We start from the raw sequence: 115,343 nt of genomic DNA, 5'->3' as shown, positions 1-115,343 counted from the left end.
CACTACGCTCAAGCAGGAATTTTAGTCTTAGCTCCAGTAAAGATTAAAAGAGGTGCCACAATTGGACTGAAAGCATCAATCATGGGTGATGTGATCGTAGGAGAGAAAGTTACTGTTAAACCTCACAGCATCCTTCTTCCTAAGACAAGATTAAATAAAGGTGATCCTCAATAATTAGTTATTTGGCCTAGTGAAACAAAACTGGGCCAAATATATATTTCTTGTTTCAAAAGCCGCTTCACAAATTTTCAAATAATAAGTCCACATTCTAATGAATCGCTCATCAAATCCTAACTTAGTAACTTCTTCCAAGTTTACGTGAAAGTTATTGTACCATCTTCTAAGTGTCTCGGCGTAAGAAAGACCAAACTCTTCAAATTCAACAAGTTCAAGACCAAATTTTGAGGCGCAGCTGACTAATCGTTCAACTGAAGGAAGATGGCCCCCAGGAAAAATATACTTTTCAATCCAATCGGAAGATTTCTTATAATTTTCATAACGAGAACTTGGCATTAGAATAGCCTGCATAGCAAAACGCCCATTTTTCTCTAGAGAGTTTGCAACTTCCGAAAAATATGTTTCCAAATATTTTTCACCAACGGCTTCAATCATCTCAATACTTACAATTTTATTAAATAAACCTTTAGGCTCTCGATAATCTTTAAAGTTTACTTTTACATTCTCAATATTTTCTCTCTCTATAAGCTCCTGAACAAAACTATATTGATTTTTTGATATCGTATAAGTCTCTACGTGAGCTCCGTAGTTTTGTGATAGGAACCTAGACATTCCACCCCAGCCTGATCCAATTTCGAGAACTTTCTCCCCTTCTTCAACTTTTAACATTGAAGCGATATTGAGGTACTTAAGCATTTGTGCTTCTTCAAGAGTACTACTCTTATCCTTAAAGAGAGCACTTGAATAAGTCATCGTCTTATCAAGCATTAACTGATAAAACTGATTTGATAAATCATAGTGATAGCTAATATTTTTTTTGCTATTCTCAATCGAATTATGATTAAAAGCATGTTCAATTTTATTAATAAAACCTAAGACATTCAATCCAACAACTCGCCCAGCTTCTTTTGCAGCAGAACTATCGCCGAGATAACTTTGATTTTCAATTAAAAGGGTCAGAAATTTCTCAAGTGCAGGCGTTTCCCACTCCCCTTCCATATAAGATTCTCCTAATCCCACTTCTCCAGAAAGAACTAGTCTTCTAAAAAATTTAGGGGAACTTACATTGACAACAATCGGAGTGCCGGATGTTCCAAATTCATAAGTATGACCACCATAATTAATTATTAATCTTCCCTTCTTAATATTTGAAAGTGTGGAGATTATTAGCTTCTTATAAAGTCTGTCCAAAAATCTCTCATTTGCTTTAATTACTTGTTCCATAAATAGAATCCTAGTTGTTTTTCTCTATCATCCTGCTTTTTATAGTATTTGATTTTTTTCAAAAATAATTTTAATGCCTGAAGATGGATCGCGAACGAAACTTTAAAACTATAAGGAAAGAGACTTATAATCCTTGCCCCAAGAGGTGAAAAATTCCAATCCGCATAAACCTCTTCTCCATTTTTTTGACTAATTATTCGGATACTTCCATTTTCTCCCTCTGGATACGTTGCCTCAATTGAGATTTCTGTATCCATTGGTAAGAATGGTGAGATATAAAAATTCTTGGTAAATTTAATTTCAAATTTATTAGCGACTTCATCAATAACAAGAGGTTTAAACTCTCCAAATGTATTCCAAATCTCAACGATCAATTTCCTCTTTCTTTCTTTTGTTTCAATAAAATAGAAACTAACTGGATTAAAGATATAGTTTAGAAATCTTCCTCCACATAAGAATTTATAATCTACAATCTCAGCCCCAACAAAAGTTTCGAGTCTTTCTTTTAAAGTTGAATTAAGATTACCGATTTGGAAATAATCTCTTTCCTTGATTGAGAATAACCCAAATCTGTTCAGTGAAAGCCACCAAGGTTTCATATTTTTCTTATCTGAGGGAGTGATAAGAAAACTGAGAAAAGTGTATCTAAACTTATTCTCTCCATTGCCTCGCCTTACATGCGTAGTTCTAGAATAGAGTGGGGCTACTTGCATAGTTCTCCTTCCTTATTCAAAATCTTTTCACACATTTTTAGTGCTGACCAAATTCCATCTTCATGGAACCCGTATCTGAAATATGCTCCACAGTAAAAGCGACCAATACCCTGTCTATTTAAATCATGTAATCTCTCTTGATTATTTATGGCCTCAAAGTTGAAAGATGGATGTTCATAATGGATTTCCTTGATAACTTTTTCCGGGTTAACTAGGTCTTTTCCATTTAATGTTACAAAATACTTCGTTTCAGTTTGTAAGGGCTGTAACTCATTCATGTAATAAGTAGTAACCGCTTTCTGTTCTTTCTCACCTGTTAAATAATAATTCCATGCAGACCAGTTTCTCTTATTCTTCGGCATTAATGCTTCATCAGTATGAAGCTGGGCAAAGTTATATTCATACTTGAATTTACTTAACAGTTCGTTTTCTAAAAATGATGGTTCTTCTAAAATTTCTAAGGCCTGATTTGAGTGACAAGCAAATACAACCTCATCAAATTCATATGAGCTATTTTCTGTTCTAATAATATGTTTTGAGCTCTCAAGCTTACACCCAATAACCTTTTCATTTATTTTTATCCTATCTTTAAAAGAGGATATTAGCTTATCTCTATATTGTTTTGCCCCACCCAATACTGTTTTCCATTGAAAGTGAGAATTCAAACCTAACAGACCGTGATTTTTAAAAAATCGTACCAGTGTTTTAATAGGAAAGTGCAACATCTCGTTCGGTGAAGTTGACCAGATTGCACTCGCGCAAGGAACGAGGTACTTCTCCCTCATCATTTCGCCATAATTATTGAGATCAAGATACTGGCCAATTGTCATGGAATCAAAAATAGGACTTTGCAAAACTTCCAGACATGTTTCATTGAAGCGATTTATTTCAAACAACATTCGCCAAAATTTGTAATCAAAAATATTTTTTCTCTGTCCAAAAAGACCGTTTAAACCACTCCCACAATATTCAAGACCTGAGGCGGAGTCATGAACAGCAAAAGACATATTAGTATCCACGTGTTCGACATTAAGCTCAGAGAAAAGCTTCACTAGGTTTGGATAGGTATGATAATTAAAAACAATGAAACCTGTATCAATAGGAATATTTCCAACATCGACAGTATTAGTATGGCCACCGACGTAATTATTTTGCTCAAAAATTGTGATGTCATAGTGGTCTTTAAGAATGTAAGCACTGGACATACCAGAAATACCAGTACCAATAATTGCTAGTTTTTTCATAAACAAATTATGACAAAACTTAGGCAAAAATACGCTAGACAGAAACTAGACAAGAAAAAAGAAGAACACTCAACTATATGAAATTACGTTTAGTCCTTACTCTCAGTTGTAAGTCTCCCATGTATAAGGAACAATCCTGCGAATAATACATAGATCCCCAACACATTGAACGAGAGATAATCTCCAATGTGGCTAAACTTAGATCCAACCAGAAATTTTGAACTAATGACATTAAACAAGAAGTACAGACCTATTAGAATTTTATAAGCAAATCTCTTAAAAAGTTTTTCCTTATAAATATAATAAAAAAGTGTAACGACAGCCGGAAGAATGAAAACATGGGCATGTCTCCAGCCAACAGGATTTACTAGAGGATAAAAAAGTAAACAGTATGATAGCTCTATCAGAGAACTCTCTTTGGAAGATAACTTTTTTAGTATCATCAAAAGGAATGGAACGACACCAACAAGAAGGAGAACTGCAAGTATTAGATGCCTTTCCGTCTCTCCTGTTAAGATATTTAAATATTCTGTCGTACGAGCAATTAATGAAGTCGCAGATTGAAGAATTCGATCTGTACTATAAAAAGAATGACTCTGCCCCATTAGTGACGAATAATTCTTAAGTAATTCTTTATATCCTGAAAAGCCATATGTAAGCAATGGGATGAGTTGAAGAGCAACGAAACTTCCTACAATTGCGAAGAATTTTTTAAACTCTCCTTTAAGTAAATAGTAGAAGGAAATAAAAATTGGAATAATCTTAAAAGTTCCACCTATTGCAAAAAGCATGGCACCTTTAAAAATCTTATTTTTTCTCAGTAAAACGAAACCGTACACAAGCAAAAAAAGCATAATGCTATTAACTTGAAGGTTTGCATAATCATAGAAATGGAATCTTAAAACGAGAAAGAAAGGAATGATTGTATATTTCTTTTCGATAGGCTCATCACCAAAAAGAAGATCAAGAATTAATTTGTATGTAGCAGCCATCGCAACAAAAGCAAGTACATAGAAAATAACTTTCGCGACACCAAGGGGAAATATAGCTAGCGGCTGAAAGAAGAATGCTACGACAGGAGGGTACTTATAAGGCCAAGTATCAGTCATAAAATACAAATTTTCAGCATGAAAATATCTTCCACCAGCAATATGATAACAAGGAAAGTCCACTCTCTTTTTATGAACCCTAATAAAGTAAATTAATGGTATTAGAAACAACCAAAATCTTCCTAAACCTGAATTTATATAGTCAGTTAATTTCGATAAAGATTGTTTCATTAATTTATTCCTATGCGTGATTGAAGAGCTTTAAGATAAATACAATTACCACCCCTGTAACTGAGACATATAACCAAACAGGAAATGTCCATTTTGCCCAACGTTTATGGGTTACAAAATTCATTGTAATTGCATTAAATATTGTCATTAGGGCCATTGGCACGAGTGCGACAGATAAAAGAATATGTGAGACAAGAATAAAAAAGTATATCGGTCTTATTAGTCCATCTGCTATAAACTTCGTATCCCCATGAAAGTGATGATACAAAAGATAGCTCACGAGAAACAATGTTGAACTCACAGTCGCAAGTGACATAAAACGAATATGATATTTTACGTTACCATTTTTAATTGCAACAAATCCAAACACGAGAAAGATGGCCGCGAGAGAATTTAGAGATGCATTTACATAAGGCAGATTGGCAACCCAATCATAGACAGTTGTAGCTTCTGGTTTTATGTAAATATACCAAACAAGAAATACAACAATAGCAAAACTTAAAGCGTAAATAATAGTATTAATATAATTCTTATTATTCTTCTTCATTAACAACCACAACGGCTTCGTTTAAATGCCTATTCTTAATAATCGTTCTATAAAGAATGTAGAATGGAATATAAATTAGAGCAATAAACCCGCATAGGATCCAAACTAACATTGAATCTTTTGGATTACTCATAGAGCCAGCACATCCAGGACAAGCTTGTGTAATATTTGCAAAAACAACTAGTAATATAAAGAATAAGTTTTTCATACGCTTTCTTACCTTAAAAAATAGTAAAAAAAAAGCTCCCGAAGGAGCCTATTTTTAGATCAAATAAATCACTGTAAAAACGATAATCCATACAAGGTCAACAAAGTGCCAGAAAAGACCAACGATCTCTAGCATTCCATAATCACCTTTATCAAATCTTCCCTGAAGAGCTAAAACGTACATCCAGATTAGATAGATAACACCAGTTAAAACGTGTAGACCATGAAAACCGGTAATTGCAAAGAATGTAGATGAAAATAAGTTATTTCCATGCTCATAAGTACTAAATGTCATTCCCATTTCATGCATTAAATGAGTGTACTCATATGCTTGAATTCCAAGAAAGATAGCTCCACCAACAATAGTAGCAAGTAACCAGTTTCTGATCCCCTTCTTATCTCTTTGCTTACAAGCATCAATACAAAGAACCATTGATACTGAAGAACAAATAAGGATGAATGTCATAATCCCTGAAAGGAAAACACCACCAAGAGCTTGCTCTGGAACTGGCCAAGGCTTTGTAGCTCTAAGAACTGCATAAGCTATAAGTAATCCCGAGAAAGACATAGCATCTGTCCCAAGGAACAGCCACATACCAATTTTACTTGGGCTAGCTGTTCCAAATTGTGGATCATTTGGATATTTTATTGGACCGTCGTGTACCAATTCTTTATGAGCCATTTCCATACTCCTTACTTTTTATTCGCATTTTTATCATCTGGTGAGTAGAAATCATGTCCCTCTTCCAGAAGTAGTTTTGTTAAAGCTTTAATCTGTCTCTTCGCGTCTCCACCTAAGATATCTGGATCAGCCGCTTCTCCATCAATCCAGAAAGATGGCATTGTAGTTCCAGGTAAAATTTTATCTGGCCCAGCTAACCACTCTTCAATCCAAGAAGCACGTAATCTTCTCTTCGCGTATTTTAGGTTTGGTGCTACTGGCTCATCTTTTGTGTACTCAGCAGAGTGACAAGAAACACAGTCTAATTGCTTAAATAGTTTCTTCGCTCCCTCTTTCTCACCTGGTTCCCAAGTAACTTGAGTGTGCATTTCTTCGAAAGTTCCTTGTCCAGCCTTGGCCTGGAAAAGAGCTACTAACTTATTTCTTTCTTCATTTGTCATTTCAAATGAAGGCATTCTGATCTTTAACCACGGTCTGATCTTGTACACATTTCCTAAGAAATAGTGGAACCAGTCAGATTGAACACGATGTCCTTGATTAACAAGTCTTGGAGGTCCTTCATTGATATCATCTTCGTAGATCTTTAAGATATCTCCGTGCATTCCATCAATTTGGTGACAACCAATACAGTTAAACTTAATTGCAACTTTCATCCCTTCTTTAACAATTTCCTCATTTGCATTAAGTCTCTTAACACCTGTTAAAGGTACTTTCTCTGAAACTTGACCAATAAGGGCTACGGTAATTTTATGAGCTTCCTCTTCCGTCATATTAAAGTTAGGCATTCTTGTAATATCTGCAAATGGTTTATCAACACCTCTATCCCATCTTCTTGGGTTTAGTAAGTGAGCTTTAATCCATCCATCTCTCGTGTGCGGAACATCGTACTCATGACCAAAACCAAATTGAGTTAATGGTTTAGATCCAATTTTTGTTAGCTCCGGACCGATTGGTGCTCTTCCTTCAAATCCTTTAAGATCGTGACAAGAGTAACAACCATACTTACCAACAGATCTCTTACCAAGCTCCATTGTTCTTTCATGATCCGTCATACTTGCAAGCTTCTTCTTTGCTACTTCAACTGTATCAAATGCAGAGAAGTACGTTACAAGAATTTCATCTCTTGCTGTCTTATCCATTGGTTCAAATTTTAGCTTATCAAAACTTTCATTTCTCTGCGATAGTAAGTAAGCAGCAACATCATTTACTTCTTTATCAGTTAGCCTGAAAGAAGGCATGATTGTGTTTTCTTGGTAGTGAGATGGTTTCTTTAACCAAGACACTAACCAGTCAGCGCTCTTTATCTTAGATGCTAAACCTGAAAGATATGGACCTTTGTGAGCGTCAATCTTCTTAGACTCAAGAGCAAATTCCTGAGCTCCGTGACAAGATAAACATCCTACTTCACCAATGATCTTTTTACCGTTAGCTTTATTTCCGCCAGTATATCTCATGAACGGCTTATAGCTTTCAGACTGAGCAAAGATAAAGTCAGTCATCGCATTTACTTCTGCGATATTTTTCTTAATAAACTCTGGGCTAGAGTTGTTATCCTGCATAAAGAAACGTGGCATTTTTGCATGCTTATTAAATGCTTTTGGATCCCATACCCATGACTTAAAGAATTCTTTATCTACTTTAGAAGCGATCTTCTCTAAACTTGGTCCTGGTTTTCTTTTGTGTTCCCAACCTTCAATTTTGTGACATCCATAACAACCAAACTTCTCGATTTCTTTACGACCTTCGTTAAGTACAGTTGCACCTGGAATATACTGAACATCTTGGTGACATTTAACACAACCTGCTTCAACTGACCCTTTTGAGTACTGAACAATTGGAACTTTGTGCGGTTCATGCCAGTGATATTTCTTAACCCATTCAGCTTCTTGTTCTTTGTTAGCTGGAATGTGAGCTGCTGAGTTAAAATCTGTAACTCTGTGACCTTCACCACCGTGACAAGTTGTACAACCAAATTGCTTCATTGGGTGAGTACCGTTAGCTCCAACCATAAGGTCTAAATTCGGGTGTGTTTTGTGTGGGTTTGGTTGATCCTCATACCCTTCTTTGTCGATAAAAGTGTGACATGTAATACAACGATCAACTTTTGGAACGTGTTGAAAGTAACGATCATCCGTAATATTTTCAAGAACGATTTGCTTAATCTTAATTGTTGGATCTAAGAAATCTACGAAAGGCGCGTTTCTGACAGCAAAAAGTGGTGTAATATTCTTCGTCTCTAATGACTTATTTAGAAGATCTCTCTTCATTGTAATTGAAGAAATTTCTTTTTTCACTTCAACTACTTCACTTTCGATTTCAGCAATTTTCTTATTCGTCTTTTTCTCATTATTTTGCAGTTCTTTCATTCTCTCTTTAGATTCTGCAAAAAGCTGCTTATTCTTTCTTAGTTTTGCAAATAATACATCTGCATTTGGCTTATGATGAGCATGAGCATTTTCCCAAGAAAAAGTTAACGCAGCAACGTCTGAGTTCAAACGTCCATTAACAATAGTTTCTTCTTTGATATCTCTCTTTAGAAGTTTTAGTTCTTCTTGAAGAGCTACTATATCAGAATTTCTTGCTGCAACTTTAGCTTCAGCTTCAGTCAATTGAGTTTCAAGAAGAGCGAGCTTTTCTTTACTAATCACTTTTTCTTCAGCAGCAATCTTTTCAGCAATTTTTTGCTTCTCGATTTTCATCGCTTCAACTTGGATTGCCTTCCAAGGTCTAATATAGTCATCAAGGAAAACCCACACAACTGCCATTAAAAATGCCAGTGAGAAGAAGGCAAATACCTTGTGAAGTTTTTTCATGTCATAGGCCATACCAGGCTCATGTTTTTTCGACATTGCTAATCCCTTTTTATACTCTTACAGGTTAAGTTCCCACTCTGGAAGAGCGACAATATATTTCAAACTAAATAGCCATCTTAATACCATTTTGATCGGTAGTGATGTCATCATAAGCACTAGAAAGATAAAGATATAATATCTAATCGCACCAGTATTTTCGATGATCTTTTTCCCCCATTTTGTTGCAGCAATTACAACTGGAAGAACACCGATATAAACAAGTGATAAAATGATTCCAAGAATTTCTCTAACCACTAAGTTTGATGGCATTGGCATATTAAGCCACTTAATCCAAAGAAACTCAGACAGGTTGACGTTGTATTCAGAAACAACTTTGTGGAAGTCCCAATATTCAAACGGTCCATAGAATGTCCAGTTTGGCCCTCTCAAGAATGTTCCAACAATAATTAAGTAAACCCATAATACTAACCAACCATAAAGGAAGAATGTTACGGCCATCGGTCTTTCAGCAAATGTATAGTAACCATTTCCTTTTGGGTTTGTGTCAATGTATGGAATTGCAATCATTCCCACAACGATAATCCCAGGAAGAACAACCCCCGCCATCCAAGGGTCAAAGTATACAAGCATTTCTTGTAGACCAAGGAAGTACCATGGAGCTTTCGCCGGGTTCGGTGCCCAAGTTGGGTTTGCTGGTTCCTCTAATGGAGCCTTAAAGATAATTGCCCATACAACTAAGAAAATTGTTGTACCAACGATTACCATAAGTTCAGTATAAACAAGGTTTGGCCAAGTCCATACTTTCTCTCTATTTTCAGGAGTCGCCTCTATTGGCATATCACCACGTTCAATTCTCTCGTCATTCAAGGCACATCTATAAAGAGTGTACCAAGTAAGCCAAGCAATCAGGATGATAATAATGTTAATAGGAATATTATCTGGCCATAAAATAATAGCTCTAAAGTTACTGTCTAAACAAAACCAAAACACAACTGGTATACTTGCAACCAGAGAAGCTATAGCAAATTTCTTTGTCCCAATGATTCTGTAATATTTAATCATTAGGAAGAACAGAATCGACGCAATCGGAAACGATCTAATTGGGTCGGCCATATAGTTAATAAGTTCTTTCATCCCTCTATCCTTCTAAAACCAAATTGGTTATTTCAAAATCCTTTTCAAACCTACAGTGGAGCTGAGATACCACCATCTTTTCTAACTCTCCAAAAGTGTACAGCAATCAGAACACCTACAACTAGTGGAATGAATACACAGTGAAGAATATAGAAACGTAGAAGAGCTGGCTCACCAACAAAACGCCCAGCTAATAACTGGAAACGTACGTCGTTTTTATCAGAAACCATTACGAAATCACCAATCTGAGCTAATGCAGCCCCTGGACCACCGTGACCTAAAAATGGTGTTGCTTTCGCCATGTTAGAACCTACGGCAATCGCCCAAATCGCAAGCTGATCCCACGGAAGTAGGTAACCTGTAAATGATAGAAGAAGAGTTAGTACTAAAAGAATAACACCAACACCCCAGTTAAACTCTCTTGGTGGTTTATAAGAACCTGTCATGAATACACGGAACATGTGCAACCAAACAGTAATAACCATCGCGTGAGCTCCCCATCTATGAATCTCTCTCATGATCCCTAAAGGCACGTGCTCTTTTAGTGCAATAATATCGTTGTAAGCATACTCAGCTGTTGGTCTGTAATAGAACATTAACAGAAGACCTGTAACAGTAAGTGCTAAGAAGATAAAAAATGTTAATCCACCCATACACCAAGTGTATCCTAACTGCACACCTGACTTCTTAAGCTTAATTGGGTGAAGGTGCAAGAACACGTTACCTGCAACTACTGCAGCTCTATTTCTTGCATTGGTCGGAGGACCATGTCTGAAAATAGATTTCCAGACCTGTGTTTCTCTAATGTAGTCAGCTACACCTTTTTTAGCCATTTCAACAACCTCTATTTTTTAATTAAACTGATAAGTAAGAATCTGGACTATCCCATTGACCTTTTTCATAACGATAAACTTTTGTCTTATCGACTTTAATTTTACCTTCTGGGTTCAATGAAATTTTATATCTCTCAAGTGGTCTTGGAGCTGGCCCTTCGAAGTTAACACCATTCATGTAATAACCTGAACCGTGACATGGACACTTGAATTTTAATTCTGCTGGTAGCCAGTTCGGAACACAACCAAGGTGTGTACAGATGTTTGATAGAGCAACTAGTTTTCCTTCTTGCTTTACCATCCATACACCGTAACCATTCTTCCATCTTTCATCTACACCGTTTTCGTAATCACTTGGAAAACCTGCGATAAAGTCCATCTCTGGTTCAAAGTTAACGTTTGGATAAGTAAAACGAAAAGCTAAACTTAATAAACCTGCACAAGCAGATGTAAAAGCAACCCAACCAACAGTAATAAAACTAAAGAACTCTCTTCTGTTAAGTTGCAGTTTCGAATCTTCTGACATTTTTTAACCTCTAGTAGCTTAAAAACAATTAGAAAACTTTGATTTCAAAATCAATGCTTCAAAATATTTCTATTATAAATTATTACAATCCCTAAAATTATGAGTGGATACTATCACTTTTTCAACAGTTTTAAAACTTCCTTTCCACGTCCAATTACTTTTACATCCTTGTCACTCTGCACAAGTTTCTCTATTGACGCAGCAAGCGCACTCCAAGGAGCCCTCTGGATCGCCTCGAAGACGTTAAACTTCAATCCGCGGATCTGATCAACAGTCATTTTCCCATCTAAAGAAGTTTCATTTAAAGAAAGAATTTCCTCAATAATTGGTAAACATTTTTCATTTTTATATGCAATTAATGCTGTTGCTGCGGTGTATCTTACCCCCGCGCCTAAATCAGTATTAAGTAAATTCTCTATTTTTTTTTCTATTCCACTTACCTGATGAGTACTTAAAGCAAAGATCGCTGTTTGAACCATTCCGTGGTCTTCAGAGTCTAAAAATTCAATTACTGGCTTCCAGTCGAACACTAATCCTTTTGGAGCATTCGCAAGAGCAACTACTGTATGAAATCTCACATCATGATCAACATCTTTTAGACCTTTTTGAAAAATTCTCAACGCTCCATCATCGTTCAAAGCGCCTGCAGCAACAACGATGAAGTTTCTTGTGCGAGGATCAATTGATGATGAGTAAATCTCATCCATGCTCTGTACTAGCCATGGAATATCTTCGGCAGGAATTTTTTTAGCTGAAATAAGTTTTGAGAGTTCGAGAGCCGCAACCCACTTGTTACCGAATGTTTTCGACTTCATTTCTGTAACAAGGTCTTTATATGAGTGTTCACTTGAAATCATTTTTGTTACACCAAAAACAATTAAAGCACCAACAAGTACAATTGCTATCGGAACGACAAGGGACCCAACAAAAGGATTCTCAAGTAATTTTTTATCAATTTTTGATTGAGTATTTTTTGAATCATTCATAAGCAATCGTTGCCTTTTTGTATTAATTTATTCTAGTATGAGCCAACATTTAGCAAATCCGCAAAAATCTGACAATTGATTTAAGTCAAAACCAAAGAGTTTTTTATGGCATACTTACTACGATCTTTAATTCTTATTATGCTTCTTAGCGTTACTTTAACAGTTCTTGTAGCATTAAGATTTATTGACTTCCCACTAAGTCATATTCAATTAGCTATTCCAACTTTCATCTACACTATTTTTGCACAAGCTTTTGTCATGTTCTACTTTATAGGTGTTTCAAGATTAGTAAATAACATCCACCTGATTGTTAGCACTGAAACAAATCTTAACGAGCTTTTCGATAATCCACCTGCTGATCTTACTCCTTATAAAGAAAAAGTTAAAAGGTTTGTTCACGAAGCAGATCTTGCCAAAAGGCAAACAATTCCATGGACGATCTTAATGCTTATCCTAGGAATGATTGCGTTCCTTCTTGGTGGCGCACACGATACAAACATGGTTGAGAAAACAACGCACTCAGGTGTCGTCTATGGTTTTGCAGCTGCACTACTTATCGGATTCGTGCGACAGTGGTGGTACCTTGGTAAAGCCCATATTCTACTTAGAAAAGTTAAAGGGCTTTTTGAAATTCCAGACGGCCAAATGTAATTAAATACTTTTCACCCAAATAAAAACTTTGTTTTTTCCTGGTGGGTTTCTACGAGTCCTTGTACGTGACTCATAAATGATCGCCGTATCAACTTCACCAACTTGCGCCATAAATTCTTTTAAGTAAGTTCTTGGCACATAAAGATTATAATAATATCCACCCGGAACAGAGAGTCCAGGGGCAACGTTATCAACTTGTGAAACATCGTATCTTTTAAGTAAGTCTTTTAAGACTGTATTGGCTCTTTCAGTATCACTTGATCTCATCATGACTCTATAAACTTTCGTGTTACCATAGCGGGAGTCACGATAACCAGAAGTTCTCTCCTCTTCGTATAAGGATTGTTCTGTATCGGCTACATCAAAATCTTTTGGTAATGATTCAAGTGAAGTTAAAACAACATCGGTTTCTACACCTACACGCTCTTGATCTTCTAAAGCCTCACCGAGTAAGCTTTCCGAGTCATCAACATTTTCAATGTCTCCAACATCAAGCTCAAAGTTAGCAAGCTCATTAGCTCCAAGCTGATCTTCTGTAAACTTTAGACCTTTATCTTCCCAACGAAACTGTGGCTCATAGATACTAATTTTATCAGATAGATATTTTTCGTAGTTTCTATTGGCGAACTCAACTAACCACACAAGGAATATTGTCACTCCAACAATAGCAAGAACGTTAGAGAAAGTTTGTAAGTAACTTCTAATTTGCTCAGATGTATTAACCTGAGATAAGTTTAGAGACTTAACTCCAAAATCTTTTTCCATCTTCTTTAAAAAGATTGCCCAGTCTTCATATAGAGTTACCTCCATTGAAGTCATAACTTCTTCATCGTGGCTTCCAGAAAAATTTAATTCTTCACCAATCTCTTTAACGATTCGTTCGATATTTATATCAATATTCTTTGAAACTTTATTTGTAACTAGAAATACTTCATTTAAATATTCATCATGATGCGGAAAAACTTCTGCTAAAAAGTTTCTTAAAATTCTGGCGATCACTTGGAATGGAATATCTAGTTCTTCAGAAAGAAGAGAAAGACTGATTCTTTTTTCAATAAAAACGTAACAAATAAATTTATCTCTTAGCCATGTAAACCATGAACTAATTGGACCAACCTTTGAACGTTCAATGGCATAAGTAAATCTCTTCGACATCTCAGTTAGAGATGAACTATCTTTGAAGAAGATACTCCAAAATTTTTCAAAATCTGAAGAGTATTTCCCCTGCCACGTGACACTTTTAATATCTAGACACAACCACTGTCTAAAATATAAGAAATCCCTTTCTGTAAAAGTAATTTTATCACTCATTAATTATTTAACTCTTTTAAGTAAAAGGGCGATCCCTTGTCCACCACCGATACAAGCTGATGCAATCCCCATATCCTTATTATAATGATTTAATTGTCTAGCAAGAGTCACGGCAATTCTTGTCCCTGAAGCAGCAAGTGGGTGGCCAAGAGCAACTGCCCCACCCCAAACATTCAGTTTTTCCTCAGGAAGCTCCATATCTTTCATACAAGATAAAGTTTGAGCAGAGAAGGCTTCATTAATTTCAACTAAATCGATCTCAGCAAATGAAAGGTTATTTCTTTTTAAAATATTTTTGATTGCTGGAGATGGACCAATACCCATAATTGTTGGATCAACTCCAACAACTTCTCCATCAAGAATTTCAGCAAGTGGTGTTAACTTATTTGCATTAACAAATTCTTCACTCGCGACAAAACAAACTGCTGCACCGTCAACAATTCCTGACGCAGATCCAGGAGTTACAAGTCCATCCTTTTTAAACGAAGGTCTAAGCCCTTGCATTCCTTCAACAGTAGCATCATCTCTTAAATGCTCATCCTTTGAACAAACACCTTTTCGAAGTGGGATCTCACAGATCTCACCTTGGAGTAATCCATCAGCATATGCCTTTTGTGCTTTTTTATGTGAATTAACAGAATAAACATCACTTTCATCACGTGTAACAGAAAACTTTTCTCCAAGATTTTCAGCGGTGATTCCCATTGGTGTTCCTGCATACTGGTCAGTTAAAGCATCAAGTAACATATCAACATTTTTTAAAGATCCATACTTTGTTCCAAATCTCGCACCATAAGTAAGGTGTGGAACCATAGACATATTTTCTGTACCACCAGCAAGGACAAGATTGGCCTCACCAAGTTTTATTAATCTTGTTGCATCTAAAATTGCTTGAATTCCTGACCCGCAAAGTCTGTTAATAACGATACCAGGGACTTCTTGAGGACAACCCACTTTTAGGGCTAAATGTCGCCCGCCATAAAGGGCATCTGTTGATGATGGAACAACATTTCCAAGGATTACCTGATCAATTTGATCTGGTTTTATTCCTGTTTCTTTAATCATGGCTTTAGTAGCATAAACTGCTAGATCTACAGGGGTAATATCTTGTAAAGAGCCTCCAAATTTTCCAAATGGTGTTCTTTTCCCAGACACTAAAAATACGCGTGAGCCTTTGTTTAAGGACATATTTTCCTCCCCTTGAGTGATGCAGTAGTTAATCGCTACAATATATTATGACGTAACTAAGAGCACGTCAAAGACTAGAGGGCAATATGTCAGAAATCACCCAACTAAAAGCTCAGAGGTATATGGAAGCCGAAAATAAAAGGCACTTCCTTGACCTTCAGAAAATGAAGGCTGAGCATCGTCGTGAGTTTGAACTTGCCCAAAAAGAACACAATGCTCAAATGGAACGATTGACTAAAGACTTCGAAATTGAAGTTAGTTCAACAAAAAATGAGACCGATCAAAAGCTAACTGAAGTTCGTAGAAAAAGTACAGAACTTTTAAAAGAAGAGAAGTCGCGTCTTTCAAGTGTTATTGATACTCTTAAATCAACTCACGAAGATCAAGTTAATGAGCTAAAGAAAGCTCAAGATAGCGAGATAAGTAATATTGTTTCTTCACACAAGCGTACTCTTGAGAGCGCACGTGAAAAATATATGAAAGAAAAAATGAAATGGGACGTATAGTCTCAAAGGACCTAAGCAATGGAAGCGAATAGCCAGAACGGAATTTTTATCAATGGAAAAGCACAAATCATCGAAATGTTAAAATTCATGAATGCAGATGAGCGCTCTACTCTGTTAAAAAATATTCAGCTTAGAAATCCTTCTCTTGCAAAAGAACTTTATGCTGAAAGTATTACCTTTGATACAGTATATGCTCTTGACGATGTTGATCTAACTCAACTAATTCAATTCGTAAAAGCACCAATTTTTGGAGTTGCCCTTAAGAGTGCTCCAAAAGAATTTCAAAAAACATTTTTAAGTCTTGCACCTAGAGCTTACGCTGAAGAAGCTTACTCTTATCTAATGAAAGAACTTGGTGCAACAGAGACAAGAGATGTTGATCGCGCAAAGAAAAGAGTAAGTGATACGATTGCAGCTTTAAACAATCGCGGTAGAATCACCCTTTAATTAAAACTCGCACTTAAAATTTAAATTTCTATCATCAATAGCGGGACAGTTTTTGATTCTTTGATTAAAAGCTTCCCTTCTTTCTTCGGTATCTAGAATTCTTTCGAAAAGTGTTAACTGAAGCAGTAGAGCATCTTCACTAACTTGCCCTAGGCATTTGATATGATACTTATAATCGCAAGCTGCCGGATCAACCGATGCTAGTTTCATCATTGCAAGCTCGAGTCTCTGATTGCCGCGAAAGTCTGTTTGAATCCATGATTCAATATCGTCCCTGACTCCATTATCATTACTATCAACACCACCATGCCATGTACTTTTGTTTTTGAAACAAGAAGCAAGAGACAGCATGAAAAACAAAACGATAAAAAGATACTTCATTACTATTCCTTTAATAACATTCTAAATTTTGCTTCCGTTTCATTGTCAAACGGCTCTGATGTTTCGTCATTTATCTTATGTTCGGTGACAAGTTCTAAGCTGTGCTCTAGCCTAGTCACAATTGTTTTCAACAGTTTTCTAATCCACTCAGGACAAGTTTCTATCACACTAGAAATATCACCAATAGGAAGTGGTATTACAATTAATTCAGATTCTGCGAAAACAGACTCTTTATATTCTTTTCCCCAAATTGAATCAACGGCTCCGACAAAATCTCCAGTAGTAAAACTTCCAACCTTAATTAGACGGCCATCACTTTCTTTTGTCCCAACAGCACGTCCAGACTTAAAAAGAAAGATACAATTGGCTGGAGAATTTTCTTTAAAGAGGACAGTCCCACTTTCGACACGTGTTTCTTTATATAAGGTATATTCCATCAATTCCTCCACTAAGTAATGTTCCGTAACGTAATCCAAAAGTTGAAAACATAATTTTAGGGCAATTTACTTTTTTCAAAAGCTCAGCACAACAAATTCCACCACCCCTGATAGTAGTGGCCCTTTTTCCTAAAAAACTATATTTTTCAAAATCTTCACTAGTTGAATCAACAAGCTTTTCACTTACAAAGCTTTGAAAATTTTGAACATTTACACTTAAATTGTTAATTAAATCCGCATCATACTCATTAGCATTTTCTATCATAAGAGCTAGAGAGGTTAATGTTCCTGCTACTCCAAGAATTGGTGTATTCATATAGTTTTTCAAATCAAATTTTGCATAAATCTTATCGAGCTCAGAATGAAAAAGCCCATTCTCCAACCAGTCAGTAGTTCGAACCGAACCGATTGGAAGAGAAATTGTTTCTAAAATTTTAAAAGGATTTGTTTGAATTTTAATAAATTCAGAAGAAGCCCCGCCAACATCAAGAATAACAACTTCTTGTCCTAGAGATTTCGCCATGGCACAGATTCCATAGGCAGTATAGTAAGCCTCACCTTCTCCAGTAATTGTTTGGATTCTAATTCTTAAACCATCTCTTATTCTTTTAAAAAACTCTTGCGCATTCTTTGCAACACGAGATGCTTCAGTTGCCGTCACTATTATATCTTCTGGATTGATATTAAAACTTTCTGCAATATCACAATAGACGCTTAGTGCATCATAAGTAGCTTCCATTGAACTTTCTTCAAAACATCCCGTCTTATCAAGATTTTTCCCAAGTCCAGTAATCCTAGACTCTTCTGCAAGGATCTTCTTTTCGCTAACATCCATAATAAGAAGTAATGTACTATTTGAACCAATATCAATAGATGCTTTGTAATTACTCACCCTGAACAATCCTTCTCACATTTTCTGGGTCAAAGTCAGTAATTACTCCATTTTCACAGAAAATTCCTGTGATGTGCTTTGAAGAAGTCACATCAAAACTAGGGTTTAACGCCCTTGCCCCTATTGGTGCAATAGCCTGTCCTGAAATATGAGTAATTTCTTTTTCATCTCTTAATTCAATTGGGATTTGATCTCCATGAGCAATTTGTAAATCAAAAGAACTAGTTGGGGCTACTATAAAAAATGGAACACCATACTCTTTTGCTACAATTGCAAGTGTTGAAGTCCCAATCTTGTTTGCTGTATCACCATTTCTAGCGATACGATCAGCCCCAGCAAAAATAGCATCAATCTTTCTCGTCTTTAAAAGATAAGAAAAGGCACCTTCAACGATGATTTCAAAAGGAATCTCTTCCGTCATCATTTCGTATGCCGTCAAACGTGATCCTTGCAAATAAGGTCTCGTCTCAGTTGCATAAGCTTTTGCTAAGCGGTTTTTAGAGTTTGCATTCGAAATAACACCAAGAGCTGTTCCCATTGGCCCACATGCAAGATATCCCGTATTACAGATAGTCAGAAATGTATAATTTTCACTGTGATAATTCTTATCCATGAATTCTAATGCCAGATCAGCCATTTTCTGATTATCTCTACCAAGCTTAGCCATTTGCTCATTTGCAAAGTCGATAATCTTCTCTTTTAGTCCCTCTGGTCCATTTGTCCTGAAGATTCCTAAACAACGATCTAATTCATAAACAAGATTAATCGCAGTTGGCCTTGCTTCTTTTAAGTAAGCAATATCTTCTTCAAAATTTCCATTATTAATACAACTTAAAACAGCACCCCAGATTCCAGTGAATCCAATAAGAGGAGCACCTCTAACAACCATATCTCTAATCGCATCATAACATTCTTTAACAGTCGTAACATTCACGACAACTTGCTGATGTGGTAATAATCTTTGATCGAGTAACTCTAAACTTCTACCATTCCATATAAGTGGTGCTTTTTTTTCATACTTCATTATTTAAACAATCCTTTCAATAGTTTTTTTGGATCTTGTCCCTTAAGTAATTTTTTTAGTTGCTGTGTTCCCTGTTCTTTAATAGCAGATTTTCCAACAGACTTGAGCGTCTTTGTATAATCTGGACTTAAGGCGTAACCTGTCCCACTTAAAGTCATTGGAAATGTGTCCGTTCCTATTGCAGACTTCATTTGTTTTGCAAGTTTGGCATCTGTAACTTTTAGTTTCACATCAAGCGAGCTTTTCTTATTACCAGTGAGATAAATATTACCACTCGACTGAAAATTGATCTTATGACCTTTATCGATAAATTCAGAGCTTGTAACTTGGTGGCGTGAATTATCAAATGTTCCTTTAAAAGATAACGTTGAAAACTCTCCATTAACCTTCAAACTGTCAGCATCTATTTTGTCTTTAAGTGGCCCAAGTTTTTCAATAAAACCATCTACATACTGACCAATATTAATTTTCTCAAGCTTCCCCTGGTTCAATTTCACTGCGACATTTGCAAAATACTTTTCACCAATAGCATGTCCTTTTATTTCACCACTAACTTCCCCAGAGAGCGTGTCTAAAATCCCTTTTGGAATCATACCCACCAATGAGTGAAGATTAAGTCTATTAAGCTTAAGATCAAAACTGTTTTTTAAATCTTTTCCACTGATTGTAACATTTGCTCCGAGATCAATTTGCCCTTCATCAAGTCTCAAGTTTGATGATGAGATGTTGATTCCTTTCTGAGCACCTACAACATCTATTACTCCAGTGAGTTTTGCTGTGCCTATCAAGATATTACTGAACTGTGTTTTAACCTTTACTGGAACAGGAAGAAGTACGATCTTTTGTGGCCCCGCCTTATTTTTTTCTGCCACTTCTGCTTTAGTCCCATTCTTTTTATGTACATTCGTATCTTCACTCGCATTTGCCATAAAAGAGGTTGGGTCGATTTTCATATCCCTTGCAACAATATTTATATCAATCGGCGCAAGCTTTGCAAAACTCTCTGACTTCCAGTTTGTGCTCAACGAAGTCATCGCACTAACTTTTCCAGAGAATACATCGACATCAACATTTGCTCTAAGTCCACTTTTCTTAAGTGTTCCTGAAACACTAACATCTGCAACAATATTATCCTTCTTAACTTTAATTGTTTTAATTGTGTTAAAGTCAATATTTGGAATTAGATTCTCGCCAAGCTCGACTTCACCTTTCATTTCAAACTGCTCTCCACCATTTAAAAGTAGTGGTAATTTATCAGCAGCAATAACGAGATCAAGAATATCTCTAATCACAAGATTGAGTTCTAAATCTTTAACTCTTGAAGCTCCTTTATTACTTTCAAACTTCCCTTTTAGAATCTGCTTCTCTTCTAGAGAAGTAACAAAATCTACGAGAATAGATTTATCTTTTTTAAGGTGCATTGATGAATTCAACGAAATTTTTTTAATAGGTCTAAGTACTAATGAATTCTCGATATTTGATAAAATCACCTGGGATTTAACTTCCAACTCTTTGTTTTTAATATAGTTAAAAAGATGAGACTCACCTATAATTAAGAGATCAAGCTTTGTATGGTTTGGAGTACCTTTTAAAAGATCAAGTGCTGATTTTAATTCAAAAGCTGTCGTTGACTTTACTCCAACATCTTTTAGTAAAAGCTTCTCAACGTTTATTTGTCCAGAAGATTTGTCAGCAAGCTTATAATCAAGCTCTAAGTTTTGAACCTTAATATTCAATTCAGATGCAGCAATAAAACCAGGAATTACAAGTTCAGAACTCTCTTCTTCTACTGATCCGTTATCATCTTTCTTAGTATTTTCTACTTTCTTAGTTGTTACCTTAGCATTTTTTGCTGTCATGGCATAAACCCAGTTCGAAGTTTTATCAAATTCGATGTAGTTTACCTTTGGACTATTTGCGACAAGTTCGATCTTCCCTCCCCCGAATAGGATTGCCCAAAATGGAATTTCAAGGCGAAGGTTATCAAGCTGTAAAAGAGGAAAGGCACGTGGCTTTTTCAAAGTAATATCAACACCGTGAATATTGAGAACCGATGTTAATCCTAATGAGAAGTCTACGGAGCTAGTCTTAACGATAGAGTTTGGAAAAGCGCTCTCAAGTTGACCAACCATAATATGCTTAAGCTCTTCTGGTTTGAGTTTTTTTGAAGCATAGAAAATTGCACCAGATAAAATTATTGTAAATGATATGAATGCGATAAATATTATCTTTAGCGGTGATTTAGTTTTCACACGGACTCCTAAATATTAGACCAATATGGTCCCTCATTATAAGTGTAATTATTGTATATTATTATTGAATTGTGAATTTTTTACCAGAGGGCATCCAGTAACCAGTACCCTCTAGAGAATAGTTAATGGAGCGAATTTAGCCATAAATTTCTTCTTTGCTCCATCTTTAAACTGGATCGTTACTCGTTCATCACCTTTAGGTCCCTCACAATCTAAAATCTTTCCTTCACCATAAAGTCCATGCACAATTCGAAGTCCCTTCTGGTACTTAGATTCAGACTTCTTAGGAGAGCTTTCCACACGATAAACCGGTTCTTCATATACTGGATCAGAGTAATCATCCCAATCTTTACTGTCACTATCGTAATTTGATGATCGATCTTGATATCCACCGCCGATCTTTTTCCAACGATAGTATTTATTTGGAATCTCTGAGATAAAACGACTTGGTCCATTAAATTTTAACTGACCAAATAACATTCTTCCTTGAGCGAAAGTGATATATAGCATTTTCATGGCCCTTGTCATTGCCACGTAGAATAACCTTCTTTCTTCTTCGATTGCATCTTCACCATCTTCGAGACTTCGATAGCTTGGGAAAACATTTTCTTCTGTTCCTGTTACAAAAACGTAGAAGAACTCAAGCCCCTTAGCCCCGTGAATAGTCATTAAAGAAACCTCTCCAGAGTCTTCTTCCCCCTCACTCTTCTCACTTGTATCAAGTGTGATCGTCTCCATAAACTCAAGTAGGCCTGCCTTTGGATTTGCTTCTTCAAATTGAGCAATAGCATTACCTAATTCCTCAAGGTTTTCAATCCTTGCCATCGATTCATAATCTTTACTGGCACGAAGCATTTCATAATAACCAGACTCATGGAGTAGTTTTTCATAAACATCAGAAGGGCTATCTCCTCTACTAATGGCAAGTTTAGAGTCATTAATAAATTGAACAAAGTGTGAAAGCGACGACTTCACCCTCGATGTTAATCTGATGTGTTTATATTCTTCAGGGTTATCCACAATATTCTGAAGTACTTCCCACATAGTAGCTTCAGTTTTAACTGCTTCATCTTCAATCTTTCGAAGTGAAGTGGCTCCTATACCACGCGCAGGAACATTGATAATTCGACTAATGGCCAGTGAATCCTTGTCGTTAACAACAATTCTGACGTAAGCTAAAAGGTCTTTGATTTCTTTTCTCTCATAGAACTTTATCCCACCAACAACGCGGTAAGGAATATTTGATTTTCTAAGTGCATCTTCAATCAAACGAGACTGAGAATTTGTACGATAGAAAACTGCCATCTCGTCGTAAGGATGTTTCTCTTTAGAGAGTTCTCTAATTTGAGTAGCAACAAATTCTGCTTCTTCTTTATCAGAGTGGCACTCAACGATTTCAATAGACTCACCCTCTGGATTATCAGTCCACATATCCTTACCCTTTCTTTGGGTATTTCGTGCAATAACTGCCCCTGCGGCTTCGATGATATTTTTTGATGAACGGTAATTTTGCTCTAACTTTAAAATTTTTGCGTCTTGATATACTTCTTCAAAATCCAAGATATTTCTAATATCTGCCCCTCGCCAAGAGTAGATCGACTGATCCTCATCTCCAACCACACAGATATTTCTTTTCTTATCAGCTAACTTAGTTACTAAATCAAACTGTGCACGGTTCGTATCCTGATACTCGTCCACTAAGAGATAGTGAAAACGCTCTTGGTAGCGAGTTAATACATCCGGAAATTTTTCAAATAACTGAATTACTGCAGTTATTAAACCACCGAAGTCGAGTGCGTTTGCTTTATGTAATTCACGCTCATAATCAAGGTACATATCAAAAAAGATATCACTCTTATCAACAGTATAATCTTTGTCTTCAATTTTTCTGTCTGGATAATGACCATGATTTTTTAGATCTTCAATGAAGTAAAGAACTTCAAAAGGAGAAACGTCTTTTTGTGAAATTCCTCGACGCGAAAGAATTGTTTTAACAACTGCTTTAGATTCAGAGCCATCATAAATTGTAAAACTTTTACTAAGACCTAAGTACTGAGCTTCAGTCCTCAGAACCTTCGCGCAAAATGCGTGAAATGTTGTAATTTGAAGAGCACCAACATCACAACTAACTTCTCTTCCAATACGATCGCGCATTTCTTTTGCGGCCTTATTAGAGAAAGTAAGTGCAAGAAGCTGAAATGGACTTATATTCTTTTCTTCAAGAAGATATGAAATTCTTGAAACAAGGGTACGAGTCTTGCCAGAGCCAGCTCCAGCAAGAATCATCATTGGTCCGTTAATATTTTGGACAGCTTCTCTTTGTTGTATATTTAAGTGATTCAAATTCATTCTTTATTCTACAGTAACCGATTTTGCTAAGTTTCTTGGCTTATCAATATCTGTACCTAAATTCTTAGCGATATAGTAAGCAAGTAGTTGGTTTACAACGTTAATGTATAGAGGACTTAATTCCTCAAGACCATCAAAGTTTAAAGGAATAAAGTGATCAGATAGTTCTTCTAATTCTTTATTTCCCTTCGGACCAATTGAAACGATAACACCTTTTCTTGCCTTGATCTCTTGAATATTTGAAACCGTTTTTTCAAATAATTCTGGACCAACAAGAGCAACGTTTACTTTTTCTTCGTCAATAAGAGCGATTGGACCGTGTTTTAACTCTCCAGCCGCATAACCTTCAGCGTGAACGTAAGCAATCTCTTTCAGCTTTAGAGCACCTTCAAGAGCGATTGGATAATAAACACCTCTACCAGTGTAGAAGAATCCTTTGTATTTATAAATATCACTAGCAACTTGTTTTATCACTTCTGCATTATCAAGTAGCTCATCAATACGAGTGGCAAGAAGAGTATACTTTGCAGAAAGTTCGTTTCTAAACTTATCATCAACACCACCATTTGCAATAACAGCTGATAGTGTACGTCCAGTTAAAACTTGCTGTGTAAATGCTTTTGTTGAAGCTACACCAATTTCTGTACCAGCACGAATCAGTAAGTTTACATCACAGTCACGGTAAAGAGTTGAGCCCTCAACGTTTACGATTGAAAGTGTTTTAAGCTTATTTTCTTTGCATAAACCTTGAGCAGCTAACGTGTCTGCAGTTTCACCTGATTGTGAAATGAAAACAGCGAGTTCATCTTCGTTAAGAAGTGGATCTCTGTATCTAAATTCACTTGCCAATTCTGGATGACAAGGGATTCTATTAATTTTTTCAAAGAAGTCACGTATAACAAGACCTGCGTAGTAAGCTGTTCCACAAGCAGTTATGTGAAATGATTTTCTCGGAAGCTTTGTCGCGGCCTCAAGACTTTCTTTTCCTTCTCCTTGAAAATAAAATTGCGTAAGAGATCTAATTAGTTCAGGTTGCTCATAGATTTCTTTCAGCATGAAATGCTCAAAATCACCTTTAGAAGCAGGATCGTGATCCATTGATTGCGTCTTTGATAAATATCTTTTCGACTTTTCCCCATTAAGTTCATAGAAGTTTAATAAGTTTTGGTTACCAACACTTAAGTGGCAAAGAACTTCATCTTCAGGAAAGTATAGCTTATTAGCAATACCTGCAAGCGCATATGGATCTGATGAAACTAGTACTTCTGAGTTTACTTCATGCATTCCACATACAAGTGGTGCACCTTTTTTGATTGCAAAAATTTCTGCTGTATCTTTAAAAAGAACTACGAATGCTGAGAATCCTTTAATTTTTGAAAATGATGCGATAACAGCATCTTTGTGAGAAAGACCTTTATTGGTATTATACATTAAAAGACCAAGGAATGACTCTGAATCAGTTTCAGACTTCATTTCAATTCCGTGGCCTAATAAATACTCTTTAATCTCACTAGCATTTTCAATGATACCGTTGTGAACAAGAGCGATTCCCATCTCTTCATTCACATGCGGGTGAGCATTTGTATCAGTTACACCACCATGAGTCGCCCAACGAGTATGACCGATGCATGATCTTGCGTGAATCTCTTTATCTTCAAGCTCATCGATGAGGTTTTGGATTTTTCCACTTTTCTTATAAATTTTTAGTTCGTTATTTGATGAAATAAATGAAACACCTGCCGAGTCATAACCACGATATTCAAGTCTTTTTAGACCTTCAAGTACGACGTCAACTGAGTTTTGAGGACCAAGGTGGCCTACGATTCCGCACATAATCTTTCCCTTAAAAAATTAATAATTTAATCAGGGAAAGATAGCATTTAGAGGACGATTTTGCCAAGAAAAGCTAGTCTAGCTCTTCTTTTTGATGAATTTGCGGGCCATTCCTTCCTTAGTTTCTTGACGCCCTCTAGCAATTGCAAATGATCCATCGACCATCGACTTGTTAATTGTCGACCCTGACGCCACGTAGCATTCTTTACCAATCTCAATTGGAGCAATCATCTGTGTATCCGAACCAATGAATGATCCGTCTCCAATTATCGTCTTATGCTTATTTGCACCATCATAATTACAAGTAATAAAGCCACAGCCAAGATTTACCTGGTCTCCAATTTCAGCGTCTCCAACATAACTTAAGTGAGAAATTGAAGTATTCTTACCGATGATCGATTTTTTAATCTCAACAAAGTTCCCAAGTTTTGAACCTTCCCCAATATCACTTCCAGGGCGAAGGTGTGCCATTGGGCCAACCTTTGCTTTTTTTCGAACTATTGAATCTGTAATATAAGTATTGGCCTTAATGTGAGCCCCATCTTCGATGACAGCATTTTCTAAAAAACAACCTGGCTCAATAGTTACACCAGATCCAATTACACAGTTCTCATCAATTGTAACATTTGGATGAATTACGCTATTTCGTCCAATATTTTTTGAATAAATATATGTATGGGATGGATCTAGAACACGAACCCCTACTTCAGTTAGTAAGTAGCGTGTACTCTCAATAATTAAACCTCTTTCCGCTTCAGATAATTGTAATAAATCATTAACGCCGAGAAACTTTCTTTTATCGTCAAAAAGTACTGGTACAACATTTGCTTCACGTTTAAAAGTATCTGTTAAATAGAACTCACCAGCTTTATTATCACTTGAAAGTCCGTATACGTGCTCTTTTAAGTAAGCTGTCTTGAAAATATAAACGCCAGAATTTACTTCGTTAATTTTTAAGTCGTCAGGGTTTCCATCTTTTTGTTCTACGATCTCAAAACCTTTGTTGTATCTTTTAATTCTTCCATAACCAAAAGGATTTTCTGTTTTAAAGGTTGCACAAACCCCATCATATCCCTTTTGAATTTCAACTAGAAGTTTTTCAAAAATATCTTTTGTTAAAAGTGGAGTGTCTGCACAAGTAACTAACGTATACTCGTATGAGTCTGCATCTTCTGAACCTTCAAAGTACGTTCTCACAGCGTGTCCTGTACCCAACTGTTCTTTTTGCTCGATAAAATTGAAACTCATTTTTGATGAAAAATTATTCTTTATATGCTCTTCAACTAACTCGTTTTGATGACCAACAATGAAGTTAAAATCGCCAAGATTTTGAAGAGAATCAATTACATAATCGATCAGAGTACGTTTGTGCAGGGGCGCTAGAGGTTTAGGAAAATCCATTTTTAATCTTGTTCCCTTACCCGCGGCAAGAACTACCAGCGACATTTTTCCAGACATATTTACTCCACTTTTATTTGTTAAAATATTTCCACATTCATTAAAACATGATGAATACTGCAATTACAGCATTTTAACTAAATTCGACCAAAGAATTCAATTAATTTAAGCACATAAAAAGCGAATTTTATTCAAAATATCTTTAAAGTGTTTGAAATATAACCCGATGTTATACCTGTAAGTTGCGTTTATTCGCGCACGCCAGTGGAGGAAATAATTATGGTGACAAACTACGAGGGTGATAACATCGAATTTAAGGACGAACTACCACTTCTTCCTATTAGAGATCTTGTCATTTACCCGTTCATGATTCTGCCGCTATTTGTTGGGAGAGAGGCTTCAATAAAAGCAGTTGATCATGCAATCAACCATACTGACAGATTAATCTTATTATCAAGCCAAAAGGATATTGTTGCAGAACATCCAGAACCAAGCGAGATTTTCGAACTAGGTACTGTTGCAATGATTATGAGAATGAGAAAACTTCCAGATGGAAGAATTAAAATTCTTGTACAAGGTTTATCAAAAGCTCGCATTATGGATTATTCACAGCAAGATCCATACTTCATTACTAAAATTGCAAAAGTTGAAGATATGGATGTTGAGCAAGAGAATGTTGCGACTAATGCACTAATGAGAACTATTAAAGAATTACTTGAAAAAGTTATTCAAATGGGAAGAGTTTTATCTCCAGATATCTTAATGGTACTAGAAGATATTACAGATCCTGGAAGACTTGCAGATCTTGTAGCTTCAAACTTAAACCTCCATGTAAGTGAAGCACAGGTTATTCTAGAGACTTTAGATCCAATTGAAAGATTACATAGAATTAGCGAAATCTTAAATAGAGAGTTAGAAATTTTATCTATGCAGCAAAAGATTAAGCATGCAGCTAAAGGTGAAATGTCTAAGACTCAAAAAGAATATTTCTTAAGAGAGCAAATCAAAGCAATCAAGTCTGAACTTGGTGACGAAGGTTCATCTGAACCAGAAGATGAATTTGCAGAGTTTAGAAAGAAAATTAAAGAAGCACATATGCCAGAGGAAGTTGAGAAAGAAACTCTTAAACAACTTACTCGTCTAGAGAAAATGCACCCAGATTCTTCTGAGTCTACGATCACAAGAACATACCTTGAATGGATGAGCGACCTACCATGGGGAGTTTCATCAGAAGAACATATTGATCTTGATGCATCTCTAGAAATTCTTGATGAAGATCACTTTGATCTTATGAAAATCAAAGAAAGAATTCTTGAGCACCTTGCCGTTAGACAGCTTAAAGGTAAAAATATGAAAGGCCCAATCCTTTGTTTTCAAGGACCTCCAGGAGTTGGAAAAACTTCTCTAGGAAAGTCTATTGCAAGAGCAACAGGAAGAGAGTTTGTTAGAATTTCTCTTGGTGGTCTAAAAGACGAAGCTGAAATCAGAGGACACAGAAGAACATATGTTGGAGCGATGCCAGGAAGATTTATTCAGGCAATGAAACAAGCAAAAACAAATAATCCAGTTGTTCTTCTTGATGAGATTGATAAATTATCAAGTGACTATAAAGGTGATCCATCTGCAGCTCTACTTGAAGTTCTAGATCCAGAACAAAACGTAGAATTTAGAGATCATTACTTAAATGTACCATTTGATTTATCAAACGTTATGTTTATTGCAACATCTAATATGTTAGAAAATATTCCGGGTCCACTAAGAGATCGTATGGAAATCATCAACCTCTCTGGATATACAAGAGAAGAAAAGGTTGAGATCAGTAAGAGATACATTATTCCAAAACAAATGGATGAGAATGGAATCACTAATGATCATGTTGAATTCACAGACGAAGGTGTAGCAAGTGTTATCGAACACTACACATCAGAAGCTGGACTTAGAAATCTAGAAAGAAGAATCGGTGCACTTTGTAGAAAAGTAGCAATGAAAATTGCAAAAGGCGACATGTCTAAAACTCATATCGTTAAAGACACTGTATTCAAATATCTAGGGCCACCTATTTATACAAGAGATGACCATAAAGAAGCAGACGAAGTTGGAGTTTCAACAGGTCTTGCATGGACATCACATGGTGGAGAAGTTCTTTATATCGAAACAACTAAGATGAAAGGAAGAGGTTTAACTCTTACTGGTCAACTTGGTGACGTAATGAAAGAATCTGCTCAAACAGCGATTGGTTATATTAGAAGTAGAGCTGAATATCTTGGTATCGACGAAGCAATGTTTGAAACTCAAGAATTTCACGTTCACTTACCAGCTGGAGCAACTCCTAAAGATGGACCAAGTGCAGGTATCACTCTAGCAACAGCTCTTGTATCACTTTGCACTGGTGTTCCAGTAAGTAAAGATGTTGCAATGACTGGAGAAATCACACTAACAGGAAAAGTTCTTCCAATTGGTGGATTAAAAGAAAAAGCACTTGCTGCGATGAGGATGGGAATTGGAACGATTGTAATTCCATGGAAGAACAAGAAAGACCTTGAAGACATTCCAGCAGAATTTAGAAAGAAACTAAACTTTATTGCAGTAAAAACTATCGATGAAGTTTTAGATATCGCTCTTGTTGACTGGAAAGAATACAAGAAGGAACAACATAAGAGAGATTATGTTGCTCAAAAGCCAGTAAAAAAAGATTCAGATTTGCCACCTGTGGCAGCATAAAAAAGAAAGGGGTCTTTAAAGACCCCTTTTTTTTTGTCCCTTTTAAGATTACAATTAATTCATGACTGTAGAAAATATAAATAAAGCAAAGCGTAGTGATTTAGTCAGGATTCTAGTTGTTGATGATTCTGACTTATCAAGAAGAACAATCGTTTCTATTTTAGAAACTCATGGATTCAATGTTGTTGGTGAATCATCATCTGCGGAAAATGCCATGCAACAGGCTTTCAATACTAAAGCAAATGTCTTTCTTCTTGATGTCGTGATGCCTGAGATTAGTGGAATTGAGCTTGCTAACCACATTAGAGATAATATTAAAGAGCCAAAGATCATTATGATGTCTACTCTTGATATGGAAAGTGTTGTTATCGAATCAATTTCAAATGGTGCGGTAGATTACCTATCAAAGCCTTTTACAGAGCAAGATCTAATTAAATCAGTGGAAAAAATTGAAGCTGATATTATCAAAGAGAATAGTTAATGTTCGTTATTAAATTTGCTTTTTATTTTTGTTTATCTTTCTTAATCCTAAGTATCCCAGTAGGAGAAGATAAAGTTGTATTCAGCTATATGGATCAAATTGCAAAACCAATGACTTCTAAAGTATTTAGCACCGTAAAAGGGGTTTTTACTAATGGTCTAAAAGAAACTAAAGAAGTCACATCAAAGATGTTTAATAATACTTCTGCTAAGCAAGATAAAATTCTCACCAATCTCTCTAGCGTAAAGAAGTCTATCGAAGCAAAACTGCCAAAAGACAATTACACAAAAGAAGAGAAAGAAGCTATTTTAAACGTTCTTAAGCAAGAGTCTAATTAACGCCTTAATGTCGTTGGTTCAACGGCCTTAGATTCTTCTTTATTACTATTAGCAAGCATCTGATCAATCTCTGCCATTTCTTTATAATAGCCTTTATGTAGACATTGTGTGTCTGTACCCTGATCTGTGTTTGATTCACTGATTGCGAAAACATTAGTTGTTAATAGTAGAACTAGTAATAATTTTTTCATTTTAAACCCCCAATTAGTATTACTAAAATTAATGCACAGGTCATGCCAACTCATACTTCATTAAATCAATTACTTACCTCCCTATTACTGATTGCTTCTTATACACTGTCTAATCTTTTGACACCTCTGTATTGTTTACACCTTTCATAGTCCTTAATCTTATTTCAGCTACAGTAGAAATATCTATTAGGAGTTTATCTATGAAACTAATTAAGTATCTTGTCGCAATTCTTGCACTAACATCTGTAGTTCAAGCAAAATCTCAAACAATGTGGGCCTCAATCCCATTTATTCGAGGGGCTGATCTTTGCGCTTATAAACAAGCATATTCACAAACTCGTTATGAATATATGCAAGATATGGTTGGGCTTGCCTCTGATCTTATGCAGGCAGGGGCCAAAGGAAAAGAAGCTCTACAAATGCTTCAAACCTTCGATGCCATGTATGATAAAAATCTTTATCTTGCAACTCAACATAAGTATCTCGACGTAACACTGGAGAATTCTCTTAAAGGTTATCTTGATGGTTACTATAGAAGCTACCCCGTCTCTGATCGTAAATTTCAATTTCGTCATATGAATGATATTAGAACAATTATCAATAATGCCAGCAATGATAGAAGAACTGGTTATGTCCCAGCTGACTCTTATTCTCTTGTTGATTATATTGCTTACGGAACATATTCATTTGCACCGAACTGCAAAGGAAATATTCAAGTTACTTTAACTATGGTTGATAACAATGGAAACACGTCTTCATATCAAGCCATAGGTTCCCCAAGCGTAGTAATGTCACAAATCGCATCACGAATCTTCGAAGACTTTCAAGGAACTAAATTTCCAAACACTCTTTTTATCAATGGGAGAAGTCTACAACTCGTAGGGACTCACAATGGCACTATAGGTAAAGCAACTAGCATGAGACAAGCTGAGAGCGCATGTAAAAATAGAGGAGCAAGATTACCAAGTGCAGATGAACTTGAAGCAATAGATGCTTTTGGAGATTGGAATGGTGGTGTGTCAATTGGACGTCGAGTTTGGGCAATCAGTGGTGGAATGGTTTATCACCCAGGTTTAATGAACCCAAGTCCAGTAAGATCTCCTCGCTCTATCAACGCAAAAGAGTATTCATATTACTGTGTAAAATAACAAAGGCCCTTATGGGCCTTTAATTTTACTCTTAATCAGATCATTTAGTTCATTATAATCTTTTATATTTCCATGTTTCCTATAACCATTTAAAAGAATATCACTCTTCACTTTTAGTACTTCAATTGCTTTCCTTGATTGCTCACTATCAAGCTCATAATTATCCATCAAATTGCAAATCGCCTTAACTCGCCAAAAATCCATGGCAAGAGTTGTTGTAGATAGTTGATCATCATGCCCACCATATTTCTCTACCAGTTCCTCTGGAATTAATACAACATCATGATGTAGGGATACTTTTAACCAAAGATCGTAATCCTCACAAACAGGAAAATTTTCATCAAATCCAGCATACTGTTCTAATAACTCTCTCTTTAGTAACACCGTACTAGGTCCAATAAAGCATGACTTCAGGCATTCGGCAAAAACATTTCCCCCATACTTCTGATGATACTTTTTCTTATTTACGAATTTTCCATTTCTTATCCACTTCTCATCAGTGTAGATAATAAGTGACTCTGGTAAATCATTAGCTTTTTGGATTTGTTTCTCTAATTTATTTGGTAACCATTGATCATCAGAGTCGAGAAATGCAACCCATTCACCAAGAGAATTCTTAAATCCATAATTTCGAGCATGACTTACCCCATTGTTATCAGTCTTCAAGAATTTTATCTTCTCATTAGCCTCTAAGTATGGTTGTACAACGAACTCAGTATTATCAGTTGAGCCATCATCAACAATAATAAGTTCATAGTCTTTATAGGTTTGACTTAAAACAGAATCAATCGCTCGAGCTAAGAACAACGAGCGATTATAAGTAGGTATGATAACACTGATTTTCGGCATTAAAGGTACTTCATAATATTTCTAATAAGATTAAGTTTTCCTTCATAAGGAGGATAACGCAAAGAGTTTTCAAACATAAAACTTCTCTTCATCAATGCTTTTTTATGGCTAAAAATATCAAATGAGTAAGCTCCATGATAAGCCCCCATCCCACTTTCGCCAACACCACCAAACGGAAGTTTTTCATTAGACAGGTGAATCAATGTATCATTAATTACCATCCCACCAGATGAAATTTCTTTAACAAATTTAGATTTATCTTCTTCACGATCAAAGAAGCCATAGCTAGCAAGCGGCTTATCATTCTTAAGGACGTAATCACGCGCCTCTTCATAGTCTTTTACGATTACTATTGGCAGTATCGGTCCGAATATTTCTTCTTTCATAATTGCGTGATTTAAATCACCCTCTACAACCGTTGGCTCAAGAAACAAAGACTCTCTCTCATGCCCCCCACCAAGAAGTACCTTCGCCTCGCTTAAATATTTAGTTAAGCGATCAAAGTGTCTCTCATTGATTATTCGCCCATAATTCGGACTAGACTTAACTTCACTTGTATAGAAAAACTCAATCCATTTCTTCATCTCATTAATAAATGAATTTTTATCTTTTTCCTGAATCATAATATAATCAGGAGCTACACAGGTTTGTCCCGCATTGAAGAACTTCCCCCACACAACTCTCTTTGCAGCGAGGTTTAGATTTGCAGTAAAAATCATACATGGACTTTTCCCTCCTAACTCAAGGGTTAAAGGTGTAAGAAATTTCGAGGCCTTCTCCATTATGATTCTCGCAACCACACCATTACCAGTATAGAAAATATAATCGAATTTTAAATCTAGAAGTTCAGTAGTCTCCGGGACACCTCCTTCAACACACTTTACTTCTTTGCTAAATGTTTTATTAATAAGCTCTGTTATAACTTTCGAGGTCTGTGGCGCCATTTCAGATGGCTTTATAATGGAGGTATTTCCAGCTGCGATTGCACCAACCAAAGGGGCAAGAACCAACTGAAATGGATAATTCCATGGGCCAATAATGAGAACTGTTCCATAAGGCTCAGGAACAATATAACTTTTCACAGGGAAGAAGGCTAAAGAAGAACTAACCCTCTTAGGTTTTGACCACTTTTTAATATTTTTCTTAGCAACATCAATCTCATGTAGAACAAAATCGATCTCCGAAAGATAAGATTCAAACTCACACTTCCCAAGATCTTTTCTAAGAGCATCTGCAATTTCACTACTCATTTCAGTTATTGAGCTTTTAAGCTTTTCTAGAGCTACCAAGCGCTTTGAAATGTCTTTAAAGTTATTCTGCGTAGCTGTGACGTCTTGATAGTACTGATTGATATCTTGCATGAAATATACCCCTAAGTTTTCTTTCATTATAGGGTATATGTAATTTACAGGAAATAAAAAAGGGCCACTAGTGTGGCCCTCGATATTAATTCTATTTTCTTGTTGCTTCTTTCTTGCCTGCTTCAGCTTCTTTTCTTACTTCACCAGCAGGAACACTTTCTTGATAAGCGCTCACGTGAACTGTCTTCTCACAACTTGTTTCAGACTCTTCTGACATTGCAAATACGTTTGATACACTTCCTAATACTAATACTGTTAAAATTAAAGCTTTCATCATATCCCCCTAGATATTAATGGTTAGTTGTTTGTTTTATATATTGCACAGCACGTGCCAATTTGGAGTTAAGGTACTCCACCTCTTATTAACAACTTAAAGCCTTTTAGTTATTACTATTGTGTATAAATATTCGACAGTGTGTATAAAATGTACAGAAACGGCTGATTGATTTTATTTTAGGCATTCTGAAATAAAAAAAGCCTGGCTTTAAACCAGGCTTTCTTCATTTATCTTTTTCACATGAAACTTTATTTTGATTTACCTTTAGACGTCGCTTCATCCTTTTTCTCCGAACTATCTGAAGCTGTAGTAGATTTACAGTTACCACTGGCGCAGTTTACAACATCATCACAACTTCCAGCACCTTCACCAACCTTAGCGCCTTCTGCAGCATTTACAATATTTAAAGTACTCAATATAGTCATCATTAATAATATCTTTTTCATTTTAATCTCCTTCAGAGGCTATTTTATCATATATTATTTAATCACCAACAAACGTTATTTTTTACAATCAATCGGGCACTTAGAGTGCCCACATAAATTGTCATTACATATTTAAGTTAACACCTGCAGGTTTAACGATTGATAGTAATGATTGGAACGCCTGAGTAACTTGTAATGCCATTTTATGCCCAGCTGCAGATTCAACTTTTAAAATCTCACCGTAGTTGTCATACTTCACATTGATTTTCCCAACATTACTCATTTTAATTTCTACTGGCTTACCTTGTGCATTGTATACGAAGCTAAGCTCACGTTTCTTATTAGTAGTCTTATCAATGTCATACATATTAGAGATTCTACCTTTTGAATCATATGTTAAAAGAACTGACATTTTCTTAGAGTTTTCTGCTCTCTTTAAGTTACCTTTTTTATCGTACTCAAACTTAGTCCAACCATTATTATTTGTTACATTTGTAATCTTGTTAAATTCTGGGTGATACTTGAGTTCAACATAATCACCACGAGAAGAGTTTTTCTTAACTAATAGACCTTTGCTATTGTATTCAAAGTTAGTTACGAAGTTTCCTCTTTTAATTTGTTTTGGAAGAGAACAACACTCTGTATAGATTGTTTCAGTCGATACATTATTTACAACAGTAAGAATTCTATATGTATAGTGTGAACCATCTGGCTTTCTTTTAATTTCATACTCATAACGATTTGTTACATCTTTACCACCTGGGTTTTTCTTTGTAACAAGTGTCCAGTAGTGAAATTCAGGATTCTTAGGGTTTGACTCATATTGATAAGCAACTGTCTCACCATTCTTCTTAGTCACTTCCTCTACAAACTGCGTCTTCTTTGTATACTTGATCTTCATTGAAGAACCATCTTTGTATCCAATAGAAGTCATATTGTGATTGTAGTCATAGTCATACTTAAATACGTTACCAGCAATATCTTTGGCTTCGATTAAATTATCATCTTTATAAACGTATTCTGTTTTCTTTCCTGCACCCGACTCAGCAGACTTGATTTTTCCATCTGGGTACCACTGGAAGAAAATTTGTTTCGCCATTGAATCTTTAATAGATTTAAGTTCTTTTCCTGAGTAGTTTAAATCAACAACATACCCATTCTTGTCAGTAACTTTAACAAGCTTTCCATCTTCATTGAAAAGGTGCTCTTTACCATCGTTATACTTTCTAGAGTAACCGTCTTTAGTCTTTACAACTTTCTGAAGCCCTCTTTCGTTTGAGAAAAGCTCAGTTCCAACAGCGAGTTTTGCTGAAACATCAAATCTCTTTGCATACGCTTGTCTAAGCTCAGCATCATTCTTTAGTTTTGTTACTAAAGAGCTTGCCACTGATTCAGAGATAGAGTTTTTCTTTCTCATAGCATCGATAATTTTCTTTGCAGCAGCTTCAGCATCTACGGCCTTGTTAGGAACAAACCTAGTTGTAGCACCTGAACCATTCTCATGAATAACAACAGAACCATCTGCTGATACATTCAAATAAGTTTCGTAGTCAGATCCCCAACCAAAACCAAACCAGCCTTTATCTGGTGATCTAGAGTTGTAGGTTCTCTCAATAACGAGGTCATGCCCACCACCAGGAACAACAATATCAGTATAAGTGATATGGAAGTTACCATTCTTTAAATTAACGCCTGCGAGAGCGCTTGTTGCAAAAATACTTAAAAGTACAAAAAATTTAAAATTCTTCATCACTCACAATCCTTTCGTATGACTTTCCGAGTTCTCTGTTCACTTATCGGGAGTAGTCGGAAAAAACTTAATCTTTAATCTGTACAATCTTAAAAATTACCATAGTTCCAATAAAATCAAGTACTGTGGCGACCACAAACAATATGATTCCAAGGGGATGGCTAAACATTTTTCCAACGGCCTCAGGATCACTTGATCCATACATCATTAAAATTCCGTAGGGCATAGCTGCCATAATCATACCCTGAAAACGCCCTTGAGCAGTAGCAGTATCAATTTTTTGCTTCAATCGTACACGTTCTCTAATTACGTCAACAATAGTATCGAAGACCTCTGCGAGATTACCACCGGTCTCTCTAAGAATATTTACAGAGCTCACAAACATGTCATTATCTTGGGTTGGAACCCTTTTGGCGAGGTTTTCGAAACATTCTTCTAGTGGCACACCGATTCTATTTTGCTGTAGCATAACATTAAATTCTTGTGATAACGGTGCCGGCATTTCATCGACAACCATGCCAATTGACTGTGGCACACTTAGTCCCGCACGAAGGCCATTGGCAAGAAGGGTTAGCCCATCAACCATTTGCGCTTCATATTGTTTAACTCTTTTAGAAACGAGATTATTTATAATAGGACGAGGTATTTTAAATCCAACAAAGGCGAAAACAAGCCCTAGAATAAAGCCCATTACCCACTTTCCAAGAATACCAAAAATAATAATAACAATTCCCCCTGAACCTAAGGATAAGGCGAGTAATGCGTATGTTATTTTTTCTGGTTGGACTTCAATAAAAAGTAAATCAAATTTTTCTAAGATATAGGTTCGCGTCCCCATGGTTTGTCTTTCGATAAAATCAAAGATACCCACGGAATACTTATAGCAAAATGAAAAAAGAATAACTCCGATTAGAGCTACTAAACCTTTAAATCCAATTAAACTTAGAAAAAATGACATCTATCACCTACTCTTTCTTAACTGGCTTACCAGGAGGACGTTGAGGACGATTACCTTGAGGTGGTTGTCCAGGTTTAGGTGCTCCCCCAGCTTGCGGAGCCGCAGGTCTTGCGGCAGGGTTAGGTGGAGAAGAATTACTAAATAATCCACGAGGCACGTTGTAACCTTTCTTTTCAAGTGTTTCGATAAATTTTGGAATAAATCCTGTCGCTTGAAATTCACCGATAATCTTTCCATTCTTATCAATACCCTTTTGAACAAAAAGGAAAATATCTTGTAGTGTAACGACTTCACCTTGGATACCACCAATTTCTGTGATGTGAGTAACTCTTCTCGAACCGTCATCTAGTCTTTGCTGCTGAATGATTAGGTGAACAGCCGATGCAATCATCTCACGAATAGCTTTAGGGGTAAGTCCAGCACCTGCATATTGAACGAGAGTCTCAATACGACCGATACATTCTCTTGGATTATTCGAGTGAACTGTTGTCAATGAACCATCGTGACCAGTACCCATCGCCTGTAACATATCAAGTGTTTCACCACCACGACACTCACCGACAACGATACGATCTGGCCTCATACGAAGACACTGCTTAACAAGAAGCCTAATATCGATTTCACCATCTCCTTCTAATGAAGGAGGTCTCGTCTCTAAACGGACAACGTGATCTTGAGGAAAGTTTAGCTCGGCAGAGTCTTCACATGTAATAATACGCTCATTAGCTTGGATAAAACTTCCAAGAACATTAATCAGTGTTGTCTTACCAGATCCTGTTCCCCCTGAAACGATAATATTTCGATGCCCTTCAACTGCAATACGAAGAAAGTCAGCCATATTTTGTGTCATTGATCCGAATTTAACGAGGTCTTTATACGTTAATCGATCTTCAGGAAACTTTCTGATAGTAATACAACATCCATCAATAGCAGACGGAGGTATAATTGCATGAACTCTCGAACCATCATGTAGACGTGCATCTACGTAAGGAGTCTTTTCATCAATCCTTCTACCAATCGGAGCAACGATTCTTTCAATAACATTTAAAACTTGCCTATCATTAGTAAAAATAACTTCTGACTTCTTGATCTTTCCACTTTTCTCAAAATAGATTTTATCTGGTCCAACAACCATAATTTCAGAAACAGTTCTATCTGCAAGTAAATCTTCAAGAGGACCTAATCCTAGGGCCTCATCGATAATTTCCTTCACAATCGCATTCATATCTTCACGAGAATTTAGAATTCCTTTTGTATCTTCTTTACCGAGAAGATCGACAACTAACTTCTTAGTTTTCTCTTTTAAAATAATTTTTGCTTTCGGATCATTCTTATCATCATCACTAAGGTCCATTTCTTCAACAAGACTTTTGTGAATTCTAATCTTAAGGTCACGCCACGCATTCGCAGCCCCTTTAGAAGGTGCTCCAGCAGCAGAGTCTCCACCGCCCTTATTAACAGATACTCCGCTTGGTCTATTAAGTGTAGCGAGCTGTTTTAAAATATTTGACTGAATAATTTTTCTTGCAACCTCTGTAATACCTTTTGAGAAGTTACTATTCTTTAGTGCAACAAGTGCTGGCTTTCTCTGGTTAAGCGCCATTGCACACGTTTGATCATCTTTTATAATCGTTCCTAGAAGTGGACGCCCGAGTGTTTTTTGAACAACATCAGGAGTAACAGGGTGTCCTTTCTGTGCTTGATTCATTACAAAATGAATCATTTCTTTTGGAAACATCATTGTTACTAAATCAGACATCAAACGCTTTGTTTGATTTAAAGCCAATAAGTCTGGAGTAACAACAACGAGGATCATCGTTGAGAATTCTAATGCCTTTAAAGTTAATGGAGTTAATTCACTACCACCATCGATAACAGTAATCGGGAAAAGCGAAGTAAAGGCTTTTAAGTACTTCCCAGCTGCTTCTGAATCAAGACCATCTGTAGCTGTCGGATCGTTTGGAAGCCCAATATAATTTACACCTGCCGGATGTGGATTTAAAAAAGGTGTAATGGTTCGAGGATCAATATTTCCACTAAAAGTGAAGAGATCTTTCATATTCTTTTTAGTTTTAATACCAGTAATTAAATTTTGATCACCACTTGCTCGTTGGTCAAAATCTAAAAGTAACGTTTTACCTCTCGACTCCGCCACAAGGGAAAATGCTAAGTTAGCCGCGACTTGAGATTTACCAACCCCGCCTTTAGCACCAATTACTGTAATGATATGACCTTCGGCCATTATTGTCCCCTCTTTCTAAACTTTCGTTTAATTTCTTCAGACCCTTGTGATGCACTGTCGATAATTTCTGGCGTAATAAAGACAACGAATTGCTCCTTACTTCTTTGTAGTGATTTCGACTTAATAAATGAGAATAACGGGAATCCAGTTCCGGCCTCTACTGTATCTGCTCCACCAGGAGGATCTTTATCAAATTGTGTTGATGACTTTGTCGATGACACTCCACCGACGACTGCCGACTCTCGCGTCTTAACGATAATAATTGTGTTAATGGTATTTTCTAATACATCTGTTCCTGATCCAAAACTTACACCGAGTGAAATTTCGATATTAACTTTCTCCTCTGGCATGATTGTACCTTTGAGCTTTAAATCAAACCCGGCATCAATTGATGTTGGTTGTTGAAACTCTCCAGTCCCAAGAGTTGTGTTCTTTTTGGTCTTTCTTGTAATTGTTCCATTCTCATTATCTTTTGCAATAATCATCCCTGACTGAACGATTCTGGCATAACCAGCTGCTTTAGCTGAGTTTAATTTTGGGAATAGCTGTGAAATAGTTCCAGAGAGAGTCCCATCTGAACTTGTAGATACTCCACCCGATGAAGTACGACCAAAAGAAATACTTCCACCTTCTCCACCAAGTGTTGGATTCCATTTAAACCCAAAAACTTTGCTATAGTCTTTTGTTAACTCGACAAACTGAGCAGTGAACTTAATCATCTTCACTGGCTTAGGCGGTGGTTCCGTTTCATTGACAACAATGAAGTTTTTGATAATTTCTTGTTCAAGCTTTTGAACAGAATCTGTTCTTCTCGCTAAACTTTCAATTCTATCTGGTAAGTAAGTAATTCCAATCTTTGTTGCAAGCTCTTTCTCTTTTTCTGAACCAACAATTCCCTCGAGAATATATGAGTTATTAAAAAATCTCACAGTCACATCTTTAAGATTATTTCTTCTCATACCTTCTTGCATTTCTTTTGCAATGATCTGGTATGTTTGCGGCGATACTTCGAGAAGATTCAACACATCTTTATAGTCATCTAAAAACAAAACAACCTTACCAATATCACTTGGAACAACTAGGCGACCACCGACATAAACCTTCCCACCTTTGATTCCAACCTCAACCCCTTCAATATCACTGAAAAAATCTTTAAGTTCGTTGATAACTTTTGTTTTCTCAGTCGCTGTTACAGTAACAAAATATCTAATCGCAATATCTTTTGTGGCATCATTTCTTACAGATATTGAAGAGACTCCGGGTTTTAAACCTTTTATTGTAATCTCTCTTTTCTGAGGAACAAACGTCATATCAACAACTGTATTATCGGCAATTTCTTTTATCGTTGTCGGTACGAAATCCAGACGGATTACTTTATCGATTCCCATAAAAATTTCAATTCTCTCCTCCTTTGGCGTCAGTTGAGCGACACTTGAGAAGCAGAGAATTGTCATAAATAATAATTTAAATAAGTTTTTTATAATCATCGTTTCTCATATTTATCTTGGAAGAATTTCTTAGCTTCAACTTGATCTTTTTCTCCAAGAATGTCGTAGAGTCTAGTTCCTTCAATACGAACTTTTTCCTTGTCATTAATATTTCTAAGAATTAAGTAAGGAGTACTTTCTCCATATTGATATAACCAAATTAACTTTTGTACTTCGAATGGATCTAGCTCTAATGTTACAGAGTTGTAATTACTATATGTGTTTAGCTTCATCTGCTTAATTACTTTAGGAGTTTGTACACCAATTACCGGAAGATTATTTGATATATTTCTCCCTGTTGATAAAACTCTAACGTCTTGAAGGATTGTCATAATTTTTTGTCTATCTCTTCTACCCGAGTAATCAATAGCTGCTAGAACATCAACCCTATCCCCTGGTTTGATAAGTTTTGAAACTGAAGTTTGATCCGAAACAGTAATTGAAACGGCACGTTTATTTACGGATACTTCTCTTGAAAGACCCGTACTCTCACCTGGATATGTAATTCTTGGTTTTGTTATTTGCTCATCTTTTAAAATTGGAACAGTTGCAATTGTATTCTCTACTTCCTTCATTGTTTTAAAGCTTCCAGGAGATACAAATCTTTGCGGAACAGAAATGATTGTCACTTTTGAATCATCAATTAATTCAAACTCTCCAATATCTTTTTTGGCTACAATAACAGATGTCATTGAACCATATCTTTTTACTAATTCAGTTTTTTGATCTTCAACATATGTATGGACCATGAACATTGCAAAAATTGCGATGACGAGTGCTAAGGTAAATGCTCTAGTATTCATCTTCAAACCTTATTTAAGATGTTATTATCATTAGCATTTTATCAAACTTTAACGAAGCTTAGATGACTAGGTAAAAAGAGCCGCTACCTACTACTTAAAGGCACAAATCGACTTAGATGAATATCCGACAGAGTTACCAGGGTAATCAACACGAAAAAATGAGTTGTCAGTGGCCATACGAGCGTAGGTCTCTCCGCATACCCCATAGAGAGTAAATATCTTGATACAAGAAGTCTGGTTTTCTGAATATTTCTCAAGACAATCTTCCGCATCACTTCCAGCAAAAGGCACATTTGGTAGTCGATAAAAAGAACCAAAGGAAATACTTCCATTTCCCTCTTCCTGAAATCTCCAACCAATGATGTTGTTACTCACAATACTTAGATTTGGTAATTGCTTAAGTTCGCGATCTGCTAGCCCATTAGAGTTTCCATTTAAAAGATAATAAGAATAACCTCTTGTTGCTTTTTGTTGATTTATTGATGCATTAATAGAGTTTCCAAAATTCATGATCAATCCACCTAGGTAGACCATTATTGGTACAAAAAGAACAAGCTCAAACATAGCCTGTCCTTCTTCATTCTCCTTAATTTTTTTAAAAAAATCTTTCACGACTAACATCCATTATCAAATAATGTTGTATGCGTTTGGCAAGATCCCACTGATACATTTAATGCATCACAGACTCTTTTAGCGCACTCTGTTCTTGTGGGTTCTTTTCCAAGAAATGATTCACTTCTAAATTCCATTGGAATTTTTCCACCGACTGTTTTTGTAAACGATAACTTATCTGTATAAGTTACATAAGCTCCAACGAACGCTTTAATTACATTGTCAGCAGGACTATTAAATTTAACTTCACCATCAAAGTTGGGCATAAACTTTGTTAGATAATAAGAGTTAAATACTTCTTTCCCTACGACTTCCGCAAAGTTAAATACCTGAGGAGCATTAGCATTATTATTATCAGCAACTAAATAAGCTCTTGAAGCCATGAATGTTGCATATTGAACTAAATAGCCATTCGTATAATTTAATGCCTGTTTCATGAAAAAGAAGATAAATGCAAAAGCAATCGTGATGCAACTTAAGAATTCAACTGTCGATTGACCTTTATTATTGATCATACGTCGACGTGGGACCGAAGAATCGTGACTTACCATTTTCATTCCTATAGCTATGTAACTCAATATCGTTATAATTATTTGAGAAGTCATCTACACTACCATTATGACCGTAACGATATGAGAACTCAATAGATCTGGCCATTTGGTCATAGAGACCATTACCACTTCCAATAAAATTAGACATCACTGAAGATTTGATAATAAAATTCACAAGGCTTGCTAGAACAACAAGCAATAAAATATATTCAACAGTACCTTGCCCTCGATTATTCAAAATAATATCTTCTCCTTAATGATCCAACCAAACCATATCCATGAAATAAAAATAACTGGAGCAAAAGCAAATTTCTTTCCAAAAATACTTCTCACGAGCTTAATGTCTTTGTTCTTAAAAGCAGTCATAATAAGGTCTGCATTCTTCATGATATTTTTAGTGAATACAGAGCCTCCAACTAGAACAGTTGCAATTGCGAGAGAAAAGAAAGCCTGCTCATGAAACTGAGAAGGAATGAGGAGATAGAAAGAAGCGAGATACTTTGAATCTCCCCCTCCCATTATCTTCATCAGGAAGAGAATAAATCCTGCTACGAAAAATCCTAATGGCCAAATAAATGTTTCTAGAGAGAATGTATAATACTCTGGAAAAATTAATGTAAAGAAAACATAGAAACCAATATTGATCAGCGACCATTTATTAGAAATTTTCTTCGTTTGAAAATCATGATAGGCAACGATAAGAATTTGAACAGCTAAGTAAGCAAAGACAACAAATGGCATCGCTACTCCAAGTTCTCGTAGCCGTTATGCCAACATCCCTGAGCACATGCACCAGTCGTTAGTTCTTGAGTTAAATGATAAGTGAAATTTTTGAAGAATCCTTCAGAAAATATTGCAATACCCTTCGCTGCACTGATGGCAATCAATGAGAATATTGCAAATACGAAAATATATTCAAGCAGCGCCTGACCTTGAGCATGTTTTAACATACTCATAGGGTACTAGAAGCTACAACTTATATCTAGATAGCGAAAATTCTTCTTAATTTCCTGTAAAGTCCATATTCATAGCTTCACCGAATACTTTCTGAGTTAACTCATCAATTTTTGGCGCTGCTGCGTTTTTGAACTTAAAAACTAACATGGCCGCAACGGCAACGAGTAGAATGTACTCTGTCGATGTCTGACCTTCTTCGTCTCTAAGAAATTCCATAAACTTCTTCATATACTTCTCCTAAAATTAACTATGTCTGAAGTTCCAAACTTATCGAAGCTTTCCTTCAGAAACTTTAGTAGATTAGTTATTAAAATTATAACACATTGCAGCGCAAACTTAAACAAGATATTGGTAAAGTGTTGAAATCTTGTGTCAAGATTGAAAATTTAGTGCCACGATTCTTTGTTGTCCAGAATGTAGAGGAAGATGTATAATGAATTTGGGTCCTGTAGTTGGCAATAACAAGTTCTTTGCCCTACAAATATATGAAAGGAAGCGGTCCCTGATTATGGTGAGCAAGCTCATGTAAATTGAGAAGCCTAAAATGATTAAATACTGCATCCACCTGTCGATTGACGGGCGGAGACTTTCGAAAAACCAACTATGGGACTCTTATTATTATCTTGCTGATAACTTGATAAATTCAGCCAGGTAATGTCTTGCTAATGCTTCAATCTCTACCGGCTCATTAGAAAACTTCCATGAAATTTGATTAAATGGCCCAATATGAGCTCTAATCTCATGAACAGTTGTTTCGCCGTAACCTTGGCTATCGCTTAACCTTGCAGAGAAAACATCTTTTCCATTTGCAAGAAAACCAATTGAAATAAGATCATCGGCTCTTCTTGCAAAAATTAAGCGAAGAGAATTTCTATAAAGCATAAAGTCATTTACAGTGTTGGCGATTTTAAAGATTTTAATGACGCTTCCAGGTGTTCCACCTCTAAACTCATTAAACTGGTGAACGAAGATCTCGAATAGATCTCTTAGTTCATTCATAAAATTAATAGACGACTCTTCAAGAAGATAAGCTGGATTGAGGTGATCATTAAAACTCACGACACCAGACTCTTCCATGTTGATTTCTTCAAGCGCTAGATTTTCGATCCACTTAGTCGAAACTTCTTTATTGTCTTTATTATATTTTACGATATCCATACTCTATATGATGCGATATAGCGCGAAGGTTGTCAAAATATAATCAAATAAAAGTAATGCCCTGTCCTTGATCCGACTTCTTATTCTCTTTCTTGACGCCCTTCAATCTTCTAAATGTAAACTCGAGAGACTCTTCGATTGTTGGAAATTTTAAGTTTAAGAAACCCTCTGCATTTGTAACATCCAGCTTAAAGTGTAGTTTATTATCAGATGATGCAGCGGCGGCATGTGCTGTCGCCATTACTGGGTATGACCATTTCCCTTTGGTGATATTGTGGTCTGTCTCTCCAAAAACTTTTGTATATGTTTTGGCAAATTCATAGTGAGTCATTTTATCAGCAGAACTGATTTGGAACAATCTATTTTGAATTCCCTTGTCGACACACATCTTAATGATCATTCCAAGGTAACTCACATCAAGGAAGCCTACACTCACATAATCATCTACAGTCATTTGCTTTCTAAAGTGGGTATAGTCTTGCAACTTTTCAAACCATCCACTCTTTCTTGGACTGATATTTCTCCCATATAGTTTACATGATCTAAAAACTAAATAGTTTAGTGATGTCTTTTGAATATAAAATTCTGCTGAAGCCTGTGTTCTACCGTAAACGGTGTTGGGATCTGGAATGTCCATTTCCAAATAACTCTTGTCTTCACCAGCGAAAACAAAATTAGATGAAATATAAATAATTTGTGATTTATAGCGCTGACAATACTCAACAACATTGAAAAGACCACTTGTATTCAAAGCATCTGCTCTTCCTTCCTCAAGTGCACAGTCTACAATTGAAGACATCCCTGCCGCATAGATCGTAATATCCGGTCGAGTCGAAAACATAATAAGTTGCACTTCTTCCTTAGAAAGAACACTACAAGGAATTGTCATGACCCCAGGAATTGTAACAGGTGTATCATTATACGTACCAACCACTCGGTAATCTTTTTTAAAGAATTCTGCTAGTGATGAACCAACAAATGAAGAGATACCAAAAATTAATACAGTCTTACGTCGAACTACAGTGTTTTCACTCATTCTTATATTTTAATTGATTTTAGAGAAAAAGAGAGGAAGGCAAGTATGACCCTATCCTTAATCAGTTAGCTTCAAAAAAATTATTAGAATTCAGAGTTCCACTTGAGCATTCATCATACCTAATCAATTAACCCTCTCTCAAAATTTAGCGTTACTGATAGGAACTCATGCTCCTCCACTTATGCCACCTTGCACCCCTTATCCACCACACGACTTTAAATCCAATATAGCCCAAGCAAAGAAGCCACCATAAGCATATTTTTTATAATGAACTCTAAAGCTTCTCTCTAATACAGCCTTCAATGTGCTTTAATTGCTTCAGAAGTAATTCTTTCTCAGCGTGAGAAAATGGGCTTAGGGTTTTTCTTATCAGATCTTGATACACAGGCACTGTTGTTTTCATTAACTCTTCACCTTTTTCAGTCAGAGTAACATTTTTGACTCTTGCATCCTTTTGATCAACGACAGACTGAATAAGTCCCTGAGTGATCATTCTATTCATAATGCCAGTTACATTTGCTTTTGAAACAGAGTTATTTATTGCAATTTCTGTTACTGTAGTTTTCTTTTCCTCACCAAAATAAATGAAAACCATAATATCAAATTGAGGTTTTGAAATTCCGTACTGTGCGATTCCTTTAGTTATAAGATCATCGAATAACTTAGTTGTCCTAATATTCGCGGCAAGGATGTCTAAATCAAGCTCATGAAGTTTAATTTCTTTTCTTTGCATATATTTCCTTCCATTAGTTAATGTCCTAACAATATAGTTAACACGTCAACAAAATTCAAACAATCGTTTAATTGAAAAGTTTGTGTAAATTTTAACATTTTTGAACGATATTAAATGGTTACTAGGTGACAACAGAGTCATCATTGATAATTAATTGATTTTACAGAAAGAAAATAGAGGAAGGCAGCTATGTTTCATTCGAAACTATAGCCGCCCAAGAGATTGATTTATCCTTTAATTAGCGATAACGCTACATTTGGTGCCTGATTCGCCTGAGATAATACAGATGCACCTGCTTGCATTAGGATGTTGTTTTTAGTTAACTTTGCAGTCTCATCTGCAACGTCGACATCCCTAATTCGCGAATTTGCTGCCGATAGGTTTTCATCACTAACGCCAAGATTGTTGACGGTAGACTGAAGCCTATTTTGAAGAGCACCCATTCCTGCCCTAACACCGTTGACTTGCACGAGCGCATCATCGAGTTTTTTAAGAGCGGCTTGAGAACCTTCTTTTGTAGCAACAGAGTCAGCTGAGAGACCAAGTGCTGCAAGCGTAGCATCTGAGCCAGTTCCGTCATAGACAAGTCTATCCAGAATTGGATCATTCTTGATCCCAACTTGGAACTCAAGTCTTCCGCCTGTTCCATCGAGAAGCTTGATTCCGTTAAATTCAGCAGATCTTGAGATCCTATCAATTTCTTCTTTAAGATTTTGAAACTCAATGTCTGTAAACTTTCTCTCTTGTGGTCCAAGAGTGTCGTTTGCAGTTTGTACTGCGAGTTCCCTAAGCCTAATGATGATATTTGATACTTCACTTAATCCACCTTCAGCAGTTTGGATGAGAGAGATTGCATCATTTGCGTTTCTCTTAGCCTGTCTCATCCCTCTAATCTGAGCTTTCAAGTTTTCACTGATCGCCAGACCGGCAGCGTCGTCCCCTGCCCTAGTTATTCTTTCCCCAGAAGCTAATTTTCTAAGGTTATCTCCAACATTTTTATTTGTTTGTGCTAATGTTCTTTGCGCCGACAAAGACATAACATTCGTATTTACTCTTAAGCCCATTTTTAATCTCCTTCATTCATATCCAAACCTCCTGTTTAAGTACTTGTGCATCCGTGCGCAAGCTTGCCTTTTTGTTAATAAAATTTTTGCTAACTAACAATGGACAAATCAATCTCTTTTTTTCCTCATTATTTGATTGATAAGCAATTAAAGATTGCAGCCAATAATTGCGTTTTTATATTCATCCTGTTGTCATCAACATACACTGCTCCATTATAAAAATGCTTTTATTAAAAATTTCTTCAAGTCTTCAAACAAACGTCTTAAGGGGATTACCCTTGAGACGCTGCTTGAATGAGACTTAAGGCATTTTTTGTACTTGAGTTCGCTTGCGCTAAAACCGAAGTACCGGCAGTCATTAAAATGTTTTGTTTCGTTAAGTTCGCTGTCTCTGCTGCGATATCAGTGTCTCTAACACGTGAATTTGCGGCAGAAAGGTTTTCAATACTTGTCGAGATATTGTTAATCGTCGACTGTAGTCTGTTTTGAAGGGCACCAAAGTCCGCTCTAATACCAGAAACAGATACAATTGCCTGGTCAATTGAAGATAACGAGTTCTGAGCAGAGATTTTGTCTGCTACCGAAGCAAGGTTAAGTCCAAGTGCAGCAACGTTAACATCCGCCGAAGAGGCATCAAATGTTAATCTGTCTGATATAGGATCGTTTCTCGTCCCAATTTGGATATCAAAAACCGCACCAGTACCATTTAAAAGAGGCACTCTGTTAAACTCTGTCGAGTTAGCGATACGATCGACTTCTGATGTTAATTGTTCAAATTCTACGTTAAGAAACTTTCTTTCTGTTGCTCCGATAGTATCAGAAGCAGCCTGTACAGATAGTTCTCTTAAGCGAATCATAATATTTGATACTTCACCTAATGCACCTTCAGCAATCTGAACTAAAGAGATACCATCTTCAGCATTTCTTTCAGCTTGTCCAAGACCCCTGATTTGTGCTTTTAAATTTTCTGAAATTGCTAAACCAGCAGCATCATCACCAGCTCTGTTAATTCTTTGCCCTGATGAAAGCTTTTCTAGAGATTGTTGCATTCCGATTCTTGTCGTACTCAGGTTTCTCTGAGCATTTAAAGATGCAACGTTGGTGTTAATTCTTAATCCCATGTCATCCTCCTTGATCTTGGGTCTAGTAAGATTCCTTCTTAACTAGATGTACGCTACTGACACCGATCAATAGCAGTTACAAGAGACTTATCGCCCCCAATTTTTCTTTCTTTATTTTTTTTGATTTTATTTTCGAAGAGGAAAATATTGCCGAAACGCCATCTAAGTCACTGATTTCTCGAGCATTAAAGGGCAATAACACGGGTTCTCTTAAGTAATATTTTAAAGAATGTAAAAATAGTTAATGTCTTTTAAGGGATAAAAATGAAATTAATCCATTCAACACTCGCAAAATCACCAGAGCTTTATAAAGAAGTTATTACGCTTATTGAAGAATCATTCAACTACCCCTCAAAGCATGCATTTGATACAGATTTCTATACATTAATGAATCCTATTAATCATGATCATTGCCACATCCTTCTTAACGATAAGAAAGAAGTTGTTGCACATATTGGAGTTGCTTTAAAAACAATGGCAAAGAAGAGTATTTCAACACAAGCTGCTTTCATCGGTGGCATAGCTGTTTCAAAGGAGTTAAGAGGAAAGGGAATATTCAAAGAGTTCCTTACAGATATTCTAAGTAGATATGAAAAGAGTTGTGCATTTTTTATTCTTTGGAGTGAGAAGGATGATATGTACGCCAAATTTAATTTTATCGAATTTGGTTCTGTTCTTCAGACAGGAATGCAAGAGCTAACAGATGAGATTAATGGCTTTAGAAAAGAAAGTTTCTCAAAACTTTCGAAAGAAGATTTTAAAAGAATCAAAGAACTCTATGCAAACAGACTAGAACACTACATTCACCCACTAAGAAGCTCTAGAGATTGGGACACTATCGCTTCTATCTCTAGTAGTTCATTATATATTTCGAGAAAGAATGATCGCATTGAAAATTATTTCTTACTCAATAAAGGTTTTGATTTACCGGGCATTATTCACGAATGTAGTTTTCTCAATGACGAAGAATTAGTAAATGCGTTCAAAGATTATCGTCTCTGGCTTCCTGAAAAACATATTCAGTATATTGAAAGTCATCACGAAATTTACGTTGGCCTTATCAAGATAAATCCCAACAACCTCTTTAAAAATTTTATTGAGGATATTTTCAAAAAAGATATTGTGATTTCAAGTTTAGAAAATGACATTATTCATTTTAGCTTTTTAGATAAAGACTATAAGACAACCTACACTGAATTTATTCATATGATCTTCGGCCCAAGACCTGCATTAGAATTACTTCCCTACTCAAACTTTTTCTATATCCCTGGCCTAGATAGTATTTAATCTATCTAGCTTTTGTATATCCGTAAAAGAACATTCCCAAAGAGGCTGCCCATAATAAGTAACTAACACTTGGAATACTTCTGAGGTCAAGCGTTTGTAACGTGTCGATATTTACAAGCTGTAAGCCTGACATAAAAAGAATACAACTAAATAGACAAAATCCTAAAAAAATTAAAGATGAAGCTAGTTTATCAAATGATTTTTCAAAACCTTGATGTTTCACTTCAAATGCATAACCATTTTTTGACCATTCTTTGAGGAACCACCTAAGATGCCTAGGGACGACTCTCGATGAGTTTAAAATATCTTTCCCCAGCCAAAATGCATCTTCAATAAAATATTCTTTTTGAAAATTCTTTTTAACAATGCCTTCAATGTCATCTTGTAAAAACGAAAATAAATCAAAGTCCATTCCTAAAGATTTACCAACACCATCTAAGGTGATCAGTGCCCTAAATACAACAAACCACTCTCGTGGCAGATAAATTTCATGCTCTCTAAGAGTCTTAGTGATAATTTTAAAGACAGCTGTAAAATCTGTCTGTTTAATAGTTAATCCAATGAATGGGGCAAGTGCATATCGCATGTCGATGACAAGCTTATCAACATCAGGAATACGCTCATATTCTGCAACATCTAAAAATTCATTAACTAAAGTTTCATAGTTATTATTTAAGATTGAGTAAATGATCGCGACAAAATTCTGTCTCCCTTGTCTGGACAGATTTCCAACAAGACCGAAATCAATAAGTGCAATCTGCCCATTGTTTGTATAAAAAAAGTTTCCACCATGAAGATCTGCATGAAATACACCTTCACTTAGAAATGTTTGAATAAAGACTTTTACTGAATAATTAAGTTTGTCTTCCAGCTCAGCTAGTTTAGAGTTGATCCCTAAACTGTCACTAAATGGAATACCATTAATCATTTCCATCACTAATAAGTTTTCAGTAGTAAATTCATTAAATATTTTTGGGATGTAAAAAATACCTTCCTCGTCATACTCAGATATTATTTTCTGAAGTTTTTCACAGTTCATTGCCTCAATGTTGAAGTTAAATTCGTTTTGAAGTGAAAGCGCGAAGTCTTCGATGACTCTCGATAATCCAAGAAATTTTACTTCACTACCAACCTTCTCTGCAGTCACAGCAATAAAAAGTAAAATAGAAAGATCCGTATCGATAATATCTTCAATTCCCGGGCGTCTGACTTTTAATACTACTTCTTTTCCACCAAGTAGCTTCGCTTTATAAACGAGTCCAATTGATGCTGTTCCAAGGGGTTTTTCATCTACATATTCAAACACCGCTTCAATCTTTCTCCCAAGAGAATGTTCAACTTGAGACCGTACAACACTGAACGGTAGTGGGCTTACTTGGTCGCGTAAGAGTTTCATCTGATTGATAAACCCCTCCTCAAATAAGTCTTCACGTGATGCAAATAGTTGTCCAAATTTAACAAATGCCGGACCTAGTTCCTCGAAACAAAGTCTAAGCCTTAATCCAATAATTTCTGGCCAACCACTCTCTTCAATTTTCCCAAGTTCTTCTTTGATTTTAAGTTTTGTTGCCCTTGGGAGGACAAAGCCCGGTATCTTAGAGATAACACCATGCGGGATAAATTCATCAAACCCATGACGAGCAAAAATTGTGACGATCTCTCTTAGTCGTCCAATATTTTTAATCGTTCTTGATACCTTAAATCCTGTACTTATAAGTCCCATGCGTTGTCCATTCGTTGATTTATGAAAAGTGTATCATAAACAAGCAGCCTCTAAACACATTTTTGAGAAGTTGATTTCATATTTGGAAATTATGGATATTAATGATAAAAATATGGCTTATGAAATTTTTAGTAATTCTTACAATTCTATTCTCTCACGCAAGTTTCGCCAATGAAGCATGTAGTCGAATTGCGATTATCAATCAACAAGAAGTTCTCGTTGATCCTAGTAGCAACAGAAAAGGAGAAGGGCTTAGGTATCATCTTGAAAAGGATGAAATTGCTAAACGTTATCTCGATGAATATCAAAATACAATTGAGAGTAACTTAAGACCAGCGATTATTGGAACAGCAGGAACCGGACTTATCCTTAGTGCATTTGTTGCAAATGCAAGTGATAAGAATAGGAAAGTTCTTCTTTTCTCCGGTGTCGCAACAATTCTTATCAACTTCCTAATTGATAAAACAATTGATAGTTCGAATGAGAAGAATTTTACTCAAGCAATTGAAGAGTATAACAAAAGACAGTTTCCAAAGATTTATCTCAAAGATAATGAAAACGTTAATCCATCACAAGGGATAATGATGGAAAAGAGCTGGAGCTTTTAATGAACTCGACAGAAAAAGTAACTTGTTTCAAGTGCCTTAAACCACTTGACCTTGAGCCAGGAACAATCATTCACCGAAGTGAAGAATGCCCACACTGTCTATCAAGCTTACATTGTTGTAAAATGTGTAACTTCTACGATCAGAAATCATATAATGAATGTCGTGAACCTTCAGCTGATAGAATTGTAGAAAAAGAAGCAAATAACTTTTGCGATTATTTTATACTTAAAGGCGGCGGAGATAATGGTTCATCAAAAGATGACTTACTCGCCCAAGCAAATTCATTATTCAAATTTTAAAGGAAAAGAAATGAACGAAAATCCAATAACAAAAGAAGGCTACGAAAAAGTTCAAGACGAGCTTAACCATCTAATCAAAGTTGTTAGAGAAGAGCTACGTGTTACGATTGCTGAAGCACGTGAACTTGGTGACCTAAAAGAAAATGCTGAATATCACGCAGCAAAAGAAAAACAATCACAGGTTGAAGGCAGAATTAGTCAACTACAAGGAATTATCGCGACATCTAAGGTTATCGATATTTCACAAGTAAGCAGTGATAAGATTGTTTTTGGCGCGACTGTCACGATTACAAATATCGATACTGATGAAGAAGTTACTTACAAGCTTGTTGGAGAATCCGAATCAAACATGAAAGAAGGAAAAGTTTCTTTTGCTAGTCCACTTGGAAAAGCACTGATCGGAAAAGAAGAGGGTGATACTGTTGTTGTTCGCGCTCCAAAGGGAAATATCGAATATGAGGTTGTAAGTATTGAGTACAAATAGTCTCAATCTCAAGTCTCCAATTTCTTCTTTATACAAGAAGCCTTCTACAACCGTAGAAAAACTAACAAATGCAAATATCATCACCTTGGAAGACCTAATTTGGGTTCTTCCAAGGAAAACTATCAGGCTACCAGCTGTATCGAGCTTCAAAAATGCACAAGTCGATGAGTATTTTCGTGGAAATGGAAAAGTTGTTGGGATCCAAGCCCGACCAAATTTTAAAGCTAAAGGAAAGGGCAAGGCGATGTTATACAATATCACTGCAACCGTCCAAGACTCTATATCCTCTGGTATTATCTCTTTAAAATGGTTTAATAGTTATTCATCTATACAAAAGAAAATTGCTGCTTGTGAATCTATCGACTTCTTAGGTGTCGTCAGCGTGTTCAATGATCAACTACAAATTGCTAATCCAGAATTTAGCTTAGCAGGTGAAGCATCTATACAAGAAGGCTTTAGAATTCAGTATCCGACTATTTCAACAATCACTTCGACAAATATAAAAAAGGTTATTGATAAAGTTCCACAATATATATGGGACAGTATTCCAGAAGTACTCCCACAGGAAATTGTAATAAAGAATTCATTTATATCAAGAGCTGATGCCTTCAAGTATATCCATGGCAAAGTCGAAATTACGCAATGGAGTGAAGAGCATTTTGAACTTGCAATTAAGCGTCTAAAATATGAAGAGTTTTTTCTAGACCAAGTTAAGGTCAGTTTACGAAAAAAATCTCGCTCAACCCAAGAAGGGATTATCATCTCCCCAAATTCTTCTAAAGTAGACGAACTCTTAAATATTTACCCCTACCCTCTCACAGAGGACCAACTAAATTCTGTCAATGACATCATTAATGATTTTAAATCAGGAAAGCCAATGATGAGATTGGTTCAAGGAGATGTCGGTTGTGGGAAAACAACTGTTGCAGTAATTGCAGCAGCACTGGCAATTTCAGAAAATTATCAGGCAGCACTTATGTGCCCGACAGAAGCGCTTGCTCTACAACATTACTCAGGCCTTCTCAAAGTTCTTCCAAGTTCAATTAAGATAGGACTACTTCTTGGTAGCACCTCAGCTAAAAATAAGATATCTGTTCTGGGTGATTTAAAATCTGGTGTTATTGATCTTGTTATTGGTACCCATTCTCTATTTCAAGATGGCGTTGAGTTTAAAAATCTGGGGCTTTCTATAATAGATGAGCAACATAAATTTGGAGTTGAGCAACGTCTCAAACTTGTCTCAAAAGGAAGTGGCTCTCATTGTCTTATTATGAGTGCAACACCAATTCCTCGATCATTAAGTTTAACTCAATATGGTGATCTTGATATTTCAATCATAAAAACTATGCCCTCAGGAAGAAAAGGTTCCCAGACAAGAATCGTTACACCAGAAACATTCCCTAAGTTTCTAAGTTTCTTAAAAACTAGAGTTGAAATGGGAGAACAGGCGTATATCCTTGTTCCAGCAATTAATGAATCCCCCGACCAAAATATACGTGACCTAAATAATACTTTTGAAAAGTTTAAACAGTTCTTTCCTAGTTTTAGGATAAAAGAACTCCATGGGCAAATGAAGGCTGATGACAAGGCCCAAACATTCGAACAATTTGGAAATCACGAAATCGATATTCTAATTGCAACATCTGTCATTGAAGTTGGGATTAATGTTATAAATTCAACTATTATGGCAATTCTTAATCCTGAAAGATTTGGTTTGAGCTCTCTTCATCAAATGCGCGGTAGAGTTGGTCGTGGAGAGAAGCCTGGTTTTTGCTTTCTCGTGACAGAAAGATCTTTATCAGCAGAAAGTATGCACAGACTTCAAGTTATAGAAAATAATACTGATGGATTTAATATAGCAGAAGAAGATCTCAAAATCAGAGGAGAGGGAGACCTTTTTGGTCAAGAACAATCTGGTGTTATCACTCAACGAAAGCTAGCTAATATTATAATTGACCAGGATATTTTCTATCATGTAATCAAAGACTTCAAAGAACTTGAGAGCACTTCAGAAGTTCAAGATATGACGAACACCTTATCAAGTGATGAAAAGATTCTCTCTACAATTTAATTACTTTTCCATATAAAATAGTTTCATGATTAACTTTAGTATTATTGATTCACCAGATCTTCTAGCCATTGGAAAGTATGAGTTTAAACTACATCATATTAGAATTGGGAGAAATCTAGGAAATACAATTCCCATAAATGACCCAAGAATAGCTAGCCGAGACTCAATTATTTTAAGAACAAATAAGTCCGGTCTTCTTGTTGAATCTCAGTCTCACTTGCACCTTAATGCTAAAAAAGTTAGTGGATCACTTCAGTTAAAGGAAAATGACATTATTACAATTGGAGATACTTCGATTAAAATTATCTCATTTGACACGACAAATATAATACTTGCTGACGCCTACTACGATAAACTTGAAGCAATCGGTAATGATGATCCAAAGCTTTCTATGCTTCTTGAAAAAATTGAAGAATTCTACATCAATCTAACAAATGAGGGCTTTGATGATCTGGAAAAGTAAATCAAACTTCCTCCAAGTTGATGCAGAGACAACGATTCACTTTCATACTAATTTTAAAATAGATGAAAATGTAAATGATAGGCCTGTAATAATTTTTAACTACGGCCTAGTCTGTAATATTGAACATTTTAAATACCAAATTGAATTCTATGATAAGCAAGGATACAACATTGTTCTCCACGATTATCGATGTCATTTCGATTCAATCTGTGACACAGGAATTCAAACATGCACTTTTGTAAATATTAGCCATGATCTTAGTAAGCTAATGGATCATCTTGGAATTATTAAAGCACATATGATTGGCCATAGTATGGGTGTAAATGTGACCTTGGAGTTTGCAAGGCTCTATCCTGAGAAACTAAGCAGTATGGTTCTCATTTCAGGAACAGTTTTTCCGCCACAAGATATTATGTTCGATTCAAATATTGTAGATCTCGCTGAACCAGCTCTTATTGAGCTTCGAAAACAACTAGGCCCAATCTATGACAATCTCTGGGCAAATACTTATAAAAATCCACTCGCCCGTTTCGTCGTTTGGCAAGGTGGATTCAATATGAAAAAAACGAAAATAGACTTCGTTGAGTTTTATATGAAAAAAATCGGCGAGCTTCATCCCGACCTTTTCTTTCATCTTCTCAATGAAATGCGTAAACATGATATCATTAACGAGCTTGAACTTATCGATACTCCAACATTACTTATTGGAGGAGACAAAGATAAGATTATTCCTAATTATCTCCAGCGAGTTCTAAAAAAATACCTTAAAAATTCGAGTCTATACATTGTAAAAGATGGAAGTCATGTACCGCAAGTCGACTTCCCTGAATACATTAATCAGCGAAGCCTCAACTTTACAAATAAGAATTTAAACTAGATTTTTATAGGCCAAGAGTTCTTTAAAGACTCTTTTCATAGCAGATCTTCTCTGTGCTTTTTTATATTCAATATGAGATGCCTCTCCTTGAGTATTTTGAATATGCGACTGCTCATCAACAACCTGAACTTCATATGGATAGAAGAATCTAACATCCCTAGCAATTAATGAAGTATCTAGATTCAGAATTCTTTGAGAGATTGGGCTTTCAGCATCTTTCTTCGCTTCTTTCCTAATGCTCAAAAATTCCGTCAAGAAAGGATTTTTGTATTTCACAAGTTGTCTACATGTGAACTGGATAGACTGATAATTTTTCGACGTATGAGCATTTCTCTCGCTCTCAGTGCCTTGAAAGAAATAACACTCATTAATTTCTCTGTTTACTGCAGCTAAAAATCTGTCCTCAGACAAATTATTACGGATTGCCATTTTAACAATGCCGGAATAACTCTTCTTAAATTTTTCTAAATCTATAATCGTATTAACAGAACGACTTGGTTTAATATTGTGAGGAATGACAACATTATTCTCAATTAGAAATTTTACAACGTTTATACAATCAAATTTACTTTTCGTAACAAACCGAATTCCAACTCTATCAAAAAGTTCTTCAGCAACGTTTTCTGCTTTATGAAGAAGTTTAATAATAACACTATCTCTAGTCTTTTTAGATTTCGTTTCAAAATCAATTAACGGAATTTCATACTCCCCACGCTTTAAGAATAAGTTATTATCACTATCGCGATGAAGATATTTATAAAAACGATCAAAGATCTGAGTTTGAATAATATTAAAGTAATTTGAACGAAGGTCTTTATCAGCATGCAAGATTGTATGCATTACCTTCAAAATAATTTCGGCCCAAAGTCTTTCTTCATGATCAGACTCTGAATTACCTGTGGCCATAAGAAATAAGTCTCGAACATCAGTAATCATATACAGTGAATTGGGAATTTTTAAATCCAGCCCCTCCGCATCACCTTCTTTCAAAAAGTATCGACGTATAAACTGCATCGCCTCTTGAAAGTTTCCAAAGAGCTCTGCTCGACTTACAGGATCATTAGGATCAAGCCCATAGCCTTTCAAAAAGCTATTCACTTGCTCCACATTGAAAATTTGAGATATTAAGAACCTTGAGTCTAGGGCAGACTTTCCACCTACAACGACGTTGAATAAATCCCAATCAAATATATATTTATTTAAGTAGTCTGGTCTCGACATTTGTTTTTCCAAATTAAAAAGATTACGTTACAATTTTCAACAAGATGTTAAAAGAAAATAAACCACCACTTAATGATCCTGCAATATTATTTTTAACTTGCCTTGGGGCAGGTTACTCACCATATGCACCAGGAACAGTGGGAAGCTTAGCTATTTTACTTCCCCTTTATTTTCTTGGTCAAATGAACCCCCCTTTTTTCCTCTTTATACCATTTATCTCAATTTTATCCTTAATGAGTATTTACATTATCAATATAGTTGAGAAAAAACATAAGATTCATGACCCAGGCTGGATTGTCATCGATGAAGTCGTCGGCATGTGGATTGCTTGCCTCTTTCTCACGTCCCACAGCGCGATTCACTACTTCGTTGCCTTCATTTGGTTTCGCTGCTTCGATATTCTTAAGCCATGGCCAGTAAGCTATTTCGACAAACTTGAAAGTGCTTTTGGTACTCTTTTCGATGATGTTGTTGCTGGACTCATGGGCGGCGCATCATATCTTCTTACATTTAAATTGTTAGAAGTTTTATCTTGACTTACGCAAAACTTACGCTAAAAATATACCTACTGAAGTTCAAAAATTGAATTTTGCAAAATATTCGTCCAAGCATTTCCACATGTTAGACAAATAGGAACTGGACACTATTTTGCAATGGAAGAAGAGTAACAGATTTGCTAACTTTCAACGAGAAATAAAATTTCAAAGGGGACACCACAATGACTAGCACTAATCAAACTGATGCGAAAAACAAAGCAAAGGCATTAGACCTAGCACTTTCTACAATTGAGAAACAATTTGGAAAAGGTGCAATTATGAGACTTGATGGAGATCAACCACAAGTTAAAACACCTGTTATCTCAACTGGTTGTTTAGGACTAGATTTAGCTCTTGGTGTTGGTGGAATTCCAAAAGGTCGTATCATTGAAATTTATGGACCAGAGTCTTCAGGTAAAACAACTCTTACTCTTCATATCGCTGCTCAATGTCAGAAGCAAGGTGGAACAGTAGCATTCGTTGATGCTGAACATGCACTTGACACTACTTATGCAGCTAAGCTTGGTGTAGATATCCCTAATACTCTTATTTCTCAACCAGACAGTGGTGAGCAGGCTCTAGAAATTACAGATATGCTTGTTCGTTCTGGTGCCGTTGATTTACTTATTGTTGACTCAGTAGCAGCTCTTACTCCAAGAGCAGAACTTGAAGGAGATATGGGTGATTCACACATGGGTCTACAAGCAAGACTTATGTCACAAGCTCTTAGAAAATTAACTGGTTCAATCTCAAGATCTAACTGTACAGTTATTTTTATCAACCAATTAAGAATGAAAATTGGTGTTATGTTCGGTAACCCAGAAACTACGACAGGTGGTAATGCTCTTAAGTTCTACTCTTCAGTTAGACTTGATATAAGAAGAATTGGAGCTATTAAAAACTCTGATGAAGTTGTTGGTAACAGAACAAGAGTTAAAGTTGTTAAGAATAAAGTTGCTCCTCCATTTAGAGAAGTTGAATTTGATATTATGTACGGAGAAGGAATTTCAAAAGAAGGTGACCTACTTGATCTAGCTGTTAATAATAAGATTGTTGATAAAGCAGGAGCTTGGTTCTCATATAAAGATGCTAAGATTGGTCAAGGTAGAGAAAATTCTAAAACTTTCCTTACTGAAAACCCAGAGATCGCAGAAGAAATCAAAACTAAAGTATTAAGTCTTTATGGACTTGCTGAAGGTGTTGAAGAAGTTATTGTTGATCAACAAACAGGTGAGATCATTGAAGACGCAATGACAGAAGACGAAACTGCAACAAAGTCTAAAGCAAAAAAAGCTAAGAAAACTGTTCAATAATTAAATAATGATGCTTTTGGTTTGAGCTCACTGGTGAATATCAGGACCAAAAGAACCAAAAGCATCTTCCATACTTCATGATAAACAATATTTTAACTTCTGAAGAATTCCAAAAAGCCTACTCCTACTCTATTCGCATTCTATCGAAGCGTGACTACTCAAGATATAAATTAAAAATTAAGTTACAGTCACAAGGGTTTGATGAGTCACTCATTGAAGAAATTTTAAATCATTTAGAAAGTAAAAAGTTTATTAATGAACAAAATTATGCCGAAAGCAAAATCAAAAATTGGATGACGAAAGGCCTCTCGATTGATCATATCAGGCAAAAACTCGAGCAGGAAAATATCTCTGCCGATAATTATTTTATCTCCCAAGTCTTTGATGAATATAAAACAGATGAAGACTCTCAACTCGAATCTCTTATCCAGAAAAAGTGTCGTTCAATCTCATCTAGAGAGATGTTCGATTTTAATTTTGAGAAAAAGCTGATACGCTATTTACTGTCAAAAGGACATTCATACGATATGGTCCAAAAAGCTATAGATAGTTACATCAGGAGATTTGATGAAGAAGAGTTTTAATGTAATTAATATATTTCTTATACTAAGTGTTTTACTAACCCTTAGTTCATGTTTTAAATCTAAATCATCAAATTCAAAAGTGCTCAGCTTCCCTCTTTCTGGTGAAATTTCGACACTTGATCCCGCAAATTCATATGATAATGTTTCACTATCTGTTGTCTACCAAGGCTATGAACAGCTTTTTGAATACCATTATCTTCTAAGACCTTATAAGATCACACCTCTCCTTGCGACAGAAATGCCGCGAATTGAAAACCAGGGAAAGAGATATATTATTACTATCAAAAAAAATATTCCTTATCATGATGACCCGTCTTTTCAAGGACAAAAGCGATTTGTAAAAGCTGAAGACTTTATCAATCAGATTAAAAGACTTGCCTTCATTCCACTTAGAAGTAATGGTTGGTGGCTATTTGATGGAAGAATTAAAGGTTTAAATAAGTTTAGAAATGACGTTCAAGATGATTATGAAAAGCTACTCGACTATAAAGTTGAAGGTCTAACTGCTCCAGACGATCATACTCTTATTATCGACCTCGAACAACCTTACCCACAAATGATGAATGCTCTTTCAATGAGCTTCACTTCCCCAATCCCACGAGAGGCAATTATCTACCACAAGAATATGCTAGATAATATCATCATTGGAACAGGAGCTTACAAGCTAGATTCTTGGGAGAGAGGTTCGAAAGTTACAATGAGTAAGTTTGACGAGTACCACACTTCATTTTATCCAGCACAAGGAGATAGACTTGCACACAGCAGAAAGCTTTTAGTTGATGCAGGGAAGAGACTACCATTTATTGAGAAGATTAATTTTCATGTCATCAAAGAATCACAGACTAGATGGCTTCAGTTCATGTCTGGCAATCTAGATTTCTTAAGAGTTCCAAAAGATAATTACCAAAGTCTTGTAACTGCAAGTGGTGAACTAACTGATGAATTCAAAGAAAAAGGCGTTACCTTAGAAATTTTCTCTACCCTTACCTTCTGGTGGATATCATTTAATATGAATGACTCTCTACTAGGAAAGAACATTAACCTAAGAAAAGCTATTGCTCACGCTATTAATGTTGATAAATATGTACAAACGTTTACAAATAATATTGGCCTTAAAGCGAATTCAATTTTTCCTCCAGGGATTCCAGGATATGATCCAACGAAAACACTTCCCTATTCATATAATGTTGAAAAGGCCAAAGAATATTTAGCAAAAGCAGGATTCCCAAACGGGAAAGGCCTTCCAGAACTTATATATGACACTCGTGGCTCATCAACAACTCAAAGACAGAGAGCTGAGTTTATAAAAGTTGAACTTCAAAAAATTGGTATTAATATCAAAGTTCAGACAAATACATTTCCAGGATTTCTAAAAAAAGCAAAAGAGGGACAGCTTCAAATATGGCTAGACGGATGGTCACTAGATTATCCAGATGCAGAAAATGTGCTCCAGCTTTTAATTTCTAAAAATCATCCTCCGGGTCCAAACGCAACAACTTATAATAATAAGAAATTTGACGAGCTATTTGAAAAGCTAAAGCTACTTCAAAATGGACCAGAGAAGTTTGCAATTATGAAAGAGATGGAGGCGATGGTCATTGATGACTTACCTTGGGCACTTCTATTTTATTCACGTGATTATATTGTTTACCATAACCGACTAAAGAACTTTAGGTATAGCGACCTCATTACAAATAAAGTTAAATACTTAAGTACATCAGACAATTAACCACATCATTTTGAGGGGCAGAATTTTCCCAAAGCCCCTCCAGTCCGAGCTATAGGCAAGTTTTTCTCGCAGTAGTCGATAAGACCTGTAGAGGCACTTGCTCTTACTGCAACAAAGGACAAAAAATGACTCTTGCACGGAAATTTCTATTTGTTTATTTATTCCTTTCGAATATCTCATTCGCCAGAGAATACTTTATCTTTAGTGTTGAACACGATCTCCCTATGGGGATCGAGGAAGAAGTCCTAAGAAAGAATTATTTTATCAATATAGGTGAAAAACAGGGAGTGACAGTTGGAACGACACTCGATGTGTTTAGAACTATAAATCAAAATGATCCATACGAAACCAAGAAAAGATATTCATATGACATCAAAGTTGGAGAACTCGAAGTTATCCACCAAGATCGAGATGCTTCAATTGCTGTTTCAAAAAACATAAGAGAAGGTCAAAGAGTACCAATTTTAGAGGTTCCTAATTTTATGGTCGGTGATGCTGTTAAGTTAAAACTTGCTCAGTAATTAGGATCTTTGATGTAAGACAGTCCTGCGCTCTTTAATCATTTGAACCTGATTATTGAGTGCATTGAGGGCTTTTTCTTGCCTCTCAATAACTTTTGAATCAAGTCCTTCTACCTCTTTCAAATTTTTCAAAACAATATTCACCATACCTTGGGCAACAACAATATGATTACTTATATCATGAAGAAATTTTCTTTCCTCTAAAGCTAGATCTTGAACAGTTAATTCGTCAGACATTTGTGAACCTTTTATAGATATTTGATAGACTCTAATGTACCAATAATTTCTGTTTTTTCAACCTGGGAAATTATTATTTTACAGAGGCAAGGTGTTGGTTTTTGTACTTTCTTAATCATCAAAAATGTTCTTAACCTTACTGTTTTAATAATATTACCACGGTAAACTCCATTAAAACCCATGATGATTTCAATTTTCCCATAAGAACTATTAATTTTTTTTGGCTCAAGATACGATATTAAATAGATTGGCTGCATTAATTCCTCCATGTGGAAGACAATGCAAGTCGAAAATTCATTAGACTTTGTAAATAATGATTATTACAGGAGCAAATAGTTTCAGAATAAACTTTCTGAACTCGCCTCTTTGACATATAATGAATTTTCAAATATAAAATAATTTTGAATCACCATAGTCCAAATGACGGAGTGCAATAATGGCAAGAATTACTATTGAAGATTGTCTTGAAAAAGTAGAAAACAGATACGAATTAGTACACCTTTGTACTAAAAGAGTAAAACAACTTAGAGAAGGTGCAGACCCTCTTGTAAAGAGTAAGAATAAAGAAGTTGTTACTGCACTTAGAGAAATTGCTGCTGGAAAAGTAAAGCATGCTCCAATGAGTGAATACGACTCAGACGAATTTTAATTTTTTAAAAAATTCATATATAAAAAAAGGACCCTATCGGGTCCTTTTCTTTTTTATCTTTTCTTTCTTGGCATTGCCAATTTTAAAACTTCATCAAAGTGAGCAACTGGATAAAACTTCATCCCTTTTCTATGTCTCTCTGGAACCTCTTTTAAATCTTTCTCATTCTCCTTTGGAAGAATGATATTAGAGATACCAGCTCTCTTTGCAGCTAAAACTTTTTCTTTAATCCCACCGACAGGAAGTACTTTACCAGTTAATGATAACTCCCCAGTCATTGCAAGATTACTCTTAATTTTTATTCCATTTGCTAAAGAGTAAAGAGCAAGAGCCATTGTAATACCAGCACTTGGACCATCCTTTGGAGTTGCTCCTGCAGGCAAGTGAAGATGAATCTCATGATCAGATAGGAAGTCTTCTTCAAGTTCCTCTTCTTGCTCACTTTCATCGGCTTTCTTCTTAGCCTTTTTCACTTTCTTTTGTTTTGCTAAGTATTCTTCTTCGATTTCATCTTGAAGTAATTTTTTCACATAGCTATAAGCAATGTTAGCAGATTCACTCATTACCTCACCGATTTGACCAGTGAGTTTGAAACCACCTTTTCCAACAAGTGGCATAGTTTCAATATATAGAATCTCTCCACCGTAAGAAGTCCATGCAAGACCAGTCGACATACCTGGAGAAAGTTCTTTAAGCGCTTTTTCACTAGTAAATCTTGGCGGCCCTAAGTAATCCTCGAGTTGTGCAACTGTTGGAGTAAATTTCTTTTTCCTCTTCGCTGTAACTTTTTCAAGAGCTGCTCTTCTACAAAGCTTAGCAATAGTTTGCTCCATCACACGAACACCAGGCTCTCTAGCGTAGTCTTCAATTAACTTATGTAGAAGTTTATTATCTAGAGACATATCTTCTTTTTTAAGACCATGTTTCTCTAATTGCTTTGGGATTACCCACTTGCTTGCAATTGATACTTTTTCTTCCATTGTATAACCACTAAGCTCAATAACTTCCATTCTATCTAAAAGAGCTTCTGGAATATCTCCCAAATAGTTTGCAGTAGCAATAAAAAGAACCTTTGATAAATCAAATGGAACATCGAGATAATGATCAATGAAATTGTGGTTTTGTTCAGGATCAAGAACTTCAAGTAAAGCCGACGCTGGATCACCTTGATACGACTGGCCTAATTTGTCGATCTCATCAAGCATAATCACTGGGTTGTTAACTTCAACACGCTTAAGGGCTTGAACAATTCTACCAGGCATCGCCCCCACGTATGTTCTTCTGTGCCCCTTAATTTCTGCTTCATCTCTCATCCCACCAAGTGAGAATCTATAAAAATTTCTTCCTAGTGCTTCAGCAATACTTTTCCCCATTGATGTTTTACCAACGCCCGGAGGACCTGAAAGACAAAGAATTGTTCCATCATACTTTGGCTTTAGCTTGCGAACAGCTAAGAATTCAAGAATTCTTTCTTTTGCTTTTTCTAAACCATAATGTTCTTTTTCAAGAATTTTTTTAGCCTTGATCATATCTACTGATTCAGTAGTTGATTTTGACCATGGAAGATCAAGAATCCAATTGAGGTATGTTCTAGTTACGTTATACTCAGGAGAAGAGTCTGGAATTACCTCAAGACGCTCTAGTTCATCTTCAACAGACTTCATAACTTCTTCTGGAAGATTCGCCTCGACAATTTTCTCTCTGATTTTATTCATATCACGAGATTTATCATCATCTTCCATTCCAAGTTCACTTCTAATAACTTTTAGTTGTTCTCTTAGGAAGTATTCTCTTTGATACTTGTTAACTTTGTCGTTAACTTCATCTGAGATTTTCTTTTGGATATCTGCTACATCTTTTTCTCTTCTCAGGTATACAAGAAGTTTTCCAAATCTCTTTTTTACCACAAGTGTTTCAAGGAAATCTTGAGCCTCAGGAATGTCGAGAGAAAGTGCAAAAGCAACTAAGTCAGCAAGAGCCCCCGGAGATGGTGAGTTAATCATTGCAAGCTTCATTTCCTCATTAAAGTATGCGTTGATTTCACTTAGCTTCTTAACTTGATTGATCACAGATCTTGTATAAGCATCTAGTTCTTCGTCTTCTTCAAGAATGTCATCAAACACTTCATACTTAGCTTTTAAAAGCGGTGCACTCTCAATTATTTGAGAGGCTCTAAATCTTTTAATTCCATGTACTAGAATATTAACTGATCCATCAGGAAGTTTAAGACGTTTTACAACCTTACAAAGAACACCAACTTTATAAATATCGCCTGGCTTTATTTCTCTGTTTTCTAGATCGTTTTGAATTTCGGGATCAATCTCTCCCTCTTCATTCTTAAGATCATATTTAACGAGATTAAGTGCTAGATAACCATTTTTAATTAAATACTGATCTAAGTCTGAAGTATATTTATCTTCAGTTAAAACGATTGGAGCAATCATTCCAGGAAAGATTGGACTATTCATAATAGGAATAATCACTACTTCTTCTGGAAAGTTTTCTTCTCCATTCGATTCTTGGATTTGAACTTTATATTCTTCGATTTCGCTCATTTGTCCTCTTTCGTTATTATTAATTTTTAATATCGATTACTAATCTACCAGGATTTGTTAAATAGAAAATATCAATTGAATAATCTGACTTTAGTATAACTTCTGTTGATAGAGATTCATCACCTACTGGATAAAATTCAACTTTATCAACATATTTAGAATTTCCGAATGATCCAATTCCGTTCCCTATCGTCGTATTAAAGAAATCAATGAAGATTTTTTTATTCTTTTCAGACTTATATCCATAAACTCTTGGAGTCGTTGCAGAATCAAAATCAAACACTAGTCTTTCATAACCATTTGCTGGCTGATATCCATGGCGAATAGATTTAAGCACAGCCCCACTTACGTTATTAGTGCTATGAAAAATTCCACCCTTAAAATAAATTGATCTTTTCTTGTCGCTGATTTTTCTAATTCTTTCACTCATTAAATCTTGAGCGTTTGAAACTTGTAAGAATAGAACAGAGAGAAATAAAACTAGTATTTTTGAATTAAACATTAAAACCCTTCCATGGTCATTAATTATATCTTTATTATTTTACGTGATTGTTAACAAAAAAAGAAGATTTTACTTCCAAGTTTTAACTCTACGCATACGCATAGCACCAATTACTCCGAATAAAACCGAGAACCAAAGGATATTCACACTTGAACTCTCTGAAGCTTTTTCGTCTTCGTATGAAGCGATTGCTCTACCAAGTTCTTTTTTACTATCCTCAAAGACATATTTATCAGAACGATAATCTTCCAAGTAGTCACCAAATGTAGTTCTAACCCATATGTCAAAAGAACGGTAAGGAATCTTTCCCAGATTTGGATGATCTGGAAAGGCCATAGAAATCAACTGATACTGATCTCCTCTCCCTTCATAATCATATACTCCAAGCTTGTCGTAGTAAGGCTTGAATCCAAAACTATCTCTTTGTACCAGAATTACATATTGAGAGTTCAACGCAAAACGAGGAGCATTTGGGTTATCGTAGACGAGCTCCTGCCACTCTCCCCCTTCGTAATGTACAGTGAAAACATTTCGATTAACGAGATATCGATTTCCTATACCTGCACTTTTCAAGATCTTAAACGAGGCCTCAGTAAGAATCTTTCCCTCATGATTCTTTTTATAAACCTGCCCGAGGTATTCTCCAAGGATGACCCCATCAGCTTCATTTAACTGCTTCTTCATAGGAATTGGAAAAATCTGTGTTGCAGAGATAGCAAGGTTTAATATGAACAGTAAGATAAGTTTCTTCATTAAAGAGCCCAGTCATAGATTCAATGGCTCTTCGGCACTTCAGGGACAATACTTTAGTATTTTACTCGGAGACTTCTATATTAATTACATTAAAGTCTTTAAATATCGGATGGTTATCGATTACAACCAACGTATTCCCCTTAGACGTCAAGCCAACCATTAATTCACGAATTCGGACGAGTTCATTAATGGAAAGCCCATAGGAAATATCTGTAAAGATCAATAATGAGTTCTCTAAATCTTTTTGAAGGGTATTAAGAAACTTGACTCTTAATCTCTCCCCTCCCGACAGGGAAGGTAGTGTTCTATCTAGAGTCAGATAACCAAGGTTTAAAAGTTTTAAATATTCTACAATTCTTTTAAGCTTTGGTGTTGATTTGATATGCTCAAAAAGCTCGACGATCGGTGTGTTGTAGGCCTCAACAATAGTATATTTTCCATCCGAGATATTTGAATAAAACTTATTAAGCTTTTTCCCCTGACAGTCTTCACAAGGGAAAGTCACATCCTCAAGAAATTGCATATCAATTTCAATAATTCCTTTACCTTCACAAGTTGGGCATTTCCCAAGATCTGAGTTTGAGGAGAAGTGACCATCTTTTAGACCTAAACTTTTAGACACAGGAAGTGAGGCATAGTGCTTTCTCACAAATGGAGAAATCCCAAGCATCGTCCCCACTGTTGAACGCCCAGAAGCCCTTTCTATATTTGTCTCGTAAACAATTATATTGTTAAAGTGATCATGCTTAGAATATTTTCCGACTTGATATTTCACGTCGTAATTTTTTTTCTCATCAAATTGTTTTGAATAAAGATCATTAGCAATAACATCGATCAGTAAACGCTTTGAAAACGACTCTCTAAAAGAAGCTACTGTCGAAACAACCCCCAAAGGAATCTCTAATTGTTTTATTTTGTGATCTTCAAATTCAATATTTGAAACTTTTAAAGCTTTTGAAGCTTTCACTACTTTTAGCTTAGGAAGTTTATCTTCAGTTTTTTTCTTGTAGGGGCCTTGATAAACAATGTCTCCACCAAGATGACCAGCACCTGGACCAACTTCGATAATCCAATCAGATGCCTTTTGTACCTCTTCGGCATGATCCACGAGAACCAGTGTATTTCCCTGAGAAAGCTTCTTCAAATGTTCGATTAATATTCTCTGTTCTTTTACATTCAACCCAAGACTTGGTTCATCTAAGATAAATAAAGAGCCGGAGCCTTGATAACTTAAATATCTAACCAGCAGTGATTTTTGATATTCATTTGATTCGAGCTCTTTAATTTTTTTAGTAATTTTAAAGGATCCTAGCCCAAACTCGATTGCGAGCCCAAGCTTTGAAAGAACCCTCTCGACGAAAATTTCTTTTCCTGTGAGCTTTAATCCACTTATTAACTTATGCAAGCTTTCAATATCTGTCTCTAAAAGCTCACCATACTTTGGAAGGTTAGCATCTCCTCGGTACAAGGCGGCCTTTTCACTAATTCTAGTACCATTACAAAGTGTACAAGTAGAATCAGTCTGGACTGAACGAAGAAAAATACGAACACTTCTCTTGTATCTTTTTTCTTCAAGCCAAGAAAGCATTTCGAGAACTCCAGGAAATGCTCCTTCACCATTCATCAATATTGGCAGAGCATCCTTTTCTATTTCATGAAAAGGAGCCACTAAAGAAATTCCATTTTTCTTTAAGGCCGCAATAAATGATTTTTCATAAGCACTAAATTTACTATAGGAAAGAATCGAAACAGCCCCATCTTTTACCGAGCGGTTAGGAAACTTGACCAGCTTGTCTTTACTATAATTAAGCACAGAACCATAGCCTTTACACTCAGGACACGCCCCAACGCCATTAAAAGGCAATAGCTCTCCTATCTCTCTAATAGGCGCCTCTCCCTCTAACTTACACTGGAGACAAACTCGCTCGGACTCAATATTTATATGGTCATAAATTTTTTGTGTTTGGTTAAACACAAGAAGCATTGCACCTGTTTTTTGAAGAAATGGAAAGTCCAATAACCTCTTCTCAATAGTTGATATTGACTTTGCCTTTATCCTAAAGAGCTCCCAAAACTGATCCGCTTCGACAAACTCTGTCACCTCATCGTTATCTGTGCTATAGCTTCGAATTGGTAGACCACTTATATTATTTTGATAAACGCTCTTATCAATTAGCACATGAATAATATCATTATCATCTTGAACAACATGCGCGCACTGCTCAGTGAAATACTCTAGTCCATTCTTATAACTTTCCCCATGAATTGGACACTTCTCAGGATAAGAATCGAAGTAAAGCTTAGCGATGTCCATCGTCAATTCGAATTGATCAGAAAGATTAAGTCGAGACCCGACTATTGGATTATGCTGAGGTAAAATCCAAACTGGTAAAACTGGTGATATTGATTCGACATCAGCACTTTGGGGTACACGATCAAAGAATGTGACACTTGAAGGAAGTGAGTTTAGGAATCTTCTTTTCGATTCATTTGCTAATGTGTGAAAGACAAGTGACGACTTTCCTGAACCTGAAGGTCCAACAACACATGTGATTTTTTCCATAGGAAAATCAACTGAAACATTTTTAAGATTATTTGTGTTGCATCCACGTATACTTATTTTCACAAATAGAACATACCAGATATTTTTAGAATGTAACTAGACGAATTCGATACATAAAAAAAAAGGTCCAACACAGTTGGACCTCTTTAATATCTTCAAAAATAAAATAAATATTATCTTTTTGAGAATTGGTACTTAGCTCTTGCACCACGTAGACCAGATTTTTGTCTTTCAACTTTTCTTGGGTCACGAGTGATAAATCCTGCAGCTTTAAGTTCTGGTCTTAAAGAAGCATCTAACTTAAGAATTGCTCTTGTAATACCAAGTCTTGAAGCACCAGCTTGACCAGTTGTACCACCACCACAAACATTAATTTTAATGTCATACTTATCCGCTAACTTAGTTAGGTTAAGTGGTTGGTTAACAACATATCTATCAGTTCCCTTTGGGAAGTAATCTTTGATATCTCTATTATTGATTGTAATTTTACCTGAACCTTCAGCAACATACACTCTAGCAACAGAAGACTTTCTTCTTCCTACAGCGTGTGAGTTCCAAGTTTTTCCTTTTGCAGCCATTATCTACCTCTTCCTAGAATTTATATACTTCTGGTTGTTGAGCACTGTGAGCGTGTTCTGGTCCAGCGAATACTTTTAGTTTTGTTAATTGCTTTCTTCCTAAAGAGTTCTTTGGAAGCATACCTTTAACAGCATTTAAAAGAATTAAATCTGGTCTCTTAGCAAGTTGCTCTTTTGCAGTTCTTTCTTTTAACCCACCAACATAACCAGAGTGCTTGTAATAAACTTTCTGATCCCACTTGTTACCAGTGAATTTAACTTTGTCAGCGTTTACAACTACTACAAAGTCACCAGAATCAGTGTGCGGAGTATATTTTGGATTGTTTTTTCCTCTTAATACGTTAGCAATTTCTGTTGCTAATCTACCAACAACCATATCCTCAGCATCGATCAAGTACCACTTTTTCGCAGCTTCAGCAGGTTTTAAAACAAAAGATTTTTCAGTGTACATAACCAACCTTCTTCAACTAAATAAAAATTAAACGTAAGTCTCAAATAAAGACAGATGACGAAACTTATATAGGATTTTTGGGCCTCTCGTCAAGGGCCATCTTTATTAAAAGGTAATAATATTTGATTTCTTTTAAAATTAATACATTAATGTGAAAAAATTGCAATTTATATGAATTTATCGGTGTTTGACGCGGTCGACCTAGGCAATTTTTTACTAAAATTGGCCAATAGTTACGTGGAACCTGCCAAAATTTTCGCGATGCCCGCTTAACCTTTCGCGCTTTAGCTTAATACCGTAATCAAAATCTAATGAACCAACAGGCGTCAACAACTTAAAACTAAGGCCCGTAGATGTTCTCAGTTCTTTAAGATCCACATTTTCAAGATATACACGACCAGCATCTAAAAATAGAGCAACAACTGAAGAATCATCTATGTAATAGCGACTCTCTATCTTGAAGTTAACAAGGTAAGCACTATCCCTAATAATGACATCAGATAAGTCGGTACCATCAATTAATCTATTACTCTCGTTGTCAGAGAATCCTCTAAGTAAGTCTATTCCGGAAAGTCTAAACGCCTTGAGGCTTGGGATATAACCTCGTGTGTTTTGTTTCCCGGACTCACTATCAAGTGAAGGTGATCCGTCATCATTATATACTAGTTCATTTGCAAAGTTTTTCTCTGCTCCAACAGTCAAAGAAGTAGCCAATGTCATTTTCCAAATTGGGACATAGAAATAACTACGAAGCACTGCTCTATTATAATTAATTGTAAGGTCCTTATCACTTTGTGAGCCAAAGTATGGATTTGCAAATTCCCAACTAAAATTAAACCATGCACCAGAGCGAGTGACTCCAGGATTGTCTCTAAAGTCTAAAGTGAAGGATGGAGTAATTGCTCCAATTCGATAACGATCATTATCAATATCTAGAGTCGCATCAAATTGGCGAACAACATCAAATTCATACCTAACATTATACTGGAAATATTTATTAACAGTTTTATTCAAACTTGGAGAGATACTGAAAATATCTGCATCAAATGAATTATATCTTTTTCTTTGAAATTTTGCAGTCGTTCTCCACTCAAGAGGCCCACCAAAAAAACTGTATAGAAGATAAGGCTCAATATACTGAATCTGAGCAATACCTTCTAGTAGATGTTTATCTTGGAGACGTCGCTCTTCATCAAGGTCGGACAAAGATGTTCTGTAGTTAGCTTGAAGCTTCGTAATCCAACTTCTATTCATGCCCTTGTAGTTATTGTATGACGTGGTAAATGATACTTTATATCCTAAGTCCGTCCTATAACCAGGTGCGACTTCTCCACGGCCAAAATCTTTTTCTCTTACTTTAATGATAAAGTTTAGGTCAACTGAATTGTCATCACGCTTTTTTCCAACGAAAGGTGTAATATTAACGGAAGAAAATAATCCTAAACCTCTTAGACGATTAACAAAGTCATTCATCGCTGTTGGGGTTACAATCTCCCCCTTTTTGATTCGAAGTTCTCTTTCAACAACAATATCTTTAGTTTCCTGATTTCCTGTAATAAGCACATCGCCAAAATATGACTTTTTGCCGGATTCAAAAACTAGATTAAGGGTGATTGTTTTATCAGCATTATTAATAACAACAATCTCTTTAGGATTTTTCACTTTATAAGAAGCGAAGTAGTATCCTTCCTGCTTAACAATATCTAATGCCTTCTTAAGATCGTTATCTACTTCAGTCACATTAAATGCTGTAGTAACTTTATTACTAATCTCTTTCAATATCTTTTCTTTAACTTCCGGGCCCGCAATTCCTTGAATATTAACATTTGAAACTTTATATAGATTATTCTCATTTATCTTATATGTTACGAATGCTGATTTCTCATCCTCTGAAAAAGCGATTAATGGTTGCTCAACAGAAGAAAACACATACCCATGTGATACGTAATACTCACGAATATTATTAGTAATCTTCTCTAGCGCCTGAACATCAAGATACTTTTTATTTAAAAGATCAGAAGATTTCTCATCATAAATTTTTTCTAGAATAGAGTTATCAATATCTTGATTTCCAGAAAAGATAACCTCATCAATTTTTATTTTTCTACCTTCTTTAACATTTACAAAAAAGAAGTAGTAATCACCTTTGTCATCAGCACCAGTTTCTTTACGAATATCAAAGTCTGAATAAAAAACACCTCGATTTTTATAAAGCTGAGCCAATGTGTGAATCATGAGCGAATCAGTTAGAACATCTTTATTCCCTCTAACAATCTTCTTGATCTCTCTAAATAAATACTGGTGGTCAAAGTAATTGACTCCATAAAAATTGATTCCATAACGAGGCCCTAACGTTACAGACAGGCTTACATTTACTTCTGTATCATTGTTATCTATTTTTTCTATAACAGAGGCTTGCCAGTAGCCGAGCTGCTCTAGTCTATTTCTATATTCATCTAAATGTTTTGTAAAAGTTACCTTGTCCCAAGCTCTGTCTTGAATTCTGCCCCAAAATGACAAACTATCTCTTTCTATTTGCCCGCGTAGACCAGATATATAGAGCTTTTTGAATTTCCTAATCCCGACTTCACTAACAGAGACATTAATTTCGATTCCTTCATCTGATTCTTCAATATTATAAGAAATGGCATTTGTAATATCAGAGAAGTAAAGCTGCTGAATCTTTAAAATTCCTTCCTGCATTTTACTATCATCGTAATAATCACCTTTTCTTAATGTAAAGATCTCATAAAGACGTGTCCTTAAGCTAGAATCATCTACTTCAAAATTAATATCTCCAATCTTTTTCTTAATCTCGACATCCACATTTAATTTTGTTTTATCTAGTGAGAAATAAAATGATTTATAGTACTGCTTATCAACTTCAAAATTAAAGAAAGTATAAAGTTGTTCTTCGGAAAGATTTTTATTCTTTATCTCATTGAACTTCTGGGTAATTTGATCACATTCAGTACTATCACCACAATTAACGACAACCTCTTTCACCTCGAAAGAGTAAGCACATAAGGCGATAATAAATGTAAGTATAATTCTTAATACGACCATCTATATTTAACGTCGGCACCTACTGAACCGCCATCTCCCTCTTTGTTATCATTGCTTGTACCAGTCCCTGTCTCGAATACTCCCTGAATGGACCAGTTATCATTCAAATTAAGGTCAATATTCATTTCTTGTTTTTGACCTTCCTCATTTCCAAAAGTATTAGAGAAGGTAATTCCTACATTCTCAGTTACCTTCTTCTGAATTTTTAACTTCGTTGCAGTCTTTCCTCGTGTTCCAGACTCATTCTTAGACGCTTGTATTGGCGTATCATCACTTTCACTTATCTCCGGGAGAACAGAAAGCTTCAACCCTAGAGTTGCATCAAGTCCGTCATTGATCTTTAGTTGATCTACAATTAATGTCCCTAGTCCGATAGTGGTTAATGATGCCCGATCCTTTTCCTCTAGGTTTTTTGTAAAATCCGAAGTCACCCCAAGAGCCAGTAGGGAAAAAATATCTTCTTTTGATAAGGATGGATTTGACTCCATATTTATTTTAAGGTCTTCCTCACTTCCAACAACGTCCATCTTTATATCATATTGTGCAATTTTAGCTTCAGAAGTAAAATTAACATTTAATAGATTTGTATTACTGTTAACATCATATGTCACCACACCTTCATTAATAATAAATTCATTGCCTTTGAATTTAAATTTACTAAATGCTGGAACGACATTTAATACTGCTTTCACATCAGGGGCCATAGGATTACCTTTAACTGTACCACTAGCTTTTAGCAATATATCAGATAATCTATTTTTAACGTGTATATTATCTTTTGTTGATGCGCTGACATTTAACTTAATGATATCCGGCAAACCTCGTTTTTGAATATCAATATATTTATCTATACTTTTTAAATAACCAGAGCTCCCTGTAAATGCCGTAAATTCATCTTCAACAATCCCACTGTTTATGATTGCATTCCCACGCAAAGAATATGGGAATTGTGAACCAACAAGATCAAAAACTCCTCCAATATTTGCTCGAGAATTTTCTGCAAACGGATATGTTACATCATCTAATCTAATTGTGAGGTTTAGCACAGGATAAGGAATCTTAAATCCGACTCGTCCTCGACCAAACAACTTTCCACCACCGAGATATCCATTTAAATCTTTCAACTCCCAAGAGTTAGAAGTTAAAATCGATCTCATTTCTACGTTATTTAGTGATACCGGTACATCCTTAATAAAAATAGTGAGATCATTTGCATCTATCTCATGAGAATTCTCAAACTCACCGACCTTTCCAGTAAATATACCCTTACCACTCAAGCTACCACTAGCTCGTTCTACTTTATCGCTTAAAAGATGCAAGAAGGTTAAGTCGAACCTAAACTTTTCCTCAAGCTTAACAATCTTATTAAAATCTCCACTACCATTTAATTGATAATGTCCCCCATTGCCTTCAAATCGAATCCCCATCTTATCAATTTTAGATTTCGAGATATCAATTATGTTTTCACTATCTTCTGAAAGCTTAATTTCTTTATTAAATTTTCTAAGAAAGAATTTGTTTAGAGAGACTTTCGCATCAACATTTTTCAAATTATCTAACCTAGCACCAATAGTTAGTTGTCCCTTAAACTCTCCAGCGAGTTCGGAGTCATAAATATTATGTAGTGAAAGAATACCTAAGAGCAGACGAAGATCTGTTATATCAGCAGTTGTATTGAACTTAGAATATTCTTTACTACGTTCACCAAAGAATACTTTTGAGTCAAACTTTATTCTCGATCCAAGTAAGGTTCCGGATGATATAAGCTCATGATTATCAATACTAAACATAATACTTGAGGGCTTTATTTTTTTGCGGCCAACACTAGAACCTAGAAGTAGAACTTGTCCACCTCCGCGGTAACCGCTCTTAGCCTTTTCTAGTTTAATTTCTCCATTGAGACTACCATCATACCCTAGTCCTAATTTACGGTAGAAAAGAAAGTCATTTAAGTTCATTCCCTCTATATCAAAATCAATTAACTCAATCCCTTTCTTGAAATTTAGAAAGAATTTCCCACTAAGGTTCCCATTATCTCTAAGTAGTCTAACATTACTAAGCTTCAAGTTATCTTCATCGATCGCGAGATCAAATGATATACTTTTCAATGTTTCATTTAGAATACTAAATTTTTCAGACTTAAAACTATTATCAATCTTTAAATTTTTAAAACTTCCACTCAGTCTACTTTTCCCAGATATTAATCCATCAAAGTACTGAGTTACTTCTTTTACATCATTCCATACAGGAGTAATGATATTTCGAAGTCCCTGTATTTGAATTTTATTTGATGCAATTAATACATCAAGTTCTTCTTTGTCCAAATCCACACTTCCAACTATCCCTAAAATATTCGAGTTAAGTGACTTAATATTTGAAATAGTTATGACTTCCTTTTCAAAAGAATATTTTAGGCTGGCAGAGACTTCATCTGGAACATGATATCCAAGAACACTCAGTTCTTTTATTTTCTTTGATTTCACATAAAGGTTTACATCAGGACTAGTTCCTTCAAAAAGTGCGTCAATATCCCCAGTCCCCTGAGCAGTGCTTCCTAACTCTCCTCCTAATTCTAAGAGGTTCAAGTTTTGAGCGCTCAATTTAATCGAAAGAGAATCACCGATTTCACCCTTAACGCTTACAGGACTAGCATTTATAAGTCCGCTAGCTTTCAACTTTACATTATCACCTGTTTCTAAGAAAAATTCAGGTAGTTCAATCTTTTTGATATTAAGAATATCTTCACTCTCACCAACACGAACATCTTTTAAAATTACCGGTGATGTCGCTGTGATCTTTATTACATCCTTATCAATTGAAAGATTTACATCTGAACTAATATTTGTTTTTAAAACTTTAAAATCAGGACCTAGAAAATATAAAAGATCATGTGAGTGCATCTCTTTCACGCTAGCATTGATGTCACTTACTTTCCCAGTAGCAAGGTCAATAGAAATATTATTATTGACTCTCGCGGTTCCCTTTCCTTTTTGAACATTAAGTTTATCGATTAAAATATTATTCTTAAAGTATGAGCCTCTAAAATCGAGCTCATCCACTTCAGCATAAATATTTCTAAACCTCTCTAACTTCCCACGAAACTTCACAGATGGATTCTTTGCTTCCCCCTCAACACTAATCAAGCATGAGGCAATCCCAGACTGAAGATATTGCTGTATGTCTGTTCCGAAAACAAACTCCCCAATGTCACCACCATAATCGATTTCGATATTCAAAGGATAATTTTTTTGAAGCAGAACTTCACCTATCATTTTGATTTCAGCAGTATTTTTAGCAATATAAGCTTCAGTTAATCTTATTTTCTCTTCTAAAAACTCTCCACGTATTTTCACTTGATCAATTTCAAAATTATCAATATGAAGATTTGAAATAATGAACTCATAGTCTATTGAACTTTGATATAACTTCAAATTAAACTCATGCACTGGAATTTTTCTGTTATTAGTAAAAATATCGACATTCGTTATCTCGAACTCCCCCAATCCAAATGGGAGACGAGGCAGTATAGTTTTGTTTATTATTAAGAAAGGATTAATAACATCCTCAACGGACTCTTCTCTTGAAGTTTTGTTCAAATCTTCATTTATCTTAACGTATCCATTATCAAGGATTATTTTTGAAATTCTTAGATCACTTCTAAAAAGATCCCAGAACGATAGTTCAACCGCGAGGTTTCCTAAGTGAGCCACCACCTTATCTGGTAATTCAGCTTTAACATTAACGAGATTAGTTTGCAGCGGTAGCAGAGAAAAAGTAATCTTTTCGATATCAACTTGTGCATCAGTCATACTAGCAATACGACTATTGACTTGATTTGAAATAATACTTCCAAAGTATGAGCTTTGAATAAAATTTACGATACCTGCGAAAAGCCCCAGAATTACTATTATAAATAGAACTAAGAACTTATTTACATTTCTCATTTTAAGTCACTCCAGTGTGACTTAATCTTTCTTTGTCTTAGTCTATTTTGAAGAGATTCGTACTTTTCAGTCTCGCCAAGCTCTTTATACTTTTTAGAGATTTTATCAATTAGCAAAAAGTACAAGTCAGACTTTATACCATCTTCATACAATGCTTCTTTCGCATTGATCAATTCACCAACAATTGCCTTCTTATCATTTTGATAAAACTCATCTATTTGGTTAATCAACTCCTTAGAGTATTTAATTTTTTCAGTGCTTTGAATTCTCTGAATCGGTTCCAATTCACCAATAGCATCAGCTTTGCTTGGATAGATAGAAATTATAATTTCTTTAAGTTCAAAACTCCTACTGTGTTTTGCTATTTCAACTAGATCATCAAGAACTTCATCACTAGATGAAATTTCGCTCAAGCCGGCTAAAAAGGCACTTAAAACATTTGTTAACGAATATACTTCTGAACTTTTATAATACTCTCTTCTAAGAGTTTTGTTTTTAAAATAGATATTTGCATTATCTGTAATCGAATTAAAATCTATCTCAAGACTTAAAGAAGGATCACCCAATCTAATTAAAACAATATCCTCATACTTCTTCAAATTACTCAAAGGAGCATTACACATTTTTAATGTCGTCAGTAATTGTTTCATGCGCGGATAACGTTTGGCTTTTAACAAAAACTCGAAGATATTTATTATTTCTGTTTTATATAAATTTATTTTTCCTGTTCTAAAATAACAAAGTGTTGTTATTAAATTTTCAAAATAAGATTTTTTTAAATTCTCTCTTATTGTTAGAAGTTTTTTACATTCTTCATCTGATAATGAATTGAATTGTTCTAGAAATTGGAAATAGACTTCCTCGCTCTTGTATAAAGAACTTTCGAGATTTCCATCTTCAAACCATGTTTCAATGAATGTTTCTATAGTGGCAGACAATGTATCACCATCATAAGTTTCATACTTATATTATAACCTAAGTGCCTATAAATACTGTCGTGGAGCAGTTCTTTCCTAAGAGAATTCTAAAATTTTAAAGGAAAAAAAAGGCCTCGAGAATGAGGCCTCTTAAGATTATTTATTTACTCTTTCTACGTAATCACCTGTACGGGTATCGATCTTTAGAATCTCACCTTCTTTAATAAATAGTGGTACGTTTACTTGAAGACCAGTCTCCATAATCGCCTTTTTTAGTCCACCTTGTGCAGTGTCACCTTTTAGGCCAGGATCTGTTTCTTTTACTTCTAGTTCTACAAAGTTTGGAAGCTCAATCGAGATTGGTTTACCATTATAGTAAAGTACAAATAGCTTAATCCCTTCTTGAAGGTAGTTAGCAGCGTCACCAACATAATCAGTCGCTACATGAATAGTTTCATAGTTTGACTGATCCATGAAGTTGAATCCATCTGGGTCATTGTACATATACTCTACTTCTCTCTCAAGTAGATCTGGTTTCATAACACCAGTTGCAACTCCAGACTTATATGTTCTTTCAAGCATTGCACCTGTTTCTAAATTTTTCATTTTTAGTTTATAGAAAGCTGATCCTTTACCTGGGTTAGTGAAATCACACTTAATAACTAGGTATGGTTTACCATCAACTTCAACTTTTAAACCTTTTCTGAAATCTGTTGTTTGAATTTCCATGAGATCTTCCTTTTAATCATTTAATCAATAAGCGACATTACTGCGAGATAATAAACTTTTTTTCCTAAACCTTCTATCACACCAGTTGAGGATTGGGCAGTAATTTTTGTCTTTCTGAAGTCCTCACGACGATTTGTATTTGACAAATGAACCTCAATAACGGGTATTTTCAACATACTTAGAGCATCTAAAAGTGCGATACTTGTGTGAGAAAACGCCCCAGGGTTAATAACTAAACCATTGAAATCACTGTCAAAAGTATCATGAATGATGCTAATTAGCTCTTCTTCACTATTAGACTGCTGCCATTTCATATCAGCTTGCAATCCATGTTTCTCTATCATTTCCTCAGTGTATTTCTCGATATCTGCAAGGCTATCTTTCCCGTAAATCTCAGGTTCACGTTTACCTAACATGTTAAGATTCGGTCCATTTATTACAAGGATTTTTTTCATTTTAATGTGATCTCATTTGCTCGAGCATGAATCTTTGCAAGAAATAACTCATATGCCATTTTCAATTTCTCAGAATTATCATCCTCAACTTCCACTATTTTTGAAGCTTTCTGATCAAACAAACTCATTAGATCGTCATGACCAGTACTGGATGTAAGTTGAGCTTTAATTTCAATTATTCTATCTGCAACTCTCGTATCTTCGGGATTAAGCTCAAGAGCTTTCTCTAAAATTTCAAGGGCCTTATCTTTGGCACCTTGCTTTAAATAAAGATCAACAAGGGTATGACTAAAGAATGGTGACTCATCTGCTTTACGTGACTCATCTTCATCCTCGTCGTCTTTCTCGCCTTCCTCTACAGAAACATTGGACTCCTCAACAAGACTTAACTGAGTCCATTCATCAAGACCATCACTCTCGAGAGAGTCAACTTCAAATTGAACAACATCTTTTTTAATAACCGTCGTATTCAAGTCTTCGTATTTCGTAACAAATTCCGTGGCGTGTGTATCTCGAGGATTAAAAAAAAGAATTGTTTTATAATATTTTAAAGCGTTTTCAACATCTCCGACATTTTCAGCACAGATAGCAATGTTTTTCAAAAACTTGATATTGTCCCCACTCGATCGAACGAGTGGCTGTAAAACAGAATACGCCTTTTTGAAGTCTCCCATATCTATCAGACACGAGGAATAGCCGATTATTCCTAAATTATACTCTGGATTAAATTTTAAACCAGCTTCGTAGGCTGCAATGGCCTTATCAATCAACCCTAGTTTTCTGTAGATTTCACCCAAAGGAGCAAAGACCCGAGATTGCGGGTCTTGCTTTAATGTTGAAATATATTTTTCAATTAGGTTTGAGTAATCTGACATAATTTACATTGCGTTTACTAGTCCAGCTTTCTCCTGATTTATAATTCTAGGAGTGATAAATATCACAAGCTCTTGTTTACTAGTCGATGGGTTATATGGTGTTCTAAATAACCAACCAATTAATGGAATATCTTTTAAGAAAGGTACTCCTGAATGATTTTCTCTTTGAGAATAATTATATAGTCCCCCAAGAACAATTGTCGAGCCGTTATCAACAAGAACACTCGTGTTTATCTTTCTTGTTGTAATATCAGGTGGAGCTCCTACCTGCGGAGGTGTCCCAAACTGCTCTTTTGAAAGCTCAATTTGTAAGTCAATTGATCCATCATTTGTTACAAGTGGAGTAACTGTAAGATCAAGGGTAGCACTGATTGGCTCGAATGAAGAAATCGCACTGTCTCCGGTTCCTTCAGTCTTAACATATGAAGTTTGTTCCTTTGAAATTAACTGTGCTTTAACATTATGTTTAGTTACAACACGAGGAGATGCAACAACCTTCCCTTTCGATTCTGACTCTAAAAGTTGTAATTTAAAATCGAGGTTAAATAATCTTCCAAAACGTCCGATTGTTAACTCCATGGCATTCGTCGCTGCAGTTGGAGCAGTTGAAAAACTAAAGCCTGGTCCCCCATCCTCAGTTGTCCCTGGAGTATTTCCTACAATTGCAGGTGTTCCAGACTTTTGCCCAACAGGATCATACCCAAAACCGACCCCTTGCTTTAAACCGATCTCTCTTGCATAACTTTCAAAAACTTCAACGATTTTTGATTCAATTAAAACCTGTGGTGTTTGTGTATCTAGAAATTCAAGAACCTTAGACATCTTTTCAATATTTGATTGTGTATCTTTCACAATTACAGAGTTAGTTCTTTCATCTATTGAAAGAGTTCCTCTATCTTTAGTTAAGTAGTCCTTGAAAATATTTTCAACATCTTTTGCTTTTGAATAACTTATTGGGAAAATTTTTGTTACTAACACTTCTGCCTTAACTTTAACTGTTTGAGCAGCTTCTTTAGCGAGTCTCTCTTCTGTCGCCTTAGCTAATGTTTTAATCGTTAAAATTGATCCATTCTTTTCGGCAACTAAATCATTTAACTTCAAAACGGTATCGAGTACTTGATCCCAAGGAATCTTTACAAGGTTTAGTGACGCCTTCGGTAAGGCCGTAACATCTTCTGATTGGATAATATTAAAACCAGAAGCATCAGCAATCATATCGAGAATACTTGAAACTGGCAGATTCTTTACATTTAATGTGATTTTCTTTCCAATATATTTCTTTCTTCCTGATAAAGTTAAGTTCTCTAAAATATCTTCAAGACTTTCAGACTTTGGAACATTTACTCTTACGGCCTTTTCCTCTTGAATTGTTTTAGCCGATAAGTTTTCACCTTGCTTTAATTCTCTTTGCGCGAAAACTCCAAATCTATTTTCAATTTGTAGTACTGCTCGCTTTCCATTTATTGCAATCTTAGATCTAACATTATCTCTTAATTGAATTACTACTCTGATTGTATCGTTTTCATCTGGCTTTTTATAAGCAGAAACAAAAACAACACTTCCTGAAAACTCAGAAGTATCAAAAGCTCTTAGAACTCTTTGAGATGCTTCAACACCTGTGATATCAACAATAATTTGCTTATCATCAGTTACATGAAATTTACGAACATTGACGTTCTCTTGATCGAAAACAAAGTCAAGATAGCTCACTTCATCTTTTTGTTGAAAGTTAATAGCGACTATATTTGTAGCGAATGTAGAAAATGAAATCACACCCAAGAATACAAATAAAATAATTCCTTTAATCATAATTTACTCTTCCATAAGTAAAATTGTTACTAAGAATATATTAACACACTTTTTAATTTCGCAAAGTTATATATAACAGAGGCATTTACTCTGATACTGGAATAATTGTTTCCAAGTATTCTTCTTCATCGTAAACATTAAGAATTTTTTCAACCAGAACAATTCCCCCAGGAAGAATAGCTTTGACTTCGATCGCGTCTGGCCCAAGTTTCATTCCTTCTTTAATAATAAATGGTTCCTGTGATTGAGCATCAGCTGTTGAATCAACTCCGAGAGCTCTTCTCTCCTGACCTAAAAACACACCAGTTATTTTAATATTTTCAATCGGAATATTCTGAGGATTAATTCTATTTGAAAAATATGTTTTTAGCTCCTTACGCTTTTGGTCTTTATTCGTGGAGCGATAAACATTTCTTTTAAATGGGTCTCTGTAATTTTGAAGTCTTGATTTAATTACAGGACTAATTGCTAAAGTATTCAGAGATAAAATTAAAATCAGAGAAAATTTCATTATGACTTCCCTCTCTTCTTTCTAGCTGGAGCAGCCTTCTTCTTGGCTTCTTCTTCAAATCTCTTTTCAATTTCCTCAATACCACGATTCTCGCGATATGATGGATTGTATCTATAACTTTCAATAATCGCAGTTATTTTGATAATCTCGTAACGCCCCTTACTCTGTGTAGCGTTTCTTTCTATCTTGATATTTTTCACGTTTAAGATTCTTTCTGAATCGGAGAGCCCTTCTAAGAGTAGTAAGAATTGGAGGTATGTTCCAGTTGCTTCAATTTCATAATTTTTCGCGAAATAAAAACCTTTATCGGCCTCTTCGGCGGGATTCACTCTAATATCTCTAATCTTCAGCCTATCAGCAATATTTCTCACTTTCCCTACTGTTTCAGAGTCAGACAGTTCTTGTGGTAGCTTTGCTTGTAGCTTTTCAACCTGAAGTGCAACTTCTTCAACTTCGGCTTTCTTAATTTCAATATTTTTTAGAAAATCTTCAATTTTCTTTTTGTCTCTTTTACTTTTATTCAGTTGTGCCTGAACTGCAGAAATTTGCCCATTGAAGCTTTCTTTTTCGGTTTCAACTTCTTCATAGCGTTGATATAAGCCCCAAACGCTAAGAAAAATAATAATTAAATATGCTTTATTAATAATTTTAATCATTATTCTAACACACCAAATGAAGTTACTTTCCCTTCAAGAGAATAACTTTGAACACGATACTCTGATGAGTTAATTGTGATTTCTTTTGTAACCGAATTTCTAATAAGAATTGATCCACCAAAGAACTCTAACTCATTTGCTTTTGTAATAAACTCACCGACACTACGATAAGAGATGGCTCCACCTTCGATCTTAACTTCATTTTTCGAGTTGATCTCAAATGAATCAAACCACATGTCTTCAGGAATAATTTTTGTTATTGCTGAGACGATGTTTTTTGGGTTTGTTCTCATATCAATAATTGTCTTTACTTGTTTTTCTCTGTCTTTAAGTTTTTCAATCTGCTTTCCAAACTCAGTAAGCATATCTGCGAGGCTCTTGTTTTTATTTAAAAATGTTTTAATTTTCTTTGTTTCTGCATTCAAAGATTCTAGCTGCATCTTTAAGTCTGTTACATCTTCCCCAATTGCTGGTCTCACATACGCATCGACAATGATTGTTAAGATATATGCGATGACAATCGGCTTAATATTAACTTCATTAAGATCGACACCTAAAACAACGGGGAGCTTAAAGGGTTTCTTTTTCTCGAGGAGGTTAATTTCAATCATTACTTCACCTGCCTCATACCGAGCCCAATAGCAATACAACCAGTATATGCAATATCGCTCAACTCTTCTTCTGTAAAACTCTTATCAACTTCTAGAACCCTAAATGGATTTAATATACTTACATCAATACCAAGACTCTCTGTTATTCCCTCAAGAATACCTGGTAACTGAACAGATCCCCCGGTAACATAACACCCAATTAGTGAGTCATCAGAAGTCGAACTCACATAAAACTCGATTACCTTTTTAATTTCACTAATAAATTTTGTTGAAAGATCACTAATAATTGTACTTATTTCCTCAGGGAGATTACCGTTTTCATCAACAGTCGTCTTCAAATCTTCAGCTTCTTGATAGTTAACACCAAGCTGCCTCTGTATTTCCTCAGTGATCATCACGCCACCAATTTGAATTTCTTTGATAAACATTGGCATGCCGTCTTTATAGATAATACAAATTGTCTTCTGCGCCCCAAGGTCTAAAATTAACCATGATGAATTTTCATTACTTTGAATCTCATCAGCCATTGTAAATTCAAAAATATTACTCAAAGCAATCGCAGAGAGGTCGACAATTTTTACTTTTGCCCCAACCTCTTCCACTAAGCTTTTATATGTTAATAGTAAATCCTGTCTCGCTGCACCAACAACAACATCAACACCACCACCGGCATTTTCACCAATAATGAATTGATCAATATTACTTTCATCTACTGGGAATGGAAGATACTGCTCCGCTTCCCAAAGAACCTGGTCTTCAATTTCTTCTTCAGTTCCACCAGGAAGTTGAATCTTTCTAACAACAGAGTTCGGTCCAAATAAACCAAGGCAAACCTGCTTATTTTTTCCATCAATTTCATCAAGACAATCAGCAAGCGTACTCTTTAGCTCATCTTCTTTTTGAATTTCATCTTCGATTAAAGTTGCCTCTGGTAAGAGCTTTGAAACATAACGCGTCAATTTATAACCGTTACTTGTTGGAACGACATTAGCTATCTTGACCTGACTTAGGCCAATATCAAGTCCTAAAACTTGGGTATTCTTCACCCCAACTAATCCTTTGATTAGTTCGATAATTTCATCACCCTTTATTGAATTAATACCCAATATTCTCTTCCTTGAACTTGATGCTTCTCATTATAGTATAACTTGCATCCTCTCCTTCTTTCAAGAAGTTAATGCAAATTTAGAAAATTAATGAGACGAACGACTTGAAAAATTCAGGAAAGTAAATCTGAGCGATGGCGACGATAATAATAAATGGGCCAAACGGAACAGCTGTTTTCCGATCAATTATTTTAAAGGCCATCAACGGCAACCCAATAACAGAACCCAGAATACAACTAAAGAGAATGTTGTGGATAATTCCGATAGGTCCAAGAAATAAACCTAGAACACCAAAAAGTTTTATATCTCCTCCCCCAAGTCCTACTTGATTTCTTAAGATATAAAATAAATATGTAACACCAAGAGGGAATAAAAAACCAATAAGACCACCGACTAACCAGTGCATATAGTGATATTTCGTTACCGCCAAAACAAAGAAGCAGATACCTAGGTAAATATTTATCCCATCAGGTAGAATCTTATGTTTAAGATCAATAAAGAAATGTACAAGCAATGCACAAAAAATTGAAAAATATAGTAAGGAAGACGCAGCATGTGAGTAATTTAATACTTTTGGAAAAAGTAAGAACGCTACAAATCCAGTTATCATTTCAACAAGTGGATAACGAAAGCTTATCGAAGTCTTACAATTTCTACATTTACCGAGAAGAAATATATAACTAATAACAGGAAGATTTTCATACCACTTAATTTGATAATTACATTTAGGACATCTAGACCTATCAATTACAAAATTTTCTTTTAAAGGTATTCTATGAATTAGAACATTTAAAAATGAGCCAACCAGAAGTCCAAAGATTGTTGTAAATGTTTTATAAAAAGTGACTTCCATTAATTCAATTCCTTCTTATTAAAAATCAGTATACTTAGAATAATTAAAAATAAGATATAAAAGAGTGCATATCCAGCCCCATTTATAAGTACAGAACTTTCGAGTAAACCACTTAGCACAATTTCATTCTTTATATTGAGCTTATCTAAATTAGGAATAAAATAAGTGGATGTATTTAAAAGAGTCTCAAGTTCAGGGCGACTTTTGACAAACCCCATTTTCAAAGCAGAGGGTATTGCATGACCAAGAATAAAAACAGCCAGAGTATTAATTACGCTAATAACTCTATTTGTTATCAGAGAGAAATTTAAGACAACAAGCAATAATATTATTGCCTCAAGAAGAGAGAATAATACGGCCCAAAATATTGCTAGATTGATCTCTCCTCCGACTCCAAGAAAACACAAGAGAGAGACTGCAGAAATTATCAATGAATTTAACAAAAGAAAGAATGACGTTCCTAAAATTTTCCCCAGAATAAATGATTGTCTTGTAACAGGACGAGACAATGTTATATAAGCAGTGCGATTTTCAATCTCACTTGATAGCAGAGATGCTCCAACAAAGATAGCGATAAAGCTTGTCGCTAGTGCAGATAGAGACAGGCCAAAATCAAGCGCTACTTTACTAACATTTCCGTAAGAAAACTCTGAGGTAACATAAGTAAGAGTAAGAACTCCTAAGGATACCCATAGAACATTAATCATTAACTTACTTCTTAAAGTGTCTCGAAATGAATATTTTGCAATTAATAAAATTTTATTCACTTTGCATCTCTCAATTTATAAATCACTTCTTCAAGTGTCTTTCTTTCTCTAACCAGAGATATAATTTCTCCTCCGAGAGCATCAACATCTTTAATAAAACTTTTTTTGCTCTCAGCTTCGATAACATATCTCACCCCCTCAGCATTTCGCTGTTGGACTTTAGCCTTATATTTTTCTTCAATCTTTTCATTCTCTTCGAGAGTAATAAGAATATGATCTTCACTATTGTCAGAGATTATTTTTTTTATTTCTCCACTGAAGATAAGCTCACCCTTCTCAAGAACAACAACATGTTTACAAACTTCTTCAACATCAGAAACAATATGAGAACTGAAGAAAACGGTTACTCCCTTTTTATTTAACTCAACAAGAATATCTTTAAAGTCTTTTCTCCCAATTGGGTCAAGGCCAGAAAGAGGTTCATCCAAAATAATTAATAATGGATCATGGAGTAGCGCAGATGAAAATCCAAGCCTCTGCAACATTCCTTTGGAATAGGATGATATTTTTCTATCTAAGGCATAGTCAATTTTTAAAACTTTGGTCCATTTCTCTATTTGAACTTTAAGTTCCTTATCTTTAAGGTTATTAAGTTGACCACAATACTCAAGAAATTCCCTTCCATTAAGATTTCCGTAATAATATGGGCGTTCAGGCATGTAACCAATTTTCTCGAAAGGATTTTTCCTCTTACCAAGATTCTCATGAAAAATAATTTCACCATCACTTGCTGTAATGAAACCTAGAACAATTTTTAGAAGTGTTGTCTTACCAGCTCCATTGGCTCCTAAAAAACCAACGATATCACCTTTCTCAACTTTAAAAGATACATCCTTTAAGGCAACAAAATCACTCTTCCAAAAATCTGGCTTAAATTTTTTTGAAATATTTCTAACTTCAAACACTCTTTCCACCTTCACACATTAAAGCTATAATTAATTATATGATAAAACTAAAATACAATTCAGGCCAAATCATTTTATTAGCACTCTTGCTACTGTCCTTCTTATGTTTTAATAGTCTTAATCATACACCAAGTAACACTGTCATTAAAACAGATAAACCTTTAACTTTAAATCCTAACATTGCAAGAATTATTTCCCTAGGTGCTCCGAAACTAGTTTCATCATATTTATGGATGTTGACTATGTTACAGTCAGACATTGATCATACAAAAGAAGATAGAAGCTGGATGTTCTATCGCTTTAAAGCAATTTCGAGTCTCGACCCTTATTTCTTTGAAAATTATCTCTACGGTGGTTTATATCTATCAATCATTAAAAACGACTTAAGGGGGGCTGAAGATATTTATAATGAAGGTTTAAAATTTTATCCTTCATCTCTTGATTTACTTTGGAATGCAGGATTCAATCTTTGCTTCGAGTTAAAAGAGTGCCCAAAAGCCATTCCTTATTTCACAAAACTGATCAATCTTGATACCGACATGCGATTTAAAATTGCTTCAAGTATTCTCTCTAAAATTCACATAAAAGAGGAAAACAAGAAACTTGGCTTCATGATTCTCTATACGTCATACCAGAAAATGCCTGATGGTCAGTTAAAAGAAAGAGTTGAAAAAAATTTATATGAACTAAAAAAAGAAATTGATTACGAATGTTTTAAAGGAAATGAAACGTCTTGTGAGGATTTTGATTTTTTCGGTAAGAGGTATAATTTTTCAAAGTAAAAAAGGGCCCTTTCGAGCCCTCTTATTAGTTTTGATTAATCGATACCTGCGTTATTCGTAGATAAAGCCTTATTCTCATCAATACTCCATGCATTGATCACACCTGTACTTCCAATTTTCCCCGCCATTGAAGCAGTAAAGTCAGTTGGAGTTGCTCCAGTTGCAAATGCAGTGTTAGCATCAGCAAAAACAGCTGGTGTTGAAGAACCTGTAGTTTTTCTTGCATTGAAAGTATAAGCTGCAGTACAACCTGTTCCACCATTTGCAACAACAGTAGCATTACCGTCAGTGTCACTTCCAATACCACCTGCATAATAGTTAGCAGCAGCTGGTGCTACGTAACCAGCAAAACCAAGACATGATCCAAACGAATCATAATCTGCAAGTAACGCAGTTTCTGCAGTATACATCGACGATAGTTGTAACTTAGCTTCTGAAGTTTTAGACTTTGCCTGATACTTCTTAAAATTTGGAATTGCTACCGCTGACAAAATACCAATGATGGCAACAACGACCATAAGCTCAACGAGCGTAAAGCCGGACTCATTTCTCAACTTATTCATAAAAATCTCCTTTCTCACAAAGTGAATTAAGATCACTTTGGGTAAAAAACTATTTCCATTTAAAGTATGAAAAAGGATTAAGACCTTTTAAATATTCAAGTGGAAAAACATGCTTATATAGTAAAACATTTCTTAACTTTCACAAAGCTCCCCCTAATTTCAACAAGATAAGGAAGTTTTTACCGTAATTGTGCCATCTAAAATTGGCAAAATTAATTTAACCTGCACTCATGAACATCGGCAGGTAAATAGCGACAAGAACGACAGCAATTGTTCCACCGAGGCCGACAAGGATTAAAGGTTCAATTAACTTTGTCGCAGACTCAACGGCCATATTAACTTCGTCTTCAAAAACGACAGCAATCTTGTCAAGCATCTGGTCAATTGACCCTGTCTGCTCACCAACTTTAATCATCTGTGCAACCATTTCGGGAAAATAATCAATTTTCTGAAGTGGTTCTGTTAAAGTTTTCCCTTCAATAACTGATTTTTTAACTGCGGCAATATCACGAGAAATAACACCATTATCTATCGTCTCAATACAAATTTCTAATGCATCTATTAATGAAACCCCTGCAGAAAGTAGTGTCCCAAGAGTTCTCGTGAATGAACTTAAATTTCCTTTAATTACAACAACACCAAACCCAGGGATCTTCATGGCAAATTTATCATAAATAATTTTTCCTGCTGGTGTTTTTATCCAACTCGAGATCAATACAAGGACAATAATGACAATAGGTACAGCATATGCAGAGTAGTTTACACAAAGATCACTGACATCCATTACAAATTGTGTAATACCAGGGATATCTTTCCCCGTATCTTTTAACATTCCTACAAATTGAGGAACAACGAAAGTTACAAGGCCCCACACGACCCCAATACCAATCATTGTTACAATAAAAGGATAGGTCATAGCTGACTTAATCTGTGACTTTGTTTTTTCTTGTTTCTCTAAGTGAATTGAAAGCTTATTCAAGATGACATCTAGAATCCCTCCGATTTCACCAGCTTTTACAAGATTGCAGTATAGTTTATCAAAACCTTTTTGTTTGGTCATACTCTCGGCGAGAGTTTTTCCTTCCTGAACATCTTTTGCAATTCTTTGAATTGCGTTTTTAAGAGCAGCATTTTTCTCTGTTTTATAAATAATTTCTAGTCCCTGTAAAATTGGAACACCCGCATTAATCATAATCGCAAGCTGCTTAGTAAAGTTTGAAAGCTCTTTTGTTCCAAAAGCACTAGCGAAGCCTTGTTCAACCATCCATTGACCAAGATCAAATTCTAAAATTGATGGCGGAGTAATTTTTTTCGGACGATTACCTTGGCCCCTAAGAAGTCTTCGTACTTCTTTTTCAGTAGTTGCTTCAATTTGACCAGATGCTCTCTTGCCGTTTTTATCTAATCCTTCCCATTTCCAAAGTCCCATCTAACTCGACCTACCTTTCTTTTAATCCAAGTTGCGGTGCAAGTTCCTCAGGGTTTGTTGAATATGACATAGCTGTTTCAGCATCGATCAGACCCGCATCAAAGTGTCTTTTAATACTTTGATTCATTGTAACCATTCCAGTCTTATCTTGTCCTACTTGCATCTGAGAATATATCTGATGAATTTTATCTTCACGAATTAAGTTTTTGATCGCAGGATTTGTTCTTAAAATCTCCATTCCAAGTACACGCCCTGGACTAAAAGATTTTGGAAGGAGCTGTTGCGAAACAACTCCTTGTAGAACAAACGATAGTAGTGTTCTAATCTGGTCCTGTTGCTCTGAAGGGAAAACGTTAACCATTCTATTAATTGTCTGAACACATGAGTTTGTGTGAAGGGTTCCAAAAACTAAGTGGCCAGTTTCAGCAATAGTAAGTGCCGCTTCAATCGTTTCGGCGTCCCTCATCTCACCAACGAGAACAATATCGGGATCCTGACGTAAAAGACCTTTAAGTGCATTTTTGAAAGATAGTGAATCCCTCCCAATCTCTCTTTGGTTCATAATACAAGTCTTATGAGGATGAACGAATTCGATTGGATCCTCTAAAGTAATGATATGCCCAGCTTCGATTTCATTTAATCTATCAATCAGCGCTGCCAGAGTTGTCGACTTACCAGAACCAGTTGGTCCAGTTACTAGAATAAGTCCATTTGACACATCTGTCATATCCATTAAAACCTTTGGTAGGTTTAGTGATTTAAAATCCGGTACAATACTAGGAATCTGTCTAAAAACAGCTGCAACACCACCTTTTGAGTAAAAAACATTTCCTCTAAAGCGCGCAAGACCTTTAATACCAAAAGAGAAGTCGAGGTCTAGAGTTTTTTCAAATTCATTTTTTTGTTCTTCAGACAAAACTTGATAGACAAGTTCCTTAGAAGTTTGTGGTGTTAGCGCAGGTACCTTGACTCTTATGACCTCGCCATTAACACGCATAGCTGGTGAAGTCCCAGGAGAGATATGTAAATCTGATCCCCCATTATCAACCATCAACTTAAACAATTGTTGAATCTTTATGTTTTCACCAACCTCTAACTTTTTCGTAGCTGTTGGTTCTGACTGTAGTTTTGTTGATTTAGTATCAGCACTCATCTTTTACCCCTTAAAACTTATCAGAACTAGAGTTACTCACTGCCTCTTCAAGAGATGTTTCTCCTAAAGCTACTTTCGTAAGTGCACTCATTCTTAAAGTTTTCATCCCTTCTTTAATGGCCTGTCTCTTGATGTCATCACTAGATCCATGCTTTAAAATAATTTCTTTTATAGCTGGACTAACATCTAAAACTTCGTAAATCGCAACACGGCCTTTATAACCAGTGTTGTTACAGTGCTCACAACCAGCACCACGATATATTTTTATTTTTTCCGCTGATGCAGGAGCAATCCCACAAGCTATTATCTCTTCTTTTGAGATTTTTGTATCCTCTATCTTACATTGAGTACAAATTTTCCTACATAGTCTTTGTGCAACAACAACATTTAACGATCCTGTTACAAGAAAAGGCTCAATTCCCATATTTAAAAGACGTGTAATTGTCGATGGTGCATCGTTAGTATGGAGTGTACTTAAAACCATGTGACCAGTTAGAGCAGCTTCAACAGCAATCTCTCCTACTTCAAAGTCTCGAATCTCCCCAACCATGATGATATCGGGATCCTGACGAAGAAAAGCTTTAAGTGCAGCCGGAAAAGTCAAACCAACTTCTTTTTTAATATTTACCTGATTGATCCCTTCGAGGTTAAACTCACATGGATCTTCCGCTGTAGAAATATTTACATCATCTGTATTAAGTTCAGCTAGTGCCGAATAAAGTGTTGTTGTTTTCCCAGATCCCGTAGGACCTGTCACCAAGCACATCCCATATGGTTGATGAATACCATTTTGAAAAACTTTAATTTGTTTTGGCTCAAATCCTAGTTTAGTCATATCTAGCTGTAGATTGGACTGGTCAAGAAGTCTTAGTACAACCTTTTCACCAAATAGTGTTGGGAGTGTCGACACACGATAATCAATCGGCTTTCCTGCAACAGAAAGCTTAATCCTACCATCTTGTGGTTTTCTTCTTTCAGAAATATCTAGCTGTGCAAGAATTTTAAGACGTGAAACAATAGGAGCAATTAATGATTTTGGAGGCTGTGCAACCTCAATAAGTGTACCATCAATTCTAAATCTAACTCTAAAATTGTGTTCATATGGTTCAATATGAATATCACTACATTTTCTAAGAAAAGCATCAGCAAGAATTCTATTTACGAAACGAATAACATCATCACCGATATCTTCTTCAACAAGATTTTCATTCACTCCTGAATCAGCTTTTACCTCTTTAACTGTTTCAAGAACTTCATCAATTGAGACTTCAATTTTTTCAAACAATCTTTTCCAAGCTCTTAGTGACGTTAAAATAAAATCGACTGGGTGCTGAAACAAGGATTGGAGCTCGGCTTGACGTGCAATAAGCGAAGGATCAAAAATCGCTAAGCTTACTGATTTCCCTGTTTTTTGAATTGGAATGGCTCTGTATTTTAAAATGTCAGTACGTCTAACAAGCTTGAGGATACGATCAGGTACACTGGCCTTCATTAAATCAATATATGGTACACTATAATTTCCAGCGACCTGTTTTGCAAATTTTACATCATCAAAGAAAGAAAATTCTAATAAGCCTAATTCAGAGATGGAGTCTTTATCCTTATCCATTAACAACGGACGAAGATCCTTTAACGGAACCATCCCTGTTTTACTGATAACATCTGCGAATTCTTTTCGAAACACAATAATCCCTTATCTCAAATTTTACCTATCTACAGCTACTTATCGGCATGATTCAAATAAGTTTAATAATTGGGGGTGAAATTTATTTATTATCTAATTTCCAAAATTGTGTTGCATACTTTGCTTGAAGAAATAGTAGATCAATACCGTCAACATAATTACATTTATCTTTTAAGAAACTATTATTCTCAATATGTGAGTAGTTATAGTCCCAAAAAATTGAATCTGGAGGCAAATCTGCCGTGAATGAAAACTGGCGAGCACAAGAATTGATGACAAGAAGATTTTTACAAAAGATAGAATTATAGTCAATCAGGTTTAAGTCTCCATCTTTCTTTCTGTTTAAAAATATCGCTTTTAGATTAAGTTTATCAAGAACTAACTTTGTAACACGTGACATTGCTCCGTCACCAAGAACTATAATATTTCTCCCTCTCAATTGATCATCTTGTAAAATCTCAAGAACTGCAAGGTAATCAGTATTTGTGCCTAAATATCGTCCATCACGATATGCGATACAATTAATTGCCCCCAGAGATGAAATATCGTTCTCTACCTCGACTTGACTTAGAAAATGATCTTTATAAGGAGCAGTAATACTAACTCCCATAAATTTATCAAGGAGTTCCTTAATCGATGGAATATCCTTAGATGATTTATAATCCAGAAGTGCATAATCAATTTTCTCTTTGAAAATTTTTTCATACATTAATTGAGATTTTGAGTGTGAGATATTCCTACCAATAAGGGCCAACTTTTTCATGACTCTAAGTATTCTTTAGCTTCAGCTATATCTGATCTAATTTGCGAAATTAACTCATTAACGGAGTTAAATTTTTTCTCGTCTCTAATACGCTTTTTAAAATTAACTTTTAAGACGTCTCCATAGATATCATTATCGAAGTCAAAAATATGGGTTTCGATATTAATTGCTTCCCCTTGATCAAATGTCGGATTAATACCAATATTTGTAATAGAATTCCAAGTTTGTTTTCCAATATTAACAGTGGAAATGTAAACTCCAACTTTCGGAGTAATTCTCACATCATCAAATTGTAAATTAGCTGTGGGTATACCAATTGTTTTCCCTCTCCCAGCACCTTTCACAACTCTTCCACTTAGAAAGAAGTCTCTTCCAAGAAGTTCATTTGCGTACTCGACATTTCCTTCTAGAATACTTTCTCTCACGCGACTCGATGATACATTACACTTTTCGACATCAAACCTTGGCAATAACTCAATTTCTAATCCGTGACTTTTCGAATATGTATCAATGAATTTGTAGTCTCCTGACTTATTAGCACCAAATGCAAAATCATGTCCGACGTAAAATTTCTTTATTTTCTTTGAACTCAAAATGAATTTATCCATAAAGTCGGATGGCGACATTGTGGATATATCACGATTAAAATCAACCTCAACGAGAAAATCTACTTTTATATTTTCAAGTAATTCACATCTTTCTTTATATGTGTTAATAAGGTAATTTTTTCGAGGTGAAAGAATTTGAACCGGATGTGGAACAAATGTCATAACACATAACTTGAGATCATTATTAGCACAGTACTTTTTTATCTCACTAAGAACACGTTGATGCCCTCGATGGACGCCATCAAAGTTACCAATCGTTAAAACAAACTCTTCATTTATTTCACTTAGTGAATCATACTTTTTCATCTAGTTGTGCCTTAGCGTACTCAACAAAGTACTTTCTATTGAAATTCAATTTTATACTTTTTCCTTTATATTCATTTTTCTCAGCATTATCAATGAGTTCAAGTAGATATTTTTTAGCCTCAGGGCTGATATTCTTACTATCAACAAGATCTCTCAACCCACCAGTTCCTTCTCCATGTAGAGTCAGAAACTCATGTATATTCTTATAAGATAGCTTTTTAGAGATCTTAATATTATCGGCCTTATAGCTTAAGAGATGACTAATGTTTGTCATTGAGAATAAAACCAATAAAATCAATGAAGAAATTGTAATATTAATCCACTTATAATTGAACAACTTCGCCTTTTCGACACTAAATAGAGGTGCAACTATCTCCACATCAGTTTTTTCTGCAGATGATTGCTGTTCTTGCTCATTTTCTATATTGTTTACATTTGAAATTGTTGGCGTACTTACTCCAGAGCCAAAAACTTGTAGTGCCGGAATTTTAATTTCCTCTTCTACGTATGCTCTTTTATCAGGATCAAACACACTTAACTTCAAAGATCTCTCTGTAAGATTTACGGACTTCTTACCAAGATAAGTATAATCGATTACTTTTTTAGATGATAATTCGCCAAGCTCAACGATCTCTGTTTTTGGATCAAATTCTTCAAAACTTTCATCTTGAATCAATTTCGGTGGATCAAACTTTTCTAGTGCGCCATCACCGGTAACTTCAAGCCTCGCTTCAATAACATCATTCACCAAAATCCTTTCTTTAGTTACTTTCAAATTAAATTGATGTTTTCCAACAAGGCCTGTAAAATTCTTAGGTACATTTTCAGCTGGAAGGGGCTCAACATCAATCTTTAGTGTTTTAGAACGAAGTGTTTTTGATTTGTATCTTCCTCCCCCCATCATAAGTGCCATACCAAAGACATCACGTCGTGTCCTAGTTAGTTCAGGATATTGAAAAGTAACTTCTATCGGATCAACTTTAAGCTCCCCAGACTCCTCTGGAAAAACTTTTGCCTTATACAAGAGTACTCTCTTATATATTTCGCCCTGTAAGCTAATTCTTTCAACTCCACCTTTTGGAAGTTCAAATCTTTTGATAAATTTAGGGAGCGTTGGAAATTTTCTAATCTCTGGCTGAGTAATCTCATTTTTAAAATATAAATAGTAATTGAGATTTATCCCTTCATTTTTAAACACTTTGTCCTTTGACACTTCTGCGCGAACAATAAAGTCTCCGAGGTCTTTTGCTTCAGTAAGAACTTTCAGCGACTGACTACGAACCTTCGTAATTTCTCCACCTGTATCGACTTTAATATCTCTAATGTGGACATACCCTGCTTTTACAGGTTGAAATTCATATATCAATTGATAAATCTTTTTCTGTACAGCTTTTCCAGCGGCAAAGAAAACTCTACTCTCAACCCTACTATTAGAATTTGTATTATCTCCAACAAGCTCTGCGTTAACGGGCTCAAAGCTTACAAATGGCTCGACATCACCACTATATTCAAATTTTAAAATCATTTGAAACTTATCACCAAGAACAACCTCTTTCCCCGTCATCTGAACATCAACATCCAGTGAAAACACAGATATAGAAAATAGTAGTATCATCAAATATTTAAGTACTTTCATTACCAATCCTTAGCCTCTCTCGAGTTTTGATTTGTCTTTGAATTTATAAACTTCTTTTGAAGATTTCCATCATCATTCATAATTTGTTTCAAAACACCTTTCACACTTTCTTTTTTCTTTTTTAACTCAGCGTCTTTTTGAACCTGTTCCCAGGAGTCTGGCTTTTTCTTTTTTTCTGACTCTTTGTCATCTTTGCCATCCTTACCGTCTTTATCTTGCTTCTCTTTTTCTTTATCTTTCTCTTCTTCTTTTTCTTTATTTTCTTCTCTATCTTTTGGCTTATTATTTTTATCATCACCATCATCTTTCTGATCTTGGCTTTGATTGTTTCCTGAGTTCTGACCTTTGCTGTTTTTATTTTGCTTATCTTTCTTATTATCTTTCTTTTTATCTTTGCCTTGATCTTTTTGATCTTTCTTGTCTTTGCTATCTTGAGATTGATTAGAATCATTCTTCTGACTTTGCATTGCTAATTGAATATTCTTACGAACAATCTCCCTCATCTCATCTGGTATTTCACGCTCTTTATCAAGATACTTATATAGCTCGATACCATCAGAAAACTTTTTTTCTTTCAGTAATGATGTTCCAAAATTAAAAACATCTTCAACTTTTTCCTCATCAAGATCCTTCATCGCTCCACGATAGAGGCTATTTGCTTTGGTATTGTCATCTATTGAACTGAAAAGCTCGGCTAGCTCTAACTTTTCATTTTTGGATATTGCACCTTCTTTGAACTTATCCAGCAAAGTGCTCATTTTCTGTTGAACCTCTGGTGGTATTTCCCTTCCATCATCATCCTGCGCCTTAACATTTGCCCCGCTAAGTACTATAAAAATAATACATGCGGTAGAGAATGTTTTAAATCGAGAGAAAATCACATATAAACAATAGAGCGCAACAAACGTAATTATAATTGGAATTCCCATTACTGGTCGCTGTCTCATACTACCTTTAGTAAAGGACTCCTCATGGATTTTGGCAAAAAAAGCCAAGACTTCATTTGTAGGCATGCTATAAGACTGTGCATACCAGACTTTAATATGCTCGCCTGTTTTAGCAAGATTTTCAAAGAAAGTTTTTGATATTTTAGATATTACTTCAATGTTATTGTTCTTCTTATATCTAATAAATTGACCACTATCTCTTCTCAATGGAATCTTTCCACCATTCTCACTTCCTATCCCTATAACGGCGAGTGATATTTCAGACGGTATATTAAGATCAATTGATTCATGTTCCTCGCCATCAGTTATCAGTAAAATATTACCCTTCACATAACCACTCTTAGATTGGAAATATTGGATGGCTTCACGCAGTGCAAATTTTATATTTGACCCGCCTTCAGGTTGAGCATCATTCACAGTTTGTAGTCGCGCCTCCAGAATTTCTATATCATCAGTGAACGGAACAATCTGTTTAAATATATCTGAAAATACGCCCAGAGAGACCTGATGCCCATACGAATTTCTAATAAAATGTCTCGCTAAAAGAACAGCCTTTTTAATCCTATTCGGTCTAATATCCTCAACTAACATACTTGCGGAAGTATCAATTAAAACGAGTGTTTTTTGCGTAGGTATATTACCTTCTATTATTTCCTCTTTTCCCCTTAGGTCACCCAAACCAATAGCAAGAATACAAAATGCAATAATATATAATACAATCGATAACTTTTTACTTAATGTAGGCTTAAAAAACCAATAGTCTTTTACTCGAGCAAAGAAGCCTCGATACAGTCTAGTTCTATAGAATAAATATATTCCAATAAGTAATCCAGACCCGATGAGAAACCAAAATCTTTCAAAACCCATTAGTAAACCTCACGCTTCAAAAATACTCTAGTACTTTCACTTACAATGAGAAGAAATGTACCAAGAATTAGGAAGTACCAATATAGTTCTTCATAGATAACTCTTCCAGATATCTCAATCTTCTTTCTTTCTAACTTGTTAATCTCTTGAAGTACATTGTCGAGTGCTTCTGAGTTACTAGCGATAAAGCTTTTCCCCCCAGAAATTTGTGCAATTTTCTCAAGCGTTTCAAAGTCCATACTTCCGCCTGGAATATTTTGATATTGCTGATTACCAAATATATCTCGTCCGGTTGGTAATTTTGCATCTTTATCACCACCAATACCAATCGTGTAAACTTTGATATTTTTTTCTTTGGCTTTTTCTGCTGCCTGAACAGGAGACAAAAGACCAACATTACTTGCACCATCTGTTAAAAGCACAATTGTCTTATTCTCCGCGATTGAAGTTACTGATCTCGCAACGGCCAGCCCTAAAGCATCACCAATATTAGTTCCATTACCTAGAAATCCAATTCTAATTTGATCTACAGATTGTTTTACTAGTTCTAGATCAACTGTCGCAGGAATCAGGGTGAATACTTTATCTGCGAACATCACAATACCGATACGATCGACAGGGGAAAGATCGATAAAGTTCCTAATCCTATCCTTTGCAGCCTCTAACCTATTAGGAGGGAAATCACCAGCGAGCATCGATCTTGATACGTCTACAACAAAGTAAATGTCATTTAATTCTTTTTCCGCCTCAGCATGACCAAGTGGTTTTCTTGGCTGTCCCATACTAATCGAGATCAATCCCCATGCGATTATTCCAGTTACAAATGAAAGGATTGTCAAAAATGAGACAGCTTTTTTCTTAGCAAAGAAAACCGCAGGCAGCTTGAGCTCAGCAGTTTTAAAAATTTTAAAAAAATCTAAAAGCCAAAACAGTAGTCCGATACCACCAATAAATATTAGCTTAGGGTTTGCGAGATCATACCCGAAAATCATTGTAAGCTCTCTTTTATTTCATCTAGAACAAATCGAATATCCTCTAATTCGTCCTCATTCCATTCTTTCTTATATTGATGTGTATTAATTCTCTTGAACAATTCTAATAAACTGGGATTCTCACCACCAAAAAATTTTACAACCTCATCTTTATTTGCATAAATATATTCAACTTCATCGCGAGATTCTGCAGCTAAAACAATCTTCTTCCAGTCTTGATTATTTTCATGAACTTTATTACCTCTTCTAAATCTTATGTAAAATCCAACTAGCAAGATCAATAGAAGGCCCAGCCCTAACATGATGAATAGACTATTATGAGTAGCCGATGCTCTTTCTACACTTAAAGTTATGAATTCTTGTATTTTTTGATTATCCGCAACTGTTTTTATAGAACTTGTATCAATAGGTATATTTAGGGCCAGATAGCTCCAAATCAATAGCTTTCTCTCAGAAAAGGCCTTTTTCAAAGTTGCGTCTGCATGAATTTCCAACGCTTCAGGATTATTCTTAGAAAACACAACCTTTTTAACTTTACCTATAAAAAAGTACTCACAAAAATCTTTATTCTCGATAGCATTTTTGACATCTTCTATATTTGCATCCGCAAGCGGCCACACCAAGAGCTCTACTTCCTTTATATCTCCTTCAAGCCAACTAGTTTCACCTTCTTTAATACTCAAACGCCCATTTATATCGAGCGCAAAACTATTCAAACAAAATATCAAGACAAGAAGATATCGCATCACTATAACATCTCCTTAATAAAGTCTTCCAAATATCTTTTTTCCAAAAAAAGATTCTTAACTTGAAACCCGACCTCTTCTGGTAAAAGCTCCTTTGAGGCTGTCGATATATTTAATGTAGATGCTTTATGGTTTTGTAAATTTTCAACTTTTACATTGTAGTTGAAATTATTTGCATAATCCAAAGGAGTCAAAAGTCTAAATGCATGAACATGCTTTCTTGCCATTAATTTTTTCAAGTCTCTACCTTGAAGGAAACTATAAAAATCTGTTAATAAGACGAGCTCTCTACGACGATAAAACTCTTTTAGAAGATCATTGGTAACAACTGAAGAGATATCTGCTTTCGAATTATATGAAAGATTAATCTTTCCATCAGAGTTAATTACATCCTCCTGCCTTAATGCATTTGTCAAAGCAACAATACCTGCTTCCCCCTGCTTTCGGGGAACGCGAATTAACTTATCACCAGTACAGATTATAACCTCTACATAGTCACTAGTTGATGCGCATAAAAGATATAGTAGCGAAACAATTTCCAGAGAGGCTTCGAGCTTAGACTTGCCTTTATAGCCCATTAACATACTTGATGTGCAATCTATAACGATAGAAATAATAACATTACGCTCTTCTTCAAATGTTTTAATGTATGGACTGCTCGTTTTCGCAAGCATTTTCCAATCAATAAATCTCACATCATCACCATGAGAATAGACTTGATGCTCTTTAAATTTTAATCCAGTCCCACGAAAATGTGATTTAAGCATACCAATAGAGTACGAGTTTGCATTTTTAAACAAACTCGTTTTAATTTGAGATACAATATTTTGTATTTCTTTGGTATTCATCATTAGACTAAATTTCTCGCAATTTTAAGAGCTACATCTCGAGCATTAATATTATCAATGCTCGCCTCATAAGTCAGAATCATTCTGTGTCCTAATACACCTGGTATTACTTTCATAATATCATCAGGTGAAACATAATCTCGCTGAGCAAGATATGCCATAAAGCGTCCTAATTTCTGCAACCAGATTGTGGCCCTTGGAGAAGCTCCTGCTTGAATTAGTCCTTCATACTCTGGACTAAAATATTCGTCGCCTGGCCTTGTCCCTCTTACAATTCGAACAATTAAATTTTTAATTTTTTCATCCACATAGATATTTTCAACTTCATCTCTAATTTCTAAAATATCATCTGTTGTCATAAGCGCTTCATGATTCAATTTCTTTTTATCATCAAGGTTTAAAATATTTTTCTCTGCTTCAAAGTCTGGATATTCAACTGCAACCTTCATCATAAATCTATCCAACTGCGCCTCTGGTAATGGATATGTACCTTCTTGTTCAATTGGGTTTTGTGTTGCAAGAACAACAAATGGGCTTGATAACTTATGAGTATTATCGCCAATTGTTACTTGCTTTTCGGCCATTGCCTCTAAAAGAGCTGACTGTACTTTAGCTGGAGAACGATTAATTTCATCAGCAAGTAGTAATTGTGTAAAGATCGGTCCAAATTTTGTTGTAAATTGTTCATTCTTTTGACTATATACCATCGTTCCAATTAGGTCAGATGGAAGTAAATCTGGAGTAAACTGAACCCTTTTAAAAGCAAGATCACATAGCTTACTCATTGTCGCCACACTCAGTGTTTTCCCTAAACCAGGCATCCCCTCAATGAGCAGATGTCCCTCACATACAAGTGCTGCAATAATTGAATCAAGTAAATCATCCTGACCGTATATTACTTGTTTTGCACTAGTTAATACTTCATTCAATTTTTCGCGTAAATTATTTTCCATTCTTACTCCACAAAGTAGCAAATATATTTAATGTAATTAGATTTTGAACTTAAAGATGATATAGGATGGTCCCAGCTACTCAATCCAATATCTAGCACCTGAACCTTCTTTCCTTCTCTTAATGCTGACTTCACCACAACTTTGTCCAACTCTTCGATAGTGATATATTGTGTACATGAAGCGGCCACTAAGATCGATTCACTATTAAGTAGTTGAAAACTTTTCTGATATAGTTTTTCATACCCACTTAATGCTGAGTTTTTATTTTTAACTGACTTAGTGAATGAAGGAGGATCACATACTATAACATCGTACCTAGCTTTTTCTTTGATTTTTGAATCAAGAAAAGCAAATACATCATCACGAACAAACTTGTTATTTCCTTCAAAACTATTAAGCTCGATGTTCTTCAAGACAATATCATTCATATTACCCTGATCAACAAATTCAACATTTTTCACACCAGCTCTAAGCATATGCATGCCCCAAGAACCAATATAACAAAAAAGATCGAGCCCATTTGTAAATTCTTTGTTAATTCTTTTTAAGGTATTTTCAAGCTTTAATCGATTTTCTCTGTGATCATAATAATAGCCGACTTTTTGTAAGACATCTTTTTTTAATTGGTATTCAATTCCAAGGTCTCTGATATCTATCACATCGGGAAGTTGATCATTTTCAAAGAAGGGAAGTCCTTCTTTTTCTCTATATTTTTTATTATCAAGGAAAATAACTTCTTTTCCTGTTTCTTGCTTTATAATTTCTTTAATCTCGTTTCTGAATCGATCTAAACCCGCAGAGCTAATTTGAACAAGTGAACACGATTCATAAGTATCAACTACCAATCCAGGAAGCCCATCAGAAAACCCATATATTAATCGCTCGCCATGGTAAGCAAGAATACTCCGCTTACGATGAGCTGACTTTATAGCTTTCTCAATATACTTAAGCGGCTCTCTCTCAGTTGTTTTAAGAATTGTAACATTTCCAAAGTCTTCAATAAATGGATTTACGAAACCAATTGTTTTAAAGTTTCCAATTTCGAATTCGACCCATTCACCAGGAGTACAAGAACGAATACTTTGATCAAGATCTTTTGCATTAAATACATTTTCACCGCTAAGCCATGAGTAATGTCTTTTCTGGTCTAAAACAAATGACTTCATATTATTTACTATCTCTAATGAATCGATCAGCTTTACCTGTATTAATATTGTAATTTGAGAATTTCAATTTCAAGTTTGTCTTAGCAATACTTTTCCCATCTCTCGAAACCTCTTCCTCAACATTAATTTCTGATGGCAAACCGATACCTGAAAAAACTTCTCTTTCAACATCGATGGTCTTTAGATTAACTATTCCACTTCCCTTTTCTTCAACAGTAATTTTCGTTAGTACATTTTTACCATTTGACCATGATCTTAGCTTATACTCAAACTTACTTAGAACAGTAGAATAAGGTGATTTAGAATAAATCTCTGACAACAAGTTTTTCTCATTTAACTTAACTCTCACCTTAGAAACACTTGATGCAGATTCTTCTTTCTTTATAAAAGAATTTTTTTCTTTTGGATCTTGAACAAATGGAGTTCGTTCAAATTGCCTAATAAAGTCTTCTGAAAAGATCATGTCAACATAAGGTTTAACCTGATTTTTAAGATTACTCTTTAAAACAGCAAACCCTTTAGGAAGACCTTCTACTTCAATTCTATACTCGCCTGGATAAACCCAATAGAATCTAAAATATAGATCTTCAATATTTGATATCGCCGTTGTTCTCTTGATATTATCGATGAGCCCATCAACCCTTATTTCAAATAGGATATCTTTCGCGCCAGCAACAATCGGTGAATATGTTTGTAATTTATGATCTTCAAAAATTGTGCTCGTACTACTCAAGGCATTTGTAATTCCAAATACAACTACGAAAACTAATCCAACAATATACTTATTCATAAAATATCCTCGCTTTGGGATATTTTATCTTGGAGTTCTACTTCAACCAACTACTTGAAATTATTTCCTTCCAATTGACCTTTTTCACAACTAGATGTTTTTCTTTCTTATAATTTACAGACCCTGGCTTTCCCTTGATTCCTTTTAAGTTAGAAACCTGAGTAAATATAACCGGTATCCCGTCTGCTTCGAAATTTGAATATGTAGCAACAATAGATGCTGCAATTGAAATGATGTTGAGATCAGTAAGTCTATCACCTTTTACTATAACATGCGCGCTCGTATACCCGTCTAAATGTATCCACAAATCATTCTTAGTTGACCAATTCGTTCGTAGAAAGTCATTACCATGAGAAGAGAGACCAACTGCAAACTTATGTCCATCGATGACAAACTCTTCTATCCCATTGTCATTACTATTTTTCTTTACGACTTTTCTTGATTTTTTTACCCAAAGTGGGAATGTTATATTTTGTTGAATAAGAAGATCAGATTTTTTATCACTAATAACTTCTCTAAAATTTTCGAGTCTTTGTTTCAAAAAAGCTTCACCAATTTTCAATTTTTTTATTTTCTCAAAAACTTTATTCTTTTTTTGATAATAGTTAAGTCCTCTTTCGAATTTTAGTTTCAATCCTTTATACTTCAGAATATCAGTTTCCAAATCTAGCTGATCATTGATAACAAGCTCTTGAAGGTCCTGCCACAGTGCACATGCCTTTAAATCCTTTTCAATATTGGCCATCTTTTTATTGTTTTTTTTAATTTGCTGCTTATCTTTCTTAGCATCAGGAAACAATTTTTCCTTATCAAGACTGAGATTTGATTCGTTGACTTGCTTATGCTCCAGCTGCTTTCTTCCAGCAGGATCAAATACGCTGAAGTAATCATTATTTATTTCATATCTATCTAGGCTATGCCATGGTGAAAAACACAGTGCTTTCCCATTTTCCTTAATGATATGACTAAAGTGTAATGTTCTACCTTTCCAAAAAAACAGAATCATCGATTTATCAAATAACTCAATCATGATCGATTTGTCTCTTTCATCAGCTTTGATATTAATGACGGACAACCCAACAAGATTCGAGCGCATATACTCGAGTAGTGAATCCCTCACAATTCGATAAGGTGATGGGATTTGCTCATTAAGAAGCCATACTCCACAATATTCATTTCCTCTTCCGATACATAAATATAGTGTTTTCCCAGGCACTCTGATATTCAAAACTATAACATTTCCACTTGAAAATATCTTTTGAATCTTGCCAAACTTCCATGTGTCACCGACAATAAACTCACTTCGAATATTAACTATACTATTATGTAATTCAGAGAAATTTAAATTCATGGATACCTACAATATTTTGCATCAAACTCTTAAAAATATCGATTGGCCAATTATTGGTCAAAATATATCTTTCTATAGTAAGTTCAACCTCACTAAAGAACATATTACACGAAACCCTATTCCAATTGAAGAAGCAAATTTAGAATCACAACTCGGTAGAGTCGATGAACTATACACACTGATTTCACAAGATATTGATATAGATACAATTGCTTTTGGCAATTTAGCAGATAGTCCTGAAAATCACTTTTTCGTCAATAATCTGGCGAAAAACATTACCGGAGACTTTAAACAATTAAATTTTGCCTGTGTTTTAATCGAAAATATAATAGAGCTTAAATCAACGCTTAAAGATTATCAAAAGGAAGAAATTCTCTTCTTTCTCGAAAAGACTCAAAGACTTAGGCAGAAGTTCGTTCGAAGCTTCAGAAATTTTGTTGAAAAAGATGGGTATGCAAATTTAGAAAAGCATCCGTTACTAGCGGTAAAGATACAAGAACGAAATAACTTAGAAGCTAAAATCAGAGAAGAAGTTCACCGTATTTTAAAGTCTGAAGACATTGAGAAGAGATTACAATTCAGCTCATTTGATATTATCAACGATCGCTATGTCATTCCTATTCGTAGCGACTCCTACAATGGAAGCATTGGTATTATTGTATCTAGGTCTAGTACTGGTAGTACTTTATTCGTTGAACCTACAACTGTTAGAGAATATGCTAATAAAAGAATGCAAATAATCGCAGTCATTGACGAAATTATTAATCGCATCTGCCAAGATTTTTCCGATCAACTTCGATCTGAGTCTAAGTTAATTCAATCGCTTTATCATTTTTTTCTAGATCTCGATTATACACTTACTCAAGCAAAATATAGCTATCATCACAATTTTGTACGACCAGAAATTTCTCCAAATAATTCTGAACATATAGAAAACTTTTTTCATCCTCTCATTGAAAACTGCAGGGCAAACACAATCGACTTTAGGCCTTCACACCATGGACTTATTATCTCAGGCCCAAACACTGGAGGAAAAACGGTTACAATAAAGTCAATCGTACTCTGTCATGTTTTCATGAAACTTGGATTCTTTGTACCAGCGACGAAGGCAAAACTCCGTCCAGTAGAAGATATATTCTATTTTGATAGTGATTATCAGGACCTCTCACATGGATTAAGCTCCTTTGCGGGTGAGACAACAGCTATTCTCAAAATGCTTGCAGAGATTAAACCAAATAGTCTTGTAGCAGCCGATGAAATTTTCAACTCTACTGGTTCAGATGAGGCTTCGTCTTTGGCGATATCAATAATAAATCATCTCACTCAAAACTTAAGTGCGATGATTCTCATCTCAACGCACCACCAGTTACTAAAAACGACAATGCAGGAAAACCCTAGTTATATTTCTGCTCATGTTGGCTATGACTTCGAAAAAAATATTCCAACTTACAATTTAATTGTTGGAACTCCAGGTAGTTCGATGGCGCTGACCATTTTCGAAAGACTAAGTCACGATTACTATCTTGACCGCAACATACTACAGAATGCTAAATCAATCTTAGATAAAAAATATATTACGTACGAAAAACTTCTTCAGGATCTTTCTCAAAAAAAAGCAGAATTAGATTCATTGCTTATCGAGAATAGAGATTTAAATAACCAACTAAAGAATCAACGTAAATCAATGGAGGGTGTTCTTTTTCTTGAGAAACAAAAAATGTATGAGCAATACAAGTCTCAAATGGAAAAACAAGTTAAAAAGATACAAGAACTCCGAGAAGACAAAGATCTCACTGTAAAGCAAAAACAAAAAAAGGCTACAGAGTTTAAATCTATGTTTAACTCACAATCTCCAAATCAAAATCAAGCGCAAGTTTTCGACGTCCAACCAACTGAGACTCTTCAGGAAGGTAAAACATACTTTAGTGAGTTATTAAAAAATGATTGTGTACTTGTTTCGGTAAATAGAAATAAAGCGACTGTTACATTTAGAGGCAAAAACATTACTGTTCCAACAGAAAGTCTTTACACACCGCTAAACAATACTCCGAGACAAAAACCAAATGAAAAAGTTAAAATTAACGTCTTTCAATCTTCAGCTGTTTCTTCTGTTTCCGTCAATGGTAGAGGTATGAGACTCGAAAAATTTCAAAGTGAAGTGCTCAGTGCAATTCTATCTTTGCAAAATGGGGATATACCATATCTACTTGTTGTCCACGGCCATGGGGACGGCGTTTTAAAGAAATGGTTACGTGATTACCTTCGAAAGGAAAAAGATCTTACGTGGGCACCTGAAGATGGAAACGATGGTTGTACAAAAATTGAAGTTATTCGATCTTCTTAAAGATGCGGTTTAGTCTTACGCTAAACTGGTCTTTTTGGTCAGGCATCGACATTGAAAACCAAACAAGAATAGCCTCACCACGAATATATTCATGTGGAACAAAGCCCCAAAAGCGCGAGTCATATGAGAAGTCACGGTTATCACCCATTACAAAGTATTTCCCTTCAGGGATTACCGTACGATCGAGATGTGTCGAGTAAATATTGTCGACGTCTTGCTGAATAATGAAATTATGATTTTCAATTTTGGTTTTGAAAAACTTAAGGTTTGTAGATTTGAATTTCTCATCCATATCTTTCATCAGATCATGTCCGTCAAATTCAGCTTGCCCTACTTCCTGATCGTTTATATAAACAACCTTCTCTCTAATCTCAATAGTATCACCGGGTAAACCAATCACTCTTTTTATGTAGTTAACAGAGGTGTCTTTAGGATATTTAAAAACAATGACATCTCCTCGCTGTGGTGATGATTTACCAAAAAGATAAATAGGATTGAAGCTCATTTCGAAAATAGCAATGTCACTAAATGGAAGTTTAAAGCCGTATTTGAATTTGTTTACAAGAATAAAGTCGCCAATTCTAAGAGTTGGGATCATTGATCCTGTAGGGATCCGATATGGTTCATAGAATACTGATCTAAAAACTAATAAACTTAAAACGATTAGAAATATATTTCTAACTTCCTTTTTAAGTCTCATTTTGCGCTTACTGATTATTTGATCTAATTCCATTTTATTCCAATTTTTTTATATCTCTATAATAATACTGGATAATTTCTTGTGCAAGCCTAGCAGATTTAACATACCATTTCTTAAAATTGATATTCATAACACAAACAGAAATACCCTCATCTGGCTTATCTAATGGAATAGCAAAGCTTGTAAACCAATCTCTCTTACCAAAAGGAAAACCACCTGTAATCGAACCTGTCTTACCACCAATATCAAGATTATTCTTTATACTTTTTTTCAAAGATCTAAATTTTCTTCTCGCAGTTCCTTTATCGATAGTTGCCCTCATTAACTCTTTCAGTTCGTCAGAAACTTCTTTCTTAATTACTTGTTTAGTATGCTTTTCGTTTTCCCAAGCAATATGACTCTGATTATCGATAACTTTGGTTACAAGTCTTGGATATGTTAACACACCATCATTGGCCACCACGGATGATAACAACGCACAGTGAACAGGACTCATCTGAGTATCCTTATTAAAGCCTGACGCGATCTCAGCTAAGTTATATCCACTTTCAGGCATAATAAATGTTGATTTTGAAATACTAACCTCTTCCATAAGTTCTTGATTAAATCCTAACCTTTCGGCCATTTCTTTCAACTCAAATGGTGTTGTGTTCTCAATTGCAGCTTTTCCAAAAACAACATTATTAGAGTAAGCAAAAGCTTTTTCAAAGCTCATATGTCTTACCCAGCGCGCGTTTTTCTTCTCTTTTAGTTGATATTTATAGAGTGTCGTTCCCTTTCCTCTAAAGTTAAACTCAGAATCAGGAGATACTTCTCCATCTTCAAAAAGTTCTGCAGTTGTCACAATCTTAAAAATAGAAGCTGAAGGATGTGTTCCGGAGAATGGAAGATAATCATTAAATGTCTTTTCTTTCCTGTCATAGCCAACAGCAGTTAGAATCTTCCCTGTCTTATTTTCGAGAACTACTATTGCGGCCATATCAGGGCGATAATATCTAAGTCTCTTTTTTACATACTTATCAAGAGCATCATCAATAGAGAACTCTAGAGAATATTTCTCCCCATCAATGTCTATAGAAGTATTTTCGTAGAGGTTACTTTCTTTTAAATGATAATTTACATGATTCTTTAGAGTGCTTAATTCGATTTTTTGTTGATCTTTCGTAATTTGAGCCACTTCTTCTTTATAAGTGGCATAATAACCGATAGTAGCCAGGACAGAAAGCCCAAGCACTACCCAGATATTTACCTTTCTATTCTTCATCCTTAATGAAACCTTTTCCAATTGCAAAGAACTCCTTACTTACCGATCGTGTCGATTTTGGTTTTAAAAAATGGAATTCTTTAAATCGATGTTTCTGAGATTTTAGAAAGACTTGCGCCTCATGGCCATCAAATACTTTAATAACAAAGTTTCCACCGTCTTTAAGAAAGACTGGTAGGTGATAAAAAACCTGTTCAATTAAATTCAAACTACGTGCTTGGTCAACGGAACGAACACCAGTTGTATTTGGTGCCATGTCTGAAACTACGGTATCAAAAGGTTTATCAACACCTAGCATTGAAAGATCATCAACATCAAAAATATCCATTTCGAAAATTCTAATATTCTTGATTGGTAAAAGTTTTTTGTTTAAGGGGCGAATATCAATGCCGACAACACTTCCCTCTTCTCCAACTTTTTTAGAAGTATATTGCATCCAAGACCCAGGGTGATACCCTAAATCAAGTACGTTTTCGCCTTTCTTTATAATTCCATACTTTAGATCAATTTCCTCAAGCTTGTAGATACTACGCGCAAGGAAGTTCTCTTTTTTGGCTTTCTTAAAATAGTAATCTTGGACTTTGAAACTCATAACAATCCACTTTTTAATAATTTTTTGTACAAAATACTTCTTATAATACAGAGGTGCAAAATACCACCAATTGTCAGTAGAATCTATAATTCTTACATGAGCGTTTTTGATTATTTTGTGAAAAACTCTGCTTTTTTTGAAAATAATTGTTGACTCGTCTATTTTGTTCACAAAAATGGCCCACTTATCAACAATTAACAAATTTTCTCGACTTTATACCCTATTGATTAAGTCAAGTTAAAAACACCTGTCTTTTCAATGTTTTACCGAGGTGCGTGAAGGTAATCTATGATATTTGACACCTTGCCATGAAGATTTGAAACATTTTCCACAGAGTTATCAACAAAGCGACATTTACTAACAAAAAAAATTACAGCATCTTACATGTCAATATTTTTCTTACATCAATTTCAGGTTTTTATTAAGAATTAATCGAAAAGGACTCTAGGACATGTTTTATGCCCTTCTAAAATGTTTAAATCTCCCAACTGACCTTAGTCTTCTCTAGTAGAAACTAAGTCCGTATCACCCCTACTAGCAATCGAAATTGCATCATAGTTGTCACCGTCACAACTTGCTCTAGAACCGGCCAAAAGCGTAATACTACCGCTCTCTGGGTCTACAAGTACAAATGGTGATGAATCTAAAGTCGTCTCTTTAAGTTCAAAGGTTTCTAGGAAGTCTTCGTAAAGCGTTCTTGTGATATGTGACTTAAACAGATGAACTCCTTTTCATCAGGTTAATTACATTTAGTATAACATAGAAAAAATCTAGTTAAACATTCTTAACAGAATCTTAATACGACCCTCAAAGTGAGAATCCAACAAACAAATTAGGATATAAATAACATAGATAAAGTTTCGACTCGATCTCAGCCTTCTAATCTTCTGGAAGATAAGCTCTATCGGGATTACACTTAAAAATGCCAGAATCCAAAGAATTGAGAAATCTTTAAAGAATCGACTTTCGAAGATGATACCTGACAAAAATAATAGTCCAAACCCGAAGGCAAATTCATTCATTTTATCCGTTGGTAAATTGATAAGCTTATTATTATCTTTTTTCTGATAAAGAACTTTTCCAAAGAAAACAGCAAACCCAAAGATACTCAAAATAAAGAATGCCTTTCTTTCTATTAGGGCCCAAAGCTCTAAAAACCCTGTTGCAAAAGAATCACTAAACTTAAATTCTAACGTACTTGTTGAAAGCAAGAAGACCATAACCGCAAGGATCACACCAAATGTGTTATATTTGAAGAATTGTCGGCGATACCAATAAGTTTTATTCTTGAGAAACAAAGTATGAAGCGCAAATAACTGAACTACAAACAGAATCATATTCGTCTTATCAATAACGATTCCCCAAGCTCCTACAAGCCCAACAAACAATCCAGACCTATAGGTCGAACTCTTTGTACACCACAAAAGTGTCCACATCCAAAGGATAGAATATGTCGTCAATAACGCATTTCCAAAGTTTAACGCAAGTATTTTAGAAAAGGACCATGAAGAGATAAGTGCAAACACACCCAATACAGCAAGCCTTCTCGAAACAAAATAACGAAGGATCGCATAAAACGTCATGAGAAACATTGAAATAGTTAGAAAGTAAAAATGCACACACCAGGCAATTTTAAAAAGCTCAGGATATTTTTTAAACGGATAGTAATTAACCTGCATAAAGCTCCAAAAAGCACCAGAGACACGCTCACTTGGGTCAAAGAAAAGCTTTAAAGAGTTTGCTGTAGCGAGATTTGGAAACTCAGGAACTGATGCAATAAAAGTAGCAACAATTAGCAATAGAATTGTTTTCTCAAACCTGTCCAAGTATTTATACTCATGAAAGTTAGAGCTTACAGATTCTTGAATAATTTTTCCTCGAGTTGGCCAAGAATAAAACAAGCCTAGAAATACCCAAGTAGCCCAAAAGATATTGTATACCCACTTACCTGGAAACAGATTTATGATGTTAAAGTAGATTGCCATGAAGAACATCCCCATAAACAATCGATATACCACTCTATCTATTGATGAATTTACTCTGAAGTAAATTTTTAATCGATGATCAATCTCTTTACCTAAAAGAAACCACTGCCCCATAATAAACATACAATAGAGGACCATTACAACGATTGAGACATGTCTCGAAATCTCTACTTCTTTCTGCAAATAGATAGGTAATAGCAAAAAACCAAAGTACGTAAGTGCTCGATATAAAAAGAATTTCGATTTTTGATATAAAATACCTGACTTATTTTCTAAAGTTTCCACGCCAATACCCGATAAAATTAGTACAACAAAACATTACCCAAAAAACTACCTCGAATTGGCCCGCCTACCCAGCGGGCCTTTTTTATTTTCAGGTATATAACTCTATAGTAATTCAAAAAGCCCTCACGAGCAAAGCCTTTACCCTGTAACAATTCCCTGCAAATTCTTCCCAAAATGCGCGCCACATTGCTTTTGTCACTCATTATGCTAATCTAATTTAGTATGCCCCAGTGCGCGAGGATTGCGCATAATGGGTTCAGGAGGAAACGTTGAGCATTGCCTTTGGTTCCATTAACACAGGTCTTCCAAAAGATATCGTTCAGCAAATTATGAATGCTGAGAGGATCCCTATTAAGAATATGGAGACTCGTAAAGGGAAGATTGAGGACAAGAAAGGTCTCGTAGGAGAACTATCTGGCCTTGTTGAATCAATGCGTGGAACTCTCAACAAAGCTGGTAACGCCAGATCTCTTCGCGAACTTAAAATCGAAACAAACAAAGAAATTGTCGGCATCAGTGCTGACAAGAATATTGCGGAACCTGCAAACTATCAATTTGAAGTTGTACAACTAGCACAAAAATCATCTGCAATGTCCTCAGGATTTGAAGACCCTGATGAGAGTTACGTTGGAGTGGGTTTTATTCAATACAAACTTCCAAATGGTGATACCAAAGAAATCTACGTTGATTCAGAAAACTCAAGTTTAACAAAAATTGCAAAGTTAATTAATAAAGATTCTGAAAGCGGACTACGTGCTTCTGTTATCAACGATGGTAGCGGCTCTGAAAATCCACACAGACTAATTTTAAGCTTAAAAGATACAGGGGATGCCAACAAAGCAGAATTCCCATATTTTTATTTCGTTGATGGAGTTGATGACCTCTACGTTGAATTCGAAAGAGAAGCTCAAGATGCAAAAGTTAAGCTAGATGGTTTTGAAATTGAACTTCCAGAGAATAAGACAAGTGATCTTATTCCAGGTGTTACGATTGATCTCAAAAAAGCGAAACCAGGTGAAGAATTCTCTATTAACATTAGTGAAGACACTCAAGCTGTTGGAGAAAAAGTTAATACTGTCGTAGACCAAGTAAACGCAGTATTAAATTTCATCAAAGCACAGAATAACCTTGATGAAAAAACAGACACATCGAGAACTCTAGGTGGAGACATTATTCTGCAAACACTAGAGTCAAAGATCAGAGGCGCGGTTTTTAAAGATATTGAAACTCAATTTGGAAATTTTCGCATTGGTGATATCGGAGTCGCATTTCAACGTGATGGTACATTGAAGTTTGATCAGGAAAAATTTAAAGCTGAGCTTGAGAGTAATTACGAAAAAGTTTCGCAAATTCTAACTGGTCACTTTAAAGAAGGTGGAATTAAGACAAGCGGCTTTATCGATAACTTAAACGATCTTGCAAATTCATCTCTTCGTTACCCTGATGGAATCTTACAGTCACGAAAAAAAAGCTTAGAAGGGAACATTGAAGGTATAGATAGAAGAATAAAGCAGAGAGAAAGAATGCTCGAACAAAAAGAGAAAAACTTAAAAGATAAATTTTCTAGGTTAGAAGGAACAATATCAAGAATTAGAGCACAGGGAGCTGGCGTTGCAGGATTAGGAGCAGGAGCTCCAGACGTACAGCAACTTGGGTAATTTAGGAGGAAGTCATGAGCTACGGTCTTGGCGCTTATAAGAAAACACATGTAAACACTGCGAGTAAAGAGCAGATCTTACTCATGCTCTATCAAGCTGCAATCAAGAATTGCAAGAAAGCAATGGAAGCTATCGACAAAAGAGAAATTGCTCTTAAAGGAGAAGCCATTGGAAAACTACAGGACATCGTCATCGAGCTAAACAACAGCTTAGATTTTGAAGTTGGTGGGGATATTGCAAAAGAATTATCTTCACTTTATGACTTCATTCTCTTCTCTAGTACTCAAGCAAATATCAAAATTGATAAAGAGCCACTAGAAGGATGCCTTAATGTTTTAACAACATTATATGAAGGATGGCAGGAAGCAATTAAGTCACTTAAAGTTTCGGGACAGACGAAACAAGGAGCATAGATGAAAGTATTT

At 35.4% G+C, this 115,343-nt stretch carries 112 protein-coding genes and 1 other RNA gene (2 of these 113 only partly in view); 27 read left to right on the top strand and 86 right to left on the bottom strand.

The features are described from left to right. Positions 1 to 174, top strand: the 3' portion of a protein-coding gene (locus M900_RS16665) for a transferase hexapeptide repeat protein (protein ID WP_021276050.1). Its footprint begins 627 nt before the window's first position; 174 of the gene's 801 nt are visible here — the last part of the coding sequence; its start codon lies off the left edge, out of view; the stop codon is at positions 172 to 174. Here M900_RS16665 and M900_RS16660 read toward each other — a convergent pair whose 3' ends face one another. From M900_RS16660 to M900_RS16605, 12 genes are all read right to left on the bottom strand, one after another. Beyond that, complete coding sequence (locus M900_RS16660) at positions 175 to 1,401, bottom strand: cyclopropane-fatty-acyl-phospholipid synthase family protein (protein ID WP_021275728.1); 1,227 nt, start codon at positions 1,399 to 1,401, stop codon at positions 175 to 177. After that, entirely contained in the window at positions 1,389 to 2,114 is a 726-nt protein-coding gene (locus M900_RS16655) for a DUF1365 family protein (RefSeq protein WP_034733129.1), read from the bottom strand. The genes M900_RS16660 and M900_RS16655 overlap by 13 nt, the downstream gene beginning before the upstream one ends. Beyond that, complete coding sequence (locus M900_RS16650) at positions 2,105 to 3,358, bottom strand: NAD(P)/FAD-dependent oxidoreductase (RefSeq protein WP_021275884.1); 1,254 nt, start codon at positions 3,356 to 3,358, stop codon at positions 2,105 to 2,107. Before M900_RS16650 ends, M900_RS16655 begins: the two co-directional genes overlap by 10 nt. An 89-nt stretch (positions 3,359 to 3,447) precedes the next feature. Continuing rightward, the gene (locus M900_RS16645; RefSeq protein WP_021275936.1) at positions 3,448 to 4,638 is read right to left on the bottom strand and encodes a glycosyltransferase family 87 protein; all 1,191 of its coding nucleotides are present in this window, start codon (positions 4,636 to 4,638) and stop codon (positions 3,448 to 3,450) included. Positions 4,639 to 4,648: 10 nt separating this feature from the next. Next, a complete protein-coding gene (locus tag M900_RS16640) occupies positions 4,649 to 5,185 on the bottom strand; it encodes a DUF420 domain-containing protein (protein WP_021275701.1) in 537 nt (178 codons plus the stop codon). Continuing rightward, positions 5,172 to 5,393 (bottom strand): hypothetical protein, encoded by a 222-nt coding sequence (locus tag M900_RS16635; protein WP_021275781.1) that lies wholly within the window; start codon positions 5,391 to 5,393, stop codon positions 5,172 to 5,174. The genes M900_RS16640 and M900_RS16635 overlap by 14 nt, the downstream gene beginning before the upstream one ends. A gap of 54 nt (positions 5,394 to 5,447) precedes the next feature. Further along, the gene (locus M900_RS16630) at positions 5,448 to 6,074 is read right to left on the bottom strand and encodes a cytochrome c oxidase subunit 3 (protein WP_021275697.1); all 627 of its coding nucleotides are present in this window, start codon (positions 6,072 to 6,074) and stop codon (positions 5,448 to 5,450) included. 11 nt (positions 6,075 to 6,085) lie between these two features. Then, positions 6,086 to 8,923 (bottom strand): cytochrome c, encoded by a 2,838-nt coding sequence (locus M900_RS16625; RefSeq protein ID WP_021276062.1) that lies wholly within the window; start codon positions 8,921 to 8,923, stop codon positions 6,086 to 6,088. A gap of 21 nt (positions 8,924 to 8,944) precedes the next feature. After that, positions 8,945 to 10,021 carry a putative membrane protein gene (locus M900_RS16620; RefSeq protein ID WP_021275800.1) on the bottom strand — a complete coding sequence of 359 codons (1,077 nt, stop codon included), beginning with the start codon at positions 10,019 to 10,021 and terminating at the stop codon, positions 8,945 to 8,947. Between the two features lie 50 nt (positions 10,022 to 10,071). Further along, positions 10,072 to 10,854 (bottom strand): cytochrome b N-terminal domain-containing protein, encoded by a 783-nt coding sequence (locus M900_RS16615; protein ID WP_021275678.1) that lies wholly within the window; start codon positions 10,852 to 10,854, stop codon positions 10,072 to 10,074. Between the two features lie 22 nt (positions 10,855 to 10,876). Continuing rightward, complete coding sequence (locus M900_RS16610; RefSeq protein WP_021275993.1) at positions 10,877 to 11,380, bottom strand: ubiquinol-cytochrome c reductase iron-sulfur subunit; 504 nt, start codon at positions 11,378 to 11,380, stop codon at positions 10,877 to 10,879. A 113-nt stretch (positions 11,381 to 11,493) separates the two neighbouring features. Beyond that, complete coding sequence (locus M900_RS16605; RefSeq protein WP_021275917.1) at positions 11,494 to 12,366, bottom strand: HEAT repeat domain-containing protein; 873 nt, start codon at positions 12,364 to 12,366, stop codon at positions 11,494 to 11,496. Positions 12,367 to 12,471: 105 nt separating this feature from the next. Here M900_RS16605 and M900_RS16600 point away from each other — a divergent pair, with 105 nt between their 5' ends. Then, positions 12,472 to 13,017, top strand: a complete 546-nt coding sequence (locus tag M900_RS16600) for a hypothetical protein (protein WP_021275871.1) — start codon at positions 12,472 to 12,474, stop codon at positions 13,015 to 13,017. On the opposite strand, the gene M900_RS16595 is transcribed toward M900_RS16600, so the two are convergent. Beyond that, positions 13,018 to 14,328 carry a hypothetical protein gene (locus M900_RS16595; protein ID WP_021275983.1) on the bottom strand — a complete coding sequence of 437 codons (1,311 nt, stop codon included), beginning with the start codon at positions 14,326 to 14,328 and terminating at the stop codon, positions 13,018 to 13,020. It abuts the gene before it with no gap. Positions 14,329 to 14,331: 3 nt separating this feature from the next. Then, positions 14,332 to 15,516 carry a thiolase family protein gene (locus M900_RS16590; RefSeq protein ID WP_021275898.1) on the bottom strand — a complete coding sequence of 395 codons (1,185 nt, stop codon included), beginning with the start codon at positions 15,514 to 15,516 and terminating at the stop codon, positions 14,332 to 14,334. An 86-nt stretch (positions 15,517 to 15,602) separates the two neighbouring features. On the opposite strand from M900_RS16590, the gene M900_RS16585 reads away from it, so the two are divergent. Both M900_RS16585 and M900_RS16580 read left to right on the top strand, forming a co-directional pair. Further along, complete coding sequence (locus M900_RS16585) at positions 15,603 to 16,022, top strand: hypothetical protein (protein ID WP_021275789.1); 420 nt, start codon at positions 15,603 to 15,605, stop codon at positions 16,020 to 16,022. An 18-nt stretch (positions 16,023 to 16,040) separates the two neighbouring features. After that, the gene (locus M900_RS16580) at positions 16,041 to 16,469 is read left to right on the top strand and encodes a FliG C-terminal domain-containing protein (RefSeq protein ID WP_021276059.1); all 429 of its coding nucleotides are present in this window, start codon (positions 16,041 to 16,043) and stop codon (positions 16,467 to 16,469) included. On the opposite strand, the gene M900_RS16575 is transcribed toward M900_RS16580, so the two are convergent. The 8 genes from M900_RS16575 to glmU all read right to left on the bottom strand — a co-directional run bounded on the left by M900_RS16575 (position 16,470) and on the right by glmU (position 27,095). Then, positions 16,470 to 16,850: a hypothetical protein gene (locus tag M900_RS16575; RefSeq protein WP_021275999.1), complete on the bottom strand. Its 381-nt coding sequence runs from the start codon at positions 16,848 to 16,850 to the stop codon at positions 16,470 to 16,472. Positions 16,851 to 16,852: 2 nt separating this feature from the next. Continuing rightward, positions 16,853 to 17,287 (bottom strand): Crp/Fnr family transcriptional regulator, encoded by a 435-nt coding sequence (locus tag M900_RS16570; RefSeq protein ID WP_021275851.1) that lies wholly within the window; start codon positions 17,285 to 17,287, stop codon positions 16,853 to 16,855. Next, entirely contained in the window at positions 17,268 to 18,179 is a 912-nt protein-coding gene (locus M900_RS16565) for a Ppx/GppA phosphatase (protein ID WP_021275772.1), read from the bottom strand. The genes M900_RS16570 and M900_RS16565 overlap by 20 nt, the downstream gene beginning before the upstream one ends. Then, on the bottom strand, positions 18,172 to 19,203 hold the full coding sequence (gene mtnA / locus M900_RS16560; RefSeq protein WP_021276053.1) for an S-methyl-5-thioribose-1-phosphate isomerase: 1,032 nt from the start codon (positions 19,201 to 19,203) through the stop codon (positions 18,172 to 18,174). The genes M900_RS16565 and mtnA overlap by 8 nt, the downstream gene beginning before the upstream one ends. Then, entirely contained in the window at positions 19,203 to 21,455 is a 2,253-nt protein-coding gene (locus M900_RS16555) for an AsmA protein (RefSeq protein ID WP_021275857.1), read from the bottom strand. The genes mtnA and M900_RS16555 overlap by 1 nt, the downstream gene beginning before the upstream one ends. A gap of 111 nt (positions 21,456 to 21,566) precedes the next feature. Further along, positions 21,567 to 23,804: an ATP-dependent helicase gene (locus M900_RS16550; protein WP_021275934.1), complete on the bottom strand. Its 2,238-nt coding sequence runs from the start codon at positions 23,802 to 23,804 to the stop codon at positions 21,567 to 21,569. A 3-nt stretch (positions 23,805 to 23,807) separates the two neighbouring features. Continuing rightward, positions 23,808 to 25,637, bottom strand: a complete 1,830-nt coding sequence (gene glmS, locus M900_RS16545) for a glutamine--fructose-6-phosphate transaminase (isomerizing) (RefSeq protein ID WP_021276047.1) — start codon at positions 25,635 to 25,637, stop codon at positions 23,808 to 23,810. Positions 25,638 to 25,715: 78 nt separating this feature from the next. Continuing rightward, on the bottom strand, positions 25,716 to 27,095 hold the full coding sequence (gene glmU, locus M900_RS16540; RefSeq protein WP_021275899.1) for a bifunctional UDP-N-acetylglucosamine diphosphorylase/glucosamine-1-phosphate N-acetyltransferase GlmU: 1,380 nt from the start codon (positions 27,093 to 27,095) through the stop codon (positions 25,716 to 25,718). Positions 27,096 to 27,314: 219 nt separating this feature from the next. Between glmU and lon (M900_RS16535) the strand changes: the two genes are divergently transcribed. From lon (M900_RS16535) to M900_RS16525, 3 genes are all read left to right on the top strand, one after another. After that, positions 27,315 to 29,756, top strand: coding sequence for an endopeptidase La (lon, locus tag M900_RS16535; protein WP_021276039.1), 2,442 nt, complete (start codon positions 27,315 to 27,317; stop codon positions 29,754 to 29,756). 61 nt (positions 29,757 to 29,817) lie between these two features. Next, entirely contained in the window at positions 29,818 to 30,237 is a 420-nt protein-coding gene (locus M900_RS16530; protein WP_021275885.1) for a response regulator, read from the top strand. Continuing rightward, positions 30,237 to 30,575 carry a hypothetical protein gene (locus M900_RS16525; protein WP_021275774.1) on the top strand — a complete coding sequence of 113 codons (339 nt, stop codon included), beginning with the start codon at positions 30,237 to 30,239 and terminating at the stop codon, positions 30,573 to 30,575. Before M900_RS16530 ends, M900_RS16525 begins: the two co-directional genes overlap by 1 nt. Here the strand turns inward: M900_RS16525 and M900_RS16520 are convergent. Beyond that, complete coding sequence (locus tag M900_RS16520; RefSeq protein WP_021275816.1) at positions 30,572 to 30,766, bottom strand: hypothetical protein; 195 nt, start codon at positions 30,764 to 30,766, stop codon at positions 30,572 to 30,574. The two genes, M900_RS16525 and M900_RS16520, sit on opposite strands and share 4 nt — an antisense overlap. A 200-nt stretch (positions 30,767 to 30,966) precedes the next feature. On the opposite strand from M900_RS16520, the gene M900_RS16515 reads away from it, so the two are divergent. Continuing rightward, positions 30,967 to 31,914, top strand: coding sequence for a hypothetical protein (locus M900_RS16515; protein WP_021275729.1), 948 nt, complete (start codon positions 30,967 to 30,969; stop codon positions 31,912 to 31,914). A 9-nt stretch (positions 31,915 to 31,923) separates the two neighbouring features. On the opposite strand, the gene M900_RS16510 is transcribed toward M900_RS16515, so the two are convergent. The 15 genes from M900_RS16510 to M900_RS16440 all read right to left on the bottom strand — a co-directional run bounded on the left by M900_RS16510 (position 31,924) and on the right by M900_RS16440 (position 44,414). Then, complete coding sequence (locus M900_RS16510) at positions 31,924 to 32,763, bottom strand: glycosyltransferase (RefSeq protein WP_021275905.1); 840 nt, start codon at positions 32,761 to 32,763, stop codon at positions 31,924 to 31,926. Further along, positions 32,763 to 34,151 (bottom strand): aldehyde dehydrogenase family protein, encoded by a 1,389-nt coding sequence (locus tag M900_RS16505; protein ID WP_198296042.1) that lies wholly within the window; start codon positions 34,149 to 34,151, stop codon positions 32,763 to 32,765. The genes M900_RS16510 and M900_RS16505 overlap by 1 nt, the downstream gene beginning before the upstream one ends. Before the next feature lie 64 nt (positions 34,152 to 34,215). Further along, positions 34,216 to 34,398 (bottom strand): hypothetical protein, encoded by a 183-nt coding sequence (locus tag M900_RS16500; RefSeq protein WP_021275709.1) that lies wholly within the window; start codon positions 34,396 to 34,398, stop codon positions 34,216 to 34,218. Positions 34,399 to 34,649: 251 nt separating this feature from the next. Further along, positions 34,650 to 34,847, bottom strand: a complete 198-nt coding sequence (locus M900_RS16495; protein WP_021275976.1) for a hypothetical protein — start codon at positions 34,845 to 34,847, stop codon at positions 34,650 to 34,652. A gap of 103 nt (positions 34,848 to 34,950) precedes the next feature. Next, positions 34,951 to 36,576 (bottom strand): DUF6531 domain-containing protein, encoded by a 1,626-nt coding sequence (locus tag M900_RS16490; RefSeq protein WP_021276072.1) that lies wholly within the window; start codon positions 36,574 to 36,576, stop codon positions 34,951 to 34,953. Between the two features lie 67 nt (positions 36,577 to 36,643). Beyond that, a complete protein-coding gene (locus M900_RS16485) occupies positions 36,644 to 37,534 on the bottom strand; it encodes a type II secretion system F family protein (RefSeq protein WP_021275699.1) in 891 nt (296 codons plus the stop codon). Positions 37,535 to 37,541: 7 nt separating this feature from the next. After that, complete coding sequence (locus tag M900_RS17475) at positions 37,542 to 39,776, bottom strand: ATPase, T2SS/T4P/T4SS family (protein ID WP_021276007.1); 2,235 nt, start codon at positions 39,774 to 39,776, stop codon at positions 37,542 to 37,544. Then, positions 39,776 to 41,263, bottom strand: a complete 1,488-nt coding sequence (locus M900_RS16475; protein WP_021275754.1) for a type II/III secretion system protein — start codon at positions 41,261 to 41,263, stop codon at positions 39,776 to 39,778. The genes M900_RS17475 and M900_RS16475 overlap by 1 nt, the downstream gene beginning before the upstream one ends. Next, complete coding sequence (gene cpaB, locus M900_RS16470; RefSeq protein ID WP_021275831.1) at positions 41,260 to 42,066, bottom strand: Flp pilus assembly protein CpaB; 807 nt, start codon at positions 42,064 to 42,066, stop codon at positions 41,260 to 41,262. Before cpaB ends, M900_RS16475 begins: the two co-directional genes overlap by 4 nt. Positions 42,067 to 42,156: 90 nt before the next feature. Beyond that, positions 42,157 to 42,678 carry a hypothetical protein gene (locus tag M900_RS16465; RefSeq protein ID WP_021275965.1) on the bottom strand — a complete coding sequence of 174 codons (522 nt, stop codon included), beginning with the start codon at positions 42,676 to 42,678 and terminating at the stop codon, positions 42,157 to 42,159. Between the two features lie 2 nt (positions 42,679 to 42,680). Then, positions 42,681 to 43,229 carry a hypothetical protein gene (locus tag M900_RS16460; RefSeq protein WP_021275929.1) on the bottom strand — a complete coding sequence of 183 codons (549 nt, stop codon included), beginning with the start codon at positions 43,227 to 43,229 and terminating at the stop codon, positions 42,681 to 42,683. After that, positions 43,183 to 43,467, bottom strand: coding sequence for a hypothetical protein (locus tag M900_RS16455; RefSeq protein WP_021276073.1), 285 nt, complete (start codon positions 43,465 to 43,467; stop codon positions 43,183 to 43,185). Before M900_RS16455 ends, M900_RS16460 begins: the two co-directional genes overlap by 47 nt. After that, on the bottom strand, positions 43,464 to 43,970 hold the full coding sequence (locus tag M900_RS16450; protein ID WP_021275792.1) for a prepilin peptidase: 507 nt from the start codon (positions 43,968 to 43,970) through the stop codon (positions 43,464 to 43,466). The genes M900_RS16455 and M900_RS16450 overlap by 4 nt, the downstream gene beginning before the upstream one ends. Positions 43,971 to 43,972: 2 nt before the next feature. Beyond that, on the bottom strand, positions 43,973 to 44,185 hold the full coding sequence (locus M900_RS16445) for a hypothetical protein (protein ID WP_157680713.1): 213 nt from the start codon (positions 44,183 to 44,185) through the stop codon (positions 43,973 to 43,975). Positions 44,186 to 44,231: 46 nt separating this feature from the next. Then, positions 44,232 to 44,414 carry a Flp family type IVb pilin gene (locus tag M900_RS16440; RefSeq protein ID WP_021275768.1) on the bottom strand — a complete coding sequence of 61 codons (183 nt, stop codon included), beginning with the start codon at positions 44,412 to 44,414 and terminating at the stop codon, positions 44,232 to 44,234. 212 nt (positions 44,415 to 44,626) lie between these two features. On the opposite strand from M900_RS16440, the gene ssrS reads away from it, so the two are divergent. Then, positions 44,627 to 44,800, top strand: a non-coding RNA gene (ssrS, locus tag M900_RS17605) — 6S RNA. A gap of 4 nt (positions 44,801 to 44,804) precedes the next feature. Here ssrS and M900_RS16435 read toward each other — a convergent pair. The 5 genes from M900_RS16435 to M900_RS16415 all read right to left on the bottom strand — a co-directional run bounded on the left by M900_RS16435 (position 44,805) and on the right by M900_RS16415 (position 49,298). Beyond that, positions 44,805 to 45,344, bottom strand: a complete 540-nt coding sequence (locus M900_RS16435) for a hypothetical protein (protein WP_021275686.1) — start codon at positions 45,342 to 45,344, stop codon at positions 44,805 to 44,807. Between the two features lie 43 nt (positions 45,345 to 45,387). Further along, positions 45,388 to 46,380 (bottom strand): sugar nucleotide-binding protein, encoded by a 993-nt coding sequence (locus M900_RS16430; RefSeq protein ID WP_021276038.1) that lies wholly within the window; start codon positions 46,378 to 46,380, stop codon positions 45,388 to 45,390. Positions 46,381 to 46,654: 274 nt separating this feature from the next. Then, positions 46,655 to 47,113, bottom strand: coding sequence for a MarR family winged helix-turn-helix transcriptional regulator (locus M900_RS16425; RefSeq protein WP_021275920.1), 459 nt, complete (start codon positions 47,111 to 47,113; stop codon positions 46,655 to 46,657). Between the two features lie 227 nt (positions 47,114 to 47,340). Continuing rightward, positions 47,341 to 48,177 (bottom strand): flagellin, encoded by an 837-nt coding sequence (locus M900_RS16420; protein WP_021276078.1) that lies wholly within the window; start codon positions 48,175 to 48,177, stop codon positions 47,341 to 47,343. A gap of 272 nt (positions 48,178 to 48,449) precedes the next feature. Further along, positions 48,450 to 49,298, bottom strand: coding sequence for a flagellin (locus M900_RS16415; RefSeq protein WP_021275957.1), 849 nt, complete (start codon positions 49,296 to 49,298; stop codon positions 48,450 to 48,452). A 264-nt stretch (positions 49,299 to 49,562) separates the two neighbouring features. Here M900_RS16415 and M900_RS16410 point away from each other — a divergent pair, with 264 nt between their 5' ends. Then, positions 49,563 to 50,585, top strand: a complete 1,023-nt coding sequence (locus M900_RS16410) for a GNAT family N-acetyltransferase (protein WP_021275891.1) — start codon at positions 49,563 to 49,565, stop codon at positions 50,583 to 50,585. A 1-nt stretch (position 50,586) separates the two neighbouring features. On the opposite strand, the gene M900_RS16405 is transcribed toward M900_RS16410, so the two are convergent. After that, positions 50,587 to 52,308, bottom strand: a complete 1,722-nt coding sequence (locus M900_RS16405; RefSeq protein WP_021275796.1) for an AarF/ABC1/UbiB kinase family protein — start codon at positions 52,306 to 52,308, stop codon at positions 50,587 to 50,589. Between the two features lie 119 nt (positions 52,309 to 52,427). Here M900_RS16405 and M900_RS16400 point away from each other — a divergent pair, with 119 nt between their 5' ends. Genes M900_RS16400 through M900_RS16375 form a run of 6 tightly spaced genes read left to right on the top strand, consistent with a single transcriptional unit; the run spans position 52,428 to position 57,110 of the window. Then, positions 52,428 to 52,916 carry a hypothetical protein gene (locus M900_RS16400; protein ID WP_157680711.1) on the top strand — a complete coding sequence of 163 codons (489 nt, stop codon included), beginning with the start codon at positions 52,428 to 52,430 and terminating at the stop codon, positions 52,914 to 52,916. Beyond that, complete coding sequence (locus tag M900_RS16395; RefSeq protein WP_021275922.1) at positions 52,916 to 53,215, top strand: hypothetical protein; 300 nt, start codon at positions 52,916 to 52,918, stop codon at positions 53,213 to 53,215. Before M900_RS16400 ends, M900_RS16395 begins: the two co-directional genes overlap by 1 nt. Before the next feature lie 10 nt (positions 53,216 to 53,225). Then, positions 53,226 to 53,699: a transcription elongation factor GreA gene (gene greA / locus M900_RS16390; RefSeq protein WP_021275713.1), complete on the top strand. Its 474-nt coding sequence runs from the start codon at positions 53,226 to 53,228 to the stop codon at positions 53,697 to 53,699. Then, positions 53,686 to 55,770, top strand: a complete 2,085-nt coding sequence (locus tag M900_RS16385; protein WP_021275830.1) for an ATP-dependent DNA helicase RecG — start codon at positions 53,686 to 53,688, stop codon at positions 55,768 to 55,770. The genes greA and M900_RS16385 overlap by 14 nt, the downstream gene beginning before the upstream one ends. A 25-nt stretch (positions 55,771 to 55,795) precedes the next feature. Next, positions 55,796 to 56,233, top strand: a complete 438-nt coding sequence (locus tag M900_RS16380; protein WP_021275744.1) for an FHA domain-containing protein — start codon at positions 55,796 to 55,798, stop codon at positions 56,231 to 56,233. Next, positions 56,217 to 57,110: an alpha/beta fold hydrolase gene (locus M900_RS16375; RefSeq protein ID WP_021276035.1), complete on the top strand. Its 894-nt coding sequence runs from the start codon at positions 56,217 to 56,219 to the stop codon at positions 57,108 to 57,110. Before M900_RS16380 ends, M900_RS16375 begins: the two co-directional genes overlap by 17 nt. On the opposite strand, the gene M900_RS16370 is transcribed toward M900_RS16375, so the two are convergent. Continuing rightward, complete coding sequence (locus M900_RS16370) at positions 57,102 to 58,331, bottom strand: TIGR04552 family protein (protein WP_021275818.1); 1,230 nt, start codon at positions 58,329 to 58,331, stop codon at positions 57,102 to 57,104. The genes M900_RS16375 and M900_RS16370 overlap by 9 nt on opposite strands. A gap of 44 nt (positions 58,332 to 58,375) precedes the next feature. Here M900_RS16370 and M900_RS16365 point away from each other — a divergent pair, with 44 nt between their 5' ends. From M900_RS16365 to M900_RS16345, 5 genes are all read left to right on the top strand, one after another. After that, the gene (locus M900_RS16365; RefSeq protein ID WP_021275702.1) at positions 58,376 to 58,867 is read left to right on the top strand and encodes a phosphatidylglycerophosphatase A; all 492 of its coding nucleotides are present in this window, start codon (positions 58,376 to 58,378) and stop codon (positions 58,865 to 58,867) included. 182 nt (positions 58,868 to 59,049) lie between these two features. After that, on the top strand, positions 59,050 to 60,180 hold the full coding sequence (gene recA / locus M900_RS16360) for a recombinase RecA (protein WP_021275778.1): 1,131 nt from the start codon (positions 59,050 to 59,052) through the stop codon (positions 60,178 to 60,180). A gap of 77 nt (positions 60,181 to 60,257) precedes the next feature. Beyond that, positions 60,258 to 60,764: a regulatory protein RecX gene (locus M900_RS16355; RefSeq protein WP_021275984.1), complete on the top strand. Its 507-nt coding sequence runs from the start codon at positions 60,258 to 60,260 to the stop codon at positions 60,762 to 60,764. After that, the gene (locus M900_RS16350) at positions 60,748 to 62,493 is read left to right on the top strand and encodes an ABC transporter substrate-binding protein (protein ID WP_021275716.1); all 1,746 of its coding nucleotides are present in this window, start codon (positions 60,748 to 60,750) and stop codon (positions 62,491 to 62,493) included. Before M900_RS16355 ends, M900_RS16350 begins: the two co-directional genes overlap by 17 nt. 125 nt (positions 62,494 to 62,618) lie before the next feature. After that, positions 62,619 to 63,014, top strand: a complete 396-nt coding sequence (locus tag M900_RS16345; RefSeq protein ID WP_021275930.1) for a hypothetical protein — start codon at positions 62,619 to 62,621, stop codon at positions 63,012 to 63,014. Here M900_RS16345 and M900_RS16340 read toward each other — a convergent pair whose 3' ends face one another. Both M900_RS16340 and M900_RS16335 read right to left on the bottom strand, forming a co-directional pair. After that, positions 63,015 to 63,251, bottom strand: a complete 237-nt coding sequence (locus M900_RS16340) for a hypothetical protein (RefSeq protein WP_021275924.1) — start codon at positions 63,249 to 63,251, stop codon at positions 63,015 to 63,017. Between the two features lie 11 nt (positions 63,252 to 63,262). After that, complete coding sequence (locus M900_RS16335) at positions 63,263 to 63,508, bottom strand: hypothetical protein (protein ID WP_021275832.1); 246 nt, start codon at positions 63,506 to 63,508, stop codon at positions 63,263 to 63,265. Positions 63,509 to 63,687: 179 nt separating this feature from the next. Between M900_RS16335 and rpoZ the strand changes: the two genes are divergently transcribed. Beyond that, positions 63,688 to 63,900 (top strand): DNA-directed RNA polymerase subunit omega, encoded by a 213-nt coding sequence (gene rpoZ / locus M900_RS16330; RefSeq protein ID WP_021275743.1) that lies wholly within the window; start codon positions 63,688 to 63,690, stop codon positions 63,898 to 63,900. 53 nt (positions 63,901 to 63,953) lie between these two features. Here the strand turns inward: rpoZ and lon (M900_RS16325) are convergent, their stop codons facing one another. From lon (M900_RS16325) to M900_RS16230, 20 genes are all read right to left on the bottom strand, one after another. After that, positions 63,954 to 66,455, bottom strand: a complete 2,502-nt coding sequence (lon, locus tag M900_RS16325; RefSeq protein ID WP_021275942.1) for an endopeptidase La — start codon at positions 66,453 to 66,455, stop codon at positions 63,954 to 63,956. Between the two features lie 19 nt (positions 66,456 to 66,474). Continuing rightward, the gene (locus M900_RS16320) at positions 66,475 to 66,957 is read right to left on the bottom strand and encodes a hypothetical protein (RefSeq protein WP_021275938.1); all 483 of its coding nucleotides are present in this window, start codon (positions 66,955 to 66,957) and stop codon (positions 66,475 to 66,477) included. A 69-nt stretch (positions 66,958 to 67,026) separates the two neighbouring features. Next, a complete protein-coding gene (locus tag M900_RS16315; RefSeq protein WP_021275788.1) occupies positions 67,027 to 67,710 on the bottom strand; it encodes a hypothetical protein in 684 nt (227 codons plus the stop codon). 61 nt (positions 67,711 to 67,771) lie between these two features. Continuing rightward, entirely contained in the window at positions 67,772 to 70,336 is a 2,565-nt protein-coding gene (locus M900_RS16310; protein ID WP_198296040.1) for a hypothetical protein, read from the bottom strand. Between the two features lie 110 nt (positions 70,337 to 70,446). Then, entirely contained in the window at positions 70,447 to 70,851 is a 405-nt protein-coding gene (gene rpsI, locus M900_RS16305) for a 30S ribosomal protein S9 (protein ID WP_021275981.1), read from the bottom strand. A 13-nt stretch (positions 70,852 to 70,864) separates the two neighbouring features. Then, positions 70,865 to 71,302: a 50S ribosomal protein L13 gene (gene rplM / locus M900_RS16300; protein WP_021275909.1), complete on the bottom strand. Its 438-nt coding sequence runs from the start codon at positions 71,300 to 71,302 to the stop codon at positions 70,865 to 70,867. Between the two features lie 216 nt (positions 71,303 to 71,518). Then, positions 71,519 to 74,368 (bottom strand): POTRA domain-containing protein, encoded by a 2,850-nt coding sequence (locus tag M900_RS16295; protein WP_021276018.1) that lies wholly within the window; start codon positions 74,366 to 74,368, stop codon positions 71,519 to 71,521. Continuing rightward, the gene (locus tag M900_RS16290) at positions 74,356 to 78,312 is read right to left on the bottom strand and encodes a translocation/assembly module TamB domain-containing protein (protein WP_021275801.1); all 3,957 of its coding nucleotides are present in this window, start codon (positions 78,310 to 78,312) and stop codon (positions 74,356 to 74,358) included. Before M900_RS16290 ends, M900_RS16295 begins: the two co-directional genes overlap by 13 nt. Further along, positions 78,309 to 79,250, bottom strand: coding sequence for a hypothetical protein (locus M900_RS16285; protein WP_021275949.1), 942 nt, complete (start codon positions 79,248 to 79,250; stop codon positions 78,309 to 78,311). The genes M900_RS16290 and M900_RS16285 overlap by 4 nt, the downstream gene beginning before the upstream one ends. A gap of 135 nt (positions 79,251 to 79,385) precedes the next feature. Continuing rightward, positions 79,386 to 79,958, bottom strand: a complete 573-nt coding sequence (efp, locus tag M900_RS16280) for an elongation factor P (RefSeq protein ID WP_021276013.1) — start codon at positions 79,956 to 79,958, stop codon at positions 79,386 to 79,388. Positions 79,959 to 79,978: 20 nt separating this feature from the next. Then, on the bottom strand, positions 79,979 to 80,413 hold the full coding sequence (aroQ, locus tag M900_RS16275) for a type II 3-dehydroquinate dehydratase (protein WP_034733119.1): 435 nt from the start codon (positions 80,411 to 80,413) through the stop codon (positions 79,979 to 79,981). Beyond that, positions 80,410 to 81,288: a lipopolysaccharide assembly protein LapB gene (locus M900_RS16270; protein ID WP_021275823.1), complete on the bottom strand. Its 879-nt coding sequence runs from the start codon at positions 81,286 to 81,288 to the stop codon at positions 80,410 to 80,412. The genes aroQ and M900_RS16270 overlap by 4 nt, the downstream gene beginning before the upstream one ends. A 3-nt stretch (positions 81,289 to 81,291) precedes the next feature. Further along, positions 81,292 to 83,097 carry a type IV pilus secretin PilQ gene (pilQ, locus tag M900_RS16265; RefSeq protein WP_021276052.1) on the bottom strand — a complete coding sequence of 602 codons (1,806 nt, stop codon included), beginning with the start codon at positions 83,095 to 83,097 and terminating at the stop codon, positions 81,292 to 81,294. Positions 83,098 to 83,182: 85 nt separating this feature from the next. Next, positions 83,183 to 83,608, bottom strand: a complete 426-nt coding sequence (locus M900_RS16260) for a hypothetical protein (RefSeq protein ID WP_021275995.1) — start codon at positions 83,606 to 83,608, stop codon at positions 83,183 to 83,185. Next, positions 83,608 to 84,264 (bottom strand): type 4a pilus biogenesis protein PilO, encoded by a 657-nt coding sequence (gene pilO / locus M900_RS16255; protein WP_021275769.1) that lies wholly within the window; start codon positions 84,262 to 84,264, stop codon positions 83,608 to 83,610. The genes M900_RS16260 and pilO overlap by 1 nt, the downstream gene beginning before the upstream one ends. Continuing rightward, positions 84,264 to 84,875 (bottom strand): PilN domain-containing protein, encoded by a 612-nt coding sequence (locus M900_RS16250; protein WP_021275824.1) that lies wholly within the window; start codon positions 84,873 to 84,875, stop codon positions 84,264 to 84,266. Before M900_RS16250 ends, pilO begins: the two co-directional genes overlap by 1 nt. Continuing rightward, positions 84,875 to 85,981, bottom strand: a complete 1,107-nt coding sequence (gene pilM / locus M900_RS16245) for a type IV pilus assembly protein PilM (RefSeq protein ID WP_021276011.1) — start codon at positions 85,979 to 85,981, stop codon at positions 84,875 to 84,877. Before pilM ends, M900_RS16250 begins: the two co-directional genes overlap by 1 nt. 79 nt (positions 85,982 to 86,060) lie before the next feature. Then, positions 86,061 to 86,834 carry an A24 family peptidase gene (locus tag M900_RS16240; protein WP_021275970.1) on the bottom strand — a complete coding sequence of 258 codons (774 nt, stop codon included), beginning with the start codon at positions 86,832 to 86,834 and terminating at the stop codon, positions 86,061 to 86,063. Then, positions 86,834 to 87,601, bottom strand: a complete 768-nt coding sequence (locus tag M900_RS16235; protein WP_034733115.1) for an ABC transporter permease — start codon at positions 87,599 to 87,601, stop codon at positions 86,834 to 86,836. The genes M900_RS16240 and M900_RS16235 overlap by 1 nt, the downstream gene beginning before the upstream one ends. Then, complete coding sequence (locus M900_RS16230; protein WP_021275872.1) at positions 87,598 to 88,506, bottom strand: ABC transporter ATP-binding protein; 909 nt, start codon at positions 88,504 to 88,506, stop codon at positions 87,598 to 87,600. The genes M900_RS16235 and M900_RS16230 overlap by 4 nt, the downstream gene beginning before the upstream one ends. Positions 88,507 to 88,544: 38 nt before the next feature. Here M900_RS16230 and M900_RS16225 point away from each other — a divergent pair, with 38 nt between their 5' ends. After that, positions 88,545 to 89,288, top strand: coding sequence for a hypothetical protein (locus M900_RS16225; protein ID WP_198296039.1), 744 nt, complete (start codon positions 88,545 to 88,547; stop codon positions 89,286 to 89,288). Positions 89,289 to 89,323: 35 nt separating this feature from the next. Here the strand turns inward: M900_RS16225 and M900_RS17470 are convergent, their stop codons facing one another. The 15 genes from M900_RS17470 to M900_RS16150 all read right to left on the bottom strand — a co-directional run bounded on the left by M900_RS17470 (position 89,324) and on the right by M900_RS16150 (position 106,090). Beyond that, entirely contained in the window at positions 89,324 to 89,851 is a 528-nt protein-coding gene (locus M900_RS17470) for a type IV pilin protein (RefSeq protein WP_021275991.1), read from the bottom strand. A 217-nt stretch (positions 89,852 to 90,068) separates the two neighbouring features. After that, complete coding sequence (locus tag M900_RS16215; RefSeq protein WP_021275861.1) at positions 90,069 to 91,280, bottom strand: type II secretion system F family protein; 1,212 nt, start codon at positions 91,278 to 91,280, stop codon at positions 90,069 to 90,071. A 10-nt stretch (positions 91,281 to 91,290) separates the two neighbouring features. Next, the gene (locus M900_RS16210) at positions 91,291 to 92,433 is read right to left on the bottom strand and encodes a type IV pilus twitching motility protein PilT (RefSeq protein ID WP_021275731.1); all 1,143 of its coding nucleotides are present in this window, start codon (positions 92,431 to 92,433) and stop codon (positions 91,291 to 91,293) included. Between the two features lie 10 nt (positions 92,434 to 92,443). After that, positions 92,444 to 94,117, bottom strand: coding sequence for a type IV-A pilus assembly ATPase PilB (gene pilB / locus M900_RS16205; protein ID WP_021276054.1), 1,674 nt, complete (start codon positions 94,115 to 94,117; stop codon positions 92,444 to 92,446). A gap of 82 nt (positions 94,118 to 94,199) precedes the next feature. Then, entirely contained in the window at positions 94,200 to 94,880 is a 681-nt protein-coding gene (locus M900_RS16200; protein WP_021275988.1) for a shikimate dehydrogenase substrate-binding domain protein, read from the bottom strand. After that, positions 94,877 to 95,794, bottom strand: coding sequence for a bifunctional riboflavin kinase/FAD synthetase (locus M900_RS16195; RefSeq protein ID WP_021276043.1), 918 nt, complete (start codon positions 95,792 to 95,794; stop codon positions 94,877 to 94,879). Before M900_RS16195 ends, M900_RS16200 begins: the two co-directional genes overlap by 4 nt. Further along, complete coding sequence (locus tag M900_RS16190) at positions 95,781 to 97,430, bottom strand: BatD family protein (protein WP_021276008.1); 1,650 nt, start codon at positions 97,428 to 97,430, stop codon at positions 95,781 to 95,783. The genes M900_RS16195 and M900_RS16190 overlap by 14 nt, the downstream gene beginning before the upstream one ends. Further along, positions 97,430 to 99,244 carry a VWA domain-containing protein gene (locus M900_RS16185; RefSeq protein ID WP_021275687.1) on the bottom strand — a complete coding sequence of 605 codons (1,815 nt, stop codon included), beginning with the start codon at positions 99,242 to 99,244 and terminating at the stop codon, positions 97,430 to 97,432. Before M900_RS16185 ends, M900_RS16190 begins: the two co-directional genes overlap by 1 nt. Next, on the bottom strand, positions 99,244 to 100,236 hold the full coding sequence (locus M900_RS16180; protein ID WP_021276030.1) for a VWA domain-containing protein: 993 nt from the start codon (positions 100,234 to 100,236) through the stop codon (positions 99,244 to 99,246). Before M900_RS16180 ends, M900_RS16185 begins: the two co-directional genes overlap by 1 nt. Continuing rightward, positions 100,233 to 100,919: a hypothetical protein gene (locus tag M900_RS16175; RefSeq protein ID WP_198296038.1), complete on the bottom strand. Its 687-nt coding sequence runs from the start codon at positions 100,917 to 100,919 to the stop codon at positions 100,233 to 100,235. Before M900_RS16175 ends, M900_RS16180 begins: the two co-directional genes overlap by 4 nt. Before the next feature lie 65 nt (positions 100,920 to 100,984). Continuing rightward, positions 100,985 to 101,833 (bottom strand): DUF58 domain-containing protein, encoded by an 849-nt coding sequence (locus M900_RS16170; protein ID WP_021275921.1) that lies wholly within the window; start codon positions 101,831 to 101,833, stop codon positions 100,985 to 100,987. Then, positions 101,833 to 102,783, bottom strand: coding sequence for a MoxR family ATPase (locus M900_RS16165; protein WP_021275839.1), 951 nt, complete (start codon positions 102,781 to 102,783; stop codon positions 101,833 to 101,835). Before M900_RS16165 ends, M900_RS16170 begins: the two co-directional genes overlap by 1 nt. Before the next feature lie 2 nt (positions 102,784 to 102,785). Then, positions 102,786 to 103,949, bottom strand: coding sequence for a class I SAM-dependent rRNA methyltransferase (locus M900_RS16160; RefSeq protein ID WP_021275749.1), 1,164 nt, complete (start codon positions 103,947 to 103,949; stop codon positions 102,786 to 102,788). Position 103,950: 1 nt separating this feature from the next. Further along, the gene (locus M900_RS16155) at positions 103,951 to 104,739 is read right to left on the bottom strand and encodes a hypothetical protein (RefSeq protein WP_021276068.1); all 789 of its coding nucleotides are present in this window, start codon (positions 104,737 to 104,739) and stop codon (positions 103,951 to 103,953) included. 37 nt (positions 104,740 to 104,776) lie between these two features. Further along, positions 104,777 to 106,090: an NFACT RNA binding domain-containing protein gene (locus M900_RS16150; protein ID WP_021275911.1), complete on the bottom strand. Its 1,314-nt coding sequence runs from the start codon at positions 106,088 to 106,090 to the stop codon at positions 104,777 to 104,779. Here M900_RS16150 and M900_RS16145 point away from each other — a divergent pair. Then, the gene (locus M900_RS16145) at positions 106,089 to 108,434 is read left to right on the top strand and encodes a Smr/MutS family protein (RefSeq protein ID WP_021275864.1); all 2,346 of its coding nucleotides are present in this window, start codon (positions 106,089 to 106,091) and stop codon (positions 108,432 to 108,434) included. The genes M900_RS16150 and M900_RS16145 overlap by 2 nt on opposite strands. Here the strand turns inward: M900_RS16145 and lepB are convergent. The 4 genes from lepB to M900_RS16125 all read right to left on the bottom strand — a co-directional run bounded on the left by lepB (position 108,418) and on the right by M900_RS16125 (position 113,260). Further along, positions 108,418 to 109,167, bottom strand: coding sequence for a signal peptidase I (gene lepB / locus M900_RS16140; RefSeq protein WP_021275948.1), 750 nt, complete (start codon positions 109,165 to 109,167; stop codon positions 108,418 to 108,420). The two genes, M900_RS16145 and lepB, sit on opposite strands and share 17 nt — an antisense overlap. A gap of 1 nt (position 109,168) precedes the next feature. Then, positions 109,169 to 110,398 carry a penicillin-binding transpeptidase domain-containing protein gene (locus tag M900_RS16135; protein ID WP_034733110.1) on the bottom strand — a complete coding sequence of 410 codons (1,230 nt, stop codon included), beginning with the start codon at positions 110,396 to 110,398 and terminating at the stop codon, positions 109,169 to 109,171. Further along, positions 110,388 to 110,990, bottom strand: a complete 603-nt coding sequence (locus M900_RS16130; RefSeq protein ID WP_021275679.1) for an RlmE family RNA methyltransferase — start codon at positions 110,988 to 110,990, stop codon at positions 110,388 to 110,390. The genes M900_RS16135 and M900_RS16130 overlap by 11 nt, the downstream gene beginning before the upstream one ends. 770 nt (positions 110,991 to 111,760) lie before the next feature. Then, positions 111,761 to 113,260 carry a hypothetical protein gene (locus tag M900_RS16125; RefSeq protein ID WP_021275935.1) on the bottom strand — a complete coding sequence of 500 codons (1,500 nt, stop codon included), beginning with the start codon at positions 113,258 to 113,260 and terminating at the stop codon, positions 111,761 to 111,763. 269 nt (positions 113,261 to 113,529) lie between these two features. Between M900_RS16125 and fliD the strand changes: the two genes are divergently transcribed. The 3 genes in view from fliD to M900_RS16110 are tightly spaced (at most 14 nt apart) and all read left to right on the top strand, a layout consistent with a single transcriptional unit that may run on beyond the window. After that, on the top strand, positions 113,530 to 114,918 hold the full coding sequence (gene fliD / locus M900_RS16120; RefSeq protein WP_021275844.1) for a flagellar filament capping protein FliD: 1,389 nt from the start codon (positions 113,530 to 113,532) through the stop codon (positions 114,916 to 114,918). Positions 114,919 to 114,932: 14 nt separating this feature from the next. Then, entirely contained in the window at positions 114,933 to 115,331 is a 399-nt protein-coding gene (gene fliS, locus M900_RS16115) for a flagellar export chaperone FliS (RefSeq protein WP_021275858.1), read from the top strand. Further along, positions 115,332 to 115,343 carry the start of a hypothetical protein gene (locus M900_RS16110; RefSeq protein WP_021275748.1) on the top strand. The gene runs 390 nt beyond the window's last position, so only the first 12 of its 402 coding nucleotides appear in the window; the start codon lies at positions 115,332 to 115,334; the stop codon falls past the right edge of the window.

Origin of the sequence: Bacteriovorax sp. Seq25_V, assembly GCF_000447795.1 — a bacterium.
Lineage (GTDB): Bacteria > Bdellovibrionota > Bacteriovoracia > Bacteriovoracales > Bacteriovoracaceae > Halobacteriovorax_A.
The sequence above is the reverse complement of the archived record's forward strand: the minus strand, read 5'-3'. Positions and strand labels throughout refer to the sequence as shown.

Coding starts and splice junctions, on each gene's coding strand:
- M900_RS16660 (WP_021275728.1), bottom strand. CDS start 1,401: ATGGAACAAGTAATTAAAGCAAATGAGAGATTTTTGGACAGACTTTAT.
- M900_RS16655 (WP_034733129.1), bottom strand. CDS start 2,114: ATGCAAGTAGCCCCACTCTATTCTAGAACTACGCATGTAAGGCGAGGC.
- M900_RS16650 (WP_021275884.1), bottom strand. CDS start 3,358: ATGAAAAAACTAGCAATTATTGGTACTGGTATTTCTGGTATGTCCAGT.
- M900_RS16645 (WP_021275936.1), bottom strand. CDS start 4,638: ATGAAACAATCTTTATCGAAATTAACTGACTATATAAATTCAGGTTTA.
- M900_RS16640 (WP_021275701.1), bottom strand. CDS start 5,185: ATGAAGAAGAATAATAAGAATTATATTAATACTATTATTTACGCTTTA.
- M900_RS16635 (WP_021275781.1), bottom strand. CDS start 5,393: ATGAAAAACTTATTCTTTATATTACTAGTTGTTTTTGCAAATATTACA.
- M900_RS16630 (WP_021275697.1), bottom strand. CDS start 6,074: ATGGCTCATAAAGAATTGGTACACGACGGTCCAATAAAATATCCAAAT.
- M900_RS16625 (WP_021276062.1), bottom strand. CDS start 8,923: ATGTCGAAAAAACATGAGCCTGGTATGGCCTATGACATGAAAAAACTT.
- M900_RS16620 (WP_021275800.1), bottom strand. CDS start 10,021: ATGAAAGAACTTATTAACTATATGGCCGACCCAATTAGATCGTTTCCG.
- M900_RS16615 (WP_021275678.1), bottom strand. CDS start 10,854: ATGGCTAAAAAAGGTGTAGCTGACTACATTAGAGAAACACAGGTCTGG.
- M900_RS16610 (WP_021275993.1), bottom strand. CDS start 11,380: ATGTCAGAAGATTCGAAACTGCAACTTAACAGAAGAGAGTTCTTTAGT.
- M900_RS16605 (WP_021275917.1), bottom strand. CDS start 12,366: ATGAATGATTCAAAAAATACTCAATCAAAAATTGATAAAAAATTACTT.
- M900_RS16600 (WP_021275871.1), top strand. CDS start 12,472: ATGGCATACTTACTACGATCTTTAATTCTTATTATGCTTCTTAGCGTT.
- M900_RS16595 (WP_021275983.1), bottom strand. CDS start 14,328: ATGAGTGATAAAATTACTTTTACAGAAAGGGATTTCTTATATTTTAGA.
- M900_RS16590 (WP_021275898.1), bottom strand. CDS start 15,516: ATGTCCTTAAACAAAGGCTCACGCGTATTTTTAGTGTCTGGGAAAAGA.
- M900_RS16585 (WP_021275789.1), top strand. CDS start 15,603: ATGTCAGAAATCACCCAACTAAAAGCTCAGAGGTATATGGAAGCCGAA.
- M900_RS16580 (WP_021276059.1), top strand. CDS start 16,041: ATGGAAGCGAATAGCCAGAACGGAATTTTTATCAATGGAAAAGCACAA.
- M900_RS16575 (WP_021275999.1), bottom strand. CDS start 16,850: ATGAAGTATCTTTTTATCGTTTTGTTTTTCATGCTGTCTCTTGCTTCT.
- M900_RS16570 (WP_021275851.1), bottom strand. CDS start 17,287: ATGGAATATACCTTATATAAAGAAACACGTGTCGAAAGTGGGACTGTC.
- mtnA (WP_021276053.1), bottom strand. CDS start 19,203: ATGAAGTATGAAAAAAAAGCACCACTTATATGGAATGGTAGAAGTTTA.
- M900_RS16550 (WP_021275934.1), bottom strand. CDS start 23,804: ATGAATTTGAATCACTTAAATATACAACAAAGAGAAGCTGTCCAAAAT.
- glmS (WP_021276047.1), bottom strand. CDS start 25,637: ATGTGCGGAATCGTAGGCCACCTTGGTCCTCAAAACTCAGTTGACGTC.
- glmU (WP_021275899.1), bottom strand. CDS start 27,095: ATGTCTGGAAAAATGTCGCTGGTAGTTCTTGCCGCGGGTAAGGGAACA.
- lon (WP_021276039.1), top strand. CDS start 27,315: ATGGTGACAAACTACGAGGGTGATAACATCGAATTTAAGGACGAACTA.
- M900_RS16530 (WP_021275885.1), top strand. CDS start 29,818: ATGACTGTAGAAAATATAAATAAAGCAAAGCGTAGTGATTTAGTCAGG.
- M900_RS16525 (WP_021275774.1), top strand. CDS start 30,237: ATGTTCGTTATTAAATTTGCTTTTTATTTTTGTTTATCTTTCTTAATC.
- M900_RS16520 (WP_021275816.1), bottom strand. CDS start 30,766: ATGAAAAAATTATTACTAGTTCTACTATTAACAACTAATGTTTTCGCA.
- M900_RS16515 (WP_021275729.1), top strand. CDS start 30,967: ATGAAACTAATTAAGTATCTTGTCGCAATTCTTGCACTAACATCTGTA.
- M900_RS16510 (WP_021275905.1), bottom strand. CDS start 32,763: ATGCCGAAAATCAGTGTTATCATACCTACTTATAATCGCTCGTTGTTC.
- M900_RS16505 (WP_198296042.1), bottom strand. CDS start 34,151: ATGAAAGAAAACTTAGGGGTATATTTCATGCAAGATATCAATCAGTAC.
- M900_RS16500 (WP_021275709.1), bottom strand. CDS start 34,398: ATGAAAGCTTTAATTTTAACAGTATTAGTATTAGGAAGTGTATCAAAC.
- M900_RS16495 (WP_021275976.1), bottom strand. CDS start 34,847: ATGAAAAAGATATTATTAATGATGACTATATTGAGTACTTTAAATATT.
- M900_RS16490 (WP_021276072.1), bottom strand. CDS start 36,576: ATGAAGAATTTTAAATTTTTTGTACTTTTAAGTATTTTTGCAACAAGC.
- M900_RS16485 (WP_021275699.1), bottom strand. CDS start 37,534: ATGTCATTTTTTCTAAGTTTAATTGGATTTAAAGGTTTAGTAGCTCTA.
- M900_RS17475 (WP_021276007.1), bottom strand. CDS start 39,776: ATGGCCGAAGGTCATATCATTACAGTAATTGGTGCTAAAGGCGGGGTT.
- M900_RS16475 (WP_021275754.1), bottom strand. CDS start 41,263: ATGATTATAAAAAACTTATTTAAATTATTATTTATGACAATTCTCTGC.
- cpaB (WP_021275831.1), bottom strand. CDS start 42,066: ATGAATACTAGAGCATTTACCTTAGCACTCGTCATCGCAATTTTTGCA.
- M900_RS16460 (WP_021275929.1), bottom strand. CDS start 43,229: ATGGTAAGTCACGATTCTTCGGTCCCACGTCGACGTATGATCAATAAT.
- M900_RS16450 (WP_021275792.1), bottom strand. CDS start 43,970: ATGCCATTTGTTGTCTTTGCTTACTTAGCTGTTCAAATTCTTATCGTT.
- M900_RS16445 (WP_157680713.1), bottom strand. CDS start 44,185: ATGAGTATGTTAAAACATGCTCAAGGTCAGGCGCTGCTTGAATATATT.
- M900_RS16440 (WP_021275768.1), bottom strand. CDS start 44,414: ATGAAGAAGTTTATGGAATTTCTTAGAGACGAAGAAGGTCAGACATCG.
- M900_RS16435 (WP_021275686.1), bottom strand. CDS start 45,344: ATGGATATCGTAAAATATAATAAAGACAATAAAGAAGTTTCGACTAAG.
- M900_RS16430 (WP_021276038.1), bottom strand. CDS start 46,380: ATGAGTGAAAACACTGTAGTTCGACGTAAGACTGTATTAATTTTTGGT.
- M900_RS16425 (WP_021275920.1), bottom strand. CDS start 47,113: ATGCAAAGAAAAGAAATTAAACTTCATGAGCTTGATTTAGACATCCTT.
- M900_RS16420 (WP_021276078.1), bottom strand. CDS start 48,177: ATGGGCTTAAGAGTAAATACGAATGTTATGTCTTTGTCGGCGCAAAGA.
- M900_RS16415 (WP_021275957.1), bottom strand. CDS start 49,298: ATGGGATTAAGAATTAACACCAACGTTGCATCTTTAAATGCTCAGAGA.
- M900_RS16410 (WP_021275891.1), top strand. CDS start 49,563: ATGAAATTAATCCATTCAACACTCGCAAAATCACCAGAGCTTTATAAA.
- M900_RS16405 (WP_021275796.1), bottom strand. CDS start 52,308: ATGGGACTTATAAGTACAGGATTTAAGGTATCAAGAACGATTAAAAAT.
- M900_RS16400 (WP_157680711.1), top strand. CDS start 52,428: ATGAAATTTTTAGTAATTCTTACAATTCTATTCTCTCACGCAAGTTTC.
- M900_RS16395 (WP_021275922.1), top strand. CDS start 52,916: ATGAACTCGACAGAAAAAGTAACTTGTTTCAAGTGCCTTAAACCACTT.
- greA (WP_021275713.1), top strand. CDS start 53,226: ATGAACGAAAATCCAATAACAAAAGAAGGCTACGAAAAAGTTCAAGAC.
- M900_RS16380 (WP_021275744.1), top strand. CDS start 55,796: ATGATTAACTTTAGTATTATTGATTCACCAGATCTTCTAGCCATTGGA.
- M900_RS16375 (WP_021276035.1), top strand. CDS start 56,217: ATGATCTGGAAAAGTAAATCAAACTTCCTCCAAGTTGATGCAGAGACA.
- M900_RS16370 (WP_021275818.1), bottom strand. CDS start 58,331: ATGTCGAGACCAGACTACTTAAATAAATATATATTTGATTGGGATTTA.
- M900_RS16365 (WP_021275702.1), top strand. CDS start 58,376: ATGTTAAAAGAAAATAAACCACCACTTAATGATCCTGCAATATTATTT.
- recA (WP_021275778.1), top strand. CDS start 59,050: ATGACTAGCACTAATCAAACTGATGCGAAAAACAAAGCAAAGGCATTA.
- M900_RS16355 (WP_021275984.1), top strand. CDS start 60,258: ATGATAAACAATATTTTAACTTCTGAAGAATTCCAAAAAGCCTACTCC.
- M900_RS16350 (WP_021275716.1), top strand. CDS start 60,748: ATGAAGAAGAGTTTTAATGTAATTAATATATTTCTTATACTAAGTGTT.
- M900_RS16345 (WP_021275930.1), top strand. CDS start 62,619: ATGACTCTTGCACGGAAATTTCTATTTGTTTATTTATTCCTTTCGAAT.
- M900_RS16340 (WP_021275924.1), bottom strand. CDS start 63,251: ATGTCTGACGAATTAACTGTTCAAGATCTAGCTTTAGAGGAAAGAAAA.
- M900_RS16335 (WP_021275832.1), bottom strand. CDS start 63,508: ATGCAGCCAATCTATTTAATATCGTATCTTGAGCCAAAAAAAATTAAT.
- rpoZ (WP_021275743.1), top strand. CDS start 63,688: ATGGCAAGAATTACTATTGAAGATTGTCTTGAAAAAGTAGAAAACAGA.
- lon (WP_021275942.1), bottom strand. CDS start 66,455: ATGAGCGAAATCGAAGAATATAAAGTTCAAATCCAAGAATCGAATGGA.
- M900_RS16320 (WP_021275938.1), bottom strand. CDS start 66,957: ATGTTTAATTCAAAAATACTAGTTTTATTTCTCTCTGTTCTATTCTTA.
- M900_RS16315 (WP_021275788.1), bottom strand. CDS start 67,710: ATGAAGAAACTTATCTTACTGTTCATATTAAACCTTGCTATCTCTGCA.
- rpsI (WP_021275981.1), bottom strand. CDS start 70,851: ATGGCTGCAAAAGGAAAAACTTGGAACTCACACGCTGTAGGAAGAAGA.
- rplM (WP_021275909.1), bottom strand. CDS start 71,302: ATGTACACTGAAAAATCTTTTGTTTTAAAACCTGCTGAAGCTGCGAAA.
- M900_RS16295 (WP_021276018.1), bottom strand. CDS start 74,368: ATGGTCGTATTAAGAATTATACTTACATTTATTATCGCCTTATGTGCT.
- M900_RS16290 (WP_021275801.1), bottom strand. CDS start 78,312: ATGAGAAATGTAAATAAGTTCTTAGTTCTATTTATAATAGTAATTCTG.
- efp (WP_021276013.1), bottom strand. CDS start 79,958: ATGGAAATTCAAACAACAGATTTCAGAAAAGGTTTAAAAGTTGAAGTT.
- aroQ (WP_034733119.1), bottom strand. CDS start 80,413: ATGAAAAAAATCCTTGTAATAAATGGACCGAATCTTAACATGTTAGGT.
- M900_RS16270 (WP_021275823.1), bottom strand. CDS start 81,288: ATGTCAGATTACTCAAACCTAATTGAAAAATATATTTCAACATTAAAG.
- pilQ (WP_021276052.1), bottom strand. CDS start 83,097: ATGATTAAAGGAATTATTTTATTTGTATTCTTGGGTGTGATTTCATTT.
- M900_RS16260 (WP_021275995.1), bottom strand. CDS start 83,608: ATGAAATTTTCTCTGATTTTAATTTTATCTCTGAATACTTTAGCAATT.
- pilO (WP_021275769.1), bottom strand. CDS start 84,264: ATGATTAAAATTATTAATAAAGCATATTTAATTATTATTTTTCTTAGC.
- M900_RS16250 (WP_021275824.1), bottom strand. CDS start 84,875: ATGATTGAAATTAACCTCCTCGAGAAAAAGAAACCCTTTAAGCTCCCC.
- M900_RS16240 (WP_021275970.1), bottom strand. CDS start 86,834: ATGGAAGTCACTTTTTATAAAACATTTACAACAATCTTTGGACTTCTG.
- M900_RS16225 (WP_198296039.1), top strand. CDS start 88,545: ATGATAAAACTAAAATACAATTCAGGCCAAATCATTTTATTAGCACTC.
- M900_RS17470 (WP_021275991.1), bottom strand. CDS start 89,851: ATGAATAAGTTGAGAAATGAGTCCGGCTTTACGCTCGTTGAGCTTATG.
- M900_RS16215 (WP_021275861.1), bottom strand. CDS start 91,280: ATGGGACTTTGGAAATGGGAAGGATTAGATAAAAACGGCAAGAGAGCA.
- M900_RS16210 (WP_021275731.1), bottom strand. CDS start 92,433: ATGAGTGCTGATACTAAATCAACAAAACTACAGTCAGAACCAACAGCT.
- M900_RS16200 (WP_021275988.1), bottom strand. CDS start 94,880: ATGAAAAAGTTGGCCCTTATTGGTAGGAATATCTCACACTCAAAATCT.
- M900_RS16195 (WP_021276043.1), bottom strand. CDS start 95,794: ATGAAAAAGTATGATTCACTAAGTGAAATAAATGAAGAGTTTGTTTTA.
- M900_RS16190 (WP_021276008.1), bottom strand. CDS start 97,430: ATGAAAGTACTTAAATATTTGATGATACTACTATTTTCTATATCTGTG.
- M900_RS16185 (WP_021275687.1), bottom strand. CDS start 99,244: ATGGGTTTTGAAAGATTTTGGTTTCTCATCGGGTCTGGATTACTTATT.
- M900_RS16180 (WP_021276030.1), bottom strand. CDS start 100,236: ATGATTTTCGGGTATGATCTCGCAAACCCTAAGCTAATATTTATTGGT.
- M900_RS16170 (WP_021275921.1), bottom strand. CDS start 101,833: ATGATGAATACCAAAGAAATACAAAATATTGTATCTCAAATTAAAACG.
- M900_RS16165 (WP_021275839.1), bottom strand. CDS start 102,783: ATGGAAAATAATTTACGCGAAAAATTGAATGAAGTATTAACTAGTGCA.
- M900_RS16160 (WP_021275749.1), bottom strand. CDS start 103,949: ATGAAGTCATTTGTTTTAGACCAGAAAAGACATTACTCATGGCTTAGC.
- M900_RS16155 (WP_021276068.1), bottom strand. CDS start 104,739: ATGAATAAGTATATTGTTGGATTAGTTTTCGTAGTTGTATTTGGAATT.
- M900_RS16145 (WP_021275864.1), top strand. CDS start 106,089: ATGGATACCTACAATATTTTGCATCAAACTCTTAAAAATATCGATTGG.
- M900_RS16150 (WP_021275911.1), bottom strand. CDS start 106,090: ATGAATTTAAATTTCTCTGAATTACATAATAGTATAGTTAATATTCGA.
- lepB (WP_021275948.1), bottom strand. CDS start 109,167: ATGGAATTAGATCAAATAATCAGTAAGCGCAAAATGAGACTTAAAAAG.
- M900_RS16135 (WP_034733110.1), bottom strand. CDS start 110,398: ATGAAGAATAGAAAGGTAAATATCTGGGTAGTGCTTGGGCTTTCTGTC.
- M900_RS16130 (WP_021275679.1), bottom strand. CDS start 110,990: ATGAGTTTCAAAGTCCAAGATTACTATTTTAAGAAAGCCAAAAAAGAG.
- fliS (WP_021275858.1), top strand. CDS start 114,933: ATGAGCTACGGTCTTGGCGCTTATAAGAAAACACATGTAAACACTGCG.